Source organism: Heyndrickxia sp. MSNUG, from assembly GCF_049532715.1.
GTDB lineage: Bacteria > Bacillota > Bacilli > Bacillales > Cytobacillaceae > Mesobacillus.
Map to the genome: position 1 here is coordinate 530,489 of NZ_CP150978.1, position 115,343 is coordinate 645,831.

Here is a 115,343-nt window from a genome sequence, read left to right on the forward strand (position 1 = left end):
GTGGAAGACCAGCTAGTACCTATAGGCAAATTTTTCCTAGAGGACAAGCCAACTAACGACATTGAACGTTTGGCATTGGTTTCCCATGCACTCTCAGACCCAATGGGAGGAAACCTTATTTATTCCAACCTTCCTTCTAGTGCAGAAAAATGCGCGGAAAAACTTTGGGAATTGCAAGGGGAAGAAAATGAATCCACTCATCCAGAGATACGGGAATTAATCAAATTAATTCAGGATGTTATTGATCCCGATTACACATTATCCCATGTCCTCACAAGAAAAATTGGGTACCATTATGGAAATATGCCACTCATCATCAAAAATGAAATTGAAAGGCTATTTTCAGAGGGGATTATTGAATTCCTGGTCTGTACTTCAACCTTAATAGAAGGTATGAACCTTCCAGCAAGAAGCATTTTTGTTAGAGGACCGCAAAAAGGGAGAGGAACCCCGATGAGCGAGATGGATTTTTGGAATCTTGCGGGGCGCGCTGGCAGGCAAGGCAAGGAGTTTCAAGGAAACGTAATATGTATTGATACGAATAAGGAAGAAATCTGGAATTATGAACCACCCAAAACCAGAAAGAAATATCGAATCACCAAGACGATTGATTTACTAATAAGTGATACAGATGAGTTGGTTAAATACATTAAAGAAGGAACACCAAGAGAAACCAGTCTTAAGAAACCAGAATTAGAATATGGTTTTTCTTATTTGGTTGGGGAACATATTCGCAACCCTTTTGGCCTTCTTAGTTCGCCGGCATTACAAAAATATGAAGAAGAAACAATAGAGGAACTTCAATTCGCAGTTGCCAAGGCGTTAAAGGATGTTGAAGTACCAAATGAGATAATTCTTAAACATCCTGGGGTAAGCCCTGTTGCCCAGCAAAAATTATTGGACTTCTTTAACCACAACTTTTTTGCTATTGAGATGTATCTGCCAGTTCACCCAAGCAGCCCAGATGCATTAGATCAATATATAAAAATTGTTGAAAAAATTCAGGATACATTTTCGGGTGAACATCCAGGCAAGAATTATCATTATACGCTTTTAATACTGGAATGGATGAGGGGATACCCGCTTTCAAGAATTATTCGTAGGAATTGGAAGTATTGGAGAAAGCAGATAAGACCTAAATCGCTTCAAAGCGTCATAAGAGAGACCATGCAGGACATAGAGGAGTTTGCTCGGTTTAAATTTGTAAAATATTTCAGTTGTTACCGGGATATTTTAAACTACTTTTTGGAGTTAAATGACCTTGAAATGAATGAAGACCTAAAAGATGTGAATTTGTGGCTGGAATTGGGTACATCTGAATTAACCCAAATATCATTAATAGGATTGGGATTTACCAGGACAACAGCGCTCATTATTGCAGAGATTATTGTTGACTCAAATCTTACGGCGGAAGAATGCATACAATTATTAATGCAAATTAATTGGGACAAGTTGCCTCTTTCTTCTATTATTCAGAGGGAAATAAACCAGTTTATAGAATTATACGATTCGCAAATTGATAATTAATTATACCCAAACTAATTTCACGGCTATTTTCTATTCCGTTGATATGAGGTTTTAAATTAACAAAACCAATCAGAACTCTGATTGGTTTTGTTTTACTCTTTAGATTTATAGTAGTTTGCATCGTCATTTATTCGTTTAAATACACCATTTAATCCTGAAAAATTGTAAGAGAGGTTAACTCAGAATACAACCTATGTGCTTCTTAGACTGGTAAAAGGGACTTATAGATTAATACAATGTGATTACCACCTGAAAGGCTTAATTAATATTATTCTCTATTACATACTTACTAATTAAACGGTTTAGGGGTGTACGGTTTTTACCAGTAGGTAGGTTGGTTAATTGTTGGTATTCAGTCAATTATATTACATGTTCTAAAGAATTCCGTAGCTTCTTCCACCACCTAACTTTCTATTCACATTTCATTCACAGACACTTGAACGAAATTCCAGTAAAATGGAATTGGTTTCTTTTCACGTCCATATATTTATAAGGATGAAAGGAGGAACTGGCATGACACCAAATAAAAAACTATTTTGGAGTGAAATGTTCTATCAGCCCCAATTAACCTGCATACTACCAAATCTGAATCCAACATTTTTTGATTTTTTGGCTGACCGTTTTGCAAATATACTGGGTTATCCAGTTAAAACACATATCAATAACAGTGACAAAGAAAGATGGACAGTTTCTTTTCATGGAAATGGTTTCGAATCTTCTCTAGATCTCATACTTTACCTTTTTGATCCATCGGTGGTTACATGTGGTTCAGCATTAATCGATATAGAGAAACCAACAATAGAGATTGTGAACTTTATAATTAACCCCAAAGGTAAGGGGTTGGGTTCAAAGGTAATTAAAGAATTGATTGCCTTTATTGAGTCTAAAAACTGGGGTTTTGAAATCCTTATGTTAAAGGCAAAAGACAGACGGGCGGCACAATTCTGGACGAAAGTAGGTTTTACAAAGGTGAGTCATTCCCTACCACACACCCCAAGTATGACTAGACCACTAATTATTAAGAAAAAAAAGGAAAAAGGGGTAACCGTTAAAATAAACCAAAAGACTTTGTAGAAACTATGATGAGACAAAGCATCTCATAATGAAAAATTAAAGAGTTTGGAAAGAATTAAGATTTCTTTCCAAACTCTTTTTTTAAGGTGAACATTTAGGACACGTATCATCAAAAAGGATCATAGCTACTTTTCCACATTTTGAACAAATTAAATCTCCTGGCTCTGGTACAGCTAACAGATATTCCACTCTTTCCTTTGTTATTGACGATTTAAACTCTTCGAACTGCTCATTTGAATTATTGTGGTATCCATAACGGTGATGAAATTCGTCATGTATTTTTTTGTGTAAAGTTACCCCTAATCCATAATCCCTATGCTTCATTAAGAATAAATCCCTCAGTTCGTTTGTAAGCCAAGGCTCTCGGAACCACGCGGAGGATAGTTTCTTCTTCGACGATAATTCCTGGACAGCTTCTTGTAAGATAGTGTCAAAACCTTTAATGTGATGCACAATTAAATTGTACTTTCTGCCGCTGATAACGCATGTATACTTATTATGATATAAACTTGCTTCTCTCCAGCCTTGGACTTCTCTTTCTGTTCTCAGTGCTTTATTGATACGCGAAAGCTTCGGTGAGCAATATAAATCAATCACAAATTCCCCCCTTTTGAGAACACTATATGTTTTTTGAAAGGATTCATGTCATCTTCAAAATTGTCAATCATGCAAATTGTTTATCCAGGAGGATTAACATATTTTTAAAGTCCTAATTGAAAAAATGGGGGAGTTGAAAAAGGAATATTCCTATATTCGAATAGGAGGCCCTTTTAATTTTGATAGCCTGTTAAAGGTGAGTTTAAGTAATATTCGAAATGTTAAGTGAAATATTTGTCAAAATATGCTAAAGTTAATCATAAGAATACTCTATATAGGGGGATTGCTTATGACAAAATTTAATATTAATTTTGATATTGATTTAACTGAATATGAGGAAGTGTTACTTGGACAAATACTGCAACTCTCTGATAATGAAGTTCTTGAAGAAGTGTTAAATGAATACGCAAAAGCTTCATTTGAAGAATATATAAGAATGTTTATGGGTCAAAAGGTATTTACTAGGGGCTCGGACTTTAAAGAATATAGGCTGTTTTTAATTATTAAGAATGCCCTACAAGAAAGAATACCCAATGAAGAAAAAGTAAGTAGTTTGTTTCAACTTACATCGACTGAGAGTCGTTCATTAATTCGATCGGTAATGTCTAAATATCAGTATGAATTGAATGGGGCTATTGAAAACAGTTTGAAGGAAGCACTTGAAAGTGCTGAGCTTACTGTTAATCCACACACATTTAAGGGTACGGAAAACATTATTACTCAATTGAATAGGATTTTAAGCAACCTAGACGGCACGCTTCAACCAATTTCCAAAAAGAGTAACACCACTTCAATTTATGAAATTAAACCTTCTTCATTTAATAGGCTTGCAGAGAAATTAGGAATACCACTGCAACAGGAGGTCTAGTGTTTGGATAATATTATTTCCTCCTTAAGTTTAATTCTTGGAATGTTTGTTGCCATTTATATAAAGTGGCTTGATGAAATTAAGGCTGCAAATGATATTGAGTTTCCTACTCATAGGGTAGATGGGGGAAACGAATATAACACTGTTAAAAGGATTAATAAGTATTATGTTTTACCACTAACTATATTTTCCTTTGTCTTAACGATTGTAATTTTACCGAACTGGATTAGTATTTTTTCTGAAACCATAAAAACAATTGCTGATCACCCATTAAATTTTAAATACTATAATATTGTATCTGCAATTTTCCTCTTGATTGGGTTAACGTCAATTGTATTCACAGTCCACTTAGGGTGGAGTTATTACAAGTTAAGAATAAAAACAAAAAAACTTAATCCAAAAGGATAGAAATGTCATCCTTTCATTACATTTTTTTCGTTTCCTCTAACAGAACTATCATTATCCATGAAGCTTTAGAATTTTTCAGTACCATAACAGTTATATCACCTTAGTAGGAAAAGACATGGAATGGGAACGGTTCTTGCGGCTCGATATTAGAATCTTTATAAGCGGTCAAATTCTATACAGGGATTTGGCTTTTTTTTTTCAAAATTCAATGCCCTTCTAAAAGCATAAAGAATGATAGAATCAAAATAGACATTATAACAACAAATTAAGTTAAACACTGGAGTGACCACAACATGGAAAGAACCCGCCAAACTATCTTAAACTTCCGCGATGAACGAAACTGGAAACCCTACCACAACGAAAAAGACCTAGCCATATCAATTTCTCTGGAAGCCAATGAACTCCTAGAAAACTTCCAATGGAAAACCAGCGAAGAAGCACTCAAGGATTCTGAACAAAATATCAAAGAAGAAATGGCTGATATTTTAATATACTTGGTTCAGTTAGCTGACAAAATGGATATTGATCTAGAAGAGGAAGTTTTGAAGAAGATGAAGAAGAATGAACTTAAGTATCCCATTCAGAAGGGGTGAGGGTAGTTGATCGTTTATGAGGCAACGAAGGATGAGTTCTTGAAGGATGTTTTTGATGATGAGCTGGTGAACAATATTGTCAGCAATTATAACAGCAAGATTGGGCGGATTAATGAGCGGGAGGTTCGGTCCTGGGACAACTCGATGCAGTATATGTACAGGGTGTTGAGTGACAGCGAGATTCCTAATGATGCGGGTGTTGCAATTGAGTTTAAGATTCCTCATACCTCAAAGCGGGTGGATTTCCTCATATCTGGTTCGGATCAGGATGCGCGACAATCGATTGTTATTGTTGAATTAAAGCAGTGGGAAACGGTTGAGAAGATCGAGGGAAAAGAGGCGATTGTTAAAACGGTTATTAATAGAGGAGTACGTGAGACGACTCATCCGTCTTACCAGGCCTGGTCATATGCTGCATTAATCAAGGACTACAATGAGAATGCTCAAAAAGAAGAAATTCAACTTTATCCATGTGCTTATCTGCATAATTACATAAACCAGGGTGAACAGGATCCGCTGACTGACCCGGTCTATGAATATTATATTGAGGAAGCACCGGTTTTTATAAAAGGTGATTCCGGTAAGCTGCGCGATTTTATCAAAAGGTATATCAAGCACGGTGATAATAAGGAAATTTTATATACGATTGATAAAGGGAGGATTCGTCCATCCAAATCGCTGCAGGATTCTCTGAACAGCATGCTCCAGGGGAATCAGGAGTTTGTCATGATAGATGACCAAAAAGTTGTCTATGAAACGGCTCTGCACCTTGCCAAGGAAGCGTTAAGGACAAACACGAAGCAGGTGCTGGTCGTTGAAGGAGGGCCAGGTACCGGGAAATCTGTTTTAGCTATAAATCTATTGGTTGAAGCGACTAACCGGAGTTTAGTAGCCCAGTATGTGACAAAGAATGCTGCGCCGAGGAATATTTACGCGACCAAGCTAAAACAGAACTTCCGTAAGGGCCATATTGATAATCTGTTTGTTGGGTCAGGCAGCTATATCAATGTGCCGGCGAATGAGTTCGATGTCCTCATCGTCGATGAAGCCCACCGCCTCAATGAAAAATCCGGCCTTTTTAGCAACCTTGGTGAAAATCAGGTAAAAGAAATTATAAAAGCTTCCAAGCTGTCTGTCTTTTTTATCGATGAACGGCAGCGGGTTACCCTCAAGGATATCGGTAGTATAGGGGCGATTAAAAAGTTCGCAAAGGAATTGGGAGCGGATGTAACCAGGATGAAACTTGATTCGCAGTTCCGCTGCAATGGTTCTGATGGCTATTTAAGCTGGATTGACGATGTCCTGCAGATTCGCCAAACGGCGAATTCAAATTATATAGGAACTAACTATGATTTCCGGATCTTCACAAACCCAAACGAAATGCGTGAAGAGATTACTAGATTGAATAAAAAGAACAACAAATCCCGGATGGTAGCCGGTTACTGCTGGAACTGGCTGAAGGAAGGGAAGTCGAACACAAATATCCATGACATCGAGCTGCCTGAGCACAAATTCAGCATGAGCTGGAATCTGAACAACTCCGAGACATGGGCAATTGATGAGAATTCGGTCAATGAAACCGGCTGTATTCACACCTGCCAAGGGCTCGAATTCGATTACGTTGGAGTCATCATTGGGGACGATCTGTTTTACCGGGATGGAGAGGTGCTAACCGACCATACTAAACGTGCGAAAACAGACAACTCCTTAAAGGGTTTGAAGAAAATGCTGAAGGAAAATCCTGAGGAAGCAGAACAGCTGGCTGATGAGATTATTCGGAATACTTATCGTACATTGATGACCCGTGGGCAGAAGGGGTGCTTTGTTTATTGTACTGATAAGGAGTTAGAGGGTTATCTTATTGAGCGGGTTAGGGATATTCAGCAGGTATATGCGGAGAATGAGTTTTTTAGGGAGATGCCTAGGGTGGCTGAGGAGAAAGAAACCTATAAAAATTAACAAGGATTACCTATACTAGACAAACAACCAATGAGAGAATACTTGATATACCTCATTGCAAAATAGTTAATTTTATTTAAGGAATTATCCTGTAATAGAATCAATCTTGTTAATTAATAAATAGAGGTGGATTGCAGTTGGGAGAATTATCATATCTTTATCATTATACGAGTATTGAAACCCTCGCTTTAATCTTGAAAAACAAAACGATTCGTTTCAGTAGTTTATCAAGAGTGGACGATATAGAAGAACAGAGAACAGTAGATTATGGGGATCTTGGAAGGTTTTGTTTTGTTAGTTGTTGGACAAACGAAACAGAGGAATCAATTCCTTTATGGAATCTATATACACCTAATATGACTGGCGTAAGGATTAAATTACCGGTAAATCCATTTAAAACTGTAAAGGTTGATCCAGATGGAATACATATTAAGGAAAGTTACGAAACACATCCTTCACTAACTAATGAAAAACTTTCGGCTCACGGTTGTTTACTAAATACGCCCTATTTGGCAAGTCTATATCAAGTACAATACACTGATGACCCTGATAAGTTAAATCGAAGAGTATTAACGGAGAAAAAGCCAGAAACTAAAATGGTAAATGGAGTTAAAAAGACAAGTCTAGAAAAAAATATAAGTATTAAAGATATTGGGATTTATAAAAACAAGCAATGGGCGTTTCAAAAAGAGTACCGTTATAAATTTTTTGTAGTTCCTTGGACAATGAGAGATTTGGAATTAGTAAAATCATATGAAGATCAGGCCAAGTTAATTGACCGCTTAGAGACAGAAAAACTCAAGAAAGATTTTTTTGATCTTGAGTTAGATGAACATGCTTTAAATGATATGGAAATTCTAATTGGTCCTAGAGCTAACTATGCCCAAAAACAAATAATAGAAAGTCTAATAAATGATTTGAATCCATCTGCAAACGTATGGGAAAGTAATCTTGGAATACGCTAATTAAGGAGTCTTAGGGGGTTAAGCAAGTCATGATTGAGTATTTTCCGCTACTGATATCTTTAATCACAGTAATAGCTGGATTTATTACTTGGGGTTTAAATGAAAGAAGTAAAAGAAAGCAAGAGAGCTACAAAAGAAAAGAAGAACGTTATGCGGAATTAATCAAAAGTATTAAGGGGTTCTATGACAATTCGGATAGTCCAAGTTTAAAAGAAAACTTCCTGCAACAAGTAGATTTATGCTGGATGTATTGTCCAGACGATGTTGTAATAAAGCTATACGCCTTTTTGGAAACTGTTAAAACAAACTCATCTACAGATGTTGAAAAGGAGACAGCACTTGGAGAAGCGATGGTTGCAATTAGAAATGACTTGTTAAAGGACTCAAAGATAAAAAGCAATTTGACACCTGATCAATTCAAAATATACTCAGTAAAATAAGATAAGAAACAGCATTGAAAGTATCCAATGCTGTTTTTTTGCCTCTTAAATTACCACGGTGAACCATATCATAAATAGTGGGAAAATCAGAAATATAGCTAATTATCGATATTCCTAATGAGATTGTTTAATCTATAAAAGGTACCGTGTGAGTAAACGGCAGTCGGTGCAGCCGTTTTATTTTATTATTTTTTTCTGAGGTCACTATAACTCTCTGATGTTTAAGAATAAGTAATAAATGGAAACAAAAAGAAGGGAGGGATAAACATGAAAATACTGATTATTGGCGGAGATGCAGCAGGTATGAGTGCTGCGATGCAAATGGTCCGGAACAGCTCTGGACATGAAATCACTGTATTGGAAAAGGGAGGCGTGTATTCGTACGGGCAATGTGGCCTGCCTTATGTGATCAGTGGGAAGATTGAGTCCGCAGATCGGTTAATCGCCCGGACCCCGTCTACTTTTAAGGAGAAATATGGCATTGATGCACGTGTATTTCATGAAGTCCAAAAGGTGGATGCAGAAAATAAAATGGTAAGTGGAATAAATCATAGTAATGGTGAAATGTTTAGCCTGCCATATGACCGTCTTCTGATTGCGACAGGTGTAAGCTCGGTCATTCCAAAGTGGGAGGGTGTGACACTTCCAGGTATTTTCTCGCTAAAAACCATCCCTGATGCAAAGGCAATAATGGATTATCTAGAAAGAGATATACATAATGTGACCGTGATTGGCGGTGGATACATTGGGCTTGAAATGGCTGAAAGTTTTGCGGAGCTCGGCAAGAAGGTAACGATCATTGAAAGAAATGAGCAATTAGCCAAAATATTTGATACAGACATGGCAGAATTGATTCATGAAGAAGCAGTAAGGCAAAACATTGTGTTAAAAATGGGTGAATCCGTGGAAGCATTCGGTGGAAGTGACAATGTGGAATCTGTGAAAACCGATAAGGGAGAGTATGAAACAGATTTGGTGCTAGTCGCTGTAGGTGTGAAGCCCAATACCTCCTTTTTAGAAGGAACAGGAATCAAAACCATTGGAAATGGTGCGATCCAGGTAAATGCCTATATGCAAACCAGTATTGAGGATATCTACGCGGCAGGAGATTGTGCCACACAATATCACCGAGTAAAGGAAAAGGATGATCATGTCCCATTGGGAACACATGCCAATAAGCAAGGACAAATCGCCGGATTGAACATGGTTGATGTACATAAAACGTTTAAAGGAATTGTCGGCACTTCCATTATTAAATTTTTCAATTTAACCCTGGGGAGAACAGCGCTATCAGAAAAAGAGGCAAACTCGCTGAACATCCCCTGTGGCGCTGTCACCATTACAGCAACTGATATCGCTGGTTATTATCCCGATGATAAAAAAATGAAATTGAAACTTGTCTATCATAAAGAGACACATAAGGTTCTTGGCGGGCAAATTATTGGGGAAAATGGCGTCGATAAACGAATCGATGTATTAGCGACGGCCATATTTCATTCCATGACGACGGATGAGCTGCTTGATTTAGATCTGGCGTATGCGCCACCGTATAATGGTGTATGGGATCCTATTCAGCAGGCGGCTAGGAGGGTGGAGTAGATGGGATGGCGAAAATAAAAATTATCGACAAATTCGGTTTTCATAGATTTTGCCGAAAAATCTGGCTTTATTTTAATTCAGATGGCTAAAAGCTTGGGAATATCCCGAGCTTTTTTTACTTTTTATATATTTTTCTATTCAACTAGAGCTAGTGATTGATTCTGTGGTAATTTAAGGTGCAAATAAAGAAGTTTCGTCAATTTTTTCCAAAATCTGATATAATATTTGACATAAAATAGTTGGTCCAATGACAAGGGGATTTATTACACTTTTAAAGATTCCTTGGCATTTCCGGTTCTTTCGATGCGTATTTATGAAACGCGGGATATTAGAACATCGCAATAGAAAGAGGTTTTAAAATGAAAGAAATATTGATTCACATGAGGGATAAGTTGAACGATATCAGCAGAAGGAATCGCTCCATTCGGCTGCTTAAGCTATATAATAAATGGAGTTTTGACCTAACAGAGTTAGATGAGTTGAGTGAGGAGACTGTTAGCCAGTCGATTGTCTCGAAAATCATCAAGCAAAGCAAGGGTGAAATAGTCTTATTGAAGCCTTCGTTGGATAACGAAAAATCGATGGCTATCTCAAGAAAGCTTACCGACCTCAGCAGGAACATGAAAGGAATCGAAGAAGAAACTGGAGTTCATGATTTTTACTTGGGCTTTCCGTTTCTATCCGGTACGTGGGCTGACGGGACATTTTTTCAGGCACCATTGTTTTTATATCCGGTCAGGCTGGAAAAGAACAATGTTCAATCTCAAAAGTGGGTATTGAAGCTGGATGAAGGTGGACCCCAGATTAATCGAACTCTATTCTTGGCTTTTAAGAAGATGAATAGCCTAAACTTTACGGAAGAGTTTTTCGAGGAAGCAGCGGAGGTGGCTAAGAATTATGATTACCAATCCTGGCTCTCGTTCTTAAAAGAACGGGAAATGAATGTTCATTTTACCCAAAACGGTCTGACAAAGTTAAAGGAATATAAAAAAGATGATATTCCCGAAGTTGTCAATCTGACGTTATTGGAGAATGCCGTAATTGGGAATTTCCCACAAGGCAGTTCTTCCTTAGTAAAAGACTATGATGCGCTTATTGACCTGTCAGCGGATGGGGCGCTAGGTTTGGCAGGTGAATTGATTTCTCCTGACGACCTGGAATTCGTAGGGGGACAAGAAAATGTTGAGGGATTTTTAGAACAAGAGAACCCTGACATTCTTAATCTCCTGGAGGCGGATGGATCGCAGGAGGAAATTCTCAAAGAAGCTCGCTATAAAAAAGGAATTGTGGTTCATGGGCCGCCTGGTACCGGAAAGTCCCAGGTAATTGTCAATTTGATTACAGATGCTCTTAAGCAGGAGAAGAAAGTACTCATAGTCTGCCAGAAGCGTGCTGCTTTGGATGTGGTGTATCAGAGATTGGATGGACTTGGGCTAAGTGGTCATATTGCACTAGTGCATGACGAGAAGAATGATCGAAAGAAGCTTTATAGTAAGATTTCTTCTGTGTTGGAGCATAACCAGATTAGCTATGAGCAGGCAGTTCAACTTTTAGCTTCGGTGTTAAATAAGCTGGCTTCTCAAGAGGAATTATTGAATAGTATTGCCAATGCGATGTACGAATATCAGGACTTTGGTTTCCGTTTATATGATTTGTATGGAAAAGCCAATCCGGTCGGAGAAACCACGCAAATTGTCGATTTGACTGACGTATTGCCGTCTTTGAATCGAGATGTTCTGGACGATGTTTCGGAGAAGGTGTTCACCTTTGCGGAATGGTATGAACGGTTTGGTGATGATACCTATCCGCTGAAGCAGCGTAAATCTTTTGGGCAGCTAAGCATGAAAGACAAACTGGAACTGATTGAGTTGATGGACCAATTAATCCAGATGGCGAGTAAATCGGTTGACTATTTAGAGTCGCTTGATCACGAGAAAATTACTCCTGCTTATACTTGGTTGGTGCAAAATAAGCTGGATAAAATTTATCCGGACCTTGAGGATGGAAACAAGCGGACTTTGCAGGGATTGCGTTTATGGTGGTGGACTTCCTTTTCTGGAAAGTCAATCATTGAAGAATTGATTGAAGGTGAGAAATTTAAAGGAACTAGTTCAACAGAGTGGATGAAAATAAAAAAGTCCCTGATGACGATGCAGCAACTTGGTAAAGAAACAAAAACAATGGCAGATGAAATTGAGAAGCTGAAAAGGTACTTTGATGAAGGTTTTGTCGAAGAACTGAAGAGTCGGGTTTCTGAAGGGGATATTCCATTAAAAGAGCTGGATAAGATGCTGGAGTACATCCATAGTGACTTCGAAGACCTTCAGCAGATGGATAACTATTGGAATCGCTGCTCGGAAATCGAGAGAAAAGTAATATTGAAATTGCAGGCAAAGAGCAATAACAGTGAAATGGGGCTGCCTGACTATTGGGTTGACCTATTCCGCAATTCTGCTTATGTTCAATGGATTGACCAAACTGAGCAAAAGTATCCTCAGGTGAAACAGGTTTCGACCAATGAGTTCGCGAGGATTAGGGAGTCATTTGCCAAGTTGATTGATGAAAAGCGGAAGATGGCCACCCAGTTTTTGATTCATACCTTGACCTCAAATGTTAGTGAGGCCCAGCAAAGGCATTCCAGGAAAGTAAAGGAGCTTAAACACCAGGTAGGCAAGAAGCGGATGATCTGGTCGCTGCGTAAACTGGTTAATGAATTTGCTCGTGATGGGTTGGTGGACATCCTGCCTGTATGGCTTGCGTCCCCCGAGATTGTTTCTTCAATCTTCCCGTTAAAAGAAGGATTGTTTGATCTGGTTATTTTTGATGAAGCATCCCAATGTACGGTGGAGAGCGGAATTCCGGCCGTTTATCGTGCCAAACAGCTGATTGTGGCAGGGGATGAAAAGCAGCTTCCTCCGTTTAATATGTTCCAATCTTCTATCGTGAATGAAGACGAAGAGGAAGAACAATATGAAACAGATGACTCAGTTAGCTTGCTAAATCTGGCGAAAAGAAGGTTTCCGGAAAAGATTCTGCAATGGCATTATCGCTCTAAGTATGAAGAGCTGATCAATTTCTCCAATCATGCATTCTATAATGGCCACGTCCAAATTGCCCCTAACGTAGTGCCATTCAGGAAACCGCCTGCAATGGAGTGGAAAAAGGTAGATGGACGATGGATTAACCAGTGCAATGAGGTAGAAGCCATTGAAGTAGTAAAAACCTTGAAGGATATCTTAAAGAACCGGCCGAACAAGACGGTCGGGATTATCACCTTCAATGCCAAACAGCAAACTAAAATCCTTGACTTAATCGAAAAAATGGCAGGGGAAGATGAAAAATTCAGTGCTGTTTATAACCAAATGATGTCCAGGGACTTGGATGAACGTGTATTTGTGAAAAACATCGAGAATGTTCAGGGAGACGAGCGGGATATCATCTTATTTTCTATTGGTTATGCTAAAAATGAAGAAGGCAGGATTTACAACCGATTTGGTATGCTGAATCAAAAAGGTGGCGAAAACCGTTTAAATGTAGCGGTAACGCGTGCCAAGGAAGAAATCATGGTTGTTTCAAGTGTCGAACCTGAGGAGCTGAATGTAGCGGGAACAGCTGGACTTGGACCGAAACTGTTAAAGTCCTATTTGAAATTTGTGAAAGCAGTTGCTGCTGCCCAGCCTGCGCACATTAATACCGTCGTCCAAGAAATTAACGAAAATGTTAATACGCATGTACAGGAACAAGAATTGCATTTCGACTCGCCATTCGAAGAGCAAGTTTATAAGCAGCTTAGAAATCTTGGTTACGATGTCGTCACGCAAGTAGGGATGTCAGGATATCGGATTGATTTGGCCATCGTGGATCCGAACGATCATTCGAAATACATGTTGGGGATTGAATGTGACGGTGCCATGTATCACAGTTCCGCCAATGCCAAAGAAAGAGACGTCTATCGTCAGCGTTTCCTCGAAAGCAGAGGATGGACCATAGAACGGATCTGGAGCCGGAACTGGTGGAGGAATCCTACGACTGAAATTGAAAGAATTGATATGAAGATTAAAGAGTTGCTGAAGAGTAATGAGGTTAGGGAGAAGGTAGTTAAATAACGTAATGTGGTCTGAATCCTTGGGTTCGGGCCTTTTTTTATATGGATGGTGGGATAAACGCTATTTTATTTTGTCTGATTGATGGTACCAAGGGGCAGGTCTACACTGGATATCAGTAATCATAAATATCAAAAAAAGCAGGGGAACAAAAACGTTCAGTTTGCAGTAAAAAACTAGAATAGCAATATTTTAGATTGAATAATTTGGTAAAATAATTATAGAAGGGGTGGATAGTAATGTTCCCAGAAACAATAACAATTCGGAAAGAGACCTATGAAATTATTGATGAACATTTAACAGAGAAGCAGTTAAAGGCATTTCTGCGAGACAATCCATATGGTGTATATGCACTCGTAAACGAAGATTTGGATAATGACGATCAGATGATGACAACTTTTCTTGTTTTACATAATGGTGATTTCGAAGATAATGTAATTCTTTATGATGTATCTAGACAAGTTCACACCACTGTTACCACTGAATTATATTTTCTTGCGAAGGGATATGTAGAATTCATTGATGTGGGAAAAGTGGATCGTTATCCGATTAAATTATATAAAAGGAAAGACATTTATGAAAATATATAAAAACGGGAGAAAAAAACTATTATATGATCCTTGCCGCCAAATCTTACTTCAGCATACTCCAGAAGAAGAGGTCAGACAAAGAGTACTAACTGTACTAATAGAGGAAATGGGGATACCCAGAGATACTATTAGTACAGAATATCCCCTTGGTAAAATTGACTCAACCTCAAGACAAAGAGCAGATATAGTTGTTTGGAACAAAAATAGAGATGGAGATGAACACGCTCTATTAGTATTAGAAATAAAGGCTAGTCATGTTGAATTGACCGATCATACGTTGATGCAAGTTAAATCATATAATGAAATACTAAAAGCGAAATATATAGGAATTTCCAATGGCAAACAAATGCAGTTTTTTGAGGTCATTAAGGGAGAAGCGGTTCCTTTAACAAATGAGCTCTATACATATTCAGAATTAATTAAAGGAAAAGTCGAATATACAAAATATCGCGAGTTACGAAGATTACCATATGAACTTATTTCCTATGATCGTTATATAAGTTTTTTACTACAAGCGGGATACATTGGAGAAGGAACTCCGGATACTATGCACACATTCTTTTCTGAGGTACAGAATTTTATTTTATGTGGTGAGATTAAAGTAAGTGGTAAGTACAAGACGGAAATAAAACGGGATTTATCATACGGAATATTTTCGTTCGGAAATGCTGGAGGAGGAAATTCCCCCGGGTATTACCGTAGTTTAATTGTAAAAGATTTAAGTGGAAAACATTTAGTTTTTAGAGTAGGTGTATTTGGAACAGGTGTATTGGTGGATGATCCTGTATTTGGAAATAGAAGAGGAAATACGTACTTAATAGTTGCTGTTGATATTCCTGGGCTTTCAACACCTATTCTCCAATTAAATCTCGACCAGTTTAGCGGGTACTCTAAAGAAACGGATTCATATGAGATATTTCATAATGGACGACGAAACGGATTCACAAATCTTCAAGTAATCGATAAAGTAAGAGAGTGCTCACCAGGCTTAATCGAAGATGGCAAAATATATATTGGATCGTTACCGGCCAATAAATCTATCTCAGTTAAAGCTGGATCTGAATTTATTGAAAGATTATTAGATTATGCTAGTGTTCGATTAAAATTGACGGAAGGTAAAAAGAAATGAGAAAGAGTCTAAAATAAAACAGTTGAGTTGACGTAATATTATCAAGCCGGCAGAGACCTTCCAAAGTCTTCTGAAACGGATGTTATTCCGGGAAGCTTTTGACCTGTCAAAAGCTTCAAAACTTCTCAATAAATTTGAAAAGGGGAAATTCAATTGGTGATGGTTGAAAAGTATAACCTTAATCAACAAACGTTAAATTTTGTACTTGATTTTGAAAAGAAAGTTGAAAAAAATAGAGTTTTTACAAATAAAGAATTGGTCAAGCTATTTGAATCATCCTCTTTCTATAACAAGGAGGTTCAATCTTATTATAAAACGGCAATGCAAAAATCTATTTGGTGGGCAGTAAAAAGGAGTAATAGTTGGTTAATGGAGAGGGGAAGGTATACCAAATTATAGTATTGATACCTCGAGTGAAAAGGACAGCGCACAATAAAAATGACGAGAGACAATAGTTCCCTCGTCTATTTAATTCGGAAATGCTAAAATTGAATGGGTTTTATTAGGAAAGTAGGAAGGTATAGTATCTGAAAGAAGTGAAGGTTATCATGATATCTACTATAGAGGGGATATAAAAATGGTTAAAGAGCAACAAATAATTAATGTACAGAGCAATCTTACTTTTAAACAATCCTCTAATGACCCTACTTTGGAATTATCTAAAAAACAACTTAGTCAACGATACGATTTTAATTTAAATCAAGTGATAAATGGGTTTAGAAATGTCCCGGCATTTTATGAGGCACAAAAGTTAATTAAAAAGGATAGTCTCTACAAAGTGATAATCCCTAAAGATATTAGTAAGAGATTGGAAGATGGAAGTGCAGAGTGGAACTTTGATAAAACTGGGATGAAGTTACCAACTATAAAAGATCAAAATGGTTCTTTTGTTTGCCAAGCTAGATTAGAAGAAACGAATCCTCTTAATTTTAGTAATGTAAATAATATAGCCTTACAATCAACAATGGCTGCAGTTTTAGAGCAATTAGAATTACTTAATGAACAAGTATCTGATGTGTTACGAGGCCAACTCACAGACCGAATTGGTGTAATCGAAGGTGCCATAGACACATATAAACAAGCTTTGCTAGCTAATGACAAAACCGTAAGTAAGCAATTATTGACTCAGGCTGTATCTGAGTTGAATAAAGGAAGAAGGCAACTAATTGAATCTCTTGAAGCCAATACAAAATTTATAAATAAGTTACCTCAATCATCTTTTAAACAAATCTTCTATTCTTTATTTCATAGAGTCGATACAAATAAAATTGAAGGTGAATTTCTCGACACTCAGACCATATTTGACAGTATAATTAAATCCTCAAATTACCTTGCACTAATTTATGAAGAATTGGGAGAAGTCAACTCATTAAAAGAATCTCTAATACCTTTGAAAGCATGTATTAATGAATATGCAGGTAAAATGGAAAAAGTAGCAGAATTTCTCCCATATAATCCTAAAATTGAAAAAGAAGATATGTGGTACAAAAACCCCGAAAATATTATAGCAATGATTGATTCTCATATCGACAAATTAGACTCAGAATATATAGAAATACGATTAACAGGCGAACAACTACTGTTAAAAAAGGAGGAAGTGAATTTTGAATAAATGTAAGAAATGCGGAAGACCGCTAACTAAGAATGCCCTTTTTTGTTCTCACTGTAAAACTAAAATAGGCAATATAACTGGGAGAATTGGTAAAGTAATTGGTCCAATTATACCCGCTGTTTTTTTTATCGTTAAGAAATTCAAAAAGTGAACTAGAAACATAGAAACAATTTCTGTGTTATAAGGTAAAGAGGGTAGCCAATTAGCTATCCTCTTTCTTTTATCGCTTAAATGTTGATTTTGCTGTTCTTCTGATGCTCATAACAATAAATCTTCCCATTAAATTTGTGGTTTGATAAACAATATGATTTAACTTTATCTGATACGGATTTATTACAGATTGAACAAGTTGCTTGAGTGTTGTCTGTAGTATCAGCCTTCAAAGCCTGTTCGTGTTCTCGTCTAATGGCAGGGTCTTTAATATCTGCATTTAAAAAGACATCGTAAATCACCGAAATCTCCCTCTCGCTTAAGAGAGGTTCTTTGTGTTGAATCTTTAATACGGAAACTTTCCGATGAATGAACTCTGATAGCTCTATATCATAAATGACCAGTTCGTTTGACTGTATTTTCCGGTAATCTAAATCCACTTTAAACGTAGATCGCTTAGTAAAAGAAACAAATGATACAAAGCACTCTTCGTACTTTTGATTAATCAAAGACGATAGTGCTTTTATATGCCCGTAGTTTTGGACAAACGGGTTCATCATTTTGAACTTTCCATTGACGGACCATGTTTTTCTGTCTTTCCCGCCGTAGATCGTTCCTTGATAGTTTTTCGTTTCAATTATAAAAATGCCATAGGGTGTCAGCACAACATGGTCAATCTGTGAATATCCTGATTTTGCTTTAGGATTCTTTATAAGAAGGTCACTCAAGTAGCGACAGTCCTTTGGCAGTTGATCCAGCTGTATATCAATCTTGTATTCTCCAATTTCACCTTTTCTTACGGCAACCTGCTTTGGAGCGACAGTTTTCGCCTTTTCAGGAGTTGTCTCTGTCCTTTGCTTCTTCAAGAAATTAAGAAATAATAACATGATAATATCTCCTTGCTGTAAAGTATCCTCTCTTATACTTTCGTTCTAATACGCTCATTATTTAAGCTTTAATTTGATATAATGGAAAAAATAACTAATTTATTTAATCAATTTAGGAAGTTATTTTATTATTAAAGGGTGATATGGATTTCCCTATAGGTAAGTATTTACGTGGCGGTATTAAACCGTTTGAGTTTTTACCAGCAATAAATAAGAATGGTTATGTTTTGGGGTTGTAGAAGAGTCGATAGAACAAATTTAGCTCTCTTTTTGAAGGAGTTGGAATATGAGGTTTATTTCATGGAATGCTTCTATGCGATTTAGAGATAAAATTGATAATATATTCCCATTCAATGCAAATATATTAGTCATCCCGGAATGCGAAGCTCCAGAAAAATGGAGAGGGAAAAATCATCATAAGGATATTAATCAATTTCTCTGGTTTGGTGACAATTTGAATAAGGGCATTGGAATACTCAATTTAAATGATGACTTTAATATAAAGTTGCATCCATCCTATAATAAGGATTTTCGCTATATTATTCCTTTAATAGTTACTGGAAAACAAAGTTTCCTGCTATTTGCAGTTTGGTCTCAACTTACAAAGAGCAAGTTTGATAGTTATATAGGGCAAATATTTCTGGCTTTAAAGTATTATGAATCCTTACTTAAAGAGCCTTGTATTATTGCAGGTGATTGGAACAGTAATAAAATCTTTGATCATATTAAACGGGTAGGAACCCACTCAGAGGTAGTTGACTTTCTAGAGAAAGTAAATATTAAAAGTGCATATCATCATTTGTTTAATGAGGAACAAGGTCTTGAATTACAGCCAACGCATTATTTTAGGAAGAGTAAATCTAGCCCATTTCACATTGACTTTATTTTTGCATCAAAAACACTCCTTAAACAGATAAGAAGCTTGGGAATTGGAACCTATGTAGAATGGATTAGTTTGAGTGATCATATGCCGATATTTATGGAACTTAATTTTGAATAGGGTGATTGAAAAAAAGCGGGAGAGGCAGCAAAATACCATGGAAACTCCTGCTTTAAATGCTTTTATTAAGTTGATAGAAATGAAGTGATAAAATGAAGCTGAAAATACAAATTCCCTTTTTTATAGTTGGACTTATCCTTTTTAGTTACGGTATAGCTGTGGCAATTAAGGTTAAGTACTTAGGAATCCATCCCTGGGATGTATTGAATATTGCACTTTATGATAAGTTTGGCTTAACAATCGGAACATGGAACGTGATTTTTGGTGTCATGTTAGTTCTTGTAACGCTCTTGATTGATCGTAGTTATGTTAATATTGGCACCTTTATTAATGCAATGATGGTTGGCACAATGGTTGACTTTTTTCTCTGGCTGGATGTTTTGCCCCAGGCTTCCACTCTCATGATTGATATTTTGGTGTTGCTGCTTGGTGTGGTAATCATGGGTATTGGAGGCGGAATGTATAATGCTGCTCGAATTGGGTCAGGGCCAAGAGACGGATTTATGCTTGCGATTTCAGTTAAGCTCGGGTACTCAATTAGCAGAGTGCGAATGATTGTTGAGAGTATTGTGCTGGTGGTTGCCCTATTACTGGGCGGGCCGGTCTTTATTTTCACCTTTATATATACATTTATCCAGAGTCCTATTTTTCAGGCTTCCTACAAGGTCTGTACAAGATGGATCGAAAAGCTATCTAGCTCAATAAACAAAAAGGTGGTATCTATGTAATTACAAACGTGCCTATTACTACTGTTTTTTCAAGAACTTCCGAAAGAACTAGGGAAGACACGGGGACGGTTGGCATAGAAGGAAGGTGCAACAAGAGTTTTTCTCCGGCTGTGCCTTTGAAGCATGGGGACGTATCTTATGCTTCTTTTCTGTTGAGAAAAAGAAGCAAAGGGTACGTCCCTTGAAAGCTGTTGGACAGAGCTCCCAACAGCTTTTTCTTGTTCAAGGGAAGTAAGTTTAAATAAAACTTCAAAATGTGAAAAATATTCTGTTTTTATAAGTTGTAAAAATGAACAAAGTATAATAAAATAACTTAAAGTTAATTCATACTATTTTTATAGGAATAATATAAATATAAGTGAAGGGTAGGAAGGTGGGTGTTAGAAACGTGGGCGAGGTTCCAATCATTAATGTTAATCAAGTAAGTAAAAGCTTTCCTAACAACAATAAGAATATAAGGGTTTTGGACGATATTTCACTTTCAATCAACCGTGGAGAAACCGTTTCTATTTTGGGTGAGAGTGGATGTGGAAAGAGCACGCTGTTGAACATTATCGGAGGATTTGAAGAGAAAGATGCAGGGCAAGTGTTATTAGATGGAAAGCCTGTGAACAAACCGACACGCAAATGTGTCATGCTTTTTCAAAACTATGGTCTGCTCCCATGGAGATCTGCTGTAAAAAACATTGAACTTGGACTCGAGGGCTTAAACCTTAATCCGAAGGAGCGAAGGGACCGTGCTTTACATTATTTAACCCTGGTCGGTTTAGAAGATAAAGGCGATTTGTTCCCCCATGAGGTTTCAGGCGGGATGAAGCAAAGAATTGCAATCGCAAGGGCTCTTGCACTGCAGCCTGAAATGATTCTCATGGATGAGCCGTTTGCTGCCCTGGACACCTTTAATCGCTATTATCTTCAAGATGAACTACTTCGTATCCAATCCCAGGAAAAAACGACAATTGCCCTTGTTACTCATGATATCGATGAGGCGATTTATTTGTCAGACCGCATTTTTATTATGCAAGCCAATCCAGGCAGAATTCACAAGGAAATTAAAATCCACTTGTCGAAACCTCGTGACCGCAGCCACAGTGATTTTCAGCATTACAGGAAGATGATCTTTGAAGAATTCCATTTTAACCGTGCAAACTCCCCGATTGAGTATCATATTTAAACATTTAAAAGGCAAAGGAGAATTTGAATGAAAAAGTCCATAAAAAAAATCACGCTGCTTATTCTGGTTTCGGTCCTGGCCCTGACATTAGCTGCATGCGGCTCTGGCAGCAGTCAAGAATCAACAGGAGATGGCGAGAAAAAAACGGTTAAGATCGGCTATCTGCCAATTACCCACGCTGTCCCCCTTTATATTGAAAAGGAAATGAAAGAATACGAGAATTTCAATTTGGAACTTGTGAAATTCGGTTCTTGGCCTGAACTGATGGATGCCTTGAATACAGGCAGGATTGATGGTGCTTCTGTTTTGGTTACATTAGCGATGAAGGCGAAGGAACAGGGGATTGATTTAAGTGCTGTCGCATTGGGACATCGGGATGGAAATGTATTCGTAACCGCTAATGATGTTAACAGTGCAGAAGATCTGAAAGGGAAAAGTTTTGCGATTCCCCATAAATTTTCGACTCACAACATCTTGTTATATCAGATGTTAAAGCAAAATGGACTTGAATATAAGGATGTAAAAGCAATTGAAATGCCGCCTGCAGAAATGCCGGCCGCCTTGTCTGAAGGAAGGATTGCCGGTTATGTAGTAGCAGAACCGTTTGGTGCCATTTCCGTTGCTATTGAAAAAGGCAAGGTCCTGTATCAGGATCAGGATGTGTGGAAAGACTCAATCGATTGCACCTTGGTGCTGCGAAAAGATTTTATCAAAAAGGAAAATAAAGTTGCACAAGAATTTGTCGACCAGTATGTCAAAGCTGGTGATCTGGCAGAGTTAAAGGATGAGCAGACCCATGAAATGTCATCTAAATATATGAAGGTTGAAAAGAATGTGCTTGATCTTTCCTTCCAATGGATTTCTTATGATGATTTAAAAATCAAGGAATCTGAGTTTGAGGAACTTAGGAAAAATCTCATTGAAATGGGACTGATGGAGAATCCTCCAACTTACAGTGAATTTGTAGACAATTCTTTAATAGATAAAGCGATGTGAATGAAATGAAATTCAAAACTGTTCTTAATGCGGCCATAGGTTTTACTTTGCTGGTGGCAGTATGGCAATTCATCATTTTGATTGGTGATTACGATGCTGTCCTTTTTCCCCCTCCTTTAAAGGTGTGGGAAGGCATCGTTTCCCTAATTCAGGATGGGACTCTTTTTACTCATTTTCAGGTCAGTCTGTATCGTTTCCTTGCCGGGTATTTATCTGCAGTACTGGCAGCGGTCCTGCTTGGCTTGATTCTTGGGCGCATTCCACTGCTATGGAATGTTCTCGATCCGGTAGCTCAGATTATAAGGCCTGTTTCACCAATTGCCTGGTCACCTTTTATCGTCCTTTGGTTTGGAATAGGAGATATCCCGGCAATCGTCATTATCTTCATAGCTGCCTTTTTCCCTGTATTACTTTCAACCGTTTCGGCAGTACGGAAAGTTGATCAGAATTATTTGAAGGTAGCGCAAAACCTTGAAATTAAGGGGTTCAAGCTATTAACAAAGGTCATTTTCCCGGCGGCTTTCCCGTACATTGCCAATGGCCTTCATATCGCGGTAGGAACTGCCTGGATCTTTCTTGTTGCAGGAGAGATGGTCGGAGCGCAATCAGGTCTGGGATATTTGATTATCGATGCAAGAAATTCAATGAGACTGGACCTTGTAATGGCGGGCATAGTGTTTATCGGAATTTCCGGGCTGCTCCTCGATAAGGCTGTCGGTGTATTTGAAGCATGGATTAACCGGCAATGGGGGATTGGAAAGAATTAAAAGAAAAGACAGAGAGCACAATCGCTCTCTGTCTCAAGGATGTATTATTTAAGTCCAGTTGTGTCTACTGTGTCGAGCTCAACTGCTTCTACTTCATCGACATTTCTTTTGCAGTGTGGACAATAGTAGGCTAACTCCACTTCATGCTTGCACTCTGTATGAATTAATTTCTTGTAGCATTTTTCAAGATTGTTCCTGCCCCACATGATCATGGCATTGAATACTCCTTCGAGTTCTTTGCCGCTTTCTGTAAGCCTGTATTCATATCGCGGGGGATGTTCTGAATAAAGTGAAGAGACCACCAGGCCTGACTGCTCCAAATGTTTTAAGCGGTCTGACAATATATTTGATGAAATACCATTCAGTTCTTTTTTTATTTCATTAAAAGTGGTTCTTCCAGCTAAGATTTCGTGTAATACCAGTAAGGTCCACCGATCTCCAATGATATTCAAGGTTTGGGCGATATTGCATGGTAAATCATATTTAGATTCTCTCATAGATAAAACCTCCGAAGCTTGGTTAAATAAATCATATCATAAAAATTTTCAAACAACTAAGTTGTTTTTTATTACTTAGTGTAATAAAATAATCTATAAGTAATACCAAGTAAACAGATTGGATAAATATAATAAGGAGGAATAAGTAATGGCAACTTTATATTTAGTGGAATCAATTTTTAACAATGCAGTGAAAGATAAAGAGTCCTTTGAAAAAAAGGCCGGTGAAATCCGTGATGAGTTAGGCAAGCAGAATGCGACATTAATTGAGGTCCAAGTTGCAAAGGATTTATCCAGAGCTTTCTTTATTCTTGAGGCGGAGGAACGAAATGTAATAAATGAAGGTTTAAGAGCATTAGGAGTTCCTGTAACTCTAATCAAACCTGTCCGTCTTGTCGGAAGAGATTTAGATGAAGTGAAGAAACAGGCAGACAAAGTGAATTACCTTGTTGAATGGAACCTTCCGGAAAATCTGACAATGGATGCTTACCTAGAAAGAAAATCCAAGAATTCCGTTCACTATTCGGAAGTCCCTGAAGTCACATTCTCAAGGACCTATGTATGTGAAGATATGACAAAATGCCTTTGCTTTTATGATTCTCCAGATGAGTCTACAGTCAAGAAGGCTCGTGAAGCTGTTAAGGCACCAATCGATACAATTACTGAATTGTCATAAGTCCGGAACCTCCTTCGCTGGAGGTTTTCTTTTTAAAACGGCATGAAAAGGGAGAGGGAAGCTTTGAAAGATATGACGAGTTTGGCGTTCTTAATCCAGGAACAGCTTAAGCCATTCGTGCGCAGGATTGACGCTGAGGCCTACTATGCGGAGGAATTTCTAAAAAGCATTGGCAAAGCTGGATTCCTGAATTCCAATACTGGGGTAGACTTTTCAACAGAAGTCCGTGTGGTAGAAGAAGTATCTAAAGTCTGCATGACAACTGGTTTTAACCTTTGGTGCCACCTTGCTGCATTAACTTATATCCGAAATAGTGAAAATAGGTACTTAAAGGATGAAATTTTACCGCAGTTGGAAAATGGCCTGCTTCTGGGCGGGACCGGGCTTTCCAATCCGATGAAGTATTATGCCGGGCTGGAAACATTGCATCTCAAAGCGAAGAAGACGAATGAAGGATACAGTGTGAATGGGCAGTTGCCTTCTGTCTCGAATCTGGGTAAAGGCCATTGGTTCGGCATCATTGCAGAGGTTAGCCCTGAGCAAAGAATGATGGCAGTGGTTCCTTGCAATGCAGAAGGACTTACATTGAAAGCAAAGCTTGAGTATTTAGGCGTAAATGGCAGTGCTACTTATTCATGTGCATTCGATGATGTGACGATTCCTGAGGAATGGATTGTCTCACATGATGTGGATACATTCATTGAAAAAATCAGGCCTGCATTTGTTCTTTATCAAATACCGCTTGGCCTGGGTGTAACTGAGGCATCGATAGCTTCCATCCGTCAGGTTTGCAATAAGCAGGGAGGCTGCAATGATTATCTTTCCGTTCAGCCAGATGATCTAGAAAGAGAATTAGAACTAATTCGCATGGAAACGTTTAAACTTGCTGATGGGGAAGGGCTCTTGCAGCAATGGAAGGAACTTCTTCAATTACGCTTGCGTACGGCCTATCTTACTTCAAAAGCTGCTCATGGCAGCATGCTTCACCAAGGCGGAGCAGGTTATCTGAAGTACAGCGCTCCATCAAGAAGATTAAGAGAATCCTATTTTCTAGTGAATTTAACTCCCACTGTAAAGCATCTAGAAAAAATGCTCCATCAAATGCAATAGGAGAAGCACGGGGACGTACCCAGTGCTTCTCCCTCTGTTTCATATAGCATTATAAGGTCAATGAAGTGTAGGGATGTATCTTATGCTTCTTTTTTTGCCCATGAAAGCGTACTGATGTATGGTACGCTTTTTATTGGTTAACCACTGGGCGCGACAATGGGACGGTTGGTTCCATATCAGCCTTCGACGAGAAGAAAATTAAAGAACTTCCAACCAATTATGAAGTCGTTAAAAACATAAAATGAGGCTTATGGAACAAAGGGTGCTTTGCGTGGCTCAATGTTAACAGTCATTAGAAGCACGGGAACGTACCCAGTGCTTCCAATATCTATTTAATAAGGGAAGCACAGAAACGTCTCTGTGCTTCTCCCGCTTTCTTTATTTAACATTATAGTGCCTAAGATTCATAAACCATTTTCTCTTTTTTACATACTTCTCGTTAAGAACCAGTACCTTCCCGTTCTCTGTAGCTGCATATTTACGGTATACAGTTTTATATTTTTCAAATGCAAGGTGTCCAAGGAGATAGACGGGTAGGGTGATGGCCAATAGTATGAGTGCATTGCTAATGAAGTGAAACTTATGGCCAATTACATAAATCGTTATAACTGCCTGGGATGCGATAGCGACGGTCAGAGTGATCAGCACATTGAAGATGTGAAAAACGAATACCTCTTTTTCCTCACGAAACATCCGCTCAAGTTCATTTTTAAAAGTTAGGGTAATGAATACAGATATCACAATAAATATAAAGGAAACAAAATACGTTAACAGAGTCACCATTTTGCCTGTCCTCCTCCATGGATAATCCCCTTTTTCAGCATTGTAACATAACAGTGAAGCACGGGGACGTACCTGGTGCTTCTTTTTAGCGGTGAGGTAGGAAGCAGGAGAAGCGTCCCCTTGCTTCCAAGATTACATACTTTTCCTGTTCCTGAGCAACATAAAAAGAAAATAACTCCAGCAAAAACTCAGGAGGAAAGTTATGAAAGACAATAAAGAAAGAAATAAGAATGCCGAAAATCAAAATAAGGTTCAAAACGAAGAGTCATTCGAAATAAGCGAAACAGGTTACGGGTTGGAATCAGTTGAAAAGGGTACTGATTTCGCGGAGGGAGATCGAAGTAATTTTACTAACGGTGGCGAGCTTTAAAAGAAGGAACTCAGCGGCGTGGTTGTAAGGGGCTTAACTTTTTAAAAAGTTAGGTCCCTCTATTTTTCATGTTGGCCCCTTGCGACATGGAAGCAGAAGAAACGTCCCTGTGCGTCGAAGCAGGAGAAGCGTCCCTGCGCTTCTGATATGGTAGAATGGCTTGCAAAAGGATTTTAAGTTTACTTCAGGAGGGATCTAGTTTGAAAAAGCTGCCTATTAACCAAAATGGATTGAATGCTTCGGAGCTTGTGTTTGGCTGCATGGGGCTGGGGGGAAGCTGGGATCGTCAGCCGATTGAGCCGGCACATGTGAAGCAGGCGCATGAAGCGGTGGAAGCTGCTCTGGCTTCGGGAATAACTATGTTTGACCATGCTGATATTTATACATTGGGGAAAGCGGAGAGGGTTTTTGGACAGGTTTTAAAAGAAAAGCCGGGGCTTCGTGAGGAAATCATCATCCAGTCGAAGTGCGGCATTCGTTTCGGAGATCAGGAGTCTGGGCTGCCGACAAGGTATGATTTTTCGAAATCGTATATTCTTGATAGTGTGGATGGAATTCTTTCAAGGCTTGGAATTGATCACCTGGATATCCTGTTGTTGCACCGTCCCGATCCTCTAATGGAGCCAAGCGAGGTTGGAGAAGCATTCCATCAGCTTAAGGCTTCCGGCAAGGTGCGTTCGTTTGGTGTTTCGAATATGAGTGCTGGACAAATGCGTTTGCTGCAGCAGCATACGGACGAAAAAATCATCGTGAACCAACTGGAAATGAGCTTACATAAAATCGGCTGGCTCGATACTGGTGTACATGTCAATCAGGAAGCGGCACGCCAAAACACCTTCCCGGAAGGAACGTTAGAGTATTGCCAGATGGAGAATATCCAGATTCAATCGTGGGGTTCACTTGCTAAAGGGCTCTATTCAGGGAAAAACATTGAAAATGAAAGTGAAAGTGAAAGTGTCAAGAACACTGCAGCCCTGGTACAAAAGCTGGCCGAAGAAAAACAAACCACACCAGAAGCCATTGTTCTTGCCTGGCTGATGAGGCATCCTGCTGGCATTCAGCCTGTCATTGGCACTGCAAACCCTGACCGGATCAAAGCAAGCGCAGATGCCGTCAATGTCACTCTGACTCGTGACGAATGGTATACCTTGTATGTGAGTTCACGAGGTGTTAACCTGCCTTAATGCAAACATAGGGACGTTTCAGCGTCCCCATGAATTTTTCATACCCCCATTACAATCCACGTTCTTTATTTAAAAGCTTCTTCGTAATAACGCTAATCCCAAAGAGAAATAAAACAATAACTGAGAATCCAAACATTATTTCCGGTGCTGTTAAAGAAAGCCCCTCAGCCAGCTCCACTGAGTATGCGAGCAGCGTTGCCGTGAAGAATTTTGAGATCGAGGCAATGAGTAAGAACCTTTTTGGGGCTACCTGCCCTATACCTGCTCCTACACAGATGATTTCATCTGGGAGAATAGGGATGATAAAAAGCAGGTACATAATCAGCGTGTCATTTTTAGAGACATATTGTTGGTATTTTTCCAGCTGTTCATCCTTGATGAACTTGGATAGGAATTTTCTCCCCCCGTATCTGGCGGCAAAAAACATGGCTGATATCCCAAGGAGTGTTCCGGGAAAAGCAATGACTGCTGCAACGGCGGGCCCGAATACCGCGCTCGCTCCTGGTATGGTGACAGCTTCCGGGATCGGTAGGAGGATTGGCTGGGCAAAACTGATGAAAAAGAAAATATATTTGGCGGTTTGCAGATGTTCTTTTAACAAACCTTCAAATCCATATGCATCGGTAAAAACCATTATTTTTGTTACATAAAAGATTGCCAGTACCAGCAGTAAAACTGCCCCTAAATAAAATAGGATCATCCTATTGATTTTTAAAAGGTGTGCCCGCTTTGTCATTATGAAAACTCCATCTGCTGCTAAAACCATGAGCAAAGCGCTTAAATATATCATTTTAAAAATAGGCAGTACGGTAGGCAGTTGAAAAAATACAATATAGATGGACACAATGCTTATAAATAGATGCAGGATCATTTCCTGCGCTTCAAATCTTTTTTCTCTATGTGTGAACAAGTCCATTCTCCTTTATGCCAATGTTGTTCTGATTTTTGCTTGTGTGTACATTATAGGGAAAGGCATGGATTGGAATCGACGCGCTTAGGTTTGAAATTTCGATAGGACCTGAGGCTGAGGCAGCGATATGGGGGAAAGTGCAGAACATGGGGACGTATCCTTTGCTTCCATTTTTGTAGCAGAATAGAAGCAAAAGGTACGTCCCTTTGTTTTTCATTCTTTAAAACAATTTATGAAATAGGTATAGTAGTTATTAATAGACTGGTATTTGTAAGAGCCTGATTCTTACTGTCATGAACAGGTCCGGGAAGAAAAGTTTTATAGTAAAGGAGTTAGTTATGGATCAAAAAACGATCAATACACTCATAAATGCAATGGAACGAGCAAAGGCGCACAATCAGGAGTTAAAGATGAAATGGGAAGATAAACTCTGGAAGCAGGTTGATGAACCATACCGGCTGATCGATGCTTTGCCGATGCTGACAAAAGATGAATTAGACAATATTCGTAAGAAACTTGAACTGAGTGGTGTAAGTACCCTGAAAAAAGCAGAGCTGGCAGTGGAGCTGGCCCGTGTGATTCCAACCCGGTTCGAGAAAGCTTTATTAACCTTTGACAAGGAAAGGTACGAATTAATAAAAAAGATCATAAAAAATGACGGAGTGATGCCGGTTGATGATCAGTTTCCGAGAATCAAGATTAAATCGCTCAGGGATCATGGAATTGTGTATCCTGTCCTAAAGGATGGGGAAAAGCATTTAATGGTCCCGGTGGAACTGATTGATTCATTCGCAGAGATTGATCAGGACAAGATGCAGGAAAGCATTCGCCAAAATACAGAATGGATTCTGCTGGTTCACGGGATGATCTATTATTATGGTGCGATGGAGTCTTCAAAAGTACTGGATAAAATTGAAGATTTTACGAAGGGCGAAGTGGATATCAGGAAATATTACGATGTCATTGCGGGTGCCAGTGATTATTATCGACGAATAAGGATATTGCCTTATTCCTATGGTGGATATATCACCAACGACAGTATTCTTAAGGTGGAAAGCATCATTAAGGAACACAAGGCGAGACCTGATATTCCTTACTATCCTTTTACAAAGATTCAGCTTTTGAAAGCTGGAGAATCCGGGTTCGTTGATAAGTCTCCTGAAATGGTAAAGTTCCTGCGATTTTTATCAGAGGCATATGACCTGACAGTTAAGGAAAAAGACGAAATCGCAGAACAATTGATTTATTTGATCAACACAGATTCCCAGCCAGCAAAGTTGCTCGAGTATCTGCAAAGCATATTGGAGATTCCTTCCCTTGAATTTTTTGAGCAGGTAACTGCATTCATAATGGAGGTTTACAACCATACTCGCATGTGGGCCTTGAAAGGTTATTTTCCGATAGAATTACGTAAAGAAAGGGAAAAGCATACAAAAGCAGAGCCAGTCTTTCCTCTCAATCAGCCGAAAAATGCCTCCAATGTAATCGATCTAACGACAAAGAAAAAAGCAGGACGAAACGATCCCTGCCCATGCGGCAGCGGCGAAAAGTATAAGAAATGCTGCGGGAAATAACGAAGCACGGGGACGTATCTTATGCTTATGCTTCCGTTTGAGATTGAAAAGGAAGCAAAGGAAGCGTTCCATTGCTTCCAGGAGGGTAAAAACATGTTATGGTTTTTTATTGGGTTATTTTTAATAGATTTACTTTTGGGTTTCATACAAGCACCAGTATGGGCAGTTATATTGGTTAATCTTATTTTTATCTTAATCTTCATGTTCAAAAGTTTTTATCCGGTTCTTTTTGAAAAGGATCCTGATAAAATCATGAACTTCATGAAGAATTCGAAGCATCCTCATTTCCAGTTTTTTTATTATTTTTTCAATGATCAGTTGGAAGAGGCAGAGAACAAAATGCATCAAGTAAAGTCTCCTTTTTATAAAAGCCTGAATCATGTGAACTTGCTGGTGAAAAGGAAGCAGTATGGGGAAGCTGAGGAGATGGCAAGGGGTTTAAAGAATAATATGTATAAATGGTATTCTCTTGCTGGGATTGCACTTGAGCAAGGGGATCGTCAATCGTATAAAGAATATAAGGAGAAAGTCAGGAATCCTTTTTATCGCAAGCTTCTGGAATTGGATGAAATGGTGCATGACGGGATGAAGGAAAAGGTGCTTGCTGAATTGGATCATATGATTCCGAATCTGAGAGGATCCAAGTTGCTTAGTGTTATTCAATATAAACAGGATGTAATGAAAAGGGATTGAAGCACGGGGACGTTTCCTTGTGCTTCTTTCTTATGTAATGGAAGCAGGAGAAGCTCCCAAGCTTCTGAAGGATTACTTCGAAATTAATAGAATAAAGTTATTAGTACGATAAGGGGACGGTTCCATTTTCTCGTTAATAGTGAAAATATGTAACTTTGTGAGACAGCAGAACTGTCCCTCTGTCTCGAAGGAGTGGGAAATGATGAAGGTAGAAGCACTTATTACAGAGAGACTTGGAGACTTTAGAGAATACTGTGAAAGACATCGAAAGGAATTGGATGATTCCTTTTTATACGATGAAGACTTGCAAAATTTTAAGATTGATGCGGAAAATCCTACTTATATCTTGACTGACACCAGAGGGGATATAAAGGGAGCGGCTTCTATTATTCTGGATGACTATCATCGAAGAGGAAATAGGGCAAGGTTCCGGATTTTTCATTGTGAATCGCAAGAGGAGCAAAACTATAAAATGCTGTTTGCGGAGATATTGAAGCATACAAATTCCCTGGAGCATGTGTTTTTATTTGTCCCCTTGGTCAATCAGGAACTACAGGATGTCATGGAGAAGCTAAAGTTTGGCGTGGAGAGGTATACTTTTCTGCTAGTCAGAGAGGATTTGGACGTGCTGGATCCGTCTCTTCCAGAAGGCTTTGAGATTAGGAGTTTCAGACCTGGAGTGGATGAGGATGCTTGGTGCAGGGTGAGGAATGCTGCGTTCTCGATGCTGAAGGGAAGTGAAACGGAGATTACACCTGATATGGTCGCAAAATTGTCATCAGAGTCTGATTACCTGGACGGAGGAATGATGATCCTTTATGAGAACGAGAAGCCAGTTGGAGTCGTGAGGGGCGCGGATGATGAATATGAAGATTCACCGATTATGAACATTGGCCCCCTGGCCATTTTACCGGAATACCAGGGGAAAGGATTAGGAAGGGCTCTCTTAAGAGCGGCAATCAAGTTTTCTAAGGAAAAAGGATACAAAAGATGCGTGCTTTGTGTAAATGCAGAGAATGAACAAGCCAAAGCCCTCTACCTGCAGGAAGACTTCGATCAGACAGAAGGGGTCGTATGTTATCGGTATGAGTTGTAAGACGGGGACGAAGCACAGGGACGTATCTTGTGCTTCTTTCTAATGGAATGGAAGCAGGAGAAGCGTCCCCCTGCTTCACTTTTCCTCAATTGCCCTCATGATGTCGAAGGCTCCTTTTGATTTGTTGGAGCAGACGACGGCTATGGTTTGGGTGGATGGATAGTAGGCTGAATGGAAGCTGACACCTGGGTCATAGCCCATGACATGGTATTTGAAGACTTGGTCGGCGTCATTCATGATCCAGATCCCGTATCCGTGATACTCTGTTTCATTGACTTGTGAGTGTGGAGTCAACATCTTGTTTAACGACTCCTTACTTAGTAAAAGCTGGTCAAACAGCGCGTTCCACAGTTTCGCCATGTCTTCTGCGGTGACGTATGCGCCGCCGTCAGATCCGCCTTTTACCGGCAGTGAATAGATATTTGTCTTCCATGTCCCGTCAGGAAGGTCGATATACCCTAATGCTGTATTCGCCGGGAGGGCGTCAAAGGAAAAATAATCAGATTGACTCATGCCTGCTCTCTTAAAAACCTTTTTCATGGACATACTCCGTAAACTCCATCCTGGCGGCTTGCTCGACGATTAGGCCTAATAAAATATACCCTGCGTTATTATAGTGGAAGGTTGTCCCAGGTGCGAATTTCATCTGCGCATTCTGGAACATAGGCAAAAAATCATTTTGACTTCTGATATGATACATTGGCCGGTTTATCCATAGTTCCTCAAAATCATCCATGACATCCTCGTCAAAATAGTCAGGAATGCCGGAAGTATGGGTAAGCAAATGGTGGATTGTAATTTCTTCACTGAAATTAGGAAACTCTTCATTAAGACAATCACTCAATCTCGTATTAAAGGTGAGTTTGCCTTCCTCCACAAGCTGGCAAAATGCGATTGCTGTGAAAAGCTTGCAGCCAGAAGCGATTCCGAACCGGGTTTCCGGGTTATTTTTTAATGAATCAGCCCGATTGGCATAGCCAAAGCTGGCACGAACAGTATGACCGGTCCCGTCTTGAATCATCACCACTCCTGAAAAATCAACCTTTGACTGAACCTCTTTAATGACTTCTTCTAAATTTTTCATATGGATTCTCCTAACTGTTTCTACTCCGATGTTAACGTGTGGCATGTATGAAATATAGTAAAATATGACAAAAAGGACTACGCGAGAACCGTCCCCGCGTTCTTTCCTTCTAGCAGAAAATAATCATAGTATAATGGACTTACAAGGAAGCACGGGGACGTTTCTTTTGCTTCTCTTCTCTATTCTTATTGAAAGACAAACACAGGGACGGTTCATGTCCTTGGTAGAACCGTTCCTGTGTACCGGATTGAGAGATTGACTTTGAAAGAGAGCAGCGAAAGAACCAAAGTAGAAATCAATCTAGATGAAGCAAGGGGTACGTCCCTGTGCATCACCAAAGGAGAAGATTAGACGATGGGCGATAAAGTGATCAAATGGGGAATTCTAGGGACAGGGTTGATAGCAAGTGCTTTTGCGAGAGATTTAGCGTTTGCTGGAAATACGGAAAAGACTGCTGTTGGTTCACGCACTAAAGAGAGTGCTGAAAAATTCGCGGAAGAGCATTGGGTTTCGCTTGCTTATGGAAGCTACGAAGAACTAGTACAGGATCCGAATGTTGATGCCATTTATGTTGCCACGCCACACCCTTTTCATAAGGACAATGTATTGGCGTGTCTTCGTGCAGGCAAGGCTGTGCTTTGCGAGAAGCCATTTACCATAAATAGCGAAGAACTAGAAGAAATCATTCGGTTTGCCAGAGATAAAAGGCTTTTCTTGATGGAGGCGATGTGGACACGTTTCCTGCCTCCGATTGTTAAAGTTAGAGAATGGATTGACAGCGGAAAAATTGGCGAAGTCCTTTTAGTAAAGGCGGATTTTGGTTACCGTGCACAATGGGATCCCGAGTGGAGATTGCTTAATCCGGCCCTTGGAGGGGGAGCGTTACTTGACATAGGGATCTACCCCGTATCATTTGCATCCATGATTTTTGGAACAAACCCAGAGAAGATTCTGAGCTCTGCTCATATCGGTGAAACGGGTGTTGATGAACAGTTTTCTATTATTATGTCCTATCCTTCAGGAAAGACCGCCACACTTAATGGCTCCTTTCGAGTGGGTTTGACAAACGAAGCTTACATACATGGAACAGAAGGATCTATTCGCATTCCGTCGTTCTTTAGTGCGAAATCAGCCACTTTATATCAGGATGGTGAGGAAGTAGAGACATTTACTGATGACAGAAAATCAGCTGGTTATGCGTTTGAAATAGAAGAGGTAGGAAAATGCCTGAATCAAGGGCTTTTAGAAAGTCCTGTCATTCCGCTCGATGAATCATTAGAGATCATGAAATTGATGGATGAAATTCGTGGACAGTGGGGATTGAAATATCCGTTTGAGTAATTTTGAGGGACAGGGGGCAAACGAAGTGACGGTTCCATTGTCTTGTAAGTAGTAAAATATGTAAATTCGTGAAACAGAAGAACCGTCCCTCTGTATCTGAAACTTTCTATCTTCTACTTCGTATATTTAGATACAAATTTAAAAGGGGATTTTTATGGGAAATATGATTCTATTTGCACTTTTAGTTGGACTGGCTTCTGCTCTAGTTCTGATTCCTTTTTCGAATGGGGAAAATTACGGCAGGAAAGTGAAGTCATTGTTATTGATTGCGGCGGTCGTCCTGCTTACGCTTGGGACTTTTGGTTTTTATTACTTATTTAATTTAGATCGGAACTTTTCTTCTTTGTGGCCGTTTGCGATTCTGATCACGCTTGGCGGAACGATTTTTGCAGCTGGAAAGGAGAAGATGATTAAAGGCAGCTTGTTTGTCCTAACCTTACTTTTGGGTGGGTACTTTTTAATCGCTTTTCTTTTTAACGCGGAGGAGAAATATGAATCTGCGAAAATGGCAGAAAAGATGGAGATTTCTACTTTTGATGAGAAAGAAACACCAGCGAGTGTTCCTCCTCAGTTTGCCCGCAATAAAATGAAAAAAGCATTCGGTCAGGTTCCGAATACAAGCTATTATGAGCTTGGCGAATTGCAAATCCAGAAGGTTGATGGGGAGTATGTCTATATCGCTCCTGTTGAGTTTTCGGGCTTTTTCAAATGGTGGAATGGCAAGTCAACACCGGGTTATTTTACAATCAGTGCCACCGATTCATCAGCAAATCCAAAATTCAAGAAATCAGACATGATTTATACACCTTCTTCCTACTTCAATAAAAATATCGAACGGCATATCCGAATGCAGTATCCCGAGTCTATTTTCTACGGAGGCACCCAACTTGAGATCGATAATGAAGGGAAACCTTATTACATCAGGACCTTCGGCGAATTCATCTCTGCCCGAAACGGCTTTAAAGTGACAGGGGTTGTGGTCATTGACCCGAAATCGGGGGATACGAAGCTGTATGCTTTAGGGGATGTACCAGAGTTTATTGACGGCGCGGTTTCCCCGGAAGCAGTCAGCCTGCAAAACAGCTATTACGGCAATTACATTCATGGCTTTTGGAACAGTCTTTTTGGCAAAAAGGATGTAAAATTGCCGTCGGATGAAGGAACCGAAGCCCAGGTCAGCCCGATCTTCGATGAAAATGGCGAAATGTATTATTTCACTGATTTTACCAGCCCGAAAGAAGGGGTCGACTCCATGCTCGGGTATTCGCTGACGAACTCAAGGACAGGGAAAGCGACCTTCTATACTGGCAACCTTGAAGAGTCCTACATGGATTCCGAAGGGGCCATGCAAATTATCGAAAAGAAGTTCATTGAGAAAAAGTGGCATGGTGAAATGCCGATTCTCTACAACTTCTATGGTGAAGCAAGCTGGTTAACACCTGTACTTGATTCGAATGGCTTCCTGCAAAATTACTTTATCGTATCGGCAGCAAACCCAGAAATTTCGGTGTACGGAAACACTCCGAATGAAGCATTGAGAAAATATAAAACAGCCCTGCAGCATGGCGGAGGTACAGTTGATGGCAGTTCGAAGGCAGAGGAAAAGCAGGCAAGCGGAGCAGTGTTGCGCGTCTACAAAGAAAAAACAGGCGATTTCACGATTGTCTCCATCCTGCTAGACAACAAAAAGAACTACATCATCACATCCGAAACCAACCCATTGGCGATTTACCTAAAAGAAGGCGACCAAGTCAAGCTCACATACATGGACACCGGCGAAACCTTCCTGCCAGTGAAGGAATTAGTGATACAAGGATTAGAGTAGCAGAGGGACGCCTCAAAGAAGCGCGGGGACGTATCTTATGCTTCCGTTTTTAATATACATCTGAATTACAACTTCATTTTAGAAGCGAAGGGTAAGTCCCTTTGCTTCGTCTTTTATTGTTGATGATTTTAACTCAATTGAGTGAAGCTAAATGAAAAAGGGAAGCACTGGGTACGTCCCCATGCTTCCGCTATCTACCTTTCGCCATCTACATATCTGCCGTAGTCAGGAATGGCTATGTCATCAAATTCGGCTGCCAGTTTTGTGAGGTTGTCTCGTAATGTTTCTGCGGCCATAGGAATCCCGTGGCCTGTGACGGCGACTTTCGGGTTCAGGGCTTCGAGCTTTTGTACGGAGGCCCGAGCTGACTCCCAATCAGTTGTTAAATAACGTGGCGGCCCGCTTATTTCCTGTTCCTGGGTCAGCACACTATAAAGTGATTCCTGTTTAACTGTTACAAAGGCATCCCCGGCAATTAACAGCCCATCTTTTTCCCTGTAAAAGGAAACATGTCCTGGTGTGTGGCCAGGGGTGTGAATCCATTTCCAGCCTGGCATATGGGGAACGCTTCCGTCATCAGGGAGTGGCTGAATATGAGGGTTCAAGTCGATCCCTTCGTGAGGAAAAGTTGGTGATATTTTCGCCACCAATCCGCCCTCTACACTTGCATCAGGTTTTGGATAGTCTTCCATTCCTGTTAAAAATGGCATCTCCAATGTATGTGCGTAAACAGGAACTTGCCAGCGCTCTACCAAATCAATAATAGCGCCTATATGATCAAAATGCCCATGTGTTAAAATAATCGCCTTAGGCTTTGCGTTATCTCCGAAAAGTTCCTCAGCGGCATCTATGATTTTATCAGCTGACTTTGGCATGCCGGCATCGATTAAGACCCAATCGTCAGCAGAAACCTGTACAAAGCAAAGGTTCACAATCTGGACGGTTAAATAGTGTACTCCTTCCGCAACGTTTACAATCATTCCGCTGGTCGTCGATGTCATGGGCATATACCGTTCTGTGGATGAGCTTTCTTTCATGGTTATTGCCTCCTTTTCGTGAGTCGTCCTTTTGATTTTACCCATGTAAAACCCAAGTATGCGTCAAGGGTTGAGACAGCTGGACGATCCCGCTGTCTGAAGGAAGAAGCGGGCCTAAAACGATAATGCCGGAACTGTTTCGTGACTTCTTTTTTACAGGAGATTCCAAAAGATATCTACCATAAAAGGGAATTAAAGGTAAAATAGAGTTAAGGAAAGAGCGTGTGAAAGGGGGAAACAAATTTGATCCCTGTTAAAATGGATTCCATTTCAACAGTAGCCGTTATGCGGGAAAGAGGTATAGAATCAGTCGTCGATTGGTTTGATCGGCATAAACAATCCTTTTATACATTAGGCTGGTTTTACCTTCGGAATCAGCAGCAAATGGAAGAGCTTATTTACCGGTCCATTCTAAAAGTACACAAGGAATTGCCTCGATATAAAAATGAAACCTCATTCGAAATGTGGGTTACATCGATTTTCATCTATACCTGCCGAGAGCTTTCGCATGATAACGACGTACAAGCTTCCGGGGGGAATCAGGATTTATTCCAAGCACTTGGCCACCTGGAAAGTTTCGAAAAGGAAGCGATGCTCCTTACATATGTAAAAGGATTTTCTCAGGAAGAAGCTGCGCAAATTCTCCAAGTTCCTGTGGATAAAATGAAAGATCTTTTATTCTCCGGGATTCAGTCCGTTAGAAAACAATTGTCCGGATCAGCCTATCATGGCTGCAAGCAGTACCAAAAGAATTACATCGATTACCTGGAGAAATCCATGGATCGTCCGGAAAAAATTGAGTTTGAGAAGCATCTTTACCATTGCCAGGATTGTCAGGAGGATTTGGCCACCTTTCAGGATGTCACGGTAAAATTAATGGATTTTACCAAAGGGGCTAACGGTTTTCCTGAGCTGACACCTTTCATGGAGAACGTCAAAAAGAGGCTGACTGAAAAAGAGAAGCACAGGCAACAGAAGAGTAAAAAACGGATAAGAGTGGGACTTGTATTTGCAAGTGTCTTCGCCGTCGTCATCGGGATTGCATTCATTACCGGCGCATTTAACTACGTCTACTATGGATGGACAGAGGAAGACGAGCAGTTGCGCGCCTTTTTGCAGCATGACCTTGGCCAAAGAGTGAACTTGGAAGCGGAAAGCGAGGGAGTGAAAATCAAGATTACGGGCGTGGTTGCGGATGATGTTCAGACGCTTGTTTTTTATAAAATTGAAGATACAGAGGAAGATCATCAATATTTAATGAATTATGAGGAAGGCCTCTTTGTTGAAAACGAAAATGAAGTCATGAGCCCGCAAACCTATCCAAGGTTTTACATGCCAAACCTTAAAGCAGAGATGAATACAAAAGAAAAGAATGTGTTTTATGGAAGGGTTGGGCTGCGGCCGCTCAGTAAAGATACCGCCACTGTGAAACTTAACATAAAAAAGCTTATGAAAATGATTCCAGATTCCGATGAATCCATTGGTTTTAACACCATGAATATTGAGTATAAAACAGGTGAGTGGAACTTCGAGGTTCCCGTTTCCAAACAGCCTTCCATCGAATATGTATTAAAGGAACAAACCGAAATCCACGGGATTCCGTTCCGATTCCATAAATTAACCATTGCTCCCACAGCAACAATCTTGGAATTTGCCGTTTTTATCGGGCAACCAGAGAAGAGGATCGACTATGTTGATTTTGACAATCTGGAAGTGAACAATAAAAAAGTGAAAGCTGATCGGTTTGGCGGTGGATATACGACTTCCTATCAAGATGCGAACTGGAATTCTTTCCGAACCCAATTTGACCCGCTTTATGGGGAAAAACCATCTGAAGTAACCGTTCAGTTGAAAACGGCCTATTTTACATTCGAAGACAATAAAAGTATCGAGTTCGATATGACTCAAAAATATCCTCAGACGTTTGAATATGCAGGGAGTACCATCAGCATCGATAAGGTGGAAGTCGGACAGCCGACAACTGTTGTCATAAGCGATCACGAAATTAAAAACCGGGCATATGAAACATTACATGTAAATATAGTCGGCGAAAATGAAAATGAACCCATGTCAGTGGAGATGGAAACCAAAGGAGTGTTCGTTGACCGGAACGGAGTCGAATACGATCCGAATGCAGGTCATTTCGACTTTGAAAAAATGGAACAACCCCGCCATTTCATTACCGAGCAAACCTTTAAGCTAGACGGCAACAAAGTAATTCCCAAAAGAATCGAGATCTTTGGATACAACACAACCAAATACTTAGATGATGCCGTGAGAATTGAGCTGGAGTGAAGCATGGGGACGTTTCTCATGCTTCTAGTAAATTTGAGCTTTTATCCTTAAGAAGAAAAGTGAGAGAATTATTTTTTATCGCAGAAGTCTTGCTTAGAGCAAGGCTTTTTTCTTTCTCTGGAGAATAAATAAAAAGAGGGATGTTATAATGTATGTAACGAAAACGAGGAAATGGCGGTGATTTGATGGTATCACAAAAAGAGATCCTAGATGTATTCTCAAAAAATCTAAATACATGGAGTGAAAAATACGGCGTAAAGCGGATTGGCTTGTTTGGTTCGTATAGCCGGGGAGAACAAAAAGACTCCAGTGATATTGATGTGATTGTTGAATTTAATGATAGTCAATTATCTTTTGATAACTATATGGATTTGAAGTTTTACCTCGAAGATACCTTCCAAAAACCTGTCGATTTAGTCATTATAAACGATATCAAACCTGCTCTGAAGCCAAGCATTTTAGGAAGCGCTAAGTATGCATAGGGAGCCAAAGGTCTTTCTGGAGGCTATAGTAACTGCTGCTAATAAGGTGTTAAAGTACACAAAAGGGCTATCTTATGACGATTTAATAGATAACGATTTAGTCTCCGACGCTGTAATTAAAAACATTCTAGTGATAGGAGAAGCAACGAAGAACATTCCAGATGAAATCCGTGAAGCTAATCCTCATGTTGAATGGAGAAAGATGGCCGGTATGAGGGATATGATGATACATGGATATTTCTCAATCAATTATCGAATTGTATGGGATGTTGTCCAAAATAAGATACCTGCACTTAAAAAACAAATGGAACAACTTTTAAAAACAATTGATTAATATTTCTTCAAAAGCATATAAACAGGGAAGTAAGCATGGGGACGTACCTTATGCTTCTTTTTCTATGAAGAAGAAGCACCGGGTACGTCCCCTTTAATGTAAAAGGAAGCACAGAAAACGTCCCTGTGCTTCCTGAGCAAAAGAAGCGTCCCTGTGCTTCTATATATGGCAGGTATATGAACTTTTCTAAAATATAGAGTAAAACGAATCTGAATGTAATATGATTGTATTGGACCCGCTGTTAACTCTTCTTTTTCCTCTTTTTTGTACTAACACTTCTTCTAATTCTGCACTGTAACGAAAATCTGTAACGAAAATCAATTCCGAATTAATTTTAACGAGTGGTGATGAGGGTGGTTCGAAAAGCTAGGAAGAAAAGTACTAGTGGTATTTATCATGTCATGTATCGAGGTGTGAATCGTCAGGAGATCTTTCATGATAATGAAGACAAAAAGAAGTTCCTTGAAATCTTGAAAAAATATAAAGGGAAATTGGGACTGGAAGTGTACGCGTGGTGTTTGATGAACAATCATGTGCATCTGCTCATAAAAGAGGGGGAGGAGGCGCTTGGTACGACCATGAAGCGGATCGGTGTGAGCTATGTATCGTTTTACAATGAAAAGTATCAAACGGCCGGCCACCTTTTTCAAAATCGATATCACAGCGAAACGGTTGAGAATGACGAATATTTTCGCACCGTTGTTCGGTATATCCACCAGAATCCTGTTAAGGCCGGAATGGTAATGCGGGTGAATGAGTGGAAGTGGAGCAGCAGCGCCGGATACTATGGACAACCTTACTTTCCCGTAGGCTTGCTTGATCAGAACAAAGCTTTAGGAATGTTCTCTGATGATTTTTTCATTGCAGTTGAGAAATTCAAAGAATTTAATGATCAAACGAACCAGGATGAGTGTCTGGAAGATATGCCTTCTAGTCGCAGAAGGCTCCCGGATGAGGCGGCGAAGCTGAAGATGGAAGAAATTCTAGGTTCTACAGAAATTGCTCAGGTAAAAAGTCTGCGTAAAACAGAGCGCGATATGATCTTGAGGGAGATTAAAAACATCGATGGACTTTCCCAGCGTCAAGCTGCCCGGATTTTGGGCATCCCGCCAAGTTTGGTTTTCAAAGTATAATATCCACTCCTAATTAACATCCTCTTATTTTCCAATCTTCAAAACTACTTATTCTTTTTTCCAAAAAACTAAGAAGAAGTTTAGTCCGAAAACGATAATCTTGAAGGTTAAGAGTCAGGGTCTGACGGGAGCAAAGGGTACGTCCCTGTGCTTCTAAAATATATTCAGGAGGCTTTATTATGGGACTAGATATGTATTTGCGTTCTTTGCCCAGAATTGAGGGTATGGAACTGGATGGAATTTTAATGGCTAATGCCAACATGCGCCAGCATGAACAAGAAAACAGTGAGGTTTATCAAAAGATTAAACCGCATATTAAACATTTTGAAGAGTTTGATATGAAGTGGCGCAGTATGTTCACAGACGTTGCATATTGGCGGAAAGCCAACTGGATTCACCATTGGTTTGTAGAGACCATCCAGGGCGGGGAAGATGATATGTCACACTACGAAGTGACCAGCAACCAGCTTTTTGAACTCCATAACAAGTGCCTCGAAGTTCTTGCTCGAGATAATCCCCCTTGGGACGTTCTGCCGGCAAGGCCAGGACCTTTTTTCGGCAGTACCTCTTATGACTCCTACTATTTCTATGAAACTGATCGAACCAAAACCATCTTGGCAGACCTTCTCGAAAACTTCAATTTCCAAACCCACTATATCCTGTACCACGCAAACTGGTGAAGCAAGGGGACGTATCTCATGCTTCCAACAGGGACGTATCTCGTGCTTCTTCCGCTTATGAAGTGAAATGGAAGCACTGGGTACGTCCCTGTGCTATTCTATCAGTAATAAAAATGAAGGAGCTGTTCTTTTATGGGTTTGCGTTTTCGGAAGAGCTTTAAGGTGGCGCCGGGTGTGAGGGTGAATGTTGGAAAGAGTGGAGTCGGCATGAGTGTTGGCGGGAAGGGGCTCCGTTATTCGGTTCATAGCAGCGGACGGCGGACTTCAACGGTGGGGATTCCTGGTACTGGGCTTTCTTATTCGTCTACGTCGGGATCTCGTTCTTATAAAACGGAAGCTTATAAGAGAAGAAATGAGCTGGCGCGCCGGGAAAGGGAGCAGCAGAAGCTTCAGGAACAGGAATATGCCCGCCTGCAGGTTGAACTTCACGAGAATCGTCTGGAGCAAATACGCTCGACCCATCATGAGAGTGATGACCCGGTTGATTGGAATGAAGTTTACCACCGTGAGCCTCCTTTTCCGGAAGGACATGAGGGGCCAAATGAATTGAGGGCGAAAATAGCGCTCGAAACGTATGAACCTGGTTTTGTCGATCGCCTTTTTAAAAAAGGGGAAGCGAAGGTACGCAAGCTGGAGGCGGAATTGCAAGATGCGGTGCAAAAAGATTCGGCGCTTATGGATGAGTGGAAGCAAATGCACACCATGGCAAAGAGGGTGCTGGTGAGGGATATCGATGCCTATTTCGAGGTCCTGGATGAGTTTGGCCCGCTTGATGACTTGGTGGAATTCGGCAGCGGATTCGAGTTTGGGACTGACAATCCTTATCTGATTCATGTTTCCTTTGATGTGAATGCCCAGCAGACCATCCCTGAAAAGACGCTCTCGTTGACAAAAACGGGCAAGCTGTCTGAAAAAAGCATGTCCAAAACGGCTTATTATGATCTTTATCAGGACTATGTTTGCAGCTGCGCGCTTAGAATTGCTCGAGATATGTTTGCCCTTTTACCCGTGGACTATGTGTTCGTCCATGCCTATGAGGATCAATTGAATTCAGCCACCGGACATCAGTCAAAAGTGGCGATTCTTTCAGTTAAATATGATAAGACAACCCTCGACAAGTTGAATTTTTCTTCCCTGGACCCATCAGATGCCTTATCTAACTTCGAGCATCACATGAACTTTAAAAAGACGAAGGGGTTCGAAGACGTTAGCGAGATTTTATCCTGAGAAGCAAGGGGACGTATCTCGTGCTTCCATCTTTTAAAACACAGGGACGTATCTCGTGCTTCTTCCGCTTATGAAGTGAAATGGAAGCACTGGGTACGTCCCTGTGATATATATCACTATAAACACAGTGCAAAATTGCTATACTTCTAATTAATTTATGTTTTTAAGGAAAGTGTAGGGGTTTAGTATGTTTCCAACTAGAAAACGATTAGCTGAATTGGAACAGTCGAGGAAAGAATTACAAAGTCAATTTGATCAGGTTCTATCGGAGTCCCAGGAGAAGGAATCCTTTTACGAAACCTTTCTGGAGAATTTTAATGAAGGGCTGCAAAAAACGATTGCCCAGCATGAGCATGTGAATAACCAGCATTATCAATTAGGAGATAAAGTGAAGCAAATAAAAAGTCACTTTGACGAGGTCAACCAAATCAGCCAATCCTCAGTTGAAAACGCAGAGATATTGTCCTCTAAAGGAGACAACTTGATTGAATCCGCGAAAGAGATGGTGCAGAAATCAAATGAAGGCACATCCCTTGTCGAGGAAGTGGAACGGGTCATCTCACAGCTTGGGGAAAGGCTAGGCGAAACCTATCAAAAAATGAATCAATTGGATAATCGATCAAAGGAAATACAAATGATTGTTAAGGTCATCAAGGAGATTGCCGACCAGACGAACCTTCTTGCCTTGAATGCATCCATCGAAGCGGCGAGGGCGGGTGAGCATGGTAAGGGATTTGCCGTCGTTGCCGAAGAAGTGAGGAAACTTGCTGAGAGTACAGCGAAAAGTACCAACGATATTAGCACTTTGACAGGAAATATTCAAAGGGACATAAAGGACACGATTGAGTCAACCGTAACCAGCAGGGAGTTAATTAATCAAACATCTGAATTAAGCAGGCAAACATCCAGCAGTATGAAGTTTATCTCTACCGTTACCAAACAAGTGGAAGTGGAAGTAGAGGGGATACTGACGACGATACACGAACAAAATGAACGCTCCAAACAAGTAGTTGATGAAATCGTACACACGAAATCCATCTTTGATCAGGTGAACGAATTAATCATTGAGCATATAGAAGAAGCCAGGAAAGTCGATATAAAACTAGAAGAAACAACCAGCAAGGTTGAATTACTTGTGAAACAAAAGGAAGCATAGGGACGTATCCTATGCTTCCAAATTTCTATTCAAATATATACCCAACAACATCCAGCGCCTGCTCCACTGTCTCCACCGTCACATTAGCCTTATTAGACAGTTCCTTCAACGGGTGAATCAATGATTCCGGCCTAATAATAATCGTAGGTTTGTTCATCGCAATCGCGGTGCTCGCGTCCATTGCGGTGTTCCATTGCTTGTACTTTTCGCCGAATAGGGCGATGACGATATCGGATTTTTACATTAAGACCTGTGTTCGGAAGTTGTTTATATCTGACGCGGCGTTATCTTTATAGAAATTTCCAGGTTGCTCACCAAGAATCTCCTCGCCGATTAGGTCGGAACGATCATGGTTTGTTTGTGGTCCGACAAAGGTTAAAGGGAGATTTCTTTCCTTTGCTTTTTTTGCTAGCTGATCTCGCCAATCATCGTGAATCTGTCCAGCCAAGTAAACCGTTAATTCCATCGTAACACCCTCCTAATGATAATCTTCTAAGTTCATCATATATAACTTTACTAATAATTCAAAGCACGGGGACGTATCTTATGCTTCTAACGCTTTTGAAGTAAGAGGAAGCACTGGGTACGTCCCTGTGCTTCAAAGAAAAGCAAAGGAAGCGTCTCCTTGCTTCCCTATTTCAGCTTCACACTATAATGCCTCATACCTTTCGGAATTCCCTTTATCTCGAAAACTCCTTTATAGATTAGTGCTCGCAGCCTGTCTTCTAAAAAGGCATCGCCTACATGCTGGTCGATTCGGGCAAAGACTTCTCCAATGATTCTGGGTGCTTTGACAAAGTCCCTTTCTCTTTGTTTGGTATGTAATTTTTGAGCGGTCGAGATGATCATTTCATCGAAGTAATCTTCATTCACAGCTTTGATGCTTTGGTTTTTCCAAATCCTAAGGAATTCTTTACTCTCTGCAAGGGTCAGCCATTCTGTCTCGAAGCGTCTTCTTTCTTCAACAGTTAATGGACTGGATAATTTCTTTTGAAAGATCTCCTTTAATTTTTCAGGTTCGGGCCCACCTGTATGGGAGTACAGATACTGATATTCTTTTGTATTGAATAATTCCTGATAAGCTATGGTGGTATTGATTAAGAACATGTCATTTGCCTTTTCTTTTAGCAAATAAAAAAGATAACGGATGCCCGTTTGTTCATCTGCATTTTCGGCTGTCCAGATCACAATGGGAACATGAGGGGGGATGGCCTCTATCTCCAAGAGGGTGTCTGAAAATCGGCGTTCATATTCTGTTTCAATATAATCATCTTGATAATTTAGATGGTCTCGGAGCCATTCAAACCGGCGCTCACGTCCAGCTTCTGAGTGAAGTTCTTCAATGGGACCAACAGCAAAGAAGTCAGGAAAGCCGATTACCTTATGCTCATGCCCAAATGTGAATCGCAAAGAACCGGCAGCGGATTCCCCGCAGACAAGATGGATTGTTTTATAATCTCGTTCAACCACCTGTTCGTTTTGAAGGATGGTCTCGATTTCATGGTACCATGATGATAAATCCTCTATTATCTGCCCGGCATCTTCTTTAGATTCCTGGACCATTTTTAACCGGAGCATCATTTGCAGTAAAAGAGATTTGGCATCATTTTCAGAAAGATGAAGGATAGAGCGACGCAAGTCTTCGATCATTGGTGTTTTCCTTTCTTTTTGCGAAATTTCAAAAGTAAAATGACGATTAGTCCGCTGACGACAACACCTGCAGCCCATAAATAAGGTTGATTTCCACTCTGTTCGCGGCTCAAATCAACTTTTTCAACTGGAGGTTTTCCTGCACCAAGGATCGGCAAATCGTCTTTTAAAGCAGTCAAATAATTTGTGCGATCACAAATGAGGGTCACAAGGGTTTTGGCTCCGTACATTTCTGATTCATACGCATAAACCAAGTATTCCTGCCCCTTTGTAAAAGTAAACCCGCAGTCCCCGCCGCCTTGACCTGTCGTAATGATGATTTGCGACTGTGTCACGCCTTTCCAAGTGTTCGTGACTTCAAAGAGGACGGATTTAATTATGTATCCTTTTGAATTTCGCTTATCTTTTATATCCAAAACTTTGCCGCTAAATACAGCCTGGGAACGCTCCAACTCCCTTGCCGCATTCGGCAACCCAGCGCATTTACACGCACTTGTAGCAGAAGGGAACGAGAACGCGAAAATACCTACCATAAACATCAATGCAAAAAAAGGCATAATCCTCTTCATATCAGCACCTCCATAAGCTTTAACAAACCCGTTGTGCTTTTTCTAAGAAATTCTACTAAAAGGGAAAGATTCCCTGCTTGGAAGCGGAAGCACGGGGACGTATCTTATGCTTCCATTTTTAAGGGGTGATTCCAAACATCATCATATATAGTGCTGGACTATCGGAAGCACTGGGTACGTCCCTGTGCTTCTGTTTGTTGAATGGCCAAAATGAAGAATCAGAACCGTCCCTCTGCTTAACTTAATATACAAATAATGGGTAAAAAGAAGTATAATATAGTGAAAAATTGTAATCTATCTTTGTGATACTGGAAGAGAAGGGTGCTTATGAATATCATGTTGTCTGCCGCAGTGGTCGCTGTTGTCCTTATCATTGGGTTTGGGTCATATAAGTTAGGTCGCAAGCTGCAGGAAAAATTGAATTATTTAACGACGGTTTCCAATTTAGTCGAGTATTCAAAGGATATTATCTATTATTGTGAACTTAAGCCAGCCATCAAATATCGCTATTTAAGCCCTGCCATAAATGCTATCCTGAGTCCTAATATCGCGGAAGAAAGCATGAAGAATCCGTATACAGCTTTCGAAAGGATCCATCCGGAGGATCTTCCTTTATTGCAGAAAAAAGCGTCCGGTGACATTGATTACAGCAAGCCTTTAATCCAGAGGTGGCGGAATGATGAGGGGGAGTATATCTGGTTTGAAGAGTATGCCACCCCGATTTATCAGCATGGTGAAGTGGTAGCCGTCCAGGGGATTATCCGCAATATCCATGATAAGGTGCAGCTTCAGCAGACGCTTGAGTATAGAGCTTCTCATGATTCGTTGACATCTCTGTATAACCGCGGATATTTCGAGTCGAAGCTGGAGCAGTATAATCAGAAAAACGATGTGTCAGCAGCCATTTTTATTTTTGACCTGGATGAACTGAAGGCCGTGAATGATCGATTTGGACATAAAGTGGGCGACAGTTTGATAAAAGAAGCAGCGGCAATCCTGAACGATTTTTCCGGCGAGGATTACATTGCGGCCCGGATCGGCGGCGATGAATTTGCTTTGCTGCTGGTGAATACAGACCCCGAATATGTAAAAGAGCTCATGAGAGAGATTGAACGAGTTATAGACGTGTTGAATCAGAATGAAAAAAGACCATTCAAAATCAATATGTCCAAAGGGTATGCTTGGACCAGCACTTCACTTGGGAAAATGGAAGAACTGTACATCAAGGCTGATAACAGGATGTACAGGGAGAAAAATCGAAAAAGGATACAGAGTAATAGTTTAAGATGATATGTGAAAAGTTGAGAGAGTGGAGGTCTTATTATATATAAAGTAATGTCGAAGGGAAGGGTCCTCGATGAACTGTTTAGGTTGTAAGTTAGCAAATAAAAAGGAGACCGTTAAAGTAGTATTTGAAGACGATTATGTTTGTTGCATCTTAGACCACAATCCATATAACGAAGGACACGTTCTGATTTTACCTAAAGAACATGTTCGATACTTTGATGAACTTGACGAAAATATCGCAAACTCTTTATTCAAGGCGTCAAAGATTATATCAAAAGCTATAAAAAGAATGTTTAATCCTGATGGAATTACTGTATGTCTAAACGTGGAGTTTTTGATGAATTAAAACATTTTCATATGCACGTTGTTCCGAGATATGAAGGACAAAACTTTGCAGACTTCTATACAGAAGACGGAGAAACCTACATTGAAGAAGAGACTAAATTAGATAAAACAAGAAGAAACATCATAGAAGCTATAAAGGTATTGGAGTAAAATTCAATACCTTTTTGTTTGCTATTTTCTCTTCAAAAACATATTTTTAAAGCCCTTTATAATTTGACTGTTTTTCTGTAATTTCTACTTCAATGACTACTTCGGTCTTATGGTCCGCTGCTCTCTTTTTGCATTGATATGGAAAGCAGGAGAACCGCCCCTCTGCTTTGGTCTATAATTTTTTCTTATCACTTTTAATCAAAAACATTAAATTTTCTTATTCCACTAACGGAAATATAATAATTCCAGGGGGTGTAAAAATATGGATTATATCATTCTATTTTTCATTGGAATTTGTGCAACGACGATTGGAACTCTGGCTGGTGGAGGGGGCTTGATTAATTTGCCAGCGATGCTTGTCTTGGGAATACCGGTGCATTCAGCGATCGCGGCGAATAAGGTTTCGAATACGGTCAGTTCCTTTTCGAGCTTTTTCCATCTTTATAAAGAAAAGAAATTAACGCTTAAGGAATCGTATTGGATTATTCCCGTCAGCATGATTGGCGGAGTGAGCGGTGGATTCATTGCTTCAAAAATTTCCAGTGATGACATGTATATTGTGGCACTCTGCCTGCTGGTATTTGCCTTCATTGCTTCGTTTATTGGAAAGGGTAATTTCTCCGGTGATGAGCGCTTAAAGGTTTCGGGAAAAAGTGTTACCGGGCTATACGGGATCGGGATTTATGATGGACTTTTTGGGCCCGGGCAAGGGACGTGGATGCTTTATTTATTTGGGCATCTGAACATTGCCTACATTCGAGCGGTCGGTTATGTCAGGCTTGCCACATTTTCGAGCTGTTTAGGAGCAGCAATTACCTATATTTCGACCGGAGCCGTTATCTGGCCAGTGACCATTGCATTGATGCTCGGGTCATTGACCGGAGCGCAAATTGGCGTTCGGATTGCAAGCAAGCTGAAGCCAAACTATGTTAAACCAATTTTAAGGCTGACCACAGCGGCGCTGGTGGTGCAAATCTTTCTGGATAACGTGTTATAGGGGACGTATCTTATGCTTCCATTTTATCGAGTAGATTCCAAGAGGAGCTCAAATTCATTAAACTGGACATTAAACCTTGCAAAGAAGCAAAGGATACCTCCCTCTGCTTCAACAGCAGGGGACGGGACGGTTCTCGTGGAACATGAGAACCGTCCCCGTGTTCACTTCTCGGCCCACAATTTCGTCTGCCTGTATAGAAGAAACACAACCAGATTGAAAACGGCTGCGCTGGCGAAGACGGAGTCGGTTCCCCACCAGGTGACCATCCAGCCGGAGAAGAGCATGGCGGCGGGCATGCCGATCCGGAAGAAGGTTCCGGTCAGCCCGGCTATGCGGCCCATTAATTGGACTGGGGTTTGCTCATGCCGGAATGTATAGGCGCAGACGAGATACACGGTGACGGCAAATCCATTTAGAAACAGGAACACAGCAAACAGAATAGGCTCGGTCGTGAAACGTAAGCCAAGGTAGGCCATCGCGTTCAGTAAAATGGAAAACCCAAACAGCGGCCCAAGGTTGAATTTTTTCCTCAGTCTGCTAATCAACAGGCTTGCCAGCAGCCCGCCCATTCCTCCAAACGACAGCATGATGGATAATTTGGAAGTTGGCAGTTGTAAATCGGCGGTCCCAAAAATGAGGACCGTGTTGCCAACGACAATTCCCGAACAGTTCACCATGATAATAAACAGCGTGATCATCCACAGTGCCCTATTTCCCCTGAATGCATGCCATCCCTCTTTAAAATCGAGCCAGAAGGACTGCCGTTTTTGCAGTTGGACCGGTTCATCCAGTACAAGGTTATGAATCAATAAGTAGGCGGCCAGATAAAGGAAGACGGTAATCAGTAATCCTTCCGTCTTATCGGCGGCCATGAGAACAATCCCCAGAAATACCGGTCCCATGATGCCGACAAAGGTTTCAGCAAAGGAGAACTTGGAGTTTGCTTCTGTAAGAAACGTCATCGGTACACTGGCTTTGACAAGACTAACCTGTACATTGAAGAAGCCGTAATTGAGCGTCATCAGGATGAACCCAAGCAGGTAGAACAGTACATGCGTCTCAATCTCTGCACCAAACATGAAGTATAAAACGGTTAAGCCGGCTGCTTGCAGCAGGATCATCGTGAGTGCCCATTTCTTCTTGTCTACCCGATCGACCACGACCCCCACAAAGATGCCGAAAAACAAATTCGGCAGCAATTCAGCCGTCCGCATCGACGTCATCACGATCGGCGAACCTCCCGATAAATCATACATAATGAGCGGCAGCAGCAACTCATATATTTTATTGCCGATGCTTAATAGCAGGCTGGCTGACAGCAAGAATGTAAAATTGCGGTATTTCCAGATGCTCGTTTTTGGATGTGCGTATTCCATTGCCATAAAATGAACTCCTTTATTCTAAAAATTTCCCCTGCGAGTTCATCTTAATTTGAAAAGAACATCGTAAAAATCGTAAAGATCAGAAAAGTTTTTCGGGTTTTAGATCATGAGAGGCACAGATTAAAAAGCTGAAATATTTTTTTCATCTTTACTCTTTTTTGCTGCGAATTAATTTGAGATGATGGAAAAAACATGAAATGGGAGTTGTTCCATGAATCCATCCCAATCTTATTATTTTTTCGTCTTAAGGAAGGCCTTTCAGCAATACGGGGAGGGCATTGAAATAAAAGTGACCATGAAGAGGCTGGCAGAGTTATTTTTTTGCACAGAACGGAATGCGAAGCTGATTATTTCCAAGCTCGAGGATTATGGGCTTTTGCATTTCCATCCGGGCAGAGGGAGGGGAAATTCCTCGCTGCTGGTGTTCACCACATCACTTGAGAGCTGCTTGGTCAGCCAGGTTCAGTTCTTATTGAGTTCGAATGAAACAGGGAAAGCATTTGAACTTGTAAAAGAGTTTGGTGAAGGGACCTGTGCCGAGGAATATATCTTGACTTGGGCATCCGATTATTTTGGCTATAAAAAGGCCAAAGAGGAGGGGAAAGAGCTGGAAATTCTGCGATTTCCTATTTATCGGCCGATTACAACTCTTGATCCAACGCGGGTCGTCTTCGATTTAGATGCGCATTTGATCCTGCAGGTTTATCAGCCTCTTGTTCAATATGATGTTCAAACAGGGATATTCACCGGCTGTCTTGCACGCGCCTGGGAAGCGAATCATGAAAAAACGGAGTGGATGTTTTTTTTACACAAAGGAGTGAAATTTCATAATGGGGCAGAGCTGACAGCGGAAATCGTTGCCGACTCGGTGTCCCGACTCTTTGATTCGCCTCACAGATGGCTGGTTGCCGATCTCGTTGAAACTGAAGCGATTTCCAGATATACGATTCGGTTCAGGCTTGAAAAACCGAACCATCTTTTTCTCCACTTTGTTTCCAGTACACCGATGGTTATTGTCGAACCGGACTATTTTACCGGCACAGGGGCTTTCAAGCTTGAAAAATATCACCAGGATCTTTGTGTACTGTCAGCATTCGATGCCCATTTCCAGCCTCGGCCCTATTTTGACAGGGTGGAAATCATCCGAATCAGCGATGAGATGAAGGAGTGGCAATTGCAGCAAAAACTTTCCCTTGAGACAGGCGAAACAGAGGCTGCTGTTAAGAAAAAGTGGGATACACAGAGCAGCATCTTCTCTGGAACGAACGTCTTAACCGTAAATACGGTGAAAAAAGGGCCGGTGCAAAATCGAAGCCTGCGCAGGTATCTTAACAGCGTGATTGAACGTGAGAAGCTGGTCAGGCTGGGCAGTCCAAGGCTATCACCGGCATCAGGCTTTCAGCAAGATGATACGGCTCGTCTGGAAAAGGAGATCCCTTCACAATCTGATGCTATTTTTTCAGAGGAAAAACTAACCCTTATGACTTATAAACGCCATGCCGACGATGCTGCACTGCTTCAATCCATGCTGCAGGAGTATGGAATTGAGCTTTCAGTGGAGATTGTCGATTGGAATGAAATTCTCACGGACAGCATGGTTGCCAGAGCGGACCTGCTTCTTTTCGAGGCTACACCAAATGAGGGGATGATCTCCATTCTGGATCTAATCTTGTTTGAGAAAGGCTTCATCTATCCTTTCCTTGAAACAAGTATTAAACAAGAGTTAAGGAACCGGATTGACATAATCAAGTCCGAGACGTCCGAGGATGTTAGGAGAGAGCTGTTGAAAAAGTTGGAGATGTATTTAGCATGTGAGAGCGTGATCATTTTTCTCGTGCATAAGATGGTAGAGGCGTCCTATGACAAAGAGCTTGAGGGGGTCACGTTCACTTCGAAAATGTGGGTTGATTTTAAAAATCTCTGGTATAAGAGAATCGAACAGTCATAGATTCTGAGCAATTTAGGAGGAAGGTAGTGTGCGCAACTGATGGATATCCAAACGTTGATTTGGTTATTTCCGATTGTGTTTATTTTTCATGACTTTGAAGAAATTATTATGCTGGAAAGATGGGTTGCTAAACATTCAAGCACCGTCGCAAAGGTCTTGCCGGAACGAATGGCGGAAAGGGTAGTGAAACAATTTTCAATGACGACTGCCCAGATGTCTGTAGCCGTATTGATCGTTTTTCTATTCGTCAGCAGTTCAACTTTCATGGCAAGCCAGTATCTGAAAGGCGGGCCAGCCGCAAGCATTCATTTCTTCACAGCCGTGAATCTAGTTTTCTTTATTCACGTTTTTACCCATATTGGCCAATCGATTTTATTCCGTTCGATCACACCAGGGGTCATTACGTCCGCTTTTCTCGTCCTGCCATACTGTTGGGTTATGTTAAATTCTTTATTGGAAAGGCGGATCATAAACTGGGATACGATTGTGACCTGTTTGCCTTTTGTCTTGTTGGCCATCCCAATTGTTTTAATCGCTCATTTCATTGGAAAAAGAGTTATATAGCCACTTGAGATCGAGAGAATAGAAGAAAGCATTCCATGTCACCTGACAAGGAATGCTTTTTCATAAGGATTATAGGAGCGCCTCAGCAATCAATTTATCAAACTTGCGCACATCAATGCCTTTTTTTAGATTCACTTTGATATGACCAGCTCTTGTCCATAATTCAACCTCGGCGTTAAAATCAAACAAACTCCCCGCGTTTTCCGATGACCACATATTGATTGAGGAATATGGCAGAGAGTAGATCTCAACCTTCTTCCCAGTCAGGCCTTGTGCATCCCTTACGATTAATCGCTTGTTTGTGAAAATTGCACTGTCACGTATCGTTTTATAAGCGGCAACCGCTGTTTCCCCCTCAACCAATAAATCATTCACATCATTAGGAATCGGGCATTCCGAAATAAAAGTCCATGCCAAAATCGCTTGCGTTGCAACCAATATAACAACCTCCAGTTCAGTTTCATTCCCTATTTGTATTCTATATATAAATAAAAAATCCTGCTGCACCGAAGCAAGGGGAAGCATCTTGGAAGCAAGGGGACGTTTCTTGTGCTTCCATTCTCGGTAAATGAGTGATGTCCACTTACTCGGATGTCTCAAGTATGTCAGGTAAGAACTCCGTAACTGCTTTCACTCCTCAGAATTTTTGAAAACGAAAGAAGCAAAGGGTACGTCCCTTTGCTTCTCTGCATAGTAATATAGGTAACAGCATTTTTATTTTTCAGGGAGGGGTGATGACATTATGTTTTCTGTTACTGGTATGCAGGGTTTTGAGTTGTTTTCGGCGCAGCACTTGATTACGCTTGGGCTTTTCTTTGCTGTCTGTCTCGCAATGGTGCTTTTTCGGAAAAGGCTTAAACCTCATCAGAAGGTAGTAAAGTGGACGATTTTTTGGACTTTGCCGGCCTGTGAGGTATCTGCGCATTTATGGCTGATTCTGACGGGCCAATGGGATGTGGGGGATCTTCCTTTGCATCTATGTTCGATGAGTTCCTTTTTAGCGATGTATTTATTCTTGAAGAAGAGTGTAAAAGGGTTTTATGTCTTATATTTCATCGGCACTCTGCCTGCGATTTTAGCCATGGTTACACCTGAAATGTCCTACGTTTTTCCTCACTTTCACTTTATCGAATATTTCCTTCACCATTCTGCCATTCCAATTGCCGCCTTGTATTTTATCCTTTTTGAAGGATATCGCGTTCCTCGAAAAGCCATCCTATTCTCTTATCTCGTCGTCAATATCATAGCCGTTCCTATTTTTATCCTGAATATCCTGCTCGATACGAATTTCTTCTATTTAGCGAGTCCAACAGAATCAAAGACGATCCTGAGCTTTTTTGGCAGTGGGATTATGTATTATATTAATCTAGAAGTTGCCGCACTCATTGTATTTTGCATTACGTATATACCGATGTGGCAGCTTTTGAAAAGGGAAAATAAGCAGCTGATTAATGAGCATAAAAATATATGATCCAAGAGAACCTAATCTGATGGTGGATTAGGTTCTTTTGTATTTTTACATTATTCAACCGAGACTCCAAATGAACAAAATTGTTCATAATGTATTAAAATCAAAGGAACAAAATTGCGTGATTTGGAGGTAAGCGAGGATATGGAAAAAGTCATTAGTTTTATTGGTCTCGGCAATATGGGTGCACCAATGTTGAAAAGTTTGTTAAAGGCGGGATATCACGTTAAGGTATATAATCGTACGCCGGAAAAAGCTAGGGATGTTGTCACGGCGGGGGCAGAACTGGTTGAAAATCTAGCAGATGTGGCCGTTCCTGGCGGCATTGTCATCACGATGGTGTCTAACGATCAAGCGTTGGAAGAGGTGACAATGGGTGATGAAGGTTTCGGGCAAAAGCTTGGTGAGGGAGGCGTCCATTTATCGATGAGTACCGTTTCACCGGATACTTCACGCAAGCTTGCTGAATTTCATCATCAGCACAATAGCCATTATGTTGCATCTCCTGTATTTGGCCGACCGGATGCAGCCGCGGCACAGAAATTATTTATTTTATCATCAGGTCCGAATGAGGCAAAAGAGCGAGTAAAGCCGTTTCAGGAGGCAATGGGCCAGCGTGTGTTCGATCTTGGTGAGGAGCCGGGGAACGCGAATGTGATCAAGCTTGGCGGCAACTTCATGATTATGGCGGCGATGGAAGCGATGGCTGAATCGTTTAATCTGGCAGAGAAGAATGGAATCGACCGGCAAGTGGCGGCAGAGGTGTATGCGTCCACCTTATTTAATTGCACCGTCTACAATGGATACGGTTCAATGATCGCCAACCGGAAATTTGAACCCGCAGGCTTTCAGCTGGAACTTGGCCTGAAGGATTGCAATTTGGTGCTCGAAGAAGCGAACGCCAAACAAGCACCAATGCCATTCGCAAGCCTGCTGCACGATTCCCTGCTCGCGTCAGTAGCAAAGGGAAGAGGAAAGCACGATTGGTCAGCACTCACAAGAATAGCATCCGAGAACGCCGGATTGGAGTAACACGGGTGAAACATGGGGACGGTTCTCGTGTTCCTATTTTTCCATTTTTTCGTTTTGATGGCAGGGTCCACCTCACTGGTTGTGAGGTGGATTTTTTGGATCAACCTGCATAATGATTGATTTTCTTTTTCAAATCCTCGAATTTTAAGAGGTAAAAGTAAATTTCTTTCGCAAAAACACCGTCATCTCCTTCGGAAATATAGTAATCCCAATATTCCTCAAAAACCTCATCCATCGTTTCCAGCATTTCCGTCTTTTTTAACGCCAGTTTTGCTCCCTTATAGTGGACCAAATCCGATTCCCAGTGTTCAAGCCAGTCCAAATAATTGCTGCGCATTAACTCATAGTCATCAATATATGGATGCGAAAAATCATCCGGTGGCTGCTCTGTAGGATCAATGTATTCGTCGTAGCAGTCGTCGTTGCAAAAAAAGTCTCCTCGCTGGTTCACCCGATATTGAGCTTGAACCTCAGAGTGACAGTATTTACAGTGCATTTTTTCAATCCCCTTTCAGAATAACTGTGCATTATTCCTATACATAGGTTATTTGAATTCTGTTACGGGGCGAATCGTGTAATGGTTTTTGGCTTTATGGTAACCATTGTTGCTTATTGCTCTTTGAGGTTTCTCAAAACCATATACATAGGAATAAATGGATTGAGTGGATCACGGAGCGCTTTTCTTGATTTATTTTTATAAAATTTTTGTTATTTCAGGTAATCAAGATGCCTTATTGGCGCCCGTTTTTTCCGATTATTGTTATTTTAGGTATCCAAGAGGCCTTATTGGCGTCCACTTTTTCCGATTTTTGTTATTTTAGGTATCCAAGAGGCCTTATTGGCGCCAACTTTTTCCGATATTTGTGATTTTTGGTCCCCAATAGGCCTTATTGATGACCACTTTTTCCATTATTTGTTCTTCCAGGTTCCCAAGAAACCTTTTAAAGCAGATGTCACTGCACCAAATCCTCAGATAATCCCATTTCAAAAAGATCTGCAAAATACATCTCCTGAAACTTCTTGTTGATGATACCGGTATAATAAGCAACTGGATTTTTCACGGTTACCTTGGACTTTAGCTTGCGGACGAGCTGCTTAAAGGAATCCAGGGATACAGTGAGCATTCTGTCTTGATCGTTCTCAGAGTTGTTGCGATAAGCGGAGATCATGCTCATCCTCCAGAAATCTTCGATGGTTTTAGCCTTAGGGAAGAAATATTTTACCAAACCCACAAATGCTGCTGGCACTCGATCGCTGACAAACAAGTGGTCTTCAGGTTCTATTTTAGATGCTGCGGTTTCATTCATGTCAGCTGTCTGGTTTGGTTTTAACGAATCTTCAGCTGATTGATTTTGAACAGGCGTTGTTTCACGTTTATTATTCTTTTTAATGTTTGTTTTAGAAGGAATGATAGTTTTATTATGGTGGCTCAATTTTTCCTCGGTTAGTGGTTCATTCATAGGAAAGCGACAGAAAACATAAAGGTTGCTTGATTGTGACCCGTTCTTGCGCTCGGTTTCATAGACGGTGAAAATCCCGATTTTGCTTGCTTTTATGATCATTCTTTTAAAAGTGGATCGCGAAATCATTCCTATTTCTCCATACTCCTCGTAGATCGCCTTCAGCACGGTTCCGATTTTTGCATTGGCAACGCCAGGAACTTTGGCTGCAAAACGAGCCAGCCGCTTCAGTCCAATCAGCTCGCCTTTCGTGAAATACTTTTTCTTATCCTCCATCCACATTTCAAAATGGTTATTGAACTCCCCGAGTGAATTGAACTGTGAATATTCTGCAAAACTCTCAATATTAGTAGATTTAATATGCATGCTAATGCACCACCCTTTCACCGTCTATATACAAGCCGGCGATTAAAAAGGACATGGCAGGGAGGGGGTGGGTGTGTCAGTTTTGTGACAATTGGAACGTGGGGACGGTTCTTGCGTTCCAATATGGAACAAAAGAACCGTCCCCATGTTCATGAAAAAGAAGGAAATCCAATGGAATTTGTCTAAATATAGTATAAAAATACTAGTTAATATGAGGGTCGAAATGAATGGACAAATAAAAGTTATTGGCGGGAAGATTAAGGAATTAGGTGGCCATTTTACGGCTCAAATCGTGGATAATCGAATGGATCAAAAGGAGCAGTATACCTATTTGTTAAGCCAGTTAGGATCTTTACAGCATTCGGAAAAAAGTCTTTATTTTTTAATGGGGGAGTTTTTGATCACATCAAGTGATAAGGACAAAAATACTTTACTCACTTTCGCGGATGTATTCGGTTTAAAGTCAGTCAATTCGATGGTACCACTGGACCAGGCCATCAATTTCATTTATCGCACGCGAGGGAGAATCATGGATTTACTTGAAAGTGAATTCATGGGCAAGAGGATTTCGGCTGAAACGCTTTTTGACGTCATTAAAATACTAGAACCTCTCTATCAGCTCATTTCACGCACACTTTTTATCCATTATAATGAAGCCTTATCCTTCACTAAATTTGCTCTTAATGAATCGAATCAAGATTTACAGATTTCCCATAGGGAGCTTGCCGATCTTAAGAGAGCTTTAAATGAAGCTACTATTTTTTCCATTAGTGATAAAGAAGATAGAATTACCTATGTGAACGATAAGTTTTGCAATATCTATCAATATACTGAAGAAGAATTAATAGGGAAAAAACATACTATTGTATGTTCAGGTTTCCATCCTCCTTCTTTTTTTAAAAAAATATTAGAGACCATTGAAAGAGGAGAGGTTTGGAAAGGGGAAATCGTCAATCAGGCAAAAGATGGTTCAAAATATTGGGTGGATACGACAATCATTCCCTTTCTTGATTCGAATGGAGAAAGATATCAGCATATTTCCATCCAATATGACATAACAGAAAAGAAGAAAACGGAAGAAAGCCTACGTAAAGCGGAAAAGCTTGCCATGATTGGGGAATTGGCAGCTGGGATTGCCCATGAAATACGCAACCCATTAACATCAATCCGTGGATTTGTACAATTGCTGAACGAAAGCAATACTGGACAAAATTATACAGATATTATTATTGAAGAAATTGAGAGGATCAACTTGATTGTTAGTGAATTTATGGTTTTCGCCAAGCCTCATCAGTTTTATTTTAGTGAGTGTGATTTGACGGTCATTTTGAGTGGTGTCATTAAGTTTCTTGAGCCCGAAGCAATCTTGAAGAACGTCATAATGGAATTCGAATTTCCTGAAGAGGAAGTTAAGATATTGGGAGAAAAATCTCAATTAAAACAGGTGTTTTTAAATTTGATCAAAAATTCCATTGAGGCGATGCCGAACGGCGGGAGAATCCATATTACCCTAGAAAAGTCTTCCGATAATATTCGGATCACCGTTAAAGATAATGGGGTTGGGATGGATGAAGAACAGGCGAAAAAATTAGGAGAGCCTTTTTTCACGACAAAACAGGATGGAAATGGCTTAGGCCTTATGGTCAGCTATAAAATCATCCAAAATCACAATGGAACCATTCAAGTCAGCAGTCAAAAAAATATTGGGACATCCTTTACGATATCATTCGAAAAATCCTAATGTGGAAACACGGGGACGGTTCTCATGCTTCAGAATGAAGCAAAAGAACCGTCCCCGTGTTTATATTGCGTTTTGGTGGTTAATTATGTTAGTCTATGACTATAAAAACAATTTTGGTCATACAGTACGGAGGTTTGTAATGGCGACTGCCTTTACTGAAAGTGAAAAAGAACAGATTCGAAAAAAGTTAATGGAAGCAGCAGAGGATTGTCTCGGGAAATATGGCGTCAAGAAGACGACGGTGGATCAGCTTGTGCAAATGGCTGGCATCTCGAAGGGAGCTTTTTATCAATTCTTCCCCTCTAAAGAAATTTTGTTTTTTAAAGTACTGGAGGAGTTTCAGGTCTCGTTGATGGCGGAGGGTATGAGTGTGCAGCAGGCGTCCGGTGAACGGACTGCTGAAGCTTTTAGTGAATTTCTTTACAGTATTTATCAGCGGGTGAGGCATTCGTTTTTAATGAATATCATCCAGAATGGGGAAATGGATTTGCTGATGAGGAAAATTCCTGTAGAGGAGATTGCTCGTCATCATTCGTTTGATGATCTGATTGCCCAAAATTTATTTAGTGATTTTAACATTGGAAGTGATCCTCATGTCGCCGCGGCTTCTTTAAGGGCGATTTTTCTGAGTATGCTCCATGTGAAGGAAATTGGCGAGGAGCATTTTGACGGGGCTTTGGAAATGTTGATTCATGGAATTGCGCTGCAATTAATGGGGGAGGATGCTGGGGATGAGTGAAGTCATCGTTGCTTCTGGTTTAACGAAGGCGTATGGAGAGACGATTGCGGTCAACTCGGTTAACTTGAAGGTGAAAAAAGGGGAGATTTTCGGTTTCCTTGGTTTGAATGGAGCCGGAAAAACGACAACGATTCGCATGCTCCTTGGCATGATCGCTCCCACGAAGGGTGAATGTTTTATACGGGGAGAGAAAGTGACGGCGGGGAATGTGCGGATGTGGGAACATGTTGGCTACATCGTGGAAACGCCGTACTCCTACCCTGAACTGACGGTGAAGGAAAACCTCGAGATTGTCTGGAAGCTTAGGGGCATGAAGGATCGTAGCCGGATTTCGTGGATTATGGAGTTATTGAAATTAGAACAGTACGCCTCGGTAAAAGCAAAGCATCTTTCGCTGGGGAACGCGCAGCGTCTTGGGATTGCGAAGGCGTTCATCCACAAACCGGAAATCCTGATACTCGATGAACCGACGAATGGGCTGGATCCAGCAGGGATTGTGGAAGTGCGTGAGCTGCTGAAAGACCTGGCGGGAAAAGAAGGTGTGACGATTTTGGTTTCCAGCCATAATCTTGATGAAGTGTCGCGAATGGCGACCAATATTGCGATTATCCACAATGGAAGAATGGTCAGGGAAATGGATGCTGCCAGTCTGGAAAACGAGCTGAAAAAGACGCTGGTGGTCGATGGAAGACAGAGAGATATGATGAAAGAGATCTTTAGGGAAAATGGATATGATTTTTCCTTGGCCTCAGATTACTTGGAAGTGATCGGGGATCATGCAGTCAATCATCCTGACCAGGTCGCTGCCATGCTCGTTGAGGCAGGATGTCCGCCGACGCTTTTACAGGTGAACAAAGAGAATTTGGAGAATTACTTTTTACGGATGATTGAGAATGGGGAGAAAATCCATGCGTGAATTAGCGGTCGCTGTTTCAGTCGAGAGCAAAAAGTTCTTTCGTTCTAGGGTTCCCTTCATCACGATGCTTGCTATGCTGATGATTCCGTTTGTCGGCGGGCTGTTCATGTATATTTTGAAAGATCCAGATCATGCTCAGAAGATGGGGATTATCTCAGCAAAGGCGCAGCTGGCAGGGTCTGCAGATTGGCCGTCCTATTTTGGGCTGATTGCCCAGGCGATATCGATTGGCGGCTTAATGGCATTTGGGTTTGTGATGAGCTGGATTTTCGGCAGGGAGTTTTCTGATCGAACGATGAAAGATTTGCTTGCTTTGCCCATCCTGCGCGAGTATATTGTTATTTCAAAATTTATCGTTGTGTTTGTCTGGTGTTTGCTGCTTTCGATGATCGTGTTTGTTTTAGCGCTTGTAGTTGGACATCAGGTTGACATACCTGGCTACTCATCCGAGCTGCTGAAGCAGGAAACACTAGTATTCTTTGTTTGCTCCGTCCTGACACTGTTGATATCCGCACCGGTCGGGTTTTTTGCTACCATTGGCAAGGGGTATTTATCTCCATTAGGTTATGTCATTTTCACCATGATCATCGCTCAAATCATTGCGGCTACTGGCTACGGTCAATACGTGCCATGGTCGATTCCGGCATTGGCCAGTGGAATGGACGGCAGTGGTGAAATGGCAATCGAACCTATTAGCTATGTCATTGTTTTTATAACAGGCCTGGCAGGATTGATGGCCACAGCTTTTTGGTGGAGGTATGCAGATCAGAATTAGGAGTTTGATAGAAGATATGGAGGTCCAAGGTTAGGACTGCCTGTTTCATTTGAAATGTGTGAGGGATTAGTGCATCGGAAAAATACAAGAGCTGCTGGGATGATCCCGGCAGCTTTCTTTTGGGCATAAATTTTTAGATAAGAAAAAGGTTTTTTTAGCATCCCGCTTTTATAAAGAGAGATGGTCGCAGGGTCAAGTTATGCCTTCTCCTGCATTCGGGCGGGCAGGCTTTGAATCGATTGGACGACTGTATCAAGCTTGGCTTCGATTCGATGAAGCAGATACAGGGTCACAACGATCGGGAATCCTACGTCACTGATGAAGGGAATCAGCTGTTCCATTTGCGCTTCCTCCTTTGGGGGTTATTTTACAAAAAAAGCCGGTCCATGAAGAAGACCGGCTGACGTTCATTAGACAAGTTCATATTCTGCTACGTTACGTTCGATGACGCGGGCACTGCCAACGGCAACAAGGGTACCGCTTGGAGTCTGGAACGCGTTGGAAGCGATGATTTGCTCCATCGCAAGCTTGACTGCTGCTGGATCGATCGGTTCCTTCGGGTTATCTACCGTAAGCTTGGTGTTTTTGCCAAGGTCAGTGACGAACTGCAATTCTAGTGTTTTAGCCATGTTTTTTCACCTCCTATTCTATTATTTAGTCGTAGAATTAGATGATTTCAAAGCTGTCGTTACGCTCAACAGAGTTAAGCAAGTTCGCGCTAAGACCACCTAATGCCTTCGCAGCCTGGTCTACCTGGTCTGCAGTAGCTTCTTTTCGTACATTTGAATAAGTCTTGCCTTTGTAGATCGGTTCGCCCTTCTCATTCATTCCCGTTTCGAATGAAAGCCTGATTGATGAATCCTTCAACATCGCTAATGCCATCTTGTCTCACCTCCTTTCACCTTCTATATACAAAGTTAGAGGGGAAAAGGACAGGGGCGTTTGAAAAAAACATGGGGACGGTTCTCGCTTTCCAAAGTGGAACATGAGAACCGTCCCCATGTTCCAGGCAATCACCCAAAGTCGCGCCTGCGAATAAGGTAATGAAAAAGAGGGTGTAGGCCATGGCATGTACGCTGCCAGCAGGTATCCATACGCTTCGAATCGGGAATGCCCCTGAGTGGGAGGTTTGTTATCCGCATGTTTATCAGGTGACGAATCATCAATTTGAGCGGTTCATGAATCGAAGCATTGTGAAGGAAACGCAGAATTTAATTAATATACAGGCTGGAGATTCACCGGCCACGGTTGAGTGGATGAATGGCTCGTATGAGATAAAGAACAACCAGCGTGAGGTGCTGAGCCTGTCGCTGGCGAATAATACGTATCATTTTCATGCTGCCCATCCGATGACCTATATTAAGGCGTTGACGTTCGATCTTAAGGGTGAGAAAAAGTGCAGTCTGAAGGACTTTTTCAAACCAGGAAGCGACTATATCGCCCGGATTTCTAAGCTGGTCAAACTGCAAATCAAAGAGCGTGACATCTTCCTGATCAGCGATTTTACAGCGATAAAGCCTGAACAGGATTTCTATGTAGCCGACAAATCACTCATCATCTTTTTCCAGCTGTATGATATCACCCCCTACGCATTCGGATTCCCAATGTTCCCCATCTCCGTTTATGCACTTCAGGACATAATCAAAGAAGACGGCCCGCTAGGAAGGATGGCCATCAATAATTAAAAACACGGGGACGGTTCTCGTGTTCCAAAGTGGAACATGAGAACCGTCCCCATGTTCAAATTGGATGAGCAATCTTTATGTGAAGTGGATGGTCTGTGTTTCTGATATAATCGTTATAATGATAAAAAAACATGTTTCTTTGCAAGAGGTGCATTATGAAGCTGGGGATATTTCTAGTTATTCTTATTGTCGTTGCCTCCTTTGTTTTTACCTTGTTATTAGCAGGTAAAAGTGATGAAGGGTATAGGAACGCGACGGTGAAAAATACGACAAATCTTTCTGTTATTTATATTGTTGTGATTGTATTGTCTTTTATTGCTGTCGGCGTTTACATTAAATGGTTTGCTTAGGTTAAAATAACAAATACCTATCGTCAATTTGGCGATAGGTTATTTTTTTACAGACATGAAGTCTTCATAGTTTAAAAGGATTGACTTTGAGTATCAATTTTTAAAGGGGATCATCATGGATTGGAAACCGAATCGAGAAGCTAAAAAGGCAGTATTTAAGCAGCTTGCTGAGTATATTGAAAATGGGATATCAGACGGAACGTTTCCGCTTGATAAACCTTTACCTTCTGAACGAACATTAGCCAAGGAACTTGGTATAAATAGAAGTACTGTGGTTGCTGCATATGATGAACTTGAATCAAATGGATTGATTGAAAGGAAAAGAGGGAGCGGGACGTTAATAAGCAAGGACATATGGGGAGTAACGAAGAGAAGAGTTCCCAGCTGGAATCGTTATATTGAGGCGGGTTCGTTCCTGCCCAATTTGCCCGTTTCCCAAAGAATACGAAGAGAAATGGAAGACCACAAACTTATCAACCTGGCAAGCGGGGAATTATCGGAGGATTTATTTCCTTTGAAGTCCTTTAGTCAGATCACCTCTACGAGGACATTCAATGGTAGCCTGGGATATGATCATCCTCAGGGAAATCAAATTTTAAGGACAACCATTGCTGAGCATGTAAAAAGGTATAGGGGAATCACAGCGGACCCCTCCTCTATTCTGATTACTTCCGGTGCCCAGCAAGCCCTTCATCTGGTGGTTCAATGTCTGTTAAAACCAGGGGATGCCATTGCGTTAGAAGAGCCTTCCTATCATTACGGGCTGCCGGTCTTTCAGTCAGCGGGATTAAGACCTTTTTTCCTTCCTGTCGACAAGGATGGGATGAACCCGGATGATTTAATCGAATTGCACAAAAAGCATCGCATTCGAATGATCTTTCTTAATCCTGCTTACCAAAATCCCACGGGAGCATTTCTTGATAGGAACCGTCGTAAAAAGATACTGGAATTATCGTCTAAGCATGGTATACCCATAGTGGAAGACGATCCTTATAGTTTAACCTCCTTTACGGGGGAAGACGCTTCTCCGTTAAAGTCGATGGATGTCGATGGAAACATCCTCTATATTAGTTCTCTGTCTAAAATCGTCGCTTCAGGATTGCGAATTGGCTGGATTATCGGGCCAAAGTTGGTCATAGAAAGGTTAGCAGATGCCAAGCAGCAAGTTGATTTCGGACATGCAAGCTTCACGCAATGGATTGCAAATGATTTTTTGGACTCTGATTATTTCGAGGATCATCTTAACAAATTAGTGAAGGAGCTAAAACTGAGGAGAGACCAGATTGTTGCCAGTCTACGTTCAACTTTGAAAGACCAGGTGGAGTTTGACGTTCCACAAGGCGGAATCCATCTGTGGTGCAAGTTGAAAAAGGATTATCATGAATCGCAATTGCTGGAAGAATCCATTAAAAGAGGAGTTATTTATGCACCAGGCTCCACATTGGGATCTGACAAAGGGTTTGTACGATTTACTTTTGCCCGGGAAAATGTGAAAAATATAGATGAAGGAATTAGGAGGTTTTCAGAAGCGTTATTCTCTTTGGAAAAGTAGAAGCAAGGGGACGTTTCTTATGCTTCTTTTTTTGAAGCGTAGGGACGTATCTAATGCTTCCATTTTTTTTAGAAGCCTTCACTGGTTCCTATCATACTTAGAGGCTGATTCCCACTGGAAAGAAGCAAAGGGTACGTCCCCGAAAAATGAAATTTTTGTGAACAAGGATAAAGAATGTCTAAATTATATAGGCTTGATTTGTTGATATTTCGTCCAAAAGGATTATAATTTCAAAGGTAAATAATATAGACTAAACCATACGGAGATGATGAAAATGACCTGGGCTGTTATCCTTCCGATAATTCTCTTTAGTTTATTTAAAATAGCGATTACTTCTCTTCCAACCGGGGCAATCGAATGGATGTTTAGTAAATTTGGCGTGCATTCAAAGCTGAATGATGCGGACGTCACCGTAACCTTCGATGGAATCACATTGGAAGGTGAAGACAAGGCGGAAGTCATCAAATCATTCAACGAAGCGACATTTTTAGAAAAGCAATATATTTGGCCAGGAACCGAGCAATTGTTTCTAAATCCGGAGGACAGCGGGACACCGTTAATCATTCATGCTAAAAGAGGAAAAATGGATGTGAAGATCCTCTTGTTCAGATATCCTGATCACGTGGATGTTGTAAAACAGTACAAGAAAAAAGTAGTTGCGTACAGCCTGCTTGCCAACGGTCTGCAAAAACAATCTGTGTCAGCAGCATTATAGAATTCACTTATAAATGGTACGTAAGCTGAATAGAGCAAAAAGGACTCCATGAACTGCACCTTAGTTTTCAAAAATGACTAAAGGCAGTTTGCTAGGAGTCCTTTTTCATTTGAAAACAAGTCAATTGCTAACGGAGAGTCTGAACATTAAGTCTTGTTAGCAATGGATTATTGGATGGCGTGAATAGGATTATTTAAAGATGCGAAATCTAACTGAAAAAATGAGGAAGTGTGCACCTTTGAAGAAACTGATTTTCCTTTTTACTCTTTCTTTAATGTTTATCGCAGGAAACTTAGTGAACGCGAAACCTCCAGAGCCTAAGGAAATTAAACCATTCGCAGAAGACTGGTACGTCACCCCTGAGGACATCATTAGAGATATTATATTTCCATCTATCGATAAAAGAGTGATGGAAGAATACCCAGGTAATGATGCGGCTACTTTTGGCTGGCAGTCACAGAGAATTGTCGGTATTGTTTATAACAACAATCATTCCTACGATATTACCTTGAAGCTGCAAGTTCCTAATAAACGCAATAGCCCCTTGGAATATACAGATGACCTGGTTAAAGTAAGAGTCTCTCCATCATGCGACAGCCTCAAAATTGGATGCAGTCACGGTTTTAAAGTAGAGGTAATTGATTATGAACATAAGTAATGGGAAAAGAAAGCATGGAGACATACCGGCTAAGTTCCTTTTTTATAGAAGCTTTAATCAGTTTCTTTATTACTTTGAGACTTAACATCACTATAAAAGACGGATTCTTCCTAATTATCCATTGTTTCATAGATAATGCTCACATATCTCAAAAAGGACGTTGTTTCAGTAATTAGTTTTTACATAATAACCGATTGTCTGGCTACTCTAAAATTGAAATGAATATTAGGAGGGACAAACATGAAGTTAATTCGAAGCTTATCTTTTATCTTATTAACAATTGCTGTAAGCACGGGGTGTGCGATGAACAATGGAGCGAGAGAGGATGTTAGGGATAACAATGATACAAGAGTTCAAAATTACGATTTGACCTCCCCTGGTGAAAAGAAGGGAGCAAGGATTCTTAATGATAATTTAGATTACAATGATGAAGTACAAATGCGAGTTCATGACGAAGTTAAAAACAACGTTGAGGGTTTAAATGAAGTAACAAGAGCACATGTAATTGTCACAGACAGTACTGCTTATGTAGCAGTTGTTTTAAACGATGACCAAACAGGTAAACTCAGAAAAGATATCGAAGATAAAATTTCTGATCGGGTAAAATCCACAGATAAAAGTATCAATAATGTCTATGTTTCAAGCAATCCTGATTTTGTTAACCGTATGGGTGATTACGTTAATAAAATTCAAAATGGGAAACCGGTAAGTGGCTTGTACGATGAATTTAGTGAAATGGTTAAAAGAGTTTTTCCAACAGCTAGATAATAACATTTTTGTTTTACAGGGAAAATTGGTCGGGGGCTGAGCTGCTTTTTTATAGCGGAGGCGTTGATCCAAAAAGGATTCACGCCTTTTTTTACTTATTAAGCGGCTTTTTTCTATATAAAATCTTTGTGAAAGTTTCTAGTTAAACTGATGGATGCTTATGCCTCAATAAGAAATTTTAAAGACAACAGCAGCAGGCAATATTCAAAAAAAGGACTCCATCAAGTGAACTGTCAATTGTTCGTTGCTTTAACAATTGAGGTTCAAACACATGGAGTCCTTTTTTAATCTTAGTAGTAAGTTAAGCCAGCTGCTGCTCTGCAAATTCCCGGTACAATGCGTGTGTTTGAGTTAGTACACGATGTGTGCCGATGCCGGTCACCGTGCCTTTTTCAATGAAAATGATCTGATCTGCGTTCACAATTGTGGATAGCCTGTGGGCAATGACAAAGGTGGTCCTGCCTTCCATCAATCGAGTCAATGCCTCCTGGACGATCCCCTCTGACTGGCTGTCGAGGCTTGCGGTTGCTTCGTCCATCATGAGGATCTTGGGATTCCTTAAAAATGCTCGTGCTATCGCGATGCGCTGCCTTTGCCCGCCCGAAAGCTTGACGCCTCGTTCACCAACCTCCGTATCAAGCCCATTTGGGAATGATTCGATAAATTGATCTGCATAAGCCATTTTTGCGACTGCCCAAAGGCGTTATCGGGGATGGTTTCGGCATTTTCCAAGCCATAGTATAAATTCTCACGGATCGTTCCGGCCATCATCGCGCTCTCCTGTGAGACATAGCCGATCTGGCTGCGCCAGGATGTGAGAGACAGCTGCTGGATGGGTGTGTCTCCTATCCGGATTTCACCTGAGGTCGGTTCGTAAAAGCGTTCAAGAAGCCCGAACATCGTCGTTTTTCCGCCGCCGCTCGGGCCCACAAGCGCCACCATCTGTCCTGGCTGTGCTTCTAAAGAGACGCCGTCTATGACAGACTCCTCTTCACTGTAGGAAAAAGAAACGTTGTCGACCGTGATCGGAAGGTTGCTGATATCCATTTCAATTCCTTTCTGGCCTTCCTCCAGCGGCTGATCCAAAATCTCGATGATTCTCTCAGTTGCGCCTTTCGCTTTTTGCAGCTGGGTAAAGAACATCGCAAATGATGTGATCGGCATGATGATCTGGAATAAATAAAGCAGGAAGGCGATCAGGGAGCCTGTCGTCATCGTTCCATTAACGACACGCATGCCGCCATAAGCGATGATGAGCACGATGACAGCCATGATCATCAGCTGCATAATCGGTCCGATCATCGCAAAAATCCGTGCTTCCTTTAGGCCAAAGCCGAATAGCTTGTCAATTCCGTTATAGCCGTTTTCCTCTTCGATTTTTTCCGCGGTTGACGCCTTCATCAATCGGATCTCGCCAAGGGTCTGGGTGATATGCCCGGTAAAAACAGCAGTCTCATCCTGGAGTCCGCGTGAAATTTTCGCCATTCTCCTGCCAAGCGGCATCATGATCGCGAGCGTAAGGGGAACGGAAATGAGCATTAACAGGGTCATTTTCCAATCCATTAAAAGTAAAATGATGATCGCGCCAATAATCGAGATGATGCCAGTCGCAAAGTTCGGGAAATGGGTGGTGATCAGTTCCTTGACGATACTCGTATCATTCACGATCCGGCTGACCGTTTCGCCGCTCGCCTGCTTGTCAAAATAGCGGACAGGCAGGCGAATCAGCTTTGCCCACATCCGTTCGCGCAATCTCGCGACGACCTTTTGCCCGACAAAACTGAGCAGGTAGATGGAGGCACCGCTGATGATGGCCTGAAGGATGAACGCTGCTGCAATCCCAATGACGAGCGGCATGCTGATTGCTTCGACCGAAAAGCCATCGACCAGGTTTTTCGTCAGGATTGGCACCGTCAGACCGGTGAGCATTGTGAACAGACTGGCTGCGATCCCTGTAAAAAGAGCCCCCCTAGGGATTTTCGTTGATAAAATAAGCTTTATGAACGGTTTTAAACTCGTTTGCTGTTGCCATTTTTCCATTTGGAAACTCCTATTCGCTATTCTTGGTTATAGTCTATCTTAATGAGGAAGATTTTTGAAATGTGGAGGGCAGCTGTGGTCAACTTTTATAGAAGGAATATAGGAACAGTAATTCAAACTTGAAATGACCTGGCACTCGTAAACTGATCGGCTTGTTTAATTGTTTGCCAGCTCATGATATAATAAGGAACTTAGGATGATTACGGCTGTTGCTAATAATTGAACGGATGCCCAAAAAGCCTCCGCCTAGCGATTAACTATAGAGGTGTTAGAGAATGAATAAACGATGGACAATCGAAAAAATTAATGAATTTGTTGAGAAAAATTCGGAAAGCAAGCTGTTATCGACGGAGTATCACGGTTTTTCTCAAAAGTTATTGTTTAAATGTGCATGTGGCAGCAACTTTGAAAAAACGTTTACGAAGTTTAAAAATAATAACCAGCGTAAATGTGACGTCTGCCAGCCGCCAAAAGCGTCACGCTAGTTTTAAATTCAATAAACGGAGTGCTGATTTCTGTTAAATAGAAGTTGGCGCTTTTTTTATAGAGTCAGTGTTAAAGGTGCTAGATCATTTTTAGTACCTGTTGATTGAGTGGAAATCAGCAGATCACATTTAAGGAGAATACTATGTCAGTTAAAATCACACCTAATGGAGAACAATTGATCCGTCAGCAAATAGCAGATTCAGAACAAGAATTGAAGCAAGTGCGTTTGGATAAAAATGTTGCTTTTAATGCTTGCGGGGATGATAAGTTAGCCAATCCGAATTTTCATAAATTAGAGCAGGATGAACAAATATTAGAAGAACGCATTCGCGAAATTCAACATGTGTATAAAACAGCTGAAGTGATTCAGTTCGATGAGCGAAATACAGAAATAGTCGAGATCGGATCAATCGTCAAGTGTTCATGTGAATATCCAGATTTTACAGAAGAAGAAGTATACGAAATTGTCGGCTACGGTGAATCGAATATCGACGAAAACAAACTTTATTATGGCACACCCATTGCGATGAAGCTGATCGGTTTAAAAGTGGGCGAGGAAACGAACTTGTCCGTTCCTTCAGGAAAAGTGAAATGCAGAGTTTTGCAGATGTATGGTTCATGGGACGAAGTGGAAAAGTGGAAATTTCAATCTTAAAAAGCATTTCTTCATTATGAAGAATGCTTTTTATTTTTGCGAAAAAACTCACATCGATAAAAACATCATAATAATCATTAATTATTTATTGATAATCGATAAATAACATGTTAAATTTTAACTGAACAATAAATGAGTGAGGTGCTTTTTATGAAACGAGAAACACTTTTTTTAAAGGTAGTCGTTTTTCTTATGGGACTTCCTGTCCTTGCATTGAGCATATTTGTGTTACCTGAGATCGCTGAATTTTTTGCGGAATTAAATCCAACACTAGACTTCTTGCAATATCCCTTTTTAATCGGTTTGTATGTAACAGTGATCGCTTTTTTCGCTGCTTTGTACCAGACTTTAAGACTTTTAAGTTATATTGACAAGAACGAGGCGTTTTCGGACTTATCTGTAATGGCGTTAAAGAATATCAAATACTGTGCCATCACCATCAGTGCCTTATTTGTGGTATTTATGCCACTTATCTATCTCATGGCTGAGGTAGACGATGCCCCAGGGATGATCCTGATCGGCATGGTGATTATTTTTGGCAGCGTGGTGATTGCCGTCTTTGCGGCTGTTCTTCAAAAGCTATTGAAAAATGCCATCGACATAAAATCTGAAAATGACTTAACGGTCTGAGGTGAAGACAATGGCAATTATTATCAACATTGATGTGATGCTGGCTAAAAGGAAGATGAGCGTAACCGAACTTTCGGAGAGGGTCGGAATCACGATGGCAAACCTTTCTGTATTGAAAAATGGGAAGGCGAAAGCGATTCGGTTTTCCACTTTGGAAGCCATTTGCAAAGCATTGGAGTGTCAGCCCGGAGATATTTTGGAATATCGAAGTGATGACTAAATAAAGCTTTTTCAAAAAGGGGAGTTACTCATGAATTTATCCATGGAAGCACAAATCATGAGACCATTGCAACAACTCGCACGGTTTGGCTGGGAGCAAGCCCTATCCTGTTTGTTTCCTGTCGTTATTTTTGCCTTTTTGGCTCTTACACGATTCATGCCACTTCCCTTCCTGCCGCGTTATGACTGGCTGCTCATCATCTGCCTGCTGATGCAGTGGGGAATGGTGCGTTCTGGGCTTGAAACACGGGACGAACTGAAGGTGATTACAATGTTCCACCTTATCGGCCTCACGCTTGAACTTTTTAAGGTCCATATGGGTTCCTGGTCTTACCCAGAGGAAGGATACTCAAAATTTTTTGGAGTGCCACTGTATAGCGGGTTCATGTACGCAAGTGTAGCGAGTTATCTTTGCCAGGCGTGGAGGCGGTTAAAGGTTGAACTGGTCAAGTGGCCGCCGTTTTGGGCAGTGGTTCCACTGGCAGCTGCAATTTATTTGAACTTTTTCACCCACCATTACTGGGTGGATGTTCGCTGGTGGTTATCTGGACTTGTCGTGATCCTCTTCTGGCCATCATGGGCGTCATACGAAATTGATGGAACTCGTTACCGAATGCCGCTCGCCCTTTCCTTTGTGCTCATCGGATTTTTTATATGGATAGCCGAAAATATCGCAACGTTCTTTGGAGCTTGGCAATACCCAAACCAAACCGAAGCCTGGAGCCTCGTACATCTCGGAAAAGTGAGCTCATGGCTCCTATTAGTAATCGTCAGCTTTCTGATCGTCGCCACGTTAAAGCAGGTGAAGGGACGGGAGAAGCAAGGGGACGTTTCTAATGCTTCTGTAAATTAAGAGGAGCTTTCACCTGATGTTAATGTTTTTGTGCTTAACTCCAGTCATTAAAAGAAGCAAAGGGTACGTCCCTTTGATCCCAGGAATAAAAATTGGAAATTATGAATAAATTATCTATTATTTGTAAGTGATTTCTATATAATAGACTGTAGTGTGGGGTCTTTTTTTATATGAGAAAAATGGAGGAGAAACATTCATGTCTAATGAAAATGAAGTCCAGTTAGATAAAGGAAATAATCCGAAAGTGAGAGTGGAACGGAAAGAGGGGGAGCCAACTTCTGCTTTTAAAGGAGCTTCCTGGGCCGCGCTGACGGTAGGCGTGGCTGCTTATTTGATTGGTTTATTTAATGCAGCGATGGAGCTGAACGAAAAAGGATATTACTTTGCCGTTTTAGTATTTGGCCTCTATTCAGCCGTATCTCTGCAAAAGGCAGTCAGAGATAAGGAAGAGGGAATCCCGGTTACGAGCATATATTATGGCATTAGCTGGTTTGCGCTTATTGTATCGATTTCATTAATGGCAATCGGTTTATATAATGCAGGAAGTATTGTTTTAAGTGAAAAAGGATTCTACGGGATGTCATTTGTCCTTAGTGTATTCGCCGCGATAACGGTTCAGAAGAATATTCGAGATACACAGAGAGCAAAAGAAAGAGATTGATACTGAAATTACACTGCCGGGTGCGTTGATCCACAAAGGATTAACGCACTTTTTGTTGAACTGATATTGTAAGAATGGGATAGTGGATTGTATACATCAGATTAAATTATGAGTATTGGAGCAGCTAGATTCGATCATGAAGAGATATAAGCTTAGGAAAAACTTTAAAGGATTGAAAAAGGGAACCCAATTTTATTTGATTGCCGAATCTGAATTCATCGGCGTCAAAGATTTTGTTTTACGAACGATCGACATGTCGATAAGGATTTCGATTAATGAAGAGGAGCTGCGTAAATATTTCATTTTATTGAACTAGAAGCATGGGGACGTTTCTAGTGCTTCTGTTTTATTAAAAAAATTTTTGAAATGATAAATTCATAGCACTGAAATACGGATGCGTTGATCCAGGAAGGATTTACGCTTTTTTGTGGAACTATCCTTTTAAACAAACGGAATATAAAAAAGAGCATTGTATTCCAATGCTCTCAGGATGCTTGTTTTGTCTGTAGTAATTTTATTCCCATTGCGATAAAAACGATTCCTGTTAATCTATTTAAAACAGTCGAAACCTTGGAATTACCCCTTAACCTGCTAGTTGCCATGGAAGAGAAATAAGCAGTGATAAAACACCATATCCCTCCTGTTAAGGTGAAGGTAAGTCCTAAAATGATAAAAGGTGTGGGAGTAGAAACACCTGATTGAGTGTGAATGAATTGGGGAAGAAAGGCTAAGAAAAACAAAGCAACCTTTGGATTCGTCACATTCGTGATCATACCTTGCAAGAAAATCTTTTTATTGCTTTGCTTTGGCAATGATTGCTGTTCTTTTGCTTCATTTTTTGTAAGGATCATCCTTATGCCTAAGTAAGCAAGATAGATGGCACCTGCAATCTTGATTAAATTAAATAAAAACGCCGATTGCATCAAAATGACCGATAACCCAAATGCGGCCAGAAACGTATGAACCACGATTCCCGCTGAAATGCCAAGGGCGGAATAAATTCCTGCCGTCCTGCCTTGAGCAATACTTCTGCTCACGATGTACATCGTATCTGTACCAGGAGTTAAGTTCAGCAGGATTGCGGCAATTAAAAACACTTCAAAGTTAATAATTCCAAACATTTTATCTCCCCTCTCTTTAATTATTTATCTTAATGTATTGAGTATTCAGAAATCAATATGTATGGGGACGTATCTGATGCTTCTATTTATTTATTGGATCTTTCACCGAATCTCCATATACTTTGTGCACACCCGTCATCAATAGAAGCAAAGGGTACGTCCCTTTGCTCCATGTTAGGAGGAAATTCGATTGCTTGATCCAGATTGTCCTGTTGTTCTCAGAACAGTAGAGGTTGGCGGACTTACGAAATCGCAGCTTATCCAGAAATTGCAACAATGCTCTATCTTGATAAACGAGTATGGAGAGAGGCTATTAGCTGATGATAAATTTACGACTTCTGAAACAAAGTACAGCCTTCAGACGGTTGAACTAACCGTTGAGGCACTGGGATTTCCAGATGGAGCTGTTATGGCTCAAATCTTTAAAAAAGCGAGCGAACTTGGCTTGGAATTGTGTCCTCTTGAGCTGGGACCCCACCTAAGAATGCAGTACCTGGATCAGCCTGAATGTTATTCGAGGCATCCTTTACAGCGACAGAAAGCTCCGTCAGGCTCCATCACAATAGCATCAGAAATCCTAACGGAAGACGATGATTTTCCAAAAGGATTTTATCTTAGACGAATAAACGGAGAGTTGTGGCTGCGAGGATACCGTGCTGATCATCTGCACGTTTGGAATCCTGGTGATCATTTTATTTTTTGTAAAACAAGGAGACCTGAATAGTAGAGGACGTACCTGATGCTTCAGTTTATTAAAAAGGAATCTTTCACCGGATCTCACTATTTTAGTGCTGAACACCAGTCATCAAAAGAAGCAAAGGGTACTTCCCCTTGCTCCCTGTTAATCCAATGGGACTTTAAACATATAAACGTAAAAGAATACAAAAAATAGAGAGAGTATCCAGGTTAATAATGGCCGTTTGTAGTGAAGGTTGAGCATGAAGAAGGTGTTAATATTAAAGATGATGCTCCATCCGAAATCCACCCATTATGATAGGTTATTTTACCGGATTTAAATATGATGAATTCGGATAGAGAAAATAGAAAAACAAATAGGATTTGCCAGCCTAACTTTTTTTTCCAAGAGCCATTTGGGTATCTTCCAAGGAAAATTAAAATAATGGATGGATAGAGAATTAAACTTATAGCAATGGGAGTCAGTGGATGGTTGACCAGAAAGGGAACCGACCGGTCGTATTCAAATCTCCATATAGGAAAGTTGTAACATAATATCTCGTAAACCGCACTAAAGTACATCATATACAGAATGGTGGCCTGGTATTTCTTCCAATTTCTCCAGTCGCCCCATTTCCAAGCTGCTAATCCCCATATCAACCACATGATAAGTCGCATGTAACACCTCGATGTTCACCCAGTTATATCGTTATTATTCCAAATCAAATTTCACTTATGACACTTTCAATGCATCGTACCAATCAATTAATATCCAGTTCATCCTTTTTCGCAGACTGAATATTCGAGATTGAGAGGGAGCCCGATTAATCTCCCTTTATTAATTGATTTCGGTCGTCGGTTTGAGGAGGTTCCTCCATCCAGGAGTTTTTGATCATGATGTTGGCACCGTCTTCCGCGTATAATGCGACTTCAGGGATTAATGAAGCATAAAGCAGGGCAAGATCTCTTCTCGGGCTCCCAGCCATCGACGTACCATAGTTTCCAATTCCAGCAGCGTTCATTGAGGCAACATGAAACATCATTAACTTATCTGAAAAAATAGGTTCAGTTGAGTCAGATAGAGCGGAATCCCAAATCATTGGAGCTGGGAGATCTTCTTTTTTTAATTTATCGCTGAATAAATCAATATGTTTTTGAGCGATTTGTTTGCCGCGCATCAGATATTGTTTGACTTCTTTCTTTTGCGCGGTTTGAGCAAATCCGATGATGATTGTCTTTCCAATTGCGTTTGTTTGGATATTGTTGAACAGCATGGTAATCTCATGAACGGTTAAGGGTCTTACATCTCCTAACAATCCAGCTAAAAATTTCTGTCTTTGAACAAAATCCACTTTATCCGGAAGCGTTACATATGGAGACTTTATATATGTACCTTGCTTTAACATCAAACTTCTTGTTAAGTCCTGTAAACCAATTGCTGTTTGACTGACGTTTTTAAAAAAGTCCACAACATCTGGTCTCGTTACAAAACCTAAAGATACACTGCCAGCAGCCATACCAAGGACTGACATGTTTCTTAAGTACATTAAAACAAAAGTGTCTGAGAATAATTTTGGAGCATCTGAATGAACATCCTGTTCAGTAAACCCAACTGGTACAGGGAATTTTTCCATTTTGAAAAATTCCGTTAAGAAACTAATATTCTTTTTGGAAGCATTCAGTGCAAATTCGAGAATCGGACGAACTTCCTCATCCTCTACCTTTTCTAAAAAATGCTGAATCATGCATATTGAAACAGTATCGTTGATGAATTGAGTCCATAACACTGAAATCTCAGCAGAAGTGAGGCGGATCTTTGACTTATTTTCCATGCAATACACCTACTTATTCTAATCTGTATATTAGCTTTCCACATTTTTGTATTTTTATTATGGGGACGTATCTAATGCTTCTGTTTACTAAAAGGATTTAATGTCATTTTGCTGAACCACAGTCATCAAAAGGAGCAAAGGGTACGTCCCTTTGTTCCGTCGTGCGGATCCCAAGTTACCAAAAGGAGAAAAACAGACGATTCATGAGTACCATCCTTACCCGACCGTGTGACCCGCTAAAATGAGAAGCATTGGGTACGTCCCCCAGCTTCTGTGGTTTCCCCCTGCTTCTGGAAATAGCTGAAAATAGCTTATGAGAGGGGTTTTTGGTATATTTGATTGATAGGTTAGTAGTTACTTATTTGGCAGGAAAGCGGGAGAGATGATGGGTTTTAAAAGGAAGCAGTATGTCGGTTTGGGGCTGACGGTGTTCTTTTTGTTCCTCTTGTTGTTTACGATTCTTGTGATGATGAATTCGATCCGGGAGAATATGCTTGAGATTGTGCAAGACCGGTATTTTAAGGTGAGTGAGGTCACGGATATTCGACAGCAGCTTTACCAGAAGGATCGGGATCTTGTTCGTATCATCACGAATGATCAGGAAGAGGCTGAGTTCAAGAAGGATGCTTCAAGTGGGGTAGATATAGGCCAGCGTTTAATCGAGGTGGAGGCCCTTCTGAACAAGGATAAATCCAAAGTCCTGATTTCTGAAGTGAAGGAAACATATAAAGAATATACAGCCATGGAGCGCGAAATTTATAACAGGCTGGAGAATGGCGCGAGTCCTGATGAATTGCAGGAGATTTATCGAGATGAAATGGCTAACAGGGATTTATTGTTCAGCAAGATTGATGAATTCAAGGAATTCCAGGAATCGCTTATGCAAGATGCATTGGCTGAATCAACTGGCACATATAACAATTTAGTAAAAGCGCTGATTGGCTTAATTGTATTGGCGATTATCCTGATCGCAGGCGTCATGCTTTGGGTGATCAGGAGTACGGTTGGAACGATCAATTCCTTTACGGATGCGATAAAAAATGTCGATTACGATGATTTATCCGACATTCCTAGAATGGACGACGGAGTCAAGGGTGAGTTCGGAGAGATTGCCAGAGTCTATAATGCGATGGCAACTTCGATCGAGGACCTTACGGTTAAGGAACAGAAATACAATGAGGAAATCATGGAGCAGAACTGGATTGAATCCAATTCGGCTGACATCGTGAAGCTCTACAGCAGGCATGTGAATGTTTCATCCCTTGCCGAGAATTTCATTAAGAAGCTGACCCCTCTAATGGGCGGTAATTTGGGAGCCTTTTACCTGAAGGATGAATCGGAAGGCAAGCCTCTTTTTAAAAAAGCAGCGGTTTATGCGGATCATCAAGGAACGGCAGGAAGAGATTATTTTGCAGTGGGTGAAGGTCTCGCAGGCCAGTGTGCTTCGGAAAAAAGAACCATCCTACTTGATGAAGTACCGGCTGATTTCAGAGTGATTTCCACAGGACTTGGAGAGGCTGCACCGAAAAGCATCATTATGGCGCCGGTCATGATGAAGGATGAAGTCATTGCAGTAGTAGAAATCGGAAGCTTTAACATGTTCAGCACAGGCAGCCAAAAGCTGCTTGAGAATGTCCTTGAAACACTAGGGATCGGAATCACGAATATTATTGGTCGGATGGAAGTCGAACGTCTGCTGCTTGAATCCCAGGCTCAGACAGAAGAGCTTCAGGCCCAGTCAGAGGAGCTTCAGTCGCAATCTGAGGAACTGCAGGCGCAATCAGAAGAATTGCAAATGCAGACAGAAGAGCTGCGGATGATGAACGAGCAGCTCGAGGAACGTTCTCGCGATGCAGAGCTGAAGTCAGAAGAGCTTCAGGCTGCTAAGGAAGATCTCGAACAGAAGGCGATGGAGCTTCAACAAAGCTCTACGTACAAATCGGAGTTCCTCGCGAATATGTCTCATGAACTCCGGACGCCGCTGAACAGTATTTTGCTGCTGTCAGAAATGATGCTCGACGACCAGGAGCATGCGCTGTCGGAAGAACAGAAGGAGTTCTCGAGAGTCATCCATTCGTCAGGGCAGGATTTGTTGAATCTGATCAATGATATCCTCGACCTATCCAAGGTGGAGGCGGGGAAGCTCGAAGTCAATTTTGAAGAGGTATTCCTGACTGAATTCGCGGACCGTCTGGAACGTCAATTCACGCAGGTGGCAAAGAATAAGAATATTGATTTTTACGTCAGCGTGTCTGACAATATCACGCCGATCATTTATACAGATGAACAGCGTCTGCAGCAGGTAGTGAAGAATCTGCTGTCCAACGCGTTCAAATTCACGGACAAAGGCTCCGTATCGATTAGAATTGAGAAGGCGGATGAACGTGAAACAATGGGCTGTCCGTTAGCCGGCCATTCCGATACATGGGTGAAGTTTTCCGTGACCGATTCAGGCATCGGCATTCCAAGAGAGAAGCAGCAAATGATCTTCGAAGCCTTCCAGCAAGTGGATGGCGCGATCATGAGGAAGTATGGTGGCACCGGCTTGGGTCTGTCCATCTCCAGAGAGTTCTCCCAGCTGCTGGGTGGTTTGTGTAAGGTGGAAAGCCAGGAAGGCAAGGGAAGTACGTTTACAGTGATCATCCCGAACCTGCCGCAGGGCTATCCTTCGATGAACGAGTTCGAGGTGCACAACCAGGTGGCTGCAGCTATGGAACAATCCGAAGTGGCAGCTGGGTATGAACCGATTTTACCAGAAGTGCCGATGGCGGAAGAACAAGGATTGAATGCTGGAAATGCAGCGAATGCGGGAGAATCTGCGGACCCTGCACCGGCTGGAAAAACGACGGTCCTTACTGGTAAAACGGTCATCGTAACAGACGACGATCACCGCAACATTTTTACCTTGAAAAATGCCCTGCAAAAGGAAGGCATGAACGTCATCACGGCAGAAAATGGAGTCCAATGCCTTGAAAAGATGAACGAACTCGATCAGGTCGACATCATTTTAATGGACATTATGATGCCAATCATGGATGGTTATGAAACGATCAGGAAGATCAGGACGATGGAAGAAAATAGCGAGACGCCGATCATCGCGCTGACAGCGAAGGCGATGAAAGGTGACCGTGATAAATGCCTCGACGCTGGCGCCAATGATTATATCAGCAAGCCAATGAAGCTCGACCAGCTGCTTTCGGCGATGCGGGTTTGGCTGTCATAGGACATGCTGGATCAGAATGGAAGAGGGATGAAGTTGAATAAGGAAGACTTAGAGCTCGAATTGCTTTTGCTCGCCATCTACCGTCTGTCAGGCTATGATTTCCGGAATTATATGCGCTCTTCGATCATGAGAAGAGTCCAATCCCGGATGAATGTGGAAAAACTGACAAGCATCACAAGCCTTACGGAGAAGATTATCCATGATGAAAGGGTCCTGTCGGATATCCTGAAGGATTTTTCCATCAATGTAACCGAGATGTTCAGGGACCCGGACTTTTTTAAAGCGCTGCGTGAAGAAGTGATCCCGCTGTTAAAGGCCCTTCCGGAAATCCGCATCTGGCATGCTGGGTGCTCGACTGGCGAGGAAGTGTACTCGATGGCGATTTTAATCGAGGAAGAGGGGCTGGCCGACCGGACGAAGATTTATGCGACGGATATGAATGAAACCGTCCTGAAAAAAGCACAGACAGGGACGATGCCGCTCAACAAAATGCAGTCATATACGAAAAACTATATTTCTGCAGGTGGGAAGAAATCTTTCTCTGAGTATTATAGTGCTGATAGTCAAGCCGCCCATTTGAATGATTCGCTGAAGAAAAATATGGTGTTTGCTCAGCATAATTTAGTGACCGATGGTTCTCTCAATGAGTTCCATCTCATCATTTGCCGCAATGTCCTGATTTACTTTAATCAGCAGCTGCAGCAGCAAGTGTTTCGCCTGTTCGATGCAAGTCTAAGCGATGGCGGTTTCCTCGGTCTCGGCACAAAGGAATCGGCCCGCACGGATCAGGGCTTCCTGGAAGCATTCAATACAAAAGAAAAGATTTACCGAAAAAAAAGCAGAAATCCTGTTGTTTAGGATTTCTGCTTTTTTAATTCATATGTTTAAGTCGCTTGAATCTACAAGATTAAGTCGCCTGGATCAGCACGATGCACATATCGTCTGTTCCTGCTTCTTTTTGCTCAGGTGTCAGGATTAAATCGAGCGGTTCGGCGTCTTTTCCACATTCTAATAGCGTATGAGAAATGCTTTTTAAAAATTCTGTGCCGGTCTGTTCGTATTTATCAATCGCTTCATGGACGCCGTCCGTACAGATGAGGAGCTGAAGAGATTGGGAATAAGTAATCGTCTTTTTGTCTGTTTGGATGTCCGGGAAAAAGCCGACCGCGCATGTGTTGCTTTTCAGATCGACAACATGGCTGCCATCGATTAAGGCATGTCCGGTAGGGTGCCCGGCGTTTATGTACTCGATTTTTCGCTGGGAGGTATCCAGCATGATATAAATCGCTGTGAAATAATATGGTATTTTTTGATTGTGCTGATTCAGGGAGTTCATCCATCTGTTCAGTTCCCCAATTACATATTCCGGATCCGGATTCGAACGGATCGCGTCACGAAGTACTGAGGAGATGAACATGCAGACAAGTGAAGAAGATATCCCGTGTCCCATCATGTCCAGCTGGATCGCCGCATAACGGTCTTCATCAATTTTATGCCAATAATAGAGATCCCCTGCAAGCTTGAAAGCCGGAAGGTAGGAGGCCTTGATCAGCAGATTGTCCTTATATACCGGTTCACTAAGCAAGCTTGTCTGCACTTGCATCGAAAGCTCTAGCTCATTGACGATTTTCTCTTCCTGCTTCTTATGCCAGTCTTTTTCATATTTCAGCCTTAGAGCCACCCTGATTCGCGCCAGCAGCTCGGTTTTATTGATCGGCTTCATCAAATAATCCATCCCGCCAGCATCAAGTGCTTCAACGACCTTGGCAGAATCCTCCAAAGCCGTAACAAATATGACAGGGATGTCCTTTATATGGGGAATTTGCTGAAGCCGCCTGCATGCATCGATTCCGTCCACCTCAGGCATCATGATGTCCATCAGAATAACATCGACCTGCTCTGCGACGATGTAAGGATTGTCCGATTCCAGGTACCCAAACAGATCATGTGCTGAAGTAAATGAAAGAAGGTCTGTATAGCCAGCCCTATTCAAAAGTTTTTCAATCACAAATAAATTTGCTTCATTGTCATCAACAATCAAAATCCCCATTATGTAATACCCCTCTATCTCTAATTCAACTACTCACTTAAATTAAATAACATATTTATATACCCTACAAGAAATTGGCTTAAACCTTTTTTTACAAGAAACATGGCGGGTGAACGTGGGGACGGTTCTTGTGTTCTTGTTTAAGGGTTGTTGGACCGGTAACGAGGGGAGGAATTGTTAGACCGTTGTTCCAATAGATTCATTGGATCGGTGGAGAACGGAAAAGCATTAGACCATTGTTCCAATAAGGTTCATTGGAACAGTGCAGAGCGGAAAAGCGTCAGACCATTGTTCCAATAGGGTTCATTGGAACAGTGCAGAGCGGAAAAGCCTCAGGCTATTGTTCCAATAAGGGCCATTGGAACAGTGCAGAGCGGAAAAGCCTCAGATCATTGTTCCAATAAGGGCCATTGGAACAGTGAAGAGCGGAAAAGCATCAGACCATTGTTCCAATAAGGGCCATTGGAACAGTGAAGAGCGGAAAAGCATCAGACCATTGTTCCAATAAGGTTCATTGGAATAGTGTAGAGCGGAAAAGCGTCAGACCATTGTTCCAATAGGGTTCATTGGAACAGTGAAGAGCGGAAAAGTCTCAGGCTATTGTTCCAATAAGGGTCATTGGAACAGTGCAGAGCGGAAAAGCCTCAGATCATTGTTCCAATAAGGGCCATTGGAACAATGCAGAGCGGAAAAGCGTCAGATCATTGTTCCAATAATGGTCATTGGAACAGTGCAGAACTGAAAAGTGTCAGATCATTGTTCCAAAAAAAGTACATTAGCACAATCCGAAGTCAACAAAACGTCCATCCACTGCTCAAATAAACAAATTGATTCGCGAGAACCGTTCCAACATTCTGAACAACCGCTCATTTTGTAAGGATATTCCATTGGAAACCGGGGCTTTTTACCCGATATATATGGATATAAGTGTAAAAAAAATTAAAACTATGAAATTGGTTTGGATGGATTGGTGGTTTTTAAATGCGGGCTGATTTAAGTGGCAGTTTTAATATAGGTGTATATAAATCGTTGTTTGAATACAATCATGATGCTTGTTATGCAGTGGATCTGGATGGGAATTTTATTTTATTCAATGAAGAGGCTGTGGCTATTACGGGTTATTCGCCACAAGAAGCTTTTGGGATGAATTTTGTTTCGATCATTCATGAGGATTATCTGGAGGATACGATTGAGCACTTTCGGCGGGTAACAGGTGGGGTTCGCGAGCGGTTCGAAACGGTGATTGTAAAAAAGAACAGCGGCGAGCGGGCCGATATACTCCTGACTGTTGTTCCGATTACGGCTGAAGGTAAAATCATTGGAGCGGTAGGATGTGCTCAGGATGTCACGAAACAGAAGGAGCTTGAGGCGCTGTTAAGCGGACAGAATCGGATTTTGGAGATGATCGCGAAGGGGGCTTCATTTCGGGAAGTTCTGAACAATATCATTCTATGGATCGAGAGGTTCATGAATGGGGCACGCTGCTCGATAATGATTGCCGATCAAGAAGGGAACAGGCTTGTGCATGGTTCGTCGCCAAGCCTGCCGGATGAGTATAATGCAGCTGTAAATGGCATCCCGATTGGACCAACAGTAGGTTCCTGTGGGACGGCTGCGTATTTAAGGCGTTCCGTTACCGTTACGGATATTGGAACAGATCCTTTATGGGCAGATTATCGGGATTTAGCGTTATCCTGCGGTTTAAAGGCCTGCTGGTCATCTCCACTTTTTGATGTTGATCAACGAGTAATCGGGACGTTTGGTCTGTATTATGACCATTCAAGCTCTCCGCGTGAAAAAGATATGCAAACAATCCAAAAAGCAACGGACCTTACAAGTTTGGCTATCCAGCATTACCGGGCAAAAGAGAAAATCAACTTCATGGCCTATCATGATGCATTGACCGGACTGCCAAATCGAAGGTTCTTTGACCAGAGAGTCCAAGAGGCGCTTGGTGAAACGAAGGTTAATGCAGGTGAAAAGCTTTGCTTAATGTTCCTCGATCTGGATCGTTTTAAAATCGTCAACGATTCTTTCGGCCATATGATGGGAGATAAGCTTTTAAAATATGTTTCTCAAAAGCTGAAAAACTGTATTGGCCAGGAAGTTCTCATTTCGAGACAGGGAGGGGATGAGTTTGCCATCCTCCTGGAGCATACAACGCGGGAAGAAGCAGAAGCGATTGCCCAGCGGATCCTTAAATCCATGTCTGAAGTCTTTTTAGTTGATGGAACAGAAATTTACATGACAACCAGTGTAGGAATGAGTTTTTTCCCAGATGACGGGGAAGAGCTGGGTGTTTTGTTAAGCAAAGCAGATGTAGCAATGTATCAAGCGAAGAAGCAAGGCAGAAACAATTATCAAACCTATGATATTATGCTTGATAAGAAGTCGCTTGAAAAACTGCAGATTGAAAATGAATTGAGAAAAGCACTGGGGCGAAATGAATTTGAGCTGCACTACCAGCCGATCTTCAATTTATGCACGAACAAAATGATTGGAGCAGAGGCATTGCTGCGCTGGAAGAATGAAAAGTGCGGAAATGTGCCACCTCAGAAATTCATCCCGATAGCCGAAGAAACGGGTTTGATCGTGCCAATTGGAGAATGGGTATTAAAGACGGCGCTGCTTCAGCTTAAGCGCTGGCGTTCAAGCGGGCTGGAGCCATTAACAATTTCGGTGAATTTATCGATCCGCCAATTTTATCAGCCGAATCTCATTCAAATGATTCGTGAGGCGCTGGATGAAACGGGAGTCAATCCCCAGTGCTTGACGATTGAAGTTACGGAAAGTATGACCATGGATGTCGAATCCGCAAGCTTCATTCTTCATGAGTTAAAAAAGCTTGGAGTAAATATCTCGATCGATGATTTTGGAACAGGCTACAGCTCACTGAACTATCTGAAGAGATTACCTATTGATTATTTAAAAATCGACCGCTCCTTCATTCAGGATATCGCTCAAAATAAAAGTGACGAAAACATCGCGACCACCATCATCCTGATGGCCCATAACCTGGGACTATCCGTCATCGCCGAAGGAGTCGAGACAGAAGAACAACTGGCGCTCTTGAAACAGCACCGCTGCAACGAAGCACAAGGATACCTATTCAGCAAACCAGTCCCTGCAGAACAATTCCCGACACATGGATGAACATGGGGACGGTTCTCGTGCTCCTTTTGGGAGCACAAGAACCGTCCCCGATACCCCGTATGTTATTGATTTACATTTTGTTATCAGGTAGTATTAGGATACTAATTGACGGAAGGGTGACCAAGGGGCGATGATCAAATAATCCTTTTTGAGAAAATTTTTCGTAATAGGAATTTGATACGAGCATTTTCTGGATAGGATTAGTCTTGCCTTTTGGGAACAAATTTTTGTAATAGAACTTCCTTTTACAGGTGTGTTCTGTTCTTTTGTTATCAAAATGAAGCTTCCTGTCCAGAAATGGAATAGGAGGTTTTTTTTATGTCAGAAGTAGCAAGTGAACAAAAATTGGGCATGGGTGCATTGTTTCAAAATCAGGTAATCAGGACGATATTACTATCCGTGTTATTTCTTCAGATTGGGATTTGGGTACGGAACTATTCAATCCTTTTATATGTAATTGAAAAAACAAATGAAAATCCGGTTGCGGTTTCGATGATTTCGGTAGCGGAGTTCGCGCCGATTTTCCTGTTTTCTTTTATCGGCGGGACGTTTGCTGACAGATGGCGGCCGAAACGGACGATGATCTGGTGTGATTTGTTAAGTGCGGTATCTGTGTTTGTCGTGCTGATTACCTTGTTTTTTGGCAGCTGGAAAGTGATTTTCTTTGCGACCCTCGTGTCGTCAATCCTTTCACAGTTTTCACAGCCCGCGGGGATGAAGCTATTTAAGCTGCATGTACCGGCTGAGCTTGTCCAGATGGGTATGTCTATGTACCAGACGGTTTTTGCCTTATTTATGATCCTGGGTCCGGTGCTTGGAACGTTTGTATACGAGCAATTTGGCATTATGGCAGCAGTTGCTGTCATGGGAGTCGCGTTTGTATGCTCGGCAGCTGTCCTGCTGATGCTGCCGGCAGACCAGATAACGTTTGAAGAAAAGCGTGAAACATCCTTGATGGAGGAAATGAAGGATGGCTTCCGCTACGTATTGAACAGCAAGCACTTAACCTTGCTTGGCGGAACGTTTATGGCGGCAGGCCTAGCGATTGGTTTAACACAGCCGCTTGGAGTATTTTTAATAACCGAAAGACTTGATTTGCCTAAGGAAAATCTTCAATGGCTGATGGCGGCATTTGGAATCGGGATGATTCTCGGCGGCGGTATTACCGTGGGGATATCAAGAAAAGTATCACCGCAAATCCTGCTGGCGATCGGCTTGACTGCAAGCGCGATTGGCTTTATAGGAATGGGGATGTCCACGGCTTTCTGGCTGACCTTGACCGCACAGTTTTTCTCAGGCTTGTTCATGCCGTGCATCCATATTGGAATCAACACAATGATCCTGCAAAATACCGAAGAGGCCTTCATCGGAAGGGTCAATGGCATTCTGAATCCGGTCTTCATGGGAGCCATGATCATCACCATGTCAGCGTCAGGATGGATTAAATCACATTTATCTATCGTGTATATGTATGAAGCTTCCGCCGTATTGCTGCTGGTCGGAATTGTGGTGCTGCTGCCTTTGATGAAAAAAGAAGCACCAGCCGCTCAGTTAAAGGGTGAAATATAATTTTGAGGCGTACGGATATTGATCTGTACGTCTTTTTTTGTTCTCTTGCTGGATATTTTACATGATCTGTACACCTTTTTTGTACCACCGCTGAATATTCTACTTGTTTTTTAAAATTGTGCTGAAACGCCTGCAAGGAAAGTTCGTCTAATCTTGCAGGAGGGATTATGATGAAAAAATGGTGGATTTTAGGAAGTGTCTTGATTTTAGCGATTGCGGGATTGGCTTTCGTTTCTTTTTCCAAATTGAAGGTTGTAAATGCATGGGAGGGGGACGAGAAGCCGATTGTATTGACGAATAAGGTGTGGAAGGTTCAATTTTCCGAGAAAATCTCAGAAAAGAGCCTGAATCCGAGCCTCGTTTATGTCACGAATGACAAAGGCGAGAAACAGGAGAATACCTTAACCCTGAGTGACGATCAAAAATCCATCTATATCAATCCCCCGGAAAACGGGTACGATCCTCGTTCGGAACTTTACACGCTTCATTTTAAAAAAGGAATTGAATCTGAACTGGGGAGAAACTTGCTCACCTCTCACTCGATGCAATTTATCGTAAAGGAAAGTCTGCCTGTTGTTGGCTCACAGGAAAAGCTGGCAGGTTATTTTGAAGAAATTTTGAAGGAACAAAAGAAGGCCCGGCGCTGGTTTGAGGAAACAGCTACGAAAGATGGTGCCAAGAGTGATACTTCTGCCGAAGCAGATAAATCCACATCTGCGAATGATGTCTCGGAAACAAATGTACAGGTTCAAGGAGTGGATGAGGCCGATATCGTAAAAACAGACGGAAAGCACATTTTCCAGGCTGAACAAAATAAGGTCCGGATTATCAAAGCAAACGCTGGCGGGCAGATGGGACTGCTCGCTACGATTGCATACAAGGAATCCTTTACGCCAAACCAGCTTTTTCTAGAGGGAGATCAATTGGTGGTCATCGGCTATCAATACCACAATTTTCAAAGATCCTATGAGGAGATTGCGAAAGATACAAAGATTGCCCCGATGATGCAGTCGACAAAAGTCATTATTTACAATGTGAAAAATCCTGCAAAACCTGCGCAGATAAGAGAGATTGAGCTGGAAGGATCCTATGTCTCTTCGAGGAAGGTGGAGGGTGTCGTTTATTTGATATCCAATCACTATCCGGATTTTTGGCTGCTGGAGAAAAACCCTGAGATCGATATCCGCCCCAAATACTCGGATTCTGCAGTTGGGGGAAAGGAAAAAAAGGTCAGCTATGATCAAATTCGCTATTTCCCTGATTCACGGGAACCTAACTATACGATGATCGCCGCGTTCGATCTTGCCAAGCCTGAAAAAGAAGCCGCGATCACTACGTATTTGGGGTGCGGAAATCAAATCTATATGTCAAAGGAAAATCTCTATCTCGCCGTCCAGAACCAAACCGAACAGCCGATGGATGAAAGAGGCATCATCGCGCCAGATACCGATATCCACAAATTCACGATCAACGGCACGAAGGTGAGTCATCATAGTTCAACGACGGTACCAGGAATGGTTCTAAATCAGTTCTCAATGGATGAGCACAACGACTATTTCCGGCTTGTGACGACCAAAGGGTACGCATGGGATGAATCAAAGCCGTCTTCCAACCATCTCTATATTTTAGATAAAAATCTTAAGCTTGCCGGTAAAATTGAAGGGCTTGCGCGAGGGGAGAGGATTTACTCCGCAAGGTTCATGGGCGATCGCATCTATATGGTCACCTTCAAGGAAACAGACCCGCTGTTTGTGATCGAAGCAAGCGATCCTAGAAATCCGAAGGTCCTTGGTGAATTAAAGATCCCGGGCTTCAGCAATTACCTCCACCCATATGATGAAAATCATATTATCGGGTTTGGGCAGGATACAATGATCGTCGCCGATAAGGGAACCAATTCTGGAACGCGCATTCTCACTAATGGAGTCAAGATTTCGCTGTTCGATGTGAGCAACATGTCCAATCCAAAGGAGAAATTCACGGAAATCATCGGTGGAAGAGGAACTTACTCCCCGCTGAATTATGACCATAAGGCCCTGCTTTTTAATAAAAAGAAGAACCTGTTCGCCTTCCCGATTACCGTCTATCAAAATAGTGACAAAAATGAATACGAACAAATCTTTGAATATCAGGGTGCCTATATCTACAACATTGACCCTGCAACAGGATTTAAGCTGAAGTCAAAAATCACCCATATCAACGGACAAATGCCTGTCTATGAGGAATACGACAGCAGCATCCAGCGGCTGCTCTATATTGGTGACACCCTGTACGCCCTGTCACCAAGTAAAATCACAAGCTATGATTTGAAAACGAACGTGAAGCTTGGGGAGCTGGGGCTTGGTGGGGGGATAAACAAATAATACTTTGATAGAGAGGATCCTTTCGGCAGGATCTTCTCTTTCTATTTATTTAGTCATTTCCATGACCGTTTACTCGGTGTGGTTCATTAGATGGAACATTGGCATAGTTGAAGGTTTCCATGCAGGAACTGCTGGGATGCATACTTAGTTCAATAAAGATCAATGACAGCATCTTAATAACCGGTGAGATTACTAAACTCCCATTGAAATGCTCTAATCAACTATGGAACTAATGAAGTTACAAATGATATATTCCAACCAATCCTATTGGAACAACATGTGAGGTGAGGCTGTTTCAATGTTCCAATAGCCCTTATTGGAACAACGTGTGAGTTGAAATGGCTGTTTCAATGTTCCAATAGCCTTTATTGGAACAACGTGTGAGTTGAAATGGCTGTTTCAATGTTCCAATAGCCCTTATTGGAACATCGTGTGAGGTGAAATGTCTGTTTCAATGTTCCAATAGCCCATATTGGAACATCGTGTGAGGTGAAATGCCTGTTTCAATGTTCCAATAGCCCATATTGGAACATCGTGTGAGGTGAAATGTCTGTTTCAATGTTCCAATAGCCCTTATTGGACCAACGTGTGAGGTGAAATGTCTGTTTCAATGTTCCAATAGCCTTTATTGGAACAACGTGTGAGGTTATTAGACTGTTTCAATGTCCCAATGGCCTTTATTGGTACACCGAGTCCGCAAAGATTCTATAATCGATGAGATTAATCCACAATAGCTGTCCTTTGGGAAAACAAATGAAACATTTCACAATTAACAAAGTTGTTGAAAAGTCATGTCAAAAGCTTGAAGCTTGTCTGAAAGCCATTGTTTGAAATGCTCTTATCTAGCAAAATGATCTCGTAGTCACAATAAATAGATATAGAGGTGGACAACATGTGTGAAAATTGCAGTCGGGAAAATGTAATGAAAGCAGCAGTTGTAAAAGAATTTAAACAAGAGCTTTCCATCGAGAATGTAACCATTCCTCAAGTTGGAAAGAATGATATTTTAGTAAAAATAAAGGCTTGCGGCGTTTGCCATACTGATTTGCATGCGGCACATGGTGATTGGCCGGTGAAGCCTACATTGCCGCTTATTCCAGGTCACGAAGGGGTAGGGGAAATTGTCGAGGTAGGCGAGGGCATTACTCATCTGAAAGTGGGCGACCGTGTTGGTGTGCCATGGTTATATTCTGCATGTGGTCAATGTGAATACTGCTTAACAGGCCGTGAAACGCTGTGCCACCAGCAGCATAATGCAGGTTATTCTGTAAACGGCGGATACGCAGAATACTGTCTGGCAGATGCTCGATATGTTGTGAAAGTTCCTGATGAATTAGACTATGTGGAAGCAGCACCGATCTTCTGTGCTGGTGTTACAACTTATAAAGCGTTAAAGGTTGGGGAAGCGAAGCCAGGTGAATGGGTTGCGATCTACGGTATCGGCGGATTGGGACACGTTGCTGTTCAATACGCTAAGGCAATGGGCTTTAAGGTAGTCGCGGTTGATACTTTTGATGAAAAGCTTCAATTAGCTAAGGATTTAGGAGCGGACTTAACCGTCAACCCTAAAGAAGAAAATTCTGCCGAGTTCATCCAGCGTGAAGTTGGCGGCGTACAGGCATCTATTTGTACAGCTGTGTCAAAACGCGCCTTCGGGGAAGCGTACAGTGCCGTGAAACGCGGCGGAAAATGCGTAGCTGTAGGGCTGCCGCCAGAAGTGATGGAAGTACCGATTTTTGATACAGTCCTTAATGGGATCAGCATCGTAGGATCCATCGTAGGAACAAGGAAAGACCTGCAGGAAGCGCTCCAGTTTGCTGCAGATGGCAAAGTAAAAACAATCGTAGAAACAGCAACACTTGATGAAATCAACACAGTATTCGACGATCTAGAACAAGGAAAAATCAACGGCCGGATTGTCATCAAGTTCGAAGAATAAGAGGGGCAGATTCATTGGAACCACCCGTGTCCGCAAATTTAATCAAACGTTTGATTAAATTGTAAAAATGCTTTAGGAACACGAGAACCGTCCCCATGTTCCAAAAAAAGGTCAGTCCCTAATTTAGGGACTGACCTTTCCTGTTATACGAACAAGCTTAACAATAGGATGAATCCTAATCCTGCTACGGAAATGATAGTTTCGAGCAGTGTCCATGTTGCGAATGTTTCTTTCATGCTTAGGCCGAAGTATTCTTTGAACATCCAGAAGCCTGCGTCGTTTACGTGGGAAGCGATCAAGCTTCCTGCGCCTGTTGCCAGTACGACTAGTGCAAGGTTAACGTCTGTCTGGCCAAGCATTGGAATGACTAATCCTGCAGTTGTTAAAGCTGCAACTGTGGCAGATCCAAGCGAGATACGCAGGATAGCTGCGATGATCCAGGCAAGCAGGATTGGTGATAATGAAGTTCCTTTGAATAGTTCAGCTACATAGTCACCTACGCCGCCGTCGATCAAGACTTGCTTGAAGGCACCGCCGCCGCCGATGATCAAAAGCATCATGCCGATGTGTGAGATGGCTGTAGTACATGAGTCCATAACTGTTTTGATCGGAATTTTACGAGCAAGGCCCATTGTGTAGATGGCTACCAGCAATGAGATCAGCATCGCTGTTCCTGCTTCTCCGATGAAGCGGATTCCCATAAGTAAACTATTATCTTCAAAACCTAGTGTTTTTTGAAGCAACGTGATGATTGTTGCGATAGACATTAAGATTACAGGTAAAAGTGCTGTGAAAACGCTGATTCCGAAACCAGGTGTTTCTTCAAGCTTGAATGTTTTTTGCTCACCTAGAGAAGCGATATTTCCTGTTTTGTTGAAAGATTCTGGTACAAGTTTTTTCGCAAGTTTCGTGAAAACTGGTCCAGCCAGGAATACAGTTGGAATGGCAATGATGAAACCATAAAGCAATACTTCACCAATGTTTGCACCGTACTCACCAGCGATTACTGTTGGTCCTGGGTGAGGAGGCAGGAAGCCGTGTGTTACGGATAACGCGGCAGTCATTGGAATACCAAGGTATAAAATAGAAATCTTCAATTCTTTTGAAATTGCGAATACGATTGGAATTAATAGAACTAAACCTACTTCGAAGAATAGAGCAACACCGATAATGAATGAAGCAGCAACGACAGCCCATTGAATGTTCTTTTCACCGAATTTGTTTACGAGTGTCATAGCGATCCGCTGGGCACCGCCTGAATCTGCGATCAATTTACCAAGCATCGCGCCAAGTCCGAAGATTAACGCCAGGTGGCCAAGCGTTCCGCCCAAACCAGCTTCAATTGTTTTAACGATGACATCTAAAGGCATTCCAAGTGCTAAAGCTACACCGAATGAAACGATAATTAATGAAACGAATGTGTTAAGCTTTAAGCCCATAATGAGTAAAAGTAAAGCTAAGATACCAATTGCAACAATTACCAATGGCATTGTCATTTCCCCCTAATTGTATTTATTATATTTTTCCCGCAAGAAGCGGGGCATTCCCCTTGTAAAATAAAGCGCTAACATTTCTTAGTAAGGGGATAAAAATTATCCCCAGAGGGAAGCTTATTTGATCAAGCTTCTCTGATAGTTTGCGATTCTTGAATAATCTTTTTCCAAAGCTCTGGATAAGCTGATGAAGATTGGAACCAGTTGCCTGTATTCTTTAGCAGCATCTTCATTAGGTGTGTGTTTGTGAGTGCTGCCGATCATGTCAGAGACGACCTCGAATGAATCGATTTTTCCTGTTGCATACAGCCCCAAAATACAAGCGCCCAAGCATGAGCTTTCATAGCTTTCAGGTACGACCACGTCTGTGTCGAATATATCGGACATCATTTGGCGCCACACTTCTGATCGTGCGAACCCGCCTGTTGCTTGGATTCGCGTCACTGGCTCTTTCATCGCTTCCGTTAGTGCTAAAAATACTGTATATAAGTTGAAAATAACTCCCTCAAGTGCTGCGCGAATCATATGCTCTTTTTTATGAGACATCGTCAGTCCGAAGAATGATCCTCGTACATCCGGGTTCCATAATGGTGCACGCTCGCCGGCAAGGTAAGGGTGGAATAGCAATCCCTCAGCTCCAGGTCTGACGCGTTCAGCAATTCTTGTTAAAACATCGTATGGATCGATGCCAAGCCGTTTGGCTGTTTCCACCTCGGAAGCTGCGAATTCATCACGGATCCAGCGAAGGACCATCCCGCCATTATTGACAGGGCCGCCGATGACCCAGTGTTTCTCGGTCAATGCGTAGCAGAAGATACGTCCCTTTGCATCAGTTTGCGGCTCGTCGATGATCGTGCGGATCGCGCCGCTTGTTCCGATGGTGACGGCAATTTCGCCTTTGCCGATCGCGTTGACACCAAGGTTTGAAAGGACCCCATCACTTGCGCCGATGACGAAAGGAGTTTGTGGATCAATCCCAATCTGCATCGCGACTTCCGGATTGCAGTTCGTAAAGATTTCTGTGGTTGGAACAAGCTTTGATAATTGATCGCTGCTGACTCCTGCAATTTTTAAGGCTTCTTCATCCCAATCAAGATTCTTGAGATTCATCATGCCCATCGCAGAGGCGAGAGAGTGATCGACGACATATTGATCAAAGATCTTTTTGAAGATGTATTCTTTGATTCCGATATATTTTTTCGCTTTAGAGGCGATTTCAGGACGTTCATTCACGATCCAGGCAATTTTGCTCAAAGGGGCCATCGGATGGATCGGCGTTCCTGTTCTTTTATAGATTTCATGCCCATTCAGTTCATCTTTGATTTTATGGGCCCATGCTTCACTGCGGTTATCCGCCCAGGTGATGCATGGCGTCAGCGGCTGGTCATTTTCATCAATGGCGATGACACTGTGCATCGCACTGCTGAAGGAAATGAAGCTCAGCTTTTTTTGAGAGTGATGCTTCGTGATTTTTGTGATGGCGGTTAATACTGCCATGTAAATCTCGTCAGGGTCTTGTTCTGCAGTTGAAATGTCCGGCGTGTAAAGCGGGTAGCCGATATTCTCCTGCTGGATGACTTCACCTTTTTCACTGAATAAAACAGCTTTTGTACTCGTTGTACCGATGTCGATCCCTAACATATAGCTAGTCATTTTTCTCAACTCCCCTGGAAAGCGTTTGCTGCGATATCCAAAGGTCTTCAACTTTACCTTGAACATCATCAAAATTTTGGTGTAAGGATTTGATCATCAGGTCGCGATTCTTCGTTTTGATGGCTTCAATGTATAGTTCATGATTATCGATAATGCGCTGGAAGTCTTCGTATTTTTCCTCGATCCGTGTGCGCATCGATAAAAGAATGAAAGCCTCCATTACAGGCTTCGTATTATCCCAGATCATCCTGATGTAGGAATGGTTGATGGCACGGATGATCGTTTCGTGGAATAAAATATCCTGCAAACTGAACTCGTCCGCATCCTTGTATTTGATGGCGATTTTCATCATCTCAAGGATTTTGCTAAGTTCCATTACCAGTTTAGTTGTATCTATTTTTATCAGTCGTTCAAAAACAAAAGATTCGATCAGCAAGCGGACATCATAAATCTCTTCGATATCCTTTTCAGTCAGGCCGATGACGACTGCACCCATTCGTTCAAGACGAATCAGATTTTCAGCGGAGAGAATTTTCAGCGCTTCACGGATCGGTGAACGGCTAACATTAAACTCAGCAGCAAGCTTATTTTCTGAGAGGATGGCACCGCTTTCAATCATGCCTGAAATAATCTGCATTCTCAGCTCGCTCGCAACACGGTCACCAGTCGAAGCCTTCGAAAGCCATTTTTGAGGATAAAGAAAATCCTTCTTTTCACTCATTTATTACACCTTCTTATTAATCAAGTATACTTGTATACAAGTATATTAAATCGGATTCAAAAAAAATGCAAGCGTTTTCTCGTGAAACATGGGGACGGTTCTCATGTTCCACTTTGGAACACGAGAACCGTCCCCATGTACCTATTTTGTTCTAAGTGTGGGGATATTATTTTAAAATGGTAGTGGATAGGGGGGCTTAGTTATGAGGGATTTAAATTTTTTATTTCGTCAGCGGATTGGGTTTTCTGAGGATGAGCGAATCACTTTGGATAACCTGGATAGTATTCTTGAGCGGACGGCGGCGGCTATTCCGTTTGAAAACCTTTGTGCAATTGCTGGGGATGACAGTGTCTTAAATGAAGATACTCTAATGGATAAAATTTTTAAGCGGAATGAAGGCGGGCTTTGCTACGAATTAAACGGCATCCTTTATCTCTTTTTAAAGGAAAATGGGCTTGATGTTCAACTAATTCGTGGGGCGGTGTATGTTTCGGAAAAAGCAACGTTCAGCCCAACAGGAAGTACACATGCGGCCATTATACTGACTCAGGATGGTGAGAGGTACATAGTGGATACTGGTTTCGGCGGGAATCTGCCCTTAAAGCCAGTTCCGATGGATGGAACAGAGGTCAGCACGCCAACTGGGGAGTTCCGGGTGGTAAAAGAGGATAGTCCGTATGGAGATTATTTTCTCGAAATGAAGCTGAAACAAAAGGACATGGAATGGAGAAAAGGGTATGCGCTGGATTCTTTGCATCCAGTCGAGAAGGTTGGCAGTTTAACGGAGGCGAAGAAAATCATCACGCAACACCCTCAGTCGCCTTTCAACAAGAAGCCGTTGCTCACAAGGGTGACTGCTGATGGAAACATGATCTTGACGGACACTAGTTTTACCTATTGGAAACACGGGCAGATGGTGAAAGAAGAAATTGGTGCTGGGAGATTTAAAGAGTTGGCTAGGGAACATTTTAAAATTTCGATTCATTAACTGCCAACTCGATTGTTTTTTTAAAAAAGGATCCAGCCGGATCTAAAAAAGAAGCATGAAAAAGTCAAAAGGCATCCATCGCATTGATGGATGCCTTATTTTAAGCTAATTTATTTCATTCCCAGTGCCTTTTTGGTGGCCGGTCCGACTACACCGTCGGCCTTAAGTTTTTTGGATTTTTGGAATTGCTTGACGGCTGCTTCTGTAGCCGATCCGAATATTCCGTCGATCCCCTTGGTGCTATAGCCTTTGTTTGTGAGGGTCTGTTGTAATTTCCTGACCTCACCACCCTTCATGCCCTTTTTCAGGACAGAGCTTGAAGGAACGGTGGACACTGGAACAGATGACTCGCCTGTAACCTTATAGCCGTTAGCGGCTGCAATGGAAGTGAAGGACTTATTCGTAGTAGTGATGATAACAGGAGTATTTACTTTTACCTGCTTAAAAAGCCATTCCACTTCGTCATCGTACATTCTGATGCACCCGGCACTCACATATCCGCCGATCGATTTAGGGTTATTGTTGCCGTGAATCGCATAAGTTGTTCCCCATGTCCCTTTCGCATTCAGCCCAAGCCATCTGTTGCCAAGAGGATTCCTTGGGTCGCCGCCAGGTATATTCCCGCTGTAATAAGGGCGATTTACAATTTTATTCACGATTTTGAACTTGCCCTCTGGCGTATAAGAAGGTTTTCGGCCAGTACCCACTTTGAACGTTTTGATCAATTTATTATTTTGATAAAAAGCCAGTTGATTGTTTGATTTATTGATAATAATAATATCCCCGCCTGCAGCCATTGCTGGTGCCTCAAAGAACACCATGGATACAAGAAGCATCATACAGATCATAATTTTTTTCATTTTCCATCCTCCTTGAGCTAAAAACTGTTTAACCTTTACAAGCACGACCCCTGGTGGCGTGCATGATTAAAAAGTTTTTACACTCTTATAAACGAAGTTTTTTCATAATAGTTACATAATTTACCCTTATTTGGTAAAAGTTTATTTCTTGTTTTTGTGACAAAAGAATTGTGTTTTTGTCGATATTTGGAATAAGTATGGATACTTTTTTACTAGCAGGACCTAATAAAAGATGAGCATCATTTAAGAGTTATGAATGTAAATGAAACCTTCCAGTCTAGTTAAACGTTAATATAAGTATCAATTTTGACAGGTGGAGGAAATGCATGGAGACTAGAGAGCAGTTGTTAAGTGAGCTGAGTGTGATTGAAAAGTGGGAGAAGGATCAGAAAGGGTTATGGTTTTGGGAGAAGCTGACCCGCCTGCCTTTTAAAATGCTGGACCGGTTTACGCCAAAGTTCATTCAGGAGAAAGTAGGAAGTTTGCTTGATGAGCTTGGCAGCTTTATTCAGAATGGCGGACAGTATTTGTCGAGTGAACAGTCGGTGTTCCAATTTATCGAAAAAAAGACCGGCCGTGAAATCAAAGAGCTGGCGGATCTTCAAGGTGTTCCTGTGGAGGAAATGAAGAAGGTGAGCCTTGAGTTGGGGGAACAGCGGAAGAAGGCTGCTACGATTCAGGGTGCAAGCACAGGCATCGGCGGTATTTTTACACTGGCGATTGATATACCGGCAGTTCTGGCCATTTCCTTAAAAACACTCCAGGAAATCGCGATGATTCATGGCTACGACCCGAAGGATAAGAAAGAAAGGGTATTTATCATTAAATGCCTGCAATACTCTTCCGCGGATGTCGTCGGGAAACAGGCGATTTTAAATGAGCTTTCCGATTTTAACAATGAAAACCGGTCCCGTGAAGTGATCTCACAGCTTCAAGGCTGGCGCGAGGTGACACTAGCCTACACAGAATCCTTCGGCTGGAAAAAGCTGCTCCAGATGGTGCCCGTAGCCGGGATTGTGTTTGGCGCATTTGCTAACAGATCGATGGTGAGTGATTTAGCAGAAACAGGGACGATGCTTTATCAGAAAAGAAGGATTTTGGAGCGGCTGGATAGGGATTCTGGGGAGAGATAATAATATGTAACGAAAATGACCAGGCTTGAGTGGTTCGCCTGGTCATTTTTCTAATTGTATTATGCACAACATTTCTCGCCTCAACCTGTTCAGTGGTGATGAGTGGTGTGGCGAGAACATGTTACATCGAATTTTCTCGCTCGAGTGGTTATTAGAAGACTTATTAGAACCGTACAACACGTTTGTTCACTTGCGAAAGGTCATAAGGAGCCTTGTTATGACTGTTCAACTCTTTTAGACTCACGAAAAAGGTCATAAGGAGCCTTATAATGACCGTTCAACTCGTTTATTTTCCCGCGAGTGGTCATAAGGAGGCTTATAATGAACGTTCAACTCTTTTAGACTTTCGTGAATGGTCATGAGCAGCCTTACGACAACAAGTCTTCTTTTTTTCTCGCGCGAGTGGTGATGAGAAGCACTCCGAGAAAAATCCTCACCCCGCCAATGGTCATCCAATCCCATTTGTATTTTTCAGAACAATTCTCCAGCCATCCGGGTCCGCAATGGTCACACCGGCTTTTTTCCAATAAGGGTTTTCTGGTTCGACTTCTGGATATCCCAAATTATATAGCCGTTTTACGATGGCATCGCGTGCGTCTTTGTCTGGAATATAGAAAACGAGTAGGTTATCTTCCGTTGGCGCAGGGCAAGGACTGCCGTTTTCATGCTGAGTGAATTCCAAGTGATATCCTACTTCAGGAAGCCCCAGCATCACTCCGTCATAGCCATCATGCTTTTCAAACCTCCCAACTACTTTCAGCCCAACACCATAACTGTAAAATTCAACTACCTTATCCAGTCGATCCGTCGGACGAGCAATTCTGAACTGAACAACAGGAAGCTTCTCAGACCATTTCTCTTTCATAACAGCACCTCCATCTCCTTCAAATACGTTGTTAGTTCCATTATATAGTTTGAACGACAACGATTAATCAATAATATGAATGAAAAAATCTCAGACTTTTGATGGAGGTGAGGGGGGCCATGGGAGGTTCTCCAAAGCAATATGAATCTGCGTTCACATAGAAAATGCCTGTCCTCATTATCAATTGAGGACAGGCACTTTTGTTTTATTTTACGATAGGCTCGGCATTAAATAGTTTCACATCAGCCGGGGCTGCCATGAATTGGGGAGCCTTTGTCATGAAGCTGGTGAAATGTTCAGCTTGATTATGATTCTGGACGGCATCCATGTCTTTCCATAATTCCACCATTGTAAATGAGCCGGCTTTTTCGCTGTCCTTTAAAAGGTCATAAGAAATATTGCCTTCTTCTGCTCTCGAATCTTCAACTAATGATTGGACTTCTTTGAGGAACTCGTTTTCCTGATCTGCTTTTACCTGAAAACCTGCATGTATAATAATCATGATTCATTTCTCCTCGTCTCTAGTTTATTTCCACTCTGTTATTACATCTAAAGGCAAGCGGACAGATGGATAGCCCTGGTCGGCGGCTTTGCCGATTGAGATCAGCATGACGGGATAAAAACGATCCTTGTCCAGATCAAATGCTTCGGCAATACGGTCTTTTTCATATCCGCCAATCGGATTCGTATCATAGCCATGTGCGCGAGCCGCGAGCATCAGCTGCATGGAGACGAGACCTGCATCAATAAGGAACATCTCTTTTTTCTGCTCATTTGTCATCGTTTTGACAAGGCCGCTGATTGCCGGAACCTGCTGGTCTCTTACTTCCGCTGGCATGAAACCTTTTTCCACGGCAGTATTATAAATGGTTTCCAAATACTCCTCACTCTTCATGTCAACAAATACGGCAACAACAGCTGCAGAGGATGCGACTTGTCTTTGGTTGAATTTTGCTAATGGGGCCAGCGTTTCTTTCCCCTCATTAGAATCAATCACGACAAAACGCCATGGCTGCAAATTAACAGATGAAGGAGCTAAAGTAGCTTCCTCGAGGATTTCAGCCATTTCTTCTTTGCTGATTTTTACAGTCGGGTCATAATTCCTGATGGAACGTCGTCCTGTGATGATTTCTTTAAAGTCGTTGATTTTTAGTTTATTCATGATGTACACTCCTTTTTGATTCTCGTGATGTGTGGTTAAATCTCTTCTATATTCTCCTGAATTCGGGTTAGTATATCGAGAAGTTTGGAACTTTCCTCTTCTGAAAAACCCTTTAGGACATTGGTTATGAACCGTTGTTTCTCCTCGCAGTAGGCAGCCACTTTCCGTTTTCCCTCATCGGTAAGCTGCACATAGGTGAAACGGTTATCCTCAGGGTTTTTTCTGCGGATGACCATCCCGTTTTCTTCAAGCTGTTTGAGATGCCTCGTTACGGCAGCATGATCGATATTCACCTTTTTCTGAAGGGCCCTCTGGGTAATTTCCTCTGCATAAAAAAGTTCCCTTAGTATCTCAAGCCGCGATTGGCTGATGCCAGTACAGCGTTCAAACTTAGACGTTAATTTTTTATTTAACTCAAACATCCGTTGAAAGATTAATTCTTCATCCTTGCTGCATTCGTACAAATACAACCGCCGCCTTTAAATGATTGATGGGTCAATTATTGATACGTCAACTAATATAATACGCTTTTAATAGGAAGTCAAATGGTAGAACATGGGGACGGTTCTTCTGTTTCAATTCCGACCCTAAAAGGAACACGGGTATCAACACTTTGTATTTCATTTTTCCCAAAAAGGAACACGTGAATCACCTTTTTATTTTTCCCAAAAAGGAACACGGGAACCATCCCATTGTGTTTCATTTTCCCCAAAAAAACACCTGTATTTATCCCTATGTTTTTCACTTGAACCAAATATGGAACGCAAGAACCGTCCCCATGTTCACTTTCAACCAAAATTGAAACGCGAGAACCGTCCCCTGTATTTACTGGTAAAACGTTGTACTTTTGTAAAAAAATAGTTGTTTGGGGATTGGGCTTTCCATTAGTATTAAGGGTGGAATAGGTATAAAGGAGGGGTCGTGTTTGCTGGAAATTAGGGATTTATCGAAGCAGTACAGTGGGAAGACAGCTGTTGATTCGCTTTCTTTTTCGGTTTCGCCAGGGGAAGTGTTTGGTCTCTTGGGACGGAATGGAGCGGGGAAGACGACGACGATTAAAATGATGCTTGGTCTTGTTGCGCCTGATGGGGGCACGGTCAAGTGGAACCATAAAAATGGATTGGGGCATGTTTCATACGGCTATTTGCCGGAAGAGAGAGGGCTCTATCCAAAAACGAAGGTGATTGACCAGCTTACATACTTTGCGAAGCTTGAAGGCCTGGGGAAGCAGGAAATCAAGAAAAGCATCGATTACTGGATTGACAGATTCGATATCGGTCATTATCGGAATAAGCTTGCTGGCGACCTGTCAAAGGGGAACCAGCAGAAGGTCCAATTGGTCGCGACTCTTTTGCATAATCCTGAATTGATCATTTTAGATGAGCCTTTCAGCGGATTGGATCCGGTGAATACGAATCTGCTGACGGAGGTCATTTTAGAGGAAAAAGAAAAGGGCAAGGTCATCCTTATGTCCAGCCACCAGATGGACCAGGTCGAGAAATTCTGTAAACAGGTGGTCCTTATGAAGGAAGGAAAGGCGATCATCGCCGGTGACCTTGCAACTGTAAAAAATTCCTATGGCATGATGTATTTATCTCTGTTTGGAGATGTCAGTCGCCTAGGAGCCTTCTGCTCGGCGAATGGTCACGCTTATGAACAGGATGGGAAGCGAGTCATTGTTTCATTAGAACAGGATCAGGATCCCCTTGCGATTTTGACTCGATTGAAGCAGGAAGGCGTGGACGTCAACGAGGTTACCTATCTCCAGCCGACGCTTCACCAAATTTTCGTTGATAAGGTGGGATCCTAAATGAATCCTTTAGGCACAGCGTTTTTGTTTCATTTTAGAGAACAGCTCCGGTCAAAGGGTTTCAGGATTACGTCCATCGTCATGTCGGCCGTCATTTTGGGGTTCTTTGCTTACAATCACTTCATGTCAAAAGAAGAAGAAGTAATGATTTCGGTCATCAATAATTCTTCCTATGAAGTGAATGAGGACGCGCTCGGAAAAATGATCGATGGGCTGAAATATAAGGAAGTTAAAGCGGATCAGCTGGATGCTGAAAAGGAAAAAATCAAGGAGCAGGATATTGATCATTTAATCGTGATTGATGAAAAAGATTCACTTCCTGTCCTGAATTATTCCTATCATCGCTATCCAGATCCAAATGTTATTTATGCCTTCTCGACGATTTTACAGCCGCAGTATCTGCAAAAGGTTGCAGCTGAGCACTCCATTTCCCAGGAAGCTGTTGGCGACCTGTTTGCCACGATTCCTGTAGAGAAAAACATGCTTGCTGAGAATAACGGCAGTCTCGGAATTGTGTATGTGTTCATTTTCCTGATGTATACATTCATTATTATGTTCGGCCAGGGAATCGCGATGAGCATCACAGGGGAAAAATCGACCCGGGTCATGGAAGTCATGATCACGAAAATCAAGCCGGTTTATATGCTGTTTGCCAAGGTACTCTCCAATCTGGCAGCAGGCCTGATTCAGGTCTCGATTTTCTTCCTAGCGGGATACCTTGCGTATTTGCTGGGATGGATCAACACAGACCAGCTCAGCATTTTCGGTTTCTCCTTTGATTTATCGCAGATTGATGCAGCACTCATCATTATTTTCATGTTTTTCTTTGCCTGCGGCTATCTTGTGTATGCGCTCTGCTATGCAGCACTAGGATCCGTTATTTCACGGACAGAGGACCTTGGCAGTGTCGTCGGGCCAGTGATGATGCTCGTCATGGGTGCCTTGATGGTCGGCATCAAAACGATGATGGACCCAACTGGTGCGCTTGTAACGTTCGCTACTTACTTCCCATTTTTCTCTCCCATTGTCGCGTTTTCAAAGTACGTAATGGGCGAACTATCAACAGCGGAATTAATAGGGAGCGGAGCCGTGCTCGTTGCTTCGATTATGCTGATCGTCTACCTGGCTTCCAGCATTTATGTAAAAGGAGTCATGGTGTACGGAGAAAAATTCAAGTGGTCCCAGTTAGGTGAGATGATGAAAAAAGAGAAATCACAGAATTTGTAGTTCGTGAGAGTGCGGAACAAAGGGCTCTTTTAACTGACCGATTAGTAAGTGCTTTTTGCGCATGAAAAAGAAAAAACTCGCCACTGAATGATCGGCTATTGTTAGGTTCGTGTCTAACAACGGTCGTTCAGCATGGCGAGTTATCTTTTTACACTAGCTTATGGTTTTCTTGACTGGATAAAATAATTTACCCTCTTTTTCTCAAAGAAATAACTAATGCCAACAATCCTGCAATCAAAGCTCCAATAGAAAGGATAAGCGGGAGATTGCTTGTTTCCGTTTTTGCATCTGCGGCTTCTGCATGGTCATCAGCTGCAGCGTGATCCGTTTCTGAATCAGTTGATGTACTTCCATGTGAGTGTCCATGCTCAGACGTTCCATCAGCTGGATTCACTACAGTCACAGAAGCTGGCTTATCTGCATCAGGTGCACCAACCCATTCAACAACACTGCCATCGCTGTAAGTTTGATAAGCTTTCCAGATAATTTCTTTAGCATCATCCCCAACTTTTCCTTGCATGTTAAATTGGCCAAATTCAGTCGATGATAGACCTTTTCCTTCGGTTGTCCACGTAACACTCGTGATTTTTCCAGTATCGTCTTTTTGAACTTCGTATGTCCAGCCTGGTTTAGGCTCAAAGCGAGTAATATTCACATCTTCAGAAAATTTCACTTGGACTTTCGTTGTTTGAACCTCTTCATTTTCGGATGGAACACGGACAGTGAATACTTCATATTTTCCTTGTGATGTTTCCTGTGGCTGAACGTTTACATGCGCGCTTGCCGCACCAACAAAAAGAGTGATCGCACCAATCATTGAAATGGTGAATGTTAAAAGTTTTTTCATTTTGAAATCTCCTATATTTTCATTTTAATAAACAATGAAATCCTTATGGAATACCTTCTCATTGTCGTCTGAATCTACAATTCTAAGTTCGGCAGTCCAATTTCCTTCCAGCGGCAGATAGGTACCATTGATCTTGTATTGAACATTCTTTGACGGGTCGATATCGGTAAAAGGCACTTGAATCGGTTCGATTTCCGTGTTGTCTTTATAGATTAGGAACAGCTCGATCCGTTTAATCTCAATTTTTTCTTTATGCGAATTTGCTGTGACTTTGAAATGATTGTACCCAGGTGTCTTGGGTGAGATCGACGTTGTAAAATCAATGTTATGATCTTGATTTTTCCATTCCAATGGTTCGTTTTCCGGAAGTGGATTCAAGTGCGTTAAGACACCAACAATTCCTAAAATGATGATCATCACACTAAAATCGATTTTGACCAAGCTGCCGACCGGATCTTCTTTTTTCTTTTTCATCGTGTTGCGTAAAAGTGCGCCAATGACGAAAACAAGCAGAACTAAGGCGATTTTAACCAAAAGCAATTTTCCCCATAGTGCATGGAGCAGATAATTCAGCTGCGGCAAGAAGATTAACGTGTAAGCTATTCCCGTTACAATCAGGATCAGGATACTGATTAAGGCAACCTGCGAAAAGAATGGAAGGAATTGTCTAACGTGTTCCCTCTGCTTTTTCCAGTAGGTTAGGATATACAGCAGACCTCCTGCCCATATGGCGGCTGCAAGTAAATGGACGACATCCAATTGAAGCGACATCGAGCGGATTTCCGGTTCAAAGGCTGCAGCATGTCCGTTAAAACTCTTTGCCGTCAGGATCATCATTACCCACACTAGATCAACCGCTTTGAAACGAAGCAGGAGTGGAAACCCTGCTAGAGATAATAGCACAGTGGCGACTAAAGAAATCCCGACTGTTGTGCCTGTTAAAATCGACCTGATTTCGGTCAGTGTCCAGTGATCAAGTATTTCTGACAATTGTACAAATCCCAGTCCAACGGTGGTTATGAACAGCGCAATTTGTAAATGTAAGGCCCTCTGTCTAAAAGTGGACTTGATTTCGTCCTTTTCTAAATTATGTATGGTCCCCCATACAATCCAGCCAGTCGTCATGATTAATGCAATGTAAAAAAGAATTCTTACCAACGACGTAAAAACATTAACCGCTGCTGAACTCTCTTGTTTTTCTAAAACAAGTTGGTTAATATCTCTTTTTAAAACTGTTTTTTGCCCTATTGAAACGACATAAGAACTCTTAACCGGATGACCATCCGCTGAAATGACACTATAGGATATGACATAATTTCCGTCAGGCAGATCAGGCAAAGATTGCTTTATCGATTTTTGATCTTTACTCATCTCCGGTTTTCGTTTCCCGACTCTTTCCCCATTTTCATTAAAAACCTTAATTGAAAAGAGTTCGTTTTCAAGTCTTTCATCGAATGACAGAACTATTTCCTTCGGCGGGGCTTTTAATTCACTATCCGGGGCAGGCTCAGCCATCTTTAGCGATGCATGGGCAAAAACTTCTTGCGGCACCATGAAAATGAAAAATAGAGAACATATAATGAAAAGATTTCTTATGGCAGTTCGCTTGCTAACGATAAATATCACCTACCTCTTTAAAATCCACATACCCTAGAGTGTATCATTTATAGCTTTAAAGAATCAATGAAACATTTATGGCAAAATCAGGCCCGCGCTAATTTTACTGGTCCAGTAGGGGAATAAACTTCCATAGCATCTCCGATTATTTTATTAAAATATCATATTGAAATAAGCAATATTCTGGTGTTATAATGTGATAGCGTGATAATATGCTAATATGGTAACGTACTAAAGTGTTCTATAAAAATATTAAAAGGTGGTCATCATAGATGAAACGTTTTGCGACGATGCTTATTTTACTAGCATCAGTATTGGCGATTTTTACAGGCTGCTCGAATTCTTCTGAAAAAGAGAACAGCGACGATAAAGCACTTGTAATCGGAATCGATGATAAATTTGCTCCAATGGGATTCCGCGATAAAGATAACGAGATTGTCGGTTTTGATATTGACTATGCTCGTGCTGCAGCAGAAAAAATGGGGAAAGAAGTGAAATTCCAGCCAATCGACTGGCAGACAAAAGAAGCTGAGCTTAGCAGCGGCAGGATTGACTTGATCTGGAACGGGTACACTATCACAGATGAACGTAAGAAAAAGGTGCTTTTCACAAAGCCTTACTTGAAAAATGCACAGGTAGTTGTGACACTTGCTGATTCAAAGCTTGCTAAACTTGATGATTTAGAAGGCAAGGTTGTCGGCTTGCAATCTCTTTCTTCCGCTTCAGACGCGCTTGACGCTTCTCCTGTAAAAGAAAAGGTCAAAACCGTGACGGAGTTCTCTGACAATGTACAAGCTCTATCAGACTTGAAGAGCGGCAGAATTGATGCCGTAATCATCGATGAAATCGTCATCGACTATTACATGACGAAAGAGAAGGAATCTTTCAAGGTTCTTGATGAATCTCTTGCTCCTGAAGAATACGGTATTGGTGTTAAAAAAGGAAACGAAGAATTACTTGAAAATCTTCAAAAAGCGCTTGATGAAATGAATGAAGATGGAACAGCAGCTAAGATCTCTGAAAAATGGTTCGGTGAAGATAAAGTATTGAAGTAAATATAAGGCAAAGCAGGGTTTCCAGCAGGAAGCCTGTTTTGTTTTTGGAGGAATCTTTCTATGTCTTTTGATTACATTACATCCATACTTGGGCCAATGCTTGAAGGGGCGCAGATGACCGTCCTGTTGTTTGTGATCGCGATTGTTTTGTCGATCCCTCTCGGATTCCTTCTGACGCTTGCTGTTAAAAGCGACTTAAAGCCTTTATCATGGCTGGCTCAAGCCTATATATACGTGATGAGGGGAACCCCTCTGTTATTGCAATTATTATTTATTACCTTCGGGCTTCCGATGCTTCCGGTCATTGGTGAATATTTTGTTCTCGACAGATTTGTCGCTGCCAGCCTAGGTTTTGTCCTGAACTATGCTGCTTACTTTGCGGAGATTTTCCGCGGCGGGCTTCTTGCCATTGATAAAGGACAATACGAGGCATCCAAAGTGCTTGGGTTGAGTAAATGGCAGACGACAACGAAAATCATTTTGCCGCAAATGTTCCGTGTCGCACTACCGGCAGTGGCAAATGAATCCGTGACTCTCGTAAAAGACACAGCCTTGCTTTACGCAGTAGCCGTGCCGGAATTGCTGCACTTTGCGCAAACAGCTGTAAACCGCGATTTCACGATCGTGCCGTTTTTCGTCGCAGGTGTAATCTATCTGATGATGACGCTTGTTTTAACATTGGTATTTAGATGGATTGAACGACGTTTCAAATTTGAATAAGAAGGATTGGTTAAGATGGCAATCATAGAAGTATCCAACCTTAAGAAGTCATTTGGGACACTCGAAGTCCTGAAAAATATAACGTTTAATGTAGAAAAAAATGAAGTGGTAGCAGTCATCGGGCCCTCAGGTTCAGGGAAGAGCACGATGCTCCGCAGTCTGGTGCACCTTGAGGAAATAAATGGCGGGACAATCAAAGTCTCTGATGAGTACTTGGTCAACAATGGCCTGTACGCCAAGCCGCAGGATTTGAAGAGAATCACCTCGAAAATGGGGATGGTCTTCCAGCACTTCAATCTATTCCCGCATTTGACCGTCAAAGAAAACCTGGAACTGCCGCCTCGCCTGGTCAAGAAAGAGCCAGCTGCTGTTATCCAGGAGCGCAGCGCAGATCTTTTAGATAAAATCGGCCTGACGAAATGGGCAGGTGCCTATCCTGCCAACCTGTCTGGCGGACAAAAACAAAGGGTAGCCATTGCAAGAGCACTGATGATGAATCCCGAAATCCTCTTGTTCGACGAGCCAACGTCCGCACTGGATCCCGAACTGACAGGCGAAGTCCTGCAGGTCATGAAAGACTTGGCAGAAGAGCAAATGACCATGGTCGTCGTCACCCATGAAATGGGCTTCGCCCGAGAAGTAGCCGACCGAGTCGTCTTCATGGACAACGGCGAAATCATCGAATCCGGCCACCCATCCGAGTTGTTCACGAATCCTAAGAACGAACGCACAAAAGCCTTTTTAAATAAAAGTTACAAATAGAACCAAGAGCTTAATCCATATGCGGATTAAGCTCTTTTTTGTACATGGGGACGGTTCTTGTGTTCCTTTTTTTATGGTGAGTCGAATACTTCATTTTGTAACTGCGAGTGGTAATGGTGTGGGTGGTGGCTCATGACTATTCAGAGCGGAAAAAGTCCAAGAGTGGTTATCTGAGATGTAATTAGAACAATTTATATGAAAATCAGTATCTGCTATTCTTCAATAATCCTACTTAGAACAATTCAAAAGTCAAAAATCATAAAAGGTTGTTTGGAAAAAGGTCATTGGAACAATGAAAGGTCGAAAAAGCTGCTCCGGATGTTCCAATAGAGGCCATTGGAACAATGAAAGGCTGAAAAAGACCATCCCGATGTTCCAATAGGGGTCATTGGAACAATGAAAGGCTGAAAAAATCCATCCCGATGTTCCAATAGAGGTCATTGGAACAATGAAAGGCTGAAAAAGGCCATCCTGATGTTCCAATAGAGGTCATTGGAACAATGAAAGGTCGAAAAAGCTGCTCCCGATGTTCCAATAGAGGTCATTGGAACAATGAAAGATCGAAAAAGCTGGTCCCGATGTTCCAATAGAGGTCATTGGAACAATGAAAGGGCGAAAAAGAATCTCTCGATGTTCCAATAGGGGTCATTGGAACAATGAAAGATCGAAAAGGCTGGTCCCGATGTTCCAATAGAGGCCATTGGAACAATGAAAGGCTGAAAAAGACCATCCCGATGTTCCAATAGAGGCCATTGGAACAATGAAAGGCTGAAAAAGACCATCCCGATGTTCCAATAGGGGTCATTGGAACAATGAAAGGCTGAAAAAGACCATCCCGATGTTCCAATAGAGGTAATTGGAACAATGAAAGGGCGAAAAAGCTGCTCCGGATGTTCCAATAGAGGCCATTGGAACAATGAAAGGCTGAAAAAGACCATCCCGATGTTCCAATAGAGGTAATTGGAACAATGAAAGAACAAAAAATCCCTCCCGCTGTATCAATAAAAGTCATTGAAACAACTCCGAAGAAAAACCAACCCAAAATTATTTCAATCAGGTCGATGGGAATTCATATCGGAAAACAGTGAAGCCAAAGGGATGACAAATAAAACCGCGTGATACCTATAAACCTAAGCTTTACATTCTCTTAATAATAACCTTACGTTTGATTAATACCTCCTTTACCTTTGTTTTATATCATTAGTCTTGTAAAACAAAACAAAACAAACAAAAACAAACTCAGGAGGCATGTTCTGATGAAAAAGAGTTCAATGATAAAGATTGCTGCAGCAGGCATATTATCTGTTTCACTGTTTACCGGCTGTTCCAAAGGTGAGGAAAAGACAAATGCAGCGGTGTCTAGCAACCTTTCACTTGAAGACATCACAAAGAACGCTAAAGCTGAAGGTGAAGTCAACTCAGTGGGCATGCCAGATTCATGGGCAAACTGGAAAGGTACTTGGGAAGATCTAAATTCAAAATATGGAATCAAACATACAGATACAGATATGTCCAGTGCAGAAGAGCTGGCAAAGTTTGAATCAGAAAAAGAAAATGCTACAGCCGATATTGGTGATGTTGGCGCGTCATTCGGCCCATTAGCGGCGGAAAAGGGGCTGACCCTTCCATATAAAACATCTCATTGGGATGACATTCCTGATTGGGCCAAGGATAAGGATGGAAACTGGATCATTGGCTACACAGGAACCATCGCTTTCATTACTGATAAAAACAATGTAAAAAACCCTCCAAAATCATGGAAGGACATTGAAAACGGTGATTATAAGGTTGCCATTGGCGATGTGTTAAAAGCGAGCCAGGCACAATTCGGGGTACTGGCAGCAGCTTATGCAAACGGCGGAGATGAAAAGAATATCCAGCCAGGTGTGGATTATTTTGAAAAACTGGCAAAGCAAGGCCGCCTGCAAACGAATGATATCAAATTGACGGCACTCGAAAAAGGTGAGGTTGATGTAGCGGTTGTTTGGGATTTCAATGCATTGGGATACCGCGATCAAATTGATAAGGACCGCTTTGATGTCGTCATTCCTGAAGAAGCTTCTGTTGTTTCAGGCTATGCAACTGTGATCAACAAAAACGCAAAGCACCCACATGCGGCAATGCTTGCACGTGAGTACATTTTATCTGATGAAGGACAAGCAAACCTTGCTCGAGGATATGCGCGCCCAATCCGTGAAAATGTGAAGCTTCCGGAAGATGCAAAGGCGAAACTGCTTCCAAGTGATATGTACAATAATGCAAAACCAGTCGAGGACAGCAAGGCATGGGACGAGGGAATGTCACAGCTTATGCAACTATGGCAGCAGAAGGTGTTAATGAATGTCAAATAAACTTGCTTTTATCATGCTGGATGGACTGCGGTTTGATACCGCAGCCTCCCAAATGGGATATATGCACCATCTGATCGAAATGGGAAAAGCGTCAAGGTTCAAGGTAAAATCCGAACTGCCGAGCCTTTCTCGTCCGCTTTACGAGGTGTTACTGACTGGGACACCTGTGTATCGAAATGGCATTACAACCAACCAGACCGTTCGTCTGTCACATGAAGAAAGCATCTTCCATCTGACAAGCAAAAATGGGCTGAAGAACGCAACGGCTTCTTATTACTGGGTCAGTGAGCTGTACAACAGTGCTCCGTTCAATAAAATGACAGACCGTGTCCAATTAGAAACGGACAAACCGATCCAGAATGGGATGTTTTATTGGGAAGATCATTATCCAGATTCGCATCTATTCTCAGATGCTCACTTTCTATTAAATCGATACAACCCGGACTTCCTGTATGTCCACTCGATGAATATCGATGATGATGGGCACAAGTTTACGGCGGATTCAAAAGAATACCGGAATCGGGCGATCGCTGCGGATATCGTGCTGGCGAGCGTGCTGCCGAAATGGATGGAAGCAGGTTATCAAATAATCGTAACCGCGGATCATGGGATGAATGATGACGGACAGCACGGAGGAACGACGACGGCTGACCGCGATGTACCATTATTCATTGTCAGTGATAAGCTTGAGCCCGGTATGTATGAGGAAGAAATCCCTCAGCTGCAGATTGCGCCATTAGCTTGCGAGCTGCTGGGCATACAGCCATCTGAGGCGATGCAAAAATTGTCCTTGCCAAATTTAAAAAAGGTGTCTTCTTAGAAGGCACCTTTTTGTCTTAAAAAGGCTGTTGTCTTAAAAAACCTTTTGTCTTAAAAAGATAGTTGTCAAAAAAACTATTGTCTTAGAAAGAGTGAGTCTAAAAAAGAGTGTTGTCTATAAAAAGGCTATTTTCTTATAAGGATCGGATCATTCACACAAAGGGGTTTTTCAATTGAGAAAAGTAAATGGAATGCTTTTGGCTAGTCTCATTCCGTTTCTCCTCCTGATCGTACTATTTTTATTTGTTCCGTTAGTGTTCATGATTTATGGAAGCTTTCAGGCGGATGGAGGAACAGGGTTTTCATTCAGTCAATATGCTGTGATTTTTCAGGATGCCTACTACCATCAGGCATTTAAAAATAGTATTTTGATTTCGTTAGTATCAAGCTTGATTGCGATTCTGTTTGCAGTCTTTGCTACTTATTCGATTACGATGTTTTCGGGGGAAATCCAAAACCGGGTGCTGACCTTTGCAAACCTGACTTCCAATTTTGCGGGGATCCCGCTAGCGTTTGCCTTTATTGTCCTTTTAGGGAACAGCGGATTGTTCACCTTGTTGTTCAAGCATTTAGGCTGGGAAACGCTAAGTTCATTTAACGTTTATTCCTGGTCGGGCCTCGTGCTGATTTATATCTATTTCCAGCTGCCGCTTGCTGTTATGCTCCTGTTCCCGGTTTACCAGGGAATCCAGGCGCAATGGAAGGAAGCGGCCTCCCTGCTCGGAGCGAACACTCTGCAGTTCTGGCTGAAGATTGGCATTCCGGTGATCATGCCGAGCATTGCCGGTACATTCAGCATCCTGTTTGCCAATGCGATGGGCGCTTATGCTTCTGCCTATGCCTTGACGGGCAGCACATATAATCTTGTGACGATTCGAATCGGTGCATTGACAGCTGGCGATATTTTTGCGAAGCCTGAGCTTGGCAGCGCGATTGCAGTATTGCTAGGATTGACGCTTGTCGCTGCGATGCTGATCAATGAGTGGTTAACAAGCAAGGTTCGGAGGGATTTATCGTGAAAATGAAAAGACCATTTTTCCATTACCTGACGATTGGAGCAGTCCTTCTCTATTTGCTGGTGCCGCTCCTTGGAACACTCGTTTACTCCGTTTCGACTAAATGGAATAAGACCGTTTTACCGGAAGGATTCACCTTCCACTGGTATGCTGAACTATTTGGAGACCCGGCTTTCGTTGAGTCCATGGGCAGGTCACTTATCCTTTCTGTTGGTGCGACGGCACTTTCACTTGTCATCATGGTACCGGCGATTTTCTCGATTGTTGTGTACGCACCTCGGCTCGAGAAGTTCATTCAGGCCTTGATTGTCCTGACGTATGCAATGCCCGGCGTCATCATTGCAGTCGGCTTGATCAGAGCTTATTCAAACAGCGGAATCTCAATGGTGCTGGTTACGGTAGGGGCCTATTTTGTCGGCATTCTTCCTTATATGTATCAGGGAACACGGAACAGCTTGAGGAATATTCATGCGGTATCGCTTATGGAGGCGGCAGAGCTGTTAGGAGCAAGCCAGCTGTCGGCTTTTAAAAACGTTATCCTGCCAAACATCATGCCAGGTGTTCTCGTCTCCGCGCTGCTTTCCTTCTCGATTTTGTTCGGAGAGTTTGTGCTCGTGAACCTGCTTGTCGGCGGAAGCTTTGAGACGGTACAGGTGTATTTATACAAAAAGCTAAATGAGAGCGGGCATATTGCCAGTGCGATTGTCGTCTGCTATTTTATCTTGATCAGCGTTCTTTCGATCGTGATTATAAAATTAACTTCCTCAAAAAAGGAGACGGTGTGATATGAGTTATGTAAGTATTGAAAACATCAGTAAAGCATTCAATGGGCAAACCGTACTGCACGATCTTAGCCTTTCTTTTAACGAGGGAGAATTTGTAACGTTGCTCGGCCCAAGCGGATGCGGTAAAAGTACACTATTGCGCACCCTGGCAGGCTTGATTCATCCAGAGGACGGAGCCATTAAGATCGATGGGAACGATGTGACAAACCTGAAGGCGAAGGACCGGCAAATCGGGATGGTGTTCCAATCCTATGCGCTTTTTCCGAATATGACCGTTGCGGAAAACATTGCCTTTGGACTGAAAATGAAAAAGCTCGATAAACATACAATCCAGCAAAAAGTAGGGCGCATGGTTGAGCTGGTGGGCCTATCCGGTAAGGAAGCCTCCTATCCAAGGCAATTGTCAGGCGGCCAGCAGCAGCGTGTGGCATTAGCACGTTCACTCGTCACCGAGCCGAAGGTGCTGCTCCTTGATGAGCCGTTGAGCGCCCTTGATGCCCAAATCCGTAAAAATCTGCAAAAACAGCTGAAATCCATCCAGCGTGAATTGAACATGACCACTGTGCTTGTCACCCATGACCAGGAGGAAGCAATGGCCGTCAGTGACAGGATCTATATTTTAAACGGCGGACGTATTGCCCAGAGCGGAACGCCGCATGAGATTTATACAAAGCCTGCCAATGAGTTTGTCGCAAGGTTCATCGGTAACTACAACGTTTTAAAAGGGGATGAACTTGCGTCGGTGACACAGGGCAGCGAGTTCACGAATAGCCTGTATGCGGTCCGTCCTGAAGCCCTCAGAGGAGAAATCATTGAAGGCGGCTACGAAATTTCTGGTAAAATTGAAAAGGTCATGATGCTCGGAAATGTGACCCGTTATGAACTTGTTTCCCACGGTGTTGCTGTAACAGCAGAACATTTGCACAAAACGGATGAGGTTGTGCAGGAGGGAGCCATCAAGACGCTTTATATTGATAAAAAGGATGTGATTCCACTGACATGAACCTCTTGTCAACGGAACGCCACGACTACATTTTAGGCCAGCTGGAAAAAAAGAAGAAAATCCTTGTCGCTTCCCTTGCGGCTGAGCTTGGGGTCACCCCTGAAACAATCAGAAGGGATCTCGATATTCTTGAAAAAGAGAAGAAACTGCAGCGAGTCCATGGCGGAGCTGTCAGGTTTCATCAGACAAAGGACGAACCCCATTTTTCAAAGAAAATGAGTGTCAGGACCGCGGAAAAAATGGCGATCGGCCGAAAAGCAGCGGAGTTCATCAAGGATGGAGATACCATCATGATGGATGTCGGGACGACGACGGTCCATCTGGCAGATGCGATTTCAGACGTGCAGGGAGTCACCATCGTGACCAATTCTCTCGCGGCTGCAGAAATTTTGAATCACCGTTTAGAAAACAAAGAATTTGACGGCAAGGTCATCGTACTCGGCGGCGTTACCATCCCCGAGCAAAAATCGATTGTTGGTTCATTGACCTGCAAGATGCTCGATTCCTTCCGTTTTGATAAAGTCTTCCTGTCCTGTGGGGGAATGACAATCACAGACGTGAGCGATTTTGATTTTGAAGAATGCATCGTTTCAGCTTCCATGGTCGAACGGGCAAACCAGGTCTTCCTGCTTTCCGATGCGTCTAAGATCGACCATCAGTCCTTTTATAAAATCTGTCCATTAACAACTGTCGACTATGTCATTTGCAATCAGGAAATGCCTGCATCATGGAAAGAAAAAGATTTGGACACCATGCTCCAATGGATTACAGCGAGAGGTGGCGAACAGCATGAAGGTTGACTATCATTTACATCTAGAAGAAGGTCCTTATTCACTAAGATGGCTTGACCGCACGAACCAGGCTTTAGACCATTTCGAGCCGCTGGATGAAGAAAAGCATACTCTCCCATGGCTGGAGAAAAGCATGGAACGTTTGGCAAAACGAATGCAAAATGGTGCCTATGATGCCGCATGGCTGGATCTCTATTTGGAAGAGGCCAAGCGGAAGGGACTGAGCGAGGTAGGAATCGTGGATCACCTTTACCGTTTTAAAGAAACGCGAGCCTATTTTGAGAAATACCTGGATTTGAGCGATACAGAAATTGGCCGGAAGCAGCAGGTCTGGCTTGATCAGGTCATGACAGAATCGATGGCCGATTTTGTGGCAGCGATAAATGAAGCCAAGCCGCGATGGGCAGAGGAAGGGATCACCCTGAG

General features: G+C 41.8%; 108 protein-coding genes and 4 pseudogenes (2 of these 112 running past the window's edge). 80 read left to right on the forward strand and 32 right to left on the reverse strand.

The genetic code is table 11. The features are described from left to right. Positions 1-1,527, forward strand: the 3' portion of a protein-coding gene (locus AABM38_RS02685) for a DEAD/DEAH box helicase (protein ID WP_423409013.1). It extends 1,059 nt beyond the left edge of the window; the window shows 1,527 of its 2,586 coding nt (coding positions 1,060-2,586); its start codon lies off the left edge, out of view; it ends in the stop codon at positions 1,525-1,527. A gap of 513 nt (positions 1,528-2,040) precedes the next feature. After that, entirely contained in the window at positions 2,041-2,601 is a 561-nt protein-coding gene (locus AABM38_RS02690; RefSeq protein WP_423409014.1) for a GNAT family N-acetyltransferase, read from the forward strand. An 81-nt stretch (positions 2,602-2,682) separates the two neighbouring features. On the opposite strand, the gene AABM38_RS02695 is transcribed toward AABM38_RS02690, so the two are convergent. After that, positions 2,683-3,198 (reverse strand): hypothetical protein, encoded by a 516-nt coding sequence (locus tag AABM38_RS02695; RefSeq protein ID WP_423409015.1) that lies wholly within the window; start codon positions 3,196-3,198, stop codon positions 2,683-2,685. 289 nt (positions 3,199-3,487) lie between these two features. Between AABM38_RS02695 and AABM38_RS02700 the strand changes: the two genes are divergently transcribed. The 12 genes from AABM38_RS02700 (at position 3,488) to AABM38_RS02755 (ending at position 17,464) form a co-directional block, all read left to right on the forward strand. Next, the gene (locus AABM38_RS02700; RefSeq protein WP_423409016.1) at positions 3,488-4,066 is read left to right on the forward strand and encodes a hypothetical protein; all 579 of its coding nucleotides are present in this window, start codon (positions 3,488-3,490) and stop codon (positions 4,064-4,066) included. A gap of 3 nt (positions 4,067-4,069) precedes the next feature. Next, a complete protein-coding gene (locus AABM38_RS02705; RefSeq protein WP_423409017.1) occupies positions 4,070-4,474 on the forward strand; it encodes a hypothetical protein in 405 nt (134 codons plus the stop codon). 293 nt (positions 4,475-4,767) lie between these two features. Continuing rightward, on the forward strand, positions 4,768-5,067 hold the full coding sequence (locus AABM38_RS02710) for a nucleotide pyrophosphohydrolase (RefSeq protein WP_423409018.1): 300 nt from the start codon (positions 4,768-4,770) through the stop codon (positions 5,065-5,067). 6 nt (positions 5,068-5,073) lie between these two features. Continuing rightward, positions 5,074-7,026: a DNA/RNA helicase domain-containing protein gene (locus AABM38_RS02715; RefSeq protein WP_423409019.1), complete on the forward strand. Its 1,953-nt coding sequence runs from the start codon at positions 5,074-5,076 to the stop codon at positions 7,024-7,026. A gap of 137 nt (positions 7,027-7,163) precedes the next feature. Then, positions 7,164-7,991 carry a DUF2971 domain-containing protein gene (locus tag AABM38_RS02720; protein ID WP_423409020.1) on the forward strand — a complete coding sequence of 276 codons (828 nt, stop codon included), beginning with the start codon at positions 7,164-7,166 and terminating at the stop codon, positions 7,989-7,991. Positions 7,992-8,020: 29 nt separating this feature from the next. Beyond that, complete coding sequence (locus AABM38_RS02725) at positions 8,021-8,431, forward strand: hypothetical protein (RefSeq protein WP_423409021.1); 411 nt, start codon at positions 8,021-8,023, stop codon at positions 8,429-8,431. 267 nt (positions 8,432-8,698) lie between these two features. Then, positions 8,699-10,030 carry a CoA-disulfide reductase gene (locus tag AABM38_RS02730; RefSeq protein ID WP_423409022.1) on the forward strand — a complete coding sequence of 444 codons (1,332 nt, stop codon included), beginning with the start codon at positions 8,699-8,701 and terminating at the stop codon, positions 10,028-10,030. Positions 10,031-10,389: 359 nt separating this feature from the next. Continuing rightward, a complete protein-coding gene (locus AABM38_RS02735; protein ID WP_423409023.1) occupies positions 10,390-14,136 on the forward strand; it encodes an AAA domain-containing protein in 3,747 nt (1,248 codons plus the stop codon). Between the two features lie 236 nt (positions 14,137-14,372). Then, positions 14,373-14,723, forward strand: coding sequence for a hypothetical protein (locus AABM38_RS02740; RefSeq protein ID WP_423409024.1), 351 nt, complete (start codon positions 14,373-14,375; stop codon positions 14,721-14,723). Then, positions 14,710-15,852: a type I restriction enzyme HsdR N-terminal domain-containing protein gene (locus AABM38_RS02745; RefSeq protein ID WP_423409025.1), complete on the forward strand. Its 1,143-nt coding sequence runs from the start codon at positions 14,710-14,712 to the stop codon at positions 15,850-15,852. The genes AABM38_RS02740 and AABM38_RS02745 overlap by 14 nt, the downstream gene beginning before the upstream one ends. Before the next feature lie 159 nt (positions 15,853-16,011). Next, the gene (locus tag AABM38_RS02750; protein ID WP_423410630.1) at positions 16,012-16,251 is read left to right on the forward strand and encodes a hypothetical protein; all 240 of its coding nucleotides are present in this window, start codon (positions 16,012-16,014) and stop codon (positions 16,249-16,251) included. Between the two features lie 178 nt (positions 16,252-16,429). Next, complete coding sequence (locus AABM38_RS02755) at positions 16,430-17,464, forward strand: hypothetical protein (protein WP_423409026.1); 1,035 nt, start codon at positions 16,430-16,432, stop codon at positions 17,462-17,464. A 227-nt stretch (positions 17,465-17,691) separates the two neighbouring features. On the opposite strand, the gene AABM38_RS02760 is transcribed toward AABM38_RS02755, so the two are convergent. Then, positions 17,692-18,501 (reverse strand): nuclease-related domain-containing protein, encoded by an 810-nt coding sequence (locus tag AABM38_RS02760; protein ID WP_423409027.1) that lies wholly within the window; start codon positions 18,499-18,501, stop codon positions 17,692-17,694. A gap of 286 nt (positions 18,502-18,787) precedes the next feature. Here AABM38_RS02760 and AABM38_RS02765 point away from each other — a divergent pair, with 286 nt between their 5' ends. From AABM38_RS02765 to AABM38_RS02785, 5 genes are all read left to right on the forward strand, one after another. After that, positions 18,788-19,501 (forward strand): endonuclease/exonuclease/phosphatase family protein, encoded by a 714-nt coding sequence (locus AABM38_RS02765; protein ID WP_423409028.1) that lies wholly within the window; start codon positions 18,788-18,790, stop codon positions 19,499-19,501. 92 nt (positions 19,502-19,593) lie between these two features. Then, entirely contained in the window at positions 19,594-20,229 is a 636-nt protein-coding gene (locus AABM38_RS02770) for a YczE/YyaS/YitT family protein (RefSeq protein WP_423409029.1), read from the forward strand. A 388-nt stretch (positions 20,230-20,617) separates the two neighbouring features. Next, the gene (locus tag AABM38_RS02775) at positions 20,618-21,403 is read left to right on the forward strand and encodes an ABC transporter ATP-binding protein (RefSeq protein ID WP_423410631.1); all 786 of its coding nucleotides are present in this window, start codon (positions 20,618-20,620) and stop codon (positions 21,401-21,403) included. Between the two features lie 27 nt (positions 21,404-21,430). Then, positions 21,431-22,399 (forward strand): MqnA/MqnD/SBP family protein, encoded by a 969-nt coding sequence (locus AABM38_RS02780; RefSeq protein ID WP_423409030.1) that lies wholly within the window; start codon positions 21,431-21,433, stop codon positions 22,397-22,399. 5 nt (positions 22,400-22,404) lie between these two features. Beyond that, entirely contained in the window at positions 22,405-23,166 is a 762-nt protein-coding gene (locus AABM38_RS02785) for an ABC transporter permease (RefSeq protein ID WP_423409031.1), read from the forward strand. A 44-nt stretch (positions 23,167-23,210) separates the two neighbouring features. Here the strand turns inward: AABM38_RS02785 and AABM38_RS02790 are convergent, their stop codons facing one another. Beyond that, complete coding sequence (locus AABM38_RS02790; protein ID WP_423409032.1) at positions 23,211-23,663, reverse strand: winged helix-turn-helix transcriptional regulator; 453 nt, start codon at positions 23,661-23,663, stop codon at positions 23,211-23,213. 148 nt (positions 23,664-23,811) lie between these two features. On the opposite strand from AABM38_RS02790, the gene AABM38_RS02795 reads away from it, so the two are divergent. Beyond that, positions 23,812-24,339: a DUF4242 domain-containing protein gene (locus tag AABM38_RS02795; RefSeq protein WP_423409033.1), complete on the forward strand. Its 528-nt coding sequence runs from the start codon at positions 23,812-23,814 to the stop codon at positions 24,337-24,339. Between the two features lie 72 nt (positions 24,340-24,411). Then, on the forward strand, positions 24,412-25,449 hold the full coding sequence (locus AABM38_RS02800; protein ID WP_423410632.1) for an acyl-CoA dehydrogenase family protein: 1,038 nt from the start codon (positions 24,412-24,414) through the stop codon (positions 25,447-25,449). A gap of 378 nt (positions 25,450-25,827) precedes the next feature. On the opposite strand, the gene AABM38_RS02805 is transcribed toward AABM38_RS02800, so the two are convergent. Then, positions 25,828-26,232 carry a hypothetical protein gene (locus AABM38_RS02805; RefSeq protein WP_423409034.1) on the reverse strand — a complete coding sequence of 135 codons (405 nt, stop codon included), beginning with the start codon at positions 26,230-26,232 and terminating at the stop codon, positions 25,828-25,830. 202 nt (positions 26,233-26,434) lie between these two features. Here AABM38_RS02805 and AABM38_RS02810 point away from each other — a divergent pair, with 202 nt between their 5' ends. Further along, complete coding sequence (locus AABM38_RS02810; RefSeq protein WP_423409035.1) at positions 26,435-26,602, forward strand: hypothetical protein; 168 nt, start codon at positions 26,435-26,437, stop codon at positions 26,600-26,602. Positions 26,603-26,802: 200 nt separating this feature from the next. Next, complete coding sequence (locus tag AABM38_RS02815; RefSeq protein ID WP_423409036.1) at positions 26,803-27,786, forward strand: aldo/keto reductase; 984 nt, start codon at positions 26,803-26,805, stop codon at positions 27,784-27,786. Positions 27,787-27,835: 49 nt separating this feature from the next. Here AABM38_RS02815 and AABM38_RS02820 read toward each other — a convergent pair whose 3' ends face one another. Then, the gene (locus AABM38_RS02820) at positions 27,836-28,696 is read right to left on the reverse strand and encodes a TVP38/TMEM64 family protein (RefSeq protein ID WP_423409037.1); all 861 of its coding nucleotides are present in this window, start codon (positions 28,694-28,696) and stop codon (positions 27,836-27,838) included. A 338-nt stretch (positions 28,697-29,034) separates the two neighbouring features. On the opposite strand from AABM38_RS02820, the gene AABM38_RS02825 reads away from it, so the two are divergent. The 3 genes from AABM38_RS02825 to AABM38_RS02835 all read left to right on the forward strand — a co-directional run bounded on the left by AABM38_RS02825 (position 29,035) and on the right by AABM38_RS02835 (position 32,059). Next, complete coding sequence (locus AABM38_RS02825) at positions 29,035-30,270, forward strand: SEC-C metal-binding domain-containing protein (protein ID WP_423409038.1); 1,236 nt, start codon at positions 29,035-29,037, stop codon at positions 30,268-30,270. 93 nt (positions 30,271-30,363) lie between these two features. Then, on the forward strand, positions 30,364-30,963 hold the full coding sequence (locus AABM38_RS02830; protein ID WP_423409039.1) for a hypothetical protein: 600 nt from the start codon (positions 30,364-30,366) through the stop codon (positions 30,961-30,963). Positions 30,964-31,162: 199 nt separating this feature from the next. Further along, the gene (locus AABM38_RS02835) at positions 31,163-32,059 is read left to right on the forward strand and encodes a GNAT family N-acetyltransferase (protein ID WP_423409040.1); all 897 of its coding nucleotides are present in this window, start codon (positions 31,163-31,165) and stop codon (positions 32,057-32,059) included. Between the two features lie 75 nt (positions 32,060-32,134). Here AABM38_RS02835 and AABM38_RS02840 read toward each other — a convergent pair. Next, a pseudogene (locus AABM38_RS02840) lies at positions 32,135-33,143 on the reverse strand (serine hydrolase domain-containing protein). Positions 33,144-33,497: 354 nt separating this feature from the next. On the opposite strand from AABM38_RS02840, the gene AABM38_RS02845 reads away from it, so the two are divergent. Together AABM38_RS02845 and AABM38_RS02850 are read left to right on the forward strand one after the other, a co-directional pair. Next, positions 33,498-34,484, forward strand: coding sequence for a Gfo/Idh/MocA family protein (locus tag AABM38_RS02845; protein ID WP_423409041.1), 987 nt, complete (start codon positions 33,498-33,500; stop codon positions 34,482-34,484). Between the two features lie 154 nt (positions 34,485-34,638). Further along, positions 34,639-36,309, forward strand: coding sequence for a hypothetical protein (locus AABM38_RS02850; RefSeq protein WP_423409042.1), 1,671 nt, complete (start codon positions 34,639-34,641; stop codon positions 36,307-36,309). 194 nt (positions 36,310-36,503) lie between these two features. Here the strand turns inward: AABM38_RS02850 and AABM38_RS02855 are convergent, their stop codons facing one another. Further along, positions 36,504-37,346: an MBL fold metallo-hydrolase gene (locus tag AABM38_RS02855; protein WP_423409043.1), complete on the reverse strand. Its 843-nt coding sequence runs from the start codon at positions 37,344-37,346 to the stop codon at positions 36,504-36,506. 243 nt (positions 37,347-37,589) lie between these two features. Here AABM38_RS02855 and AABM38_RS02860 point away from each other — a divergent pair, with 243 nt between their 5' ends. The 7 genes from AABM38_RS02860 to AABM38_RS02890 all read left to right on the forward strand — a co-directional run bounded on the left by AABM38_RS02860 (position 37,590) and on the right by AABM38_RS02890 (position 44,653). Further along, complete coding sequence (locus tag AABM38_RS02860) at positions 37,590-39,641, forward strand: DUF4179 domain-containing protein (RefSeq protein ID WP_423409044.1); 2,052 nt, start codon at positions 37,590-37,592, stop codon at positions 39,639-39,641. Between the two features lie 185 nt (positions 39,642-39,826). Continuing rightward, positions 39,827-40,123: a nucleotidyltransferase family protein gene (locus AABM38_RS02865; protein WP_335378153.1), complete on the forward strand. Its 297-nt coding sequence runs from the start codon at positions 39,827-39,829 to the stop codon at positions 40,121-40,123. After that, positions 40,116-40,457, forward strand: a complete 342-nt coding sequence (locus AABM38_RS02870; RefSeq protein WP_423409045.1) for a DUF86 domain-containing protein — start codon at positions 40,116-40,118, stop codon at positions 40,455-40,457. The genes AABM38_RS02865 and AABM38_RS02870 overlap by 8 nt, the downstream gene beginning before the upstream one ends. Before the next feature lie 347 nt (positions 40,458-40,804). Next, positions 40,805-41,590: an REP-associated tyrosine transposase gene (locus AABM38_RS02875; protein WP_423409046.1), complete on the forward strand. Its 786-nt coding sequence runs from the start codon at positions 40,805-40,807 to the stop codon at positions 41,588-41,590. 179 nt (positions 41,591-41,769) lie between these two features. Then, positions 41,770-42,270, forward strand: coding sequence for a hypothetical protein (locus tag AABM38_RS02880; protein ID WP_423409047.1), 501 nt, complete (start codon positions 41,770-41,772; stop codon positions 42,268-42,270). 132 nt (positions 42,271-42,402) lie between these two features. After that, positions 42,403-43,497, forward strand: a complete 1,095-nt coding sequence (locus AABM38_RS02885; RefSeq protein WP_423409048.1) for a DUF4236 domain-containing protein — start codon at positions 42,403-42,405, stop codon at positions 43,495-43,497. Positions 43,498-43,684: 187 nt separating this feature from the next. Beyond that, positions 43,685-44,653: a methyl-accepting chemotaxis protein gene (locus tag AABM38_RS02890; protein ID WP_423409049.1), complete on the forward strand. Its 969-nt coding sequence runs from the start codon at positions 43,685-43,687 to the stop codon at positions 44,651-44,653. 25 nt (positions 44,654-44,678) lie between these two features. Here AABM38_RS02890 and AABM38_RS02895 read toward each other — a convergent pair. From AABM38_RS02895 to AABM38_RS02905, 3 genes and pseudogenes are all read right to left on the reverse strand, one after another. After that, positions 44,679-45,119: pseudogene (locus AABM38_RS02895) on the reverse strand (YtoQ family protein). A gap of 167 nt (positions 45,120-45,286) precedes the next feature. Further along, positions 45,287-46,303, reverse strand: a complete 1,017-nt coding sequence (locus AABM38_RS02900) for a DUF1835 domain-containing protein (RefSeq protein WP_423409050.1) — start codon at positions 46,301-46,303, stop codon at positions 45,287-45,289. Beyond that, positions 46,300-46,872: a hypothetical protein gene (locus AABM38_RS02905; RefSeq protein WP_423409051.1), complete on the reverse strand. Its 573-nt coding sequence runs from the start codon at positions 46,870-46,872 to the stop codon at positions 46,300-46,302. The genes AABM38_RS02900 and AABM38_RS02905 overlap by 4 nt, the downstream gene beginning before the upstream one ends. A gap of 327 nt (positions 46,873-47,199) precedes the next feature. On the opposite strand from AABM38_RS02905, the gene AABM38_RS02910 reads away from it, so the two are divergent. The 3 genes and pseudogenes from AABM38_RS02910 (at position 47,200) to AABM38_RS02920 (ending at position 49,651) form a co-directional block, all read left to right on the forward strand. Next, positions 47,200-48,162, forward strand: coding sequence for a sensor domain-containing diguanylate cyclase (locus AABM38_RS02910; protein WP_423409052.1), 963 nt, complete (start codon positions 47,200-47,202; stop codon positions 48,160-48,162). A 67-nt stretch (positions 48,163-48,229) separates the two neighbouring features. Further along, positions 48,230-48,654, forward strand: a pseudogene (locus AABM38_RS02915) (HIT family protein). A gap of 262 nt (positions 48,655-48,916) precedes the next feature. Then, entirely contained in the window at positions 48,917-49,651 is a 735-nt protein-coding gene (locus AABM38_RS02920) for a sulfite exporter TauE/SafE family protein (RefSeq protein ID WP_423409053.1), read from the forward strand. Positions 49,652-49,812: 161 nt separating this feature from the next. Here the strand turns inward: AABM38_RS02920 and AABM38_RS02925 are convergent, their stop codons facing one another. Further along, positions 49,813-51,033, reverse strand: a complete 1,221-nt coding sequence (locus tag AABM38_RS02925) for an MFS transporter (RefSeq protein WP_423409054.1) — start codon at positions 51,031-51,033, stop codon at positions 49,813-49,815. Positions 51,034-51,244: 211 nt separating this feature from the next. On the opposite strand from AABM38_RS02925, the gene AABM38_RS02930 reads away from it, so the two are divergent. Together AABM38_RS02930 and AABM38_RS02935 are read left to right on the forward strand one after the other, a co-directional pair. Then, the gene (locus AABM38_RS02930; protein WP_423409055.1) at positions 51,245-52,981 is read left to right on the forward strand and encodes an ABC transporter substrate-binding protein; all 1,737 of its coding nucleotides are present in this window, start codon (positions 51,245-51,247) and stop codon (positions 52,979-52,981) included. Between the two features lie 39 nt (positions 52,982-53,020). Continuing rightward, positions 53,021-53,545 carry an HXXEE domain-containing protein gene (locus tag AABM38_RS02935; RefSeq protein WP_423409056.1) on the forward strand — a complete coding sequence of 175 codons (525 nt, stop codon included), beginning with the start codon at positions 53,021-53,023 and terminating at the stop codon, positions 53,543-53,545. Between the two features lie 69 nt (positions 53,546-53,614). On the opposite strand, the gene AABM38_RS02940 is transcribed toward AABM38_RS02935, so the two are convergent. Continuing rightward, positions 53,615-53,983 carry a PH domain-containing protein gene (locus AABM38_RS02940; protein WP_335429240.1) on the reverse strand — a complete coding sequence of 123 codons (369 nt, stop codon included), beginning with the start codon at positions 53,981-53,983 and terminating at the stop codon, positions 53,615-53,617. 304 nt (positions 53,984-54,287) lie between these two features. Here AABM38_RS02940 and AABM38_RS02945 point away from each other — a divergent pair, with 304 nt between their 5' ends. Together AABM38_RS02945 and AABM38_RS02950 are read left to right on the forward strand one after the other, a co-directional pair. Beyond that, positions 54,288-55,016 carry a TIGR02206 family membrane protein gene (locus AABM38_RS02945; protein WP_423409057.1) on the forward strand — a complete coding sequence of 243 codons (729 nt, stop codon included), beginning with the start codon at positions 54,288-54,290 and terminating at the stop codon, positions 55,014-55,016. A 141-nt stretch (positions 55,017-55,157) separates the two neighbouring features. Next, positions 55,158-56,045: an NAD(P)-dependent oxidoreductase gene (locus AABM38_RS02950; RefSeq protein WP_423409058.1), complete on the forward strand. Its 888-nt coding sequence runs from the start codon at positions 55,158-55,160 to the stop codon at positions 56,043-56,045. A gap of 100 nt (positions 56,046-56,145) precedes the next feature. Here AABM38_RS02950 and AABM38_RS02955 read toward each other — a convergent pair whose 3' ends face one another. After that, on the reverse strand, positions 56,146-56,541 hold the full coding sequence (locus tag AABM38_RS02955; RefSeq protein ID WP_423409059.1) for a hypothetical protein: 396 nt from the start codon (positions 56,539-56,541) through the stop codon (positions 56,146-56,148). A gap of 457 nt (positions 56,542-56,998) precedes the next feature. Further along, positions 56,999-57,871, reverse strand: coding sequence for a hypothetical protein (locus AABM38_RS02960; RefSeq protein ID WP_423409060.1), 873 nt, complete (start codon positions 57,869-57,871; stop codon positions 56,999-57,001). 223 nt (positions 57,872-58,094) lie between these two features. Between AABM38_RS02960 and AABM38_RS02965 the strand changes: the two genes are divergently transcribed. The 4 genes from AABM38_RS02965 (at position 58,095) to AABM38_RS02980 (ending at position 62,042) form a co-directional block, all read left to right on the forward strand. Next, the gene (locus AABM38_RS02965) at positions 58,095-59,612 is read left to right on the forward strand and encodes an ATP-binding protein (protein WP_423409061.1); all 1,518 of its coding nucleotides are present in this window, start codon (positions 58,095-58,097) and stop codon (positions 59,610-59,612) included. Positions 59,613-59,751: 139 nt separating this feature from the next. Continuing rightward, positions 59,752-60,351, forward strand: coding sequence for a TetR/AcrR family transcriptional regulator (locus tag AABM38_RS02970; protein WP_423409062.1), 600 nt, complete (start codon positions 59,752-59,754; stop codon positions 60,349-60,351). Next, a complete protein-coding gene (locus AABM38_RS02975) occupies positions 60,344-61,267 on the forward strand; it encodes an ABC transporter ATP-binding protein (RefSeq protein ID WP_423409063.1) in 924 nt (307 codons plus the stop codon). Before AABM38_RS02970 ends, AABM38_RS02975 begins: the two co-directional genes overlap by 8 nt. Beyond that, positions 61,260-62,042: an ABC transporter permease gene (locus tag AABM38_RS02980; RefSeq protein ID WP_423409064.1), complete on the forward strand. Its 783-nt coding sequence runs from the start codon at positions 61,260-61,262 to the stop codon at positions 62,040-62,042. Before AABM38_RS02975 ends, AABM38_RS02980 begins: the two co-directional genes overlap by 8 nt. A 197-nt stretch (positions 62,043-62,239) precedes the next feature. On the opposite strand, the gene AABM38_RS02985 is transcribed toward AABM38_RS02980, so the two are convergent. The 3 genes from AABM38_RS02985 to AABM38_RS02995 form a co-directional block, all read right to left on the reverse strand. Continuing rightward, positions 62,240-62,383 (reverse strand): YvrJ family protein, encoded by a 144-nt coding sequence (locus AABM38_RS02985; RefSeq protein WP_423409065.1) that lies wholly within the window; start codon positions 62,381-62,383, stop codon positions 62,240-62,242. A 69-nt stretch (positions 62,384-62,452) separates the two neighbouring features. Further along, a complete protein-coding gene (locus AABM38_RS02990; RefSeq protein ID WP_335378130.1) occupies positions 62,453-62,671 on the reverse strand; it encodes a DUF2922 domain-containing protein in 219 nt (72 codons plus the stop codon). Positions 62,672-62,708: 37 nt separating this feature from the next. Then, complete coding sequence (locus tag AABM38_RS02995; protein ID WP_335378129.1) at positions 62,709-62,924, reverse strand: DUF1659 domain-containing protein; 216 nt, start codon at positions 62,922-62,924, stop codon at positions 62,709-62,711. A gap of 182 nt (positions 62,925-63,106) precedes the next feature. Here AABM38_RS02995 and AABM38_RS03000 point away from each other — a divergent pair, with 182 nt between their 5' ends. The 6 genes from AABM38_RS03000 to AABM38_RS03025 all read left to right on the forward strand — a co-directional run bounded on the left by AABM38_RS03000 (position 63,107) and on the right by AABM38_RS03025 (position 67,770). Further along, the gene (locus AABM38_RS03000) at positions 63,107-63,727 is read left to right on the forward strand and encodes an RsiV family protein (RefSeq protein WP_423409066.1); all 621 of its coding nucleotides are present in this window, start codon (positions 63,107-63,109) and stop codon (positions 63,725-63,727) included. Positions 63,728-63,882: 155 nt separating this feature from the next. Next, on the forward strand, positions 63,883-64,077 hold the full coding sequence (locus AABM38_RS03005; protein ID WP_423409067.1) for a hypothetical protein: 195 nt from the start codon (positions 63,883-63,885) through the stop codon (positions 64,075-64,077). Positions 64,078-64,192: 115 nt separating this feature from the next. Continuing rightward, on the forward strand, positions 64,193-65,629 hold the full coding sequence (locus AABM38_RS03010; protein ID WP_423409068.1) for a PLP-dependent aminotransferase family protein: 1,437 nt from the start codon (positions 64,193-64,195) through the stop codon (positions 65,627-65,629). A gap of 274 nt (positions 65,630-65,903) precedes the next feature. Then, positions 65,904-66,344 (forward strand): YfmQ family protein, encoded by a 441-nt coding sequence (locus AABM38_RS03015; protein WP_423409069.1) that lies wholly within the window; start codon positions 65,904-65,906, stop codon positions 66,342-66,344. Positions 66,345-66,582: 238 nt separating this feature from the next. Continuing rightward, positions 66,583-67,002 carry a hypothetical protein gene (locus tag AABM38_RS03020; protein ID WP_423409070.1) on the forward strand — a complete coding sequence of 140 codons (420 nt, stop codon included), beginning with the start codon at positions 66,583-66,585 and terminating at the stop codon, positions 67,000-67,002. 240 nt (positions 67,003-67,242) lie between these two features. Beyond that, complete coding sequence (locus tag AABM38_RS03025) at positions 67,243-67,770, forward strand: YhcN/YlaJ family sporulation lipoprotein (protein ID WP_423409071.1); 528 nt, start codon at positions 67,243-67,245, stop codon at positions 67,768-67,770. Positions 67,771-68,071: 301 nt separating this feature from the next. Here the strand turns inward: AABM38_RS03025 and AABM38_RS03030 are convergent. Continuing rightward, positions 68,072-69,810 (reverse strand): annotated as a pseudogene (locus AABM38_RS03030) (ABC transporter ATP-binding protein). Between the two features lie 275 nt (positions 69,811-70,085). Here AABM38_RS03030 and AABM38_RS03035 point away from each other — a divergent pair. From AABM38_RS03035 to AABM38_RS03065, 7 genes are all read left to right on the forward strand, one after another. Next, the gene (locus AABM38_RS03035) at positions 70,086-70,295 is read left to right on the forward strand and encodes a hypothetical protein (protein ID WP_335378121.1); all 210 of its coding nucleotides are present in this window, start codon (positions 70,086-70,088) and stop codon (positions 70,293-70,295) included. A gap of 143 nt (positions 70,296-70,438) precedes the next feature. After that, complete coding sequence (locus tag AABM38_RS03040; RefSeq protein ID WP_423409072.1) at positions 70,439-70,951, forward strand: GreA/GreB family elongation factor; 513 nt, start codon at positions 70,439-70,441, stop codon at positions 70,949-70,951. A gap of 150 nt (positions 70,952-71,101) precedes the next feature. Further along, on the forward strand, positions 71,102-71,581 hold the full coding sequence (locus tag AABM38_RS03045) for a DUF2975 domain-containing protein (RefSeq protein WP_423409073.1): 480 nt from the start codon (positions 71,102-71,104) through the stop codon (positions 71,579-71,581). A 10-nt stretch (positions 71,582-71,591) separates the two neighbouring features. After that, entirely contained in the window at positions 71,592-71,801 is a 210-nt protein-coding gene (locus tag AABM38_RS03050; RefSeq protein WP_423409074.1) for a helix-turn-helix domain-containing protein, read from the forward strand. Positions 71,802-71,858: 57 nt separating this feature from the next. Then, positions 71,859-72,653, forward strand: a complete 795-nt coding sequence (locus AABM38_RS03055; protein ID WP_423410633.1) for a DUF817 domain-containing protein — start codon at positions 71,859-71,861, stop codon at positions 72,651-72,653. Between the two features lie 196 nt (positions 72,654-72,849). Beyond that, complete coding sequence (gene yiaA, locus AABM38_RS03060; protein ID WP_423409075.1) at positions 72,850-73,314, forward strand: inner membrane protein YiaA; 465 nt, start codon at positions 72,850-72,852, stop codon at positions 73,312-73,314. Positions 73,315-73,450: 136 nt separating this feature from the next. Further along, entirely contained in the window at positions 73,451-73,630 is a 180-nt protein-coding gene (locus AABM38_RS03065) for a hypothetical protein (protein WP_423409076.1), read from the forward strand. Between the two features lie 169 nt (positions 73,631-73,799). Here AABM38_RS03065 and AABM38_RS03070 read toward each other — a convergent pair whose 3' ends face one another. Next, positions 73,800-74,435, reverse strand: a complete 636-nt coding sequence (locus AABM38_RS03070; protein WP_423409077.1) for a LysE family translocator — start codon at positions 74,433-74,435, stop codon at positions 73,800-73,802. A 190-nt stretch (positions 74,436-74,625) separates the two neighbouring features. On the opposite strand from AABM38_RS03070, the gene AABM38_RS03075 reads away from it, so the two are divergent. Then, positions 74,626-75,159 (forward strand): helicase, encoded by a 534-nt coding sequence (locus tag AABM38_RS03075; protein ID WP_423409078.1) that lies wholly within the window; start codon positions 74,626-74,628, stop codon positions 75,157-75,159. A gap of 182 nt (positions 75,160-75,341) precedes the next feature. Here the strand turns inward: AABM38_RS03075 and AABM38_RS03080 are convergent, their stop codons facing one another. After that, positions 75,342-75,788 carry a CBO0543 family protein gene (locus AABM38_RS03080; RefSeq protein WP_423409079.1) on the reverse strand — a complete coding sequence of 149 codons (447 nt, stop codon included), beginning with the start codon at positions 75,786-75,788 and terminating at the stop codon, positions 75,342-75,344. Between the two features lie 146 nt (positions 75,789-75,934). Further along, positions 75,935-76,942 carry a DUF3231 family protein gene (locus AABM38_RS03085; protein ID WP_423409080.1) on the reverse strand — a complete coding sequence of 336 codons (1,008 nt, stop codon included), beginning with the start codon at positions 76,940-76,942 and terminating at the stop codon, positions 75,935-75,937. Between the two features lie 382 nt (positions 76,943-77,324). Here AABM38_RS03085 and AABM38_RS03090 point away from each other — a divergent pair, with 382 nt between their 5' ends. Then, positions 77,325-80,165 (forward strand): ATP-binding protein, encoded by a 2,841-nt coding sequence (locus tag AABM38_RS03090; RefSeq protein WP_423409081.1) that lies wholly within the window; start codon positions 77,325-77,327, stop codon positions 80,163-80,165. Between the two features lie 27 nt (positions 80,166-80,192). Continuing rightward, positions 80,193-81,023 (forward strand): CheR family methyltransferase, encoded by an 831-nt coding sequence (locus AABM38_RS03095; protein WP_423409082.1) that lies wholly within the window; start codon positions 80,193-80,195, stop codon positions 81,021-81,023. A gap of 49 nt (positions 81,024-81,072) precedes the next feature. Here the strand turns inward: AABM38_RS03095 and AABM38_RS03100 are convergent, their stop codons facing one another. Beyond that, positions 81,073-82,215 carry a PP2C family protein-serine/threonine phosphatase gene (locus AABM38_RS03100; RefSeq protein WP_423409083.1) on the reverse strand — a complete coding sequence of 381 codons (1,143 nt, stop codon included), beginning with the start codon at positions 82,213-82,215 and terminating at the stop codon, positions 81,073-81,075. A gap of 981 nt (positions 82,216-83,196) precedes the next feature. Between AABM38_RS03100 and AABM38_RS03105 the strand changes: the two genes are divergently transcribed. The 4 genes from AABM38_RS03105 to adhP all read left to right on the forward strand — a co-directional run bounded on the left by AABM38_RS03105 (position 83,197) and on the right by adhP (position 91,239). Then, positions 83,197-85,368 carry an EAL domain-containing protein gene (locus AABM38_RS03105; RefSeq protein ID WP_423409084.1) on the forward strand — a complete coding sequence of 724 codons (2,172 nt, stop codon included), beginning with the start codon at positions 83,197-83,199 and terminating at the stop codon, positions 85,366-85,368. 318 nt (positions 85,369-85,686) lie between these two features. Beyond that, complete coding sequence (locus tag AABM38_RS03110; RefSeq protein WP_423409085.1) at positions 85,687-86,937, forward strand: MFS transporter; 1,251 nt, start codon at positions 85,687-85,689, stop codon at positions 86,935-86,937. Positions 86,938-87,104: 167 nt separating this feature from the next. Beyond that, complete coding sequence (locus AABM38_RS03115) at positions 87,105-89,300, forward strand: beta-propeller domain-containing protein (protein ID WP_423409086.1); 2,196 nt, start codon at positions 87,105-87,107, stop codon at positions 89,298-89,300. Between the two features lie 922 nt (positions 89,301-90,222). Then, positions 90,223-91,239, forward strand: a complete 1,017-nt coding sequence (gene adhP / locus AABM38_RS03120; protein ID WP_423410634.1) for an alcohol dehydrogenase AdhP — start codon at positions 90,223-90,225, stop codon at positions 91,237-91,239. Positions 91,240-91,382: 143 nt separating this feature from the next. Here adhP and AABM38_RS03125 read toward each other — a convergent pair whose 3' ends face one another. The 3 genes from AABM38_RS03125 to AABM38_RS03135 all read right to left on the reverse strand — a co-directional run bounded on the left by AABM38_RS03125 (position 91,383) and on the right by AABM38_RS03135 (position 95,106). Beyond that, a complete protein-coding gene (locus tag AABM38_RS03125; RefSeq protein WP_423409087.1) occupies positions 91,383-92,729 on the reverse strand; it encodes a GntP family permease in 1,347 nt (448 codons plus the stop codon). A gap of 120 nt (positions 92,730-92,849) precedes the next feature. After that, positions 92,850-94,385: a gluconokinase gene (gene gntK, locus AABM38_RS03130; protein ID WP_423409088.1), complete on the reverse strand. Its 1,536-nt coding sequence runs from the start codon at positions 94,383-94,385 to the stop codon at positions 92,850-92,852. After that, positions 94,378-95,106, reverse strand: a complete 729-nt coding sequence (locus AABM38_RS03135; RefSeq protein ID WP_423409089.1) for a GntR family transcriptional regulator — start codon at positions 95,104-95,106, stop codon at positions 94,378-94,380. The genes gntK and AABM38_RS03135 overlap by 8 nt, the downstream gene beginning before the upstream one ends. Positions 95,107-95,308: 202 nt before the next feature. Here AABM38_RS03135 and AABM38_RS03140 point away from each other — a divergent pair, with 202 nt between their 5' ends. After that, positions 95,309-96,094 (forward strand): arylamine N-acetyltransferase family protein, encoded by a 786-nt coding sequence (locus tag AABM38_RS03140; protein WP_423409090.1) that lies wholly within the window; start codon positions 95,309-95,311, stop codon positions 96,092-96,094. 110 nt (positions 96,095-96,204) lie between these two features. Here AABM38_RS03140 and AABM38_RS03145 read toward each other — a convergent pair whose 3' ends face one another. Beyond that, positions 96,205-96,954, reverse strand: coding sequence for a L,D-transpeptidase family protein (locus AABM38_RS03145; protein ID WP_423409091.1), 750 nt, complete (start codon positions 96,952-96,954; stop codon positions 96,205-96,207). Between the two features lie 326 nt (positions 96,955-97,280). Here AABM38_RS03145 and AABM38_RS03150 point away from each other — a divergent pair, with 326 nt between their 5' ends. Next, positions 97,281-98,087, forward strand: coding sequence for an EcsC family protein (locus AABM38_RS03150; RefSeq protein WP_423409092.1), 807 nt, complete (start codon positions 97,281-97,283; stop codon positions 98,085-98,087). A gap of 448 nt (positions 98,088-98,535) precedes the next feature. On the opposite strand, the gene AABM38_RS03155 is transcribed toward AABM38_RS03150, so the two are convergent. The 4 genes from AABM38_RS03155 to AABM38_RS03170 all read right to left on the reverse strand — a co-directional run bounded on the left by AABM38_RS03155 (position 98,536) and on the right by AABM38_RS03170 (position 100,578). Further along, positions 98,536-98,952 carry a VOC family protein gene (locus AABM38_RS03155; protein ID WP_423409093.1) on the reverse strand — a complete coding sequence of 139 codons (417 nt, stop codon included), beginning with the start codon at positions 98,950-98,952 and terminating at the stop codon, positions 98,536-98,538. A gap of 205 nt (positions 98,953-99,157) precedes the next feature. Beyond that, positions 99,158-99,454, reverse strand: a complete 297-nt coding sequence (locus AABM38_RS03160) for a putative quinol monooxygenase (RefSeq protein ID WP_423409094.1) — start codon at positions 99,452-99,454, stop codon at positions 99,158-99,160. 24 nt (positions 99,455-99,478) lie between these two features. Further along, entirely contained in the window at positions 99,479-100,114 is a 636-nt protein-coding gene (locus AABM38_RS03165; RefSeq protein WP_423409095.1) for a nitroreductase family protein, read from the reverse strand. A 35-nt stretch (positions 100,115-100,149) separates the two neighbouring features. After that, positions 100,150-100,578, reverse strand: a complete 429-nt coding sequence (locus AABM38_RS03170; RefSeq protein WP_423409096.1) for a MarR family winged helix-turn-helix transcriptional regulator — start codon at positions 100,576-100,578, stop codon at positions 100,150-100,152. Positions 100,579-101,039: 461 nt separating this feature from the next. Here AABM38_RS03170 and AABM38_RS03175 point away from each other — a divergent pair, with 461 nt between their 5' ends. Both AABM38_RS03175 and AABM38_RS03180 read left to right on the forward strand, forming a co-directional pair. Then, on the forward strand, positions 101,040-101,924 hold the full coding sequence (locus tag AABM38_RS03175) for an ABC transporter ATP-binding protein (RefSeq protein WP_423409097.1): 885 nt from the start codon (positions 101,040-101,042) through the stop codon (positions 101,922-101,924). Beyond that, on the forward strand, positions 101,925-103,151 hold the full coding sequence (locus AABM38_RS03180) for an ABC transporter permease (RefSeq protein WP_423409098.1): 1,227 nt from the start codon (positions 101,925-101,927) through the stop codon (positions 103,149-103,151). It abuts the gene before it with no gap. A gap of 187 nt (positions 103,152-103,338) precedes the next feature. Here AABM38_RS03180 and AABM38_RS03185 read toward each other — a convergent pair whose 3' ends face one another. Then, entirely contained in the window at positions 103,339-103,998 is a 660-nt protein-coding gene (locus AABM38_RS03185) for a YcnI family protein (protein WP_423409099.1), read from the reverse strand. Between the two features lie 24 nt (positions 103,999-104,022). Next, positions 104,023-105,624 (reverse strand): copper resistance CopC/CopD family protein, encoded by a 1,602-nt coding sequence (locus AABM38_RS03190; RefSeq protein ID WP_423409100.1) that lies wholly within the window; start codon positions 105,622-105,624, stop codon positions 104,023-104,025. Positions 105,625-105,887: 263 nt separating this feature from the next. Here AABM38_RS03190 and AABM38_RS03195 point away from each other — a divergent pair, with 263 nt between their 5' ends. The 10 genes from AABM38_RS03195 to AABM38_RS03240 form a co-directional block, all read left to right on the forward strand. Continuing rightward, the gene (locus AABM38_RS03195; RefSeq protein WP_423409101.1) at positions 105,888-106,670 is read left to right on the forward strand and encodes an amino acid ABC transporter substrate-binding protein; all 783 of its coding nucleotides are present in this window, start codon (positions 105,888-105,890) and stop codon (positions 106,668-106,670) included. A gap of 60 nt (positions 106,671-106,730) precedes the next feature. After that, positions 106,731-107,390 (forward strand): amino acid ABC transporter permease, encoded by a 660-nt coding sequence (locus tag AABM38_RS03200; RefSeq protein WP_423409102.1) that lies wholly within the window; start codon positions 106,731-106,733, stop codon positions 107,388-107,390. Between the two features lie 15 nt (positions 107,391-107,405). Further along, complete coding sequence (locus AABM38_RS03205) at positions 107,406-108,152, forward strand: amino acid ABC transporter ATP-binding protein (RefSeq protein ID WP_423409103.1); 747 nt, start codon at positions 107,406-107,408, stop codon at positions 108,150-108,152. Between the two features lie 1,256 nt (positions 108,153-109,408). Then, positions 109,409-110,503 (forward strand): ABC transporter substrate-binding protein, encoded by a 1,095-nt coding sequence (locus AABM38_RS03210; protein WP_423409104.1) that lies wholly within the window; start codon positions 109,409-109,411, stop codon positions 110,501-110,503. Beyond that, on the forward strand, positions 110,493-111,323 hold the full coding sequence (locus AABM38_RS03215; protein WP_423409105.1) for an alkaline phosphatase family protein: 831 nt from the start codon (positions 110,493-110,495) through the stop codon (positions 111,321-111,323). The genes AABM38_RS03210 and AABM38_RS03215 overlap by 11 nt, the downstream gene beginning before the upstream one ends. Before the next feature lie 172 nt (positions 111,324-111,495). Then, entirely contained in the window at positions 111,496-112,341 is an 846-nt protein-coding gene (locus AABM38_RS03220) for an ABC transporter permease (protein ID WP_423409106.1), read from the forward strand. 2 nt (positions 112,342-112,343) lie between these two features. Beyond that, a complete protein-coding gene (locus AABM38_RS03225; protein ID WP_423410635.1) occupies positions 112,344-113,123 on the forward strand; it encodes an ABC transporter permease in 780 nt (259 codons plus the stop codon). A 1-nt stretch (position 113,124) separates the two neighbouring features. Continuing rightward, positions 113,125-114,126 (forward strand): ABC transporter ATP-binding protein, encoded by a 1,002-nt coding sequence (locus AABM38_RS03230; protein WP_423409107.1) that lies wholly within the window; start codon positions 113,125-113,127, stop codon positions 114,124-114,126. Next, positions 114,123-114,926 (forward strand): DeoR/GlpR family DNA-binding transcription regulator, encoded by an 804-nt coding sequence (locus AABM38_RS03235; protein WP_423409108.1) that lies wholly within the window; start codon positions 114,123-114,125, stop codon positions 114,924-114,926. The genes AABM38_RS03230 and AABM38_RS03235 overlap by 4 nt, the downstream gene beginning before the upstream one ends. Continuing rightward, positions 114,916-115,343, forward strand: the 5' portion of a protein-coding gene (locus AABM38_RS03240) for a histidinol phosphate phosphatase domain-containing protein (protein WP_423409109.1). It continues 571 nt past the right edge of the window; 428 of the gene's 999 nt are visible here — the first part of the coding sequence; its start codon is at positions 114,916-114,918; its stop codon lies beyond the right edge, outside the window. Before AABM38_RS03235 ends, AABM38_RS03240 begins: the two co-directional genes overlap by 11 nt.

What these genes read in the sequence shown, in the direction of transcription:
- AABM38_RS03015 (WP_423409069.1), top strand. Translation starts at nt 65,904, where the DNA reads ATGACCTGGGCTGTTATCCTTCCGATAATTCTCTTTAGTTTATTTAAA.
- AABM38_RS03235 (WP_423409108.1), top strand. Translation starts at nt 114,123, where the DNA reads ATGAACCTCTTGTCAACGGAACGCCACGACTACATTTTAGGCCAGCTG.
- AABM38_RS02865 (WP_335378153.1), top strand. Translation starts at nt 39,827, where the DNA reads ATGGTATCACAAAAAGAGATCCTAGATGTATTCTCAAAAAATCTAAAT.
- AABM38_RS03150 (WP_423409092.1), top strand. Translation starts at nt 97,281, where the DNA reads ATGGAGACTAGAGAGCAGTTGTTAAGTGAGCTGAGTGTGATTGAAAAG.
- AABM38_RS02835 (WP_423409040.1), top strand. Translation starts at nt 31,163, where the DNA reads ATGATGAAGGTAGAAGCACTTATTACAGAGAGACTTGGAGACTTTAGA.
- adhP (WP_423410634.1), top strand. Translation starts at nt 90,223, where the DNA reads ATGAAAGCAGCAGTTGTAAAAGAATTTAAACAAGAGCTTTCCATCGAG.
- AABM38_RS03205 (WP_423409103.1), top strand. Translation starts at nt 107,406, where the DNA reads ATGGCAATCATAGAAGTATCCAACCTTAAGAAGTCATTTGGGACACTC.
- AABM38_RS03185 (WP_423409099.1), bottom strand. Translation starts at nt 103,998, where the DNA reads ATGAAAAAACTTTTAACATTCACCATTTCAATGATTGGTGCGATCACT.
- AABM38_RS02830 (WP_423409039.1), top strand. Translation starts at nt 30,364, where the DNA reads ATGTTATGGTTTTTTATTGGGTTATTTTTAATAGATTTACTTTTGGGT.
- AABM38_RS02985 (WP_423409065.1), bottom strand. Translation starts at nt 62,383, where the DNA reads ATGGAACAGCTGATTCCCTTCATCAGTGACGTAGGATTCCCGATCGTT.
- AABM38_RS03145 (WP_423409091.1), bottom strand. Translation starts at nt 96,954, where the DNA reads ATGAAAAAAATTATGATCTGTATGATGCTTCTTGTATCCATGGTGTTC.
- AABM38_RS03050 (WP_423409074.1), top strand. Translation starts at nt 71,592, where the DNA reads ATGGCAATTATTATCAACATTGATGTGATGCTGGCTAAAAGGAAGATG.
- AABM38_RS03215 (WP_423409105.1), top strand. Translation starts at nt 110,493, where the DNA reads ATGTCAAATAAACTTGCTTTTATCATGCTGGATGGACTGCGGTTTGAT.
- AABM38_RS03010 (WP_423409068.1), top strand. Translation starts at nt 64,193, where the DNA reads ATGGATTGGAAACCGAATCGAGAAGCTAAAAAGGCAGTATTTAAGCAG.
- AABM38_RS02825 (WP_423409038.1), top strand. Translation starts at nt 29,035, where the DNA reads ATGGATCAAAAAACGATCAATACACTCATAAATGCAATGGAACGAGCA.
- AABM38_RS03005 (WP_423409067.1), top strand. Translation starts at nt 63,883, where the DNA reads ATGAAGCTGGGGATATTTCTAGTTATTCTTATTGTCGTTGCCTCCTTT.
- AABM38_RS03105 (WP_423409084.1), top strand. Translation starts at nt 83,197, where the DNA reads ATGCGGGCTGATTTAAGTGGCAGTTTTAATATAGGTGTATATAAATCG.
- AABM38_RS02875 (WP_423409046.1), top strand. Translation starts at nt 40,805, where the DNA reads ATGAGGGTGGTTCGAAAAGCTAGGAAGAAAAGTACTAGTGGTATTTAT.
- AABM38_RS03000 (WP_423409066.1), top strand. Translation starts at nt 63,107, where the DNA reads ATGGCATGTACGCTGCCAGCAGGTATCCATACGCTTCGAATCGGGAAT.
- AABM38_RS02975 (WP_423409063.1), top strand. Translation starts at nt 60,344, where the DNA reads ATGAGTGAAGTCATCGTTGCTTCTGGTTTAACGAAGGCGTATGGAGAG.
- AABM38_RS02805 (WP_423409034.1), bottom strand. Translation starts at nt 26,232, where the DNA reads ATGGTGACTCTGTTAACGTATTTTGTTTCCTTTATATTTATTGTGATA.
- AABM38_RS02850 (WP_423409042.1), top strand. Translation starts at nt 34,639, where the DNA reads ATGGGAAATATGATTCTATTTGCACTTTTAGTTGGACTGGCTTCTGCT.
- AABM38_RS03140 (WP_423409090.1), top strand. Translation starts at nt 95,309, where the DNA reads ATGAGGGATTTAAATTTTTTATTTCGTCAGCGGATTGGGTTTTCTGAG.
- AABM38_RS03180 (WP_423409098.1), top strand. Translation starts at nt 101,925, where the DNA reads ATGAATCCTTTAGGCACAGCGTTTTTGTTTCATTTTAGAGAACAGCTC.
- AABM38_RS03135 (WP_423409089.1), bottom strand. Translation starts at nt 95,106, where the DNA reads ATGAGTGAAAAGAAGGATTTTCTTTATCCTCAAAAATGGCTTTCGAAG.
- gntK (WP_423409088.1), bottom strand. Translation starts at nt 94,385, where the DNA reads ATGACTAGCTATATGTTAGGGATCGACATCGGTACAACGAGTACAAAA.
- AABM38_RS03200 (WP_423409102.1), top strand. Translation starts at nt 106,731, where the DNA reads ATGTCTTTTGATTACATTACATCCATACTTGGGCCAATGCTTGAAGGG.
- AABM38_RS03210 (WP_423409104.1), top strand. Translation starts at nt 109,409, where the DNA reads ATGAAAAAGAGTTCAATGATAAAGATTGCTGCAGCAGGCATATTATCT.
- AABM38_RS02735 (WP_423409023.1), top strand. Translation starts at nt 10,390, where the DNA reads ATGAAAGAAATATTGATTCACATGAGGGATAAGTTGAACGATATCAGC.
- AABM38_RS02745 (WP_423409025.1), top strand. Translation starts at nt 14,710, where the DNA reads ATGAAAATATATAAAAACGGGAGAAAAAAACTATTATATGATCCTTGC.
- AABM38_RS02880 (WP_423409047.1), top strand. Translation starts at nt 41,770, where the DNA reads ATGGGACTAGATATGTATTTGCGTTCTTTGCCCAGAATTGAGGGTATG.
- AABM38_RS02760 (WP_423409027.1), bottom strand. Translation starts at nt 18,501, where the DNA reads ATGTTATTATTTCTTAATTTCTTGAAGAAGCAAAGGACAGAGACAACT.
- AABM38_RS02930 (WP_423409055.1), top strand. Translation starts at nt 51,245, where the DNA reads ATGAATCCATCCCAATCTTATTATTTTTTCGTCTTAAGGAAGGCCTTT.
- AABM38_RS02990 (WP_335378130.1), bottom strand. Translation starts at nt 62,671, where the DNA reads ATGGCTAAAACACTAGAATTGCAGTTCGTCACTGACCTTGGCAAAAAC.
- AABM38_RS02945 (WP_423409057.1), top strand. Translation starts at nt 54,288, where the DNA reads ATGTTTTCTGTTACTGGTATGCAGGGTTTTGAGTTGTTTTCGGCGCAG.
- AABM38_RS02740 (WP_423409024.1), top strand. Translation starts at nt 14,373, where the DNA reads ATGTTCCCAGAAACAATAACAATTCGGAAAGAGACCTATGAAATTATT.
- AABM38_RS02725 (WP_423409021.1), top strand. Translation starts at nt 8,021, where the DNA reads ATGATTGAGTATTTTCCGCTACTGATATCTTTAATCACAGTAATAGCT.
- AABM38_RS02995 (WP_335378129.1), bottom strand. Translation starts at nt 62,924, where the DNA reads ATGGCATTAGCGATGTTGAAGGATTCATCAATCAGGCTTTCATTCGAA.
- AABM38_RS02755 (WP_423409026.1), top strand. Translation starts at nt 16,430, where the DNA reads ATGGTTAAAGAGCAACAAATAATTAATGTACAGAGCAATCTTACTTTT.
- AABM38_RS02965 (WP_423409061.1), top strand. Translation starts at nt 58,095, where the DNA reads ATGAATGGACAAATAAAAGTTATTGGCGGGAAGATTAAGGAATTAGGT.
- AABM38_RS03115 (WP_423409086.1), top strand. Translation starts at nt 87,105, where the DNA reads ATGATGAAAAAATGGTGGATTTTAGGAAGTGTCTTGATTTTAGCGATT.
- AABM38_RS02765 (WP_423409028.1), top strand. Translation starts at nt 18,788, where the DNA reads ATGAGGTTTATTTCATGGAATGCTTCTATGCGATTTAGAGATAAAATT.
- AABM38_RS03160 (WP_423409094.1), bottom strand. Translation starts at nt 99,454, where the DNA reads ATGATTATTATACATGCAGGTTTTCAGGTAAAAGCAGATCAGGAAAAC.
- AABM38_RS02855 (WP_423409043.1), bottom strand. Translation starts at nt 37,346, where the DNA reads ATGAAAGAAAGCTCATCCACAGAACGGTATATGCCCATGACATCGACG.
- AABM38_RS02785 (WP_423409031.1), top strand. Translation starts at nt 22,405, where the DNA reads ATGAAATTCAAAACTGTTCTTAATGCGGCCATAGGTTTTACTTTGCTG.
- AABM38_RS02980 (WP_423409064.1), top strand. Translation starts at nt 61,260, where the DNA reads ATGCGTGAATTAGCGGTCGCTGTTTCAGTCGAGAGCAAAAAGTTCTTT.
- AABM38_RS02925 (WP_423409054.1), bottom strand. Translation starts at nt 51,033, where the DNA reads ATGGCAATGGAATACGCACATCCAAAAACGAGCATCTGGAAATACCGC.
- AABM38_RS02810 (WP_423409035.1), top strand. Translation starts at nt 26,435, where the DNA reads ATGAAAGACAATAAAGAAAGAAATAAGAATGCCGAAAATCAAAATAAG.
- AABM38_RS02845 (WP_423409041.1), top strand. Translation starts at nt 33,498, where the DNA reads ATGGGCGATAAAGTGATCAAATGGGGAATTCTAGGGACAGGGTTGATA.
- AABM38_RS02970 (WP_423409062.1), top strand. Translation starts at nt 59,752, where the DNA reads ATGGCGACTGCCTTTACTGAAAGTGAAAAAGAACAGATTCGAAAAAAG.
- AABM38_RS02955 (WP_423409059.1), bottom strand. Translation starts at nt 56,541, where the DNA reads ATGCACTGTAAATACTGTCACTCTGAGGTTCAAGCTCAATATCGGGTG.
- AABM38_RS02710 (WP_423409018.1), top strand. Translation starts at nt 4,768, where the DNA reads ATGGAAAGAACCCGCCAAACTATCTTAAACTTCCGCGATGAACGAAAC.
- AABM38_RS02800 (WP_423410632.1), top strand. Translation starts at nt 24,412, where the DNA reads ATGACGAGTTTGGCGTTCTTAATCCAGGAACAGCTTAAGCCATTCGTG.
- AABM38_RS02885 (WP_423409048.1), top strand. Translation starts at nt 42,403, where the DNA reads ATGGGTTTGCGTTTTCGGAAGAGCTTTAAGGTGGCGCCGGGTGTGAGG.
- AABM38_RS03070 (WP_423409077.1), bottom strand. Translation starts at nt 74,435, where the DNA reads ATGTTTGGAATTATTAACTTTGAAGTGTTTTTAATTGCCGCAATCCTG.
- yiaA (WP_423409075.1), top strand. Translation starts at nt 72,850, where the DNA reads ATGTCTAATGAAAATGAAGTCCAGTTAGATAAAGGAAATAATCCGAAA.
- AABM38_RS02750 (WP_423410630.1), top strand. Translation starts at nt 16,012, where the DNA reads ATGGTTGAAAAGTATAACCTTAATCAACAAACGTTAAATTTTGTACTT.
- AABM38_RS03065 (WP_423409076.1), top strand. Translation starts at nt 73,451, where the DNA reads ATGAAGAGATATAAGCTTAGGAAAAACTTTAAAGGATTGAAAAAGGGA.
- AABM38_RS02890 (WP_423409049.1), top strand. Translation starts at nt 43,685, where the DNA reads ATGTTTCCAACTAGAAAACGATTAGCTGAATTGGAACAGTCGAGGAAA.
- AABM38_RS02900 (WP_423409050.1), bottom strand. Translation starts at nt 46,303, where the DNA reads ATGATCGAAGACTTGCGTCGCTCTATCCTTCATCTTTCTGAAAATGAT.
- AABM38_RS03110 (WP_423409085.1), top strand. Translation starts at nt 85,687, where the DNA reads ATGTCAGAAGTAGCAAGTGAACAAAAATTGGGCATGGGTGCATTGTTT.
- AABM38_RS02790 (WP_423409032.1), bottom strand. Translation starts at nt 23,663, where the DNA reads ATGAGAGAATCTAAATATGATTTACCATGCAATATCGCCCAAACCTTG.
- AABM38_RS03055 (WP_423410633.1), top strand. Translation starts at nt 71,859, where the DNA reads ATGAGACCATTGCAACAACTCGCACGGTTTGGCTGGGAGCAAGCCCTA.
- AABM38_RS03025 (WP_423409071.1), top strand. Translation starts at nt 67,243, where the DNA reads ATGAAGTTAATTCGAAGCTTATCTTTTATCTTATTAACAATTGCTGTA.
- AABM38_RS02950 (WP_423409058.1), top strand. Translation starts at nt 55,158, where the DNA reads ATGGAAAAAGTCATTAGTTTTATTGGTCTCGGCAATATGGGTGCACCA.
- AABM38_RS02960 (WP_423409060.1), bottom strand. Translation starts at nt 57,871, where the DNA reads ATGCATATTAAATCTACTAATATTGAGAGTTTTGCAGAATATTCACAG.
- AABM38_RS03045 (WP_423409073.1), top strand. Translation starts at nt 71,102, where the DNA reads ATGAAACGAGAAACACTTTTTTTAAAGGTAGTCGTTTTTCTTATGGGA.
- AABM38_RS03100 (WP_423409083.1), bottom strand. Translation starts at nt 82,215, where the DNA reads ATGGGGATTTTGATTGTTGATGACAATGAAGCAAATTTATTTGTGATT.
- AABM38_RS03080 (WP_423409079.1), bottom strand. Translation starts at nt 75,788, where the DNA reads ATGCGACTTATCATGTGGTTGATATGGGGATTAGCAGCTTGGAAATGG.
- AABM38_RS03195 (WP_423409101.1), top strand. Translation starts at nt 105,888, where the DNA reads ATGAAACGTTTTGCGACGATGCTTATTTTACTAGCATCAGTATTGGCG.
- AABM38_RS02910 (WP_423409052.1), top strand. Translation starts at nt 47,200, where the DNA reads ATGAATATCATGTTGTCTGCCGCAGTGGTCGCTGTTGTCCTTATCATT.
- AABM38_RS03040 (WP_423409072.1), top strand. Translation starts at nt 70,439, where the DNA reads ATGTCAGTTAAAATCACACCTAATGGAGAACAATTGATCCGTCAGCAA.
- AABM38_RS02935 (WP_423409056.1), top strand. Translation starts at nt 53,021, where the DNA reads ATGGATATCCAAACGTTGATTTGGTTATTTCCGATTGTGTTTATTTTT.
- AABM38_RS03165 (WP_423409095.1), bottom strand. Translation starts at nt 100,114, where the DNA reads ATGAATAAACTAAAAATCAACGACTTTAAAGAAATCATCACAGGACGA.
- AABM38_RS03085 (WP_423409080.1), bottom strand. Translation starts at nt 76,942, where the DNA reads ATGGAAAATAAGTCAAAGATCCGCCTCACTTCTGCTGAGATTTCAGTG.
- AABM38_RS03095 (WP_423409082.1), top strand. Translation starts at nt 80,193, where the DNA reads ATGAAGTTGAATAAGGAAGACTTAGAGCTCGAATTGCTTTTGCTCGCC.
- AABM38_RS02770 (WP_423409029.1), top strand. Translation starts at nt 19,594, where the DNA reads ATGAAGCTGAAAATACAAATTCCCTTTTTTATAGTTGGACTTATCCTT.
- AABM38_RS02730 (WP_423409022.1), top strand. Translation starts at nt 8,699, where the DNA reads ATGAAAATACTGATTATTGGCGGAGATGCAGCAGGTATGAGTGCTGCG.
- AABM38_RS02780 (WP_423409030.1), top strand. Translation starts at nt 21,431, where the DNA reads ATGAAAAAGTCCATAAAAAAAATCACGCTGCTTATTCTGGTTTCGGTC.
- AABM38_RS03230 (WP_423409107.1), top strand. Translation starts at nt 113,125, where the DNA reads ATGAGTTATGTAAGTATTGAAAACATCAGTAAAGCATTCAATGGGCAA.
- AABM38_RS02920 (WP_423409053.1), top strand. Translation starts at nt 48,917, where the DNA reads ATGGATTATATCATTCTATTTTTCATTGGAATTTGTGCAACGACGATT.
- AABM38_RS02690 (WP_423409014.1), top strand. Translation starts at nt 2,041, where the DNA reads ATGACACCAAATAAAAAACTATTTTGGAGTGAAATGTTCTATCAGCCC.
- AABM38_RS02870 (WP_423409045.1), top strand. Translation starts at nt 40,116, where the DNA reads ATGCATAGGGAGCCAAAGGTCTTTCTGGAGGCTATAGTAACTGCTGCT.
- AABM38_RS03155 (WP_423409093.1), bottom strand. Translation starts at nt 98,952, where the DNA reads ATGAAAGAGAAATGGTCTGAGAAGCTTCCTGTTGTTCAGTTCAGAATT.
- AABM38_RS02700 (WP_423409016.1), top strand. Translation starts at nt 3,488, where the DNA reads ATGACAAAATTTAATATTAATTTTGATATTGATTTAACTGAATATGAG.
- AABM38_RS03225 (WP_423410635.1), top strand. Translation starts at nt 112,344, where the DNA reads ATGAAAAGACCATTTTTCCATTACCTGACGATTGGAGCAGTCCTTCTC.
- AABM38_RS02905 (WP_423409051.1), bottom strand. Translation starts at nt 46,872, where the DNA reads ATGAAGAGGATTATGCCTTTTTTTGCATTGATGTTTATGGTAGGTATT.
- AABM38_RS03090 (WP_423409081.1), top strand. Translation starts at nt 77,325, where the DNA reads ATGATGGGTTTTAAAAGGAAGCAGTATGTCGGTTTGGGGCTGACGGTG.
- AABM38_RS03125 (WP_423409087.1), bottom strand. Translation starts at nt 92,729, where the DNA reads ATGCCATTGGTAATTGTTGCAATTGGTATCTTAGCTTTACTTTTACTC.
- AABM38_RS03035 (WP_335378121.1), top strand. Translation starts at nt 70,086, where the DNA reads ATGAATAAACGATGGACAATCGAAAAAATTAATGAATTTGTTGAGAAA.
- AABM38_RS02795 (WP_423409033.1), top strand. Translation starts at nt 23,812, where the DNA reads ATGGCAACTTTATATTTAGTGGAATCAATTTTTAACAATGCAGTGAAA.